This is a genomic window from Mycolicibacterium iranicum, assembly GCF_014190915.1.
Lineage (GTDB): Bacteria > Actinomycetota > Actinomycetes > Mycobacteriales > Mycobacteriaceae > Mycobacterium > Mycobacterium iranicum_B.
Genome location: NZ_JACHVU010000001.1, coordinates 225,029 through 340,371, shown reverse-complemented (window position 1 = coordinate 340,371; position 115,343 = coordinate 225,029). Strand labels below are relative to the sequence as shown.

The following is a 115,343-nucleotide window of genomic DNA, read 5'->3' as shown; positions in this document are numbered from 1 at the left end:
CCCGCCACCCCCGCCGACATCGACCACACCATCCCCTACCCCGTCGGCCCCACCCACGCCTCCAACCTCAAAATGCTCTGCCGGTTCCACCACCTACTCAAAACCTTCTGGACCGGCCCCACCGGCTGGCGCGACCGCCAACACCCCGACGGCACCATCGAATGGACCTCTCCAACCGGCCACACCTACACCACCCACCCCGGCAGCCGACTGCTCTTCCCCACCCTCTGCCTGCCCACCGCCACCCTCTGGACCAGCGACCCACCCGATGTCCCCACCGGACCCAAGCGCGGCGCCAAGATGCCCCGACGCCGACACACCCGCGCCCACAACCGCACCCGCTACATCACCACCCAACGCCAACACACCGCCAACCAACGCGCCGCCGAGCGCGCGCTGGAAAGCCGTGGAATGGCCACGGCACCGGTGGGATTCGTCAGAAGAGGCGCAGACTACGGCAGCGATCCACCACCGTTCTGACGCCCGCCGGGCGTGGGGCGCGGCGCGCTACCCGACAGAACTGACCGTCGCGTCGCAGACCGGCAGGTAGACCTCCAGCACCCGGGACTGCGTGCCGTCGGGCGGGGTGATCGACAGCGTTCCGAGCCGCCCACACGGGTCGCCGGTCGTGCTGTCGACAGAAGAGGCCTGCACGTCGGCGGTCGCGAACTCCCCGGGCTGGAGCGTCAGCCGCGGAGCCGCATTGGCGGGCCGCTTCTCGACGTGGACAAGCACACCGCCACCGCCGCCGAGCAGGTCCGCCACGGGGTAGCCGACCATCGCGCACACGGCCGACGACGTATTGGTGAACGTCACGACCGAACGGCGTTGCGTGTCGATCTGCTCGACCTGCCCACCGGTGACCGACAGCGCGCCGTCAGAGCATGGCGGCGTGACCCCGGGCTCGGCCGCAGCCGGCGGGGCGGCGACCGGGGCGGGCGTGGCAGCAGACGGCCCGCCAGCAGAGGGCGCGGCGGCCGACGGCTCGGGCTGAGCGGCAGGCGGCTGCGCCGCGGTCGGCGCCGTCGATGCGGACGTCGCCGCTGCCGCACTCGTGGGCGTACCGGCCGCAGAGGACGAGGCCGGCGCATCGGCTCCGTTCTGGGCGCATCCGACAGCCAGCAGGACCGCGAGCAGCGGTACCGAGCCCTTGAGCAGGCCGGTGGCAGAGTTGACGAACATGGTTGTTCCTTCCAGATCGAAGATCCCGACGGCCTGAGTACAGAAGTCCTGAACGGCTACCGATCCCAAATTCGGATAGTTGCGCGGGCCCGAACGGGGTACCTAGTCACCGCTGTCACCGCCCCGACCGCCCGACGAAGGAAGTGCCGATTGCTGCACATCGCACTGATCGCACACAACCACTTTCCGATACGCGAGCCGTTCCCGGGTGGAATCGAGGCCCACGTCTGGCATCTCTCCCGCGCTCTTCTCGCGCACGGCCACGCCGTCACCCTCTATGCAGCGGAGGGCTCCGACCTCGGAACCGCCCATCCCGCCCTCACCATCGAGACCCTGCCCCGCAGCGCGGCCGCCGCGGCCCCGTTTCCGCTACCGGGCGCGGTCAAGGAGTCGAACCACAACGCGTTCCATCAGGTCATGGCCGAGCTCGCCGAGTCCGGCGGAGACGTCGACGTCGTCCACAACCACAGCCTGAACTACGTGCCGATACTGCTGGCGCCCCGGCTGGGCACGCCCCTGCTCACCACCCTGCACACCCCGCCGTTCCCGATTCTGGAGGCCGCTGTCGGCTCCGTCGCCCAGAAGAAGGGCTCGGCGTTCGCGGCGGTCAGCACGCAGGCCGCCGCGGCGTGCGACCACGTCGACATCGCACGAATGACAGTGGTGCGCAACGGAATCGACACCGACCGATGGCCCGCCGGTCCCGGCGGCGACTACCTCGTCTGGTCTGGTCGGATCCTCGAAGAGAAGGGGCCACACCTCGCCATCGACGCGGCGCTGCAGGCGGGGTACCGAATCGTGCTGGCCGGTCCCATCGCCGACGACGACTTCTTCGGGCGCAGAATTCAACCCCGCCTCGGTGATCGCGTCGACTACGCGGGCCACCTCGACCAGACGGAACTGGCGAAGGTGGTCGGCGGCGCGGCCGCGGCCCTGGTCACCCCGCTGTGGGAGGAGCCCTACGGCCAGGTCGTGGTCGAGGCGATGTCCTGCGGCACACCGGTCGTCGCTTTCGCCAGCGGCGGTATACCGGAATTGGTCGATCATCGGTGCGGCTGCCTGGTCCCCTCACGCGACGTCGGCGCGATGGCGGCAGCGATTCCCGGCGTGGTCGCACTGCCGCGGGATGTCGTGCGCGAAACAGCCGTCGCACAGCACGGTATCGGCCGGATGGTCGAGGAGTACGTCGCGCTGTATCGCACTCTCATCACCTCATTCGTCGGCGAAACGGAACTCTCCGGCGCCCACCCGCTCGAGCATCTGACTCGTCCATGACGCATTCGACCGGAACAGACCTCGCCACAAATCCAGCAGGTGCTGCGCGTGCGGCGGAGCCGACGGATCCGGCCACTGCGGTTTCATCGCGTCCAGGTCGATATCGATCTGTCGGGTGGTCGTGAGCTGCTCGGTCAGCAACTCCTGCACCCGGGCCCGCGGCAGACACTGCATGAACGCGACCCCTGCGCCGAACTCCTCGATGTCGGGGCTGCGCAACGCGTCCTCCAGCAGACGGAAGAAATCCCGTTCCCCGTCCGCGGTGAGGCGGTAGGACACCCGATTCGGGCCCTGAGGGCTGGCCGTCGGCTCGGTCGCCGCCAGTTTTCCCTCGCGCGCAAGCTGTTTGACGGCGTGATAGATCGACGGAGGCTTGACCGCGGTCCACGTGTCGACCCGCCAGCTCATCAGCTCGCGGTGGACCGCGTATCCGTGCACATCCCCGTGCGAACGCACAACCCCGAGCACGAGGAGTCGGACCGTCACGCGCCCTGCATCCAGTCCTCGATCTGCGCCAGCGCGGTCAGTTCCGTTGTCAGCGAAGCCATTTCAGAATGAGTCAGCCCCATCGCCTCCAGCTCGGCGCGCGACGCGTCGGCCTGCTGCCGGTCGCCCAGTGCCACCGCGAGCTCGGCGCGGTCGGCCAGGGCCCGGGCCAGGTCGAGACGCGGCGCATCGGCCCTGTGCCTCCGCAGTGCGGTGTCGAGCGCACGGGCGGCGAGGGCGTCGTCGTTCTTGAAGTCCCGGAAGATCCGCACGTTGTCGTGCGCCTTCGCCAACCCGGAGAGTTGTTTCGAGCCGCCGTACTCGACGTCGGGTTCGTCGCGGTTGATGACGGTGATGCCGTTCCCGGACGGGTCGTAGACGACGAAGCGGGTCTGGCCGGGCCGCAGTCGCGTCAGCCGCGGCAAACCGGTCGCGGGGACTCCGCCCAGGCGATCGCGCAGCGTCTCCACGAACCGAGCATGGACGGGGGCAACATCGTCGACGAATGCGAGGAAGCCGCCCGAGTTCTCCGCGGTGATGTACAGGCCGGGAGAGGCCGCGACGAAATGCACCTCGATCTCGTCGAGCCGGAACGCCAGGTACAGGTACGGCCGGTGCTGGCGGTGCGTGACGGTGAAGCCCAGGCCCTCGTAGAACACCACGGTGGCGTCGGGGTCGGCGCAGGGCAGGACGGGAACCGTGGTGGTCGGCATGACCACCACGGTACTCAACATTGAGTAGTCAGCCCAGAGCGTCCTCGATGCGCTGCACCTTCGCGGTGAGCTGACCGCTGAAGCCGGGCCGGATATCGGCTTTCAGGACCAGGCTGACCCGCGGCGACACGGCGGCGACGGCGTCGACGGCTCGCTTCACGACGGCCATGACCTCGTCCCATTCACCCTCGATGTTGGTGAACATCGCGTTGGTCTCGTTGGGCAGCCCCGAGGCCCGCACGATGCGGACCGCTTCGGCGACGGCGTCGCCGACCCCGCCCGTCTCGTCGCCTCCGGAGGGACTGATGCTGAACGCCACGATCATGCCTCCAGTGTCGCCGGTCACCGGACCGCAGCGCAGAAAGTAACGTCTGACGGCCGCCCGGCGATCATCCCTGCAGGTCATTGCCCTTGATGTGGAGGGCGCCGGGGTCCGGCGGATACGTTCGCCAGCGAGAACGATCTTGGTGCTGTGCCACACTGGGGTCAGTCGCTGGACTGGAGGTAGACGCATGCGGCAGCGAAACAGGACACTGCTCACCGCCTTTTTCATGGTGGTGGGCGTGGTCGCGGGAATGACGCTCGGTGCGCCGTCGGCGCTCGCGCAGCCCGCACCGGCCCCGGCTCCGCCGCCGGCACCGAACCCCCCGGCGAACCCCTTCGTGTTCCCGAACCCGTTCGCGCCGCCCGCGCCCCCGGCCGCGGCGACGCCCGCAACCGGTCCGACGGAGTCCGATCCGTTCGCGGTCGTCCCGGGTCAGCCGATGACCATTCCCGAGGGCACCCCGGCAGGGCAGAACCCGACCCCGTTCGTGGGGCAGCCGCCGTTCGTGCCGCCGTCGTTCAACCCGACCAACGGCTCCATCGCCGGGGCGGCCAAGCCGATCTACATCAACTTCCAGCGGCCCATCGCCAACCGGCAGATGGCCGAGGACGCGATCCACATCTCGTCGAACCCCCCGGTTCCGGGTCGCTTCTACTGGACCAGCGACACCCAGGTGCGCTGGCGGCCCCAGGACTTCTGGCCGGCGGGCACCACCGTCAACATCGACGCTGCGGGCACCAAGTCGAGTTTCACCGTCCCCGAGCAACTCGTGGCGACCGTCGACAACGACACCAAGCAGATGGAGATCGTCCGCAACGGCGTCGTGGAGAAGACGTTCCCCGTCTCGATGGGCAAGTCGGGCTATGACACCAAGAACGGCACGTACTACGTGCTGGAGAAGTTCGCCGACATCGTGATGGACTCCTCGACCTACGGCGTCCCCGTGGACGACCCGTCCGGCGAGGGCTACAAGCTCAAGGTGCAGGACGCCGTCCGCATCGACAACAGCGGCGTCTTCGTGCACAGCGCCCCGTGGTCGGTCGGCGATCAGGGCGAGAGCAACGTCAGCCACGGTTGCATCAACCTCAGCCCCGCCAACGCGCAGTGGTTCTACGACAACTTCGGCAGCGGCGACGCCGTCGTCATCAAGAACACCGACGGCGGTCTCTACACCCAGCCCGACGGCGCGTCCGACTGGCAGATGTTCTGACGGCTTGACCCTTTGGCGGCGCGCCACGCGCGCGCCGTGCCACGATGACGTCAAGCCGACGGCGGCCAGCTGTCGGTGGTGACGCCAGGGGTGGGCCATGCCCGGACAGACCGAGCCCGCTGACAGCAGGGCGGCGGTGCGTGCGATCGCGGTGATCGTGCTGATGACGCTCGCGCTCGTCGCGCTGCGCGGCTACCTGCCCGGACCGGAGCCGCGTCCCGAACCCGAGGACCCGGTGGCCGGAGCGGGCAGTGTGGCCGCGGTCATCGTGATGCTGACGGTCTCGATCGGCGTCCTGGCGATCTCCATCCTGGCCCAGGCGGTGCAGCGGCCCGCCGCACCGGTGCAAGGCGAACCGCGTCGCAGGCTGCGCGGTGAGCGGCTGCGGCTCCGGTGGCGGCCCCTGGTGATCGCCACCCTGGTTCTTCTGGCCTGGGTCGCCGTCCTGCTGCTGCTCATGGACTGGCTGTCGCCGCTGACCCTCGACCAGACACCCTCGCCCGCCGATCCCGGCGCTCCGACGCCGGCCGAGGGAACCGGGCGGCCGCCGCCACCCGTCCCCGAGGACGACGACGCCGGCGGAGGGATGTTCGGCATCCTGGCGGCCGCGACGATCGTCTTGTTCGTCCTGTCGGCCGTCGCGACCATCGTCAAACGGCGCCGGCCCGTCGCGCCGCAGGTCCGCCTCGACACGGCCGCCCCCGCCTCATCGGTCGTCACGGCGGCACCCGATCTCGCCCGGGCCGCGGAACTCGGCCTGGCCGAGATGGACGATCCGACACGGGATCCGCGCGAGGCCATCATCGCGTGCTATCTGGCCATGGAGCGCGAGCTGGAGAAGTCGCCCGGCTCCTCGCCGCAGGCCTCCGACACCCCCACCGAGGTGCTGGCTCGCGCCATCGAGGTGCACGCCCTGCAGGCCGACAGCGCCACCATGCTCGTCGACCTGTTCGAGGAGGCGCGGTTCAGCCCCCACGTCATGGACGAGGCGCACCGGGCCGACGCCGTGCGCGCGCTGCAGACGGTCCAGCGTGACCTGCAGGTCGCGCCATGACGAAAGTCGTTGCGGCAGGGGTGCTCTTCATCGTCGTGGTGCAGGCGTTCGCGGTCACCCAACTCGAGCGTGAGGTCGTGATCGCGGTGACCGGGGCCGCCGTCGCGTGTGTGCTCATCGCGGTCCGGACCCGCATGGACCGACGCCCGGACCCCGACGACGACGCCGTGAACGACGATGCCGCCGCGGCCATCCGGCGCTGGCTGAACCGCACCGAGACGCTGATCTCGTGGTCGGATTCCTCGCGCGCCGACTGGGACCGCCGGCTGCGCCCGATACTGGCGCGCCAGTTCGAGCTCGCGGCCGGGCGCCGGAAAGCCAAGGACGCCAGGTCGTTCGAGGCCACGGGACGAATGGTGTTCGGCGACGACCTCTGGCCGTGGGTGGACCCGGACAACATCTCGCGCACCGGGGCCCAGGAACCGGGTCCGGGACGCGGCACCCTCGACGACATCCTGCGACGGCTGGAGCGACTGTGACCACACCTGCGGTGACCACCGAGCGCTGCGAGGCCGTGCTCGACGAGATCGGCCGCGCCGTCGTCGGCAAACGCGCCGCGCTGAACCTCATCCTGATCACGATCCTGGCCCGCGGCCACGTGCTGGTCGAGGATCTGCCGGGGTTGGGAAAGACGTTGATCGCGAAGTCTTTTGCCGCAGCACTCGGGCTGGAGTTCACCCGCGTGCAGTTCACCCCGGACCTGCTGCCCGCCGACCTGCTCGGCTCGACCATCTACGACATGCAGTCGGGCCGCTTCGAATTCCGGCGCGGCCCGATCTTCACCAACCTGCTGCTCGGCGACGAGATCAACCGGACCCCACCCAAGACGCAGGCCGCGCTGCTGGAGGCCATGGCCGAACGCCAGGTCAGCATCGACGGTGTCACCCACCGGCTCCCCGAGCCGTTCCTGGTGCTGGCCACCGACAACCCGATCGAATACGAAGGGACCTACCCGCTTCCCGAGGCGCAGCTCGACCGCTTCGCGATCCGATTGGAGCTCAAGTACCTCTCCGAACCCGAGGAGGCCACGATGCTGCGGCGGCGCCTCGACCGCGGATCGGCGCCGGCGACCGTCGGGCAGGTCGTCGACGCCCACGACCTGCTGGCCATGCAGGAGTCCGTCGAACAGGTGACCGTCCACGACGACGTCGTGCACTACGTGGTGTCGCTGGCCGCGGCGAGCCGACAGCACCCGCAGGTGGCCGTCGGGGCGAGCCCGCGGGCCGAACTCGACCTCGTGCAGCTGGCACGGGCCCGGGCGTTGCTGCTCGGCCGCGACTACGTGATCCCCGAGGATGTCAAGGCGCTCGCGGTGCCGACGATGGCGCACCGCATCAGCCTCCGGCCCGAGATGTGGGTGCGCCGTGTGCAGGGCGGCGACGTGATCGACGAGCTGCTGCGGCGCACGCCGGTCCCACGGGCGCGGTGACGCCGTGGTCGAGGCCGAATTCCATTGGCGTGCCTCGTCTCTGACGCGCGCCCTGGCCACCTGCGCGGCCGTGTCGCTGGTGACCGCGCTGGTGACGGGCCGGTGGGAGCTGGTCGCGTTCGCGGCGCCGCTCCTCGGCATTCTGTGCTCGTTGCGCTGGCAGCGGCGCCCACCGGTGGTCACCGTGCACGGAGACCCGGAGTTCCAGCGCTGTTTCGAAGACGAACAGGCCCGCGTGGCAGTGACGGCGCATGCCGACGACGGCAGCGCTGTCGCGGTCGTATGCTCCGTCGTCCCCGGGATGGAGATCGAGGTCTCCGAGCCCGGGGCCGTCACGGTGCGGGCGGGCCGTTGGGGCCGCTACCCGATCCGGGCGTCGCTGCGTGTCGCCGGCCGCGGTGGGCTGATCGAGGGGACCGCCACCGTGGACGCGGCCGAGGTGTGCGTATTTCCCGTCGCCCCACCGCAATCCACCGGCATCCCGCGTACCGATCTGCTCGACCGCCTGGGAACCCACCTGACCCGCCACACGGGTCCCGGCGTCGAGTTCGCCGACATCCGGCCCTACGTCCCCGGCGACCAGCTGCGCACCGTCAACTGGTCGGTGAGCGCGCGCCGCGGCGCGCTGCACGTGACCGAGCGGCTGACCGACCGGGCCGCCGACGTCGTGGTCCTGCTCGACACGTATCCGCAGCCGCCGGGGCCGGCCACCGCCGCCACCGAGCGCACCGCCCGCGGCGCCGCCCAGGTCGTGCAGAGCGCGCTGCGCTACGGCGACCGTGCAGGGATCGTCGCCCTCGGCGGCCGCAGCACCCGTTGGTTCGGGGCCGACATCGGACAGCGGCAGTTCTACCGCATCCTCGACACCATGCTCGGCGCCGGCGGCACCTACGAGACCGCCACCGGCACGCTCGCGCCGCGGCCCGCCGTGCCCACGGGAGCCATCGTGGTCGCGTTCTCCACCATGCTCGACACCGAGTTCGCCCTGGCACTGATCGATCTGCGCAAGCGCGGCCATCCGGTGGTGGCCGTCGACGTCCTGGAAGGCAGCCCGGTCGAGGGCGACCACGATCCGCTGGTGCACCGGATGTGGGCGATGCAGCGGTCGTTCATGTACCGAGACATGGCCACGGTCGGCGTGGACGTCGTGGGCTGGCCCGGCGAGGCCACCCTTGACCAGGCGATGGCCCTGGTGCCCGTGCACAAGGCACGACGATGACGCCCACAGGGACAAGGCTGCTGCCCCTCGCGTTCGGCTTCCTCATGGTCGGCGCCGCCGCGTATCACGCCGACGGCCCCGCCCTGGTGGCCGCCGGGGTCGCCGCCGTCGCCGTGATCGCGTCGGCGTGGCTGCGCCCGGCCGCCACGGTCGCCGTGGTGCTCGCGGTGCTGACGATCGTGCTCGGTGGTTCCGCGCCGATGCACACCGTGCTCGCCGGGCTGGCGGCGGCGATGTATCTGGCCATGCGCCACAGCGATCCGACCGTCCCCACCGTGTCCTTCACCGTCGGGTCCGCCGTCGCGGCCACCCTCGTCATCGCACTGCCGGTGCAGGTTCCCTGGCTGCCCCTGGCCGCTCCGCTGGCGCTGCTGGCCGCGTACCTGCTGGCGCTCAAGCCGTTCCTGGCCTGGCGCTGACGGCTCAGGTGCCGTCCTGTCCGTCCGTCGTGGTGCCGTTTCCGCCCGTGCCGCCTGCACCGGGCTGGCCACTCTTGCCGCCGTTGCCGCCGTTCCCTCCGGTACCGACACCGGTCACGGACGCGCCGTCGCCACCGTCGCCCCCGTCGCCCCCGGCACCGGTGAGGCCATTGCCACCGTTTCCGCCGTGGCCGCCGTCGCCGGGCCCGGAGACGGATTCGCCGTCCCCGCCGTCGCCACCTGCGCCGCCGTCGCCGCCGAGACCGCCGCGCCCGCCCTGTCCGCCGGAACCGCCTGCCGCGCCCGAGCCTGTCCCGTCGGTAGCGGCATTCCCGCCATCGCCGCCGTCGCCGCCGTTACCGCCGAAAATGCCTGCGTTGCCGCCCTTTCCGCCGACGTCGGAGAACGTCGTGCTGGCGCCGACCGCGTTGCCGGCATCGCCCCCGTCTCCGCCGTCACCCGACCCGCCGACGCTGCCGCCGATGCCACTGGCGGAAACCCCGACGACCGTCAGGTTCGAGTCACCCCCGGCGCCGCCGTCGCCGCCGGTGCCGTTGCCCGCCACGAAACCACCGGCACCGCCTGCGCCGCCGCGGATGATGCCGCTGAGTCCCGCGGAATCGCCGCCGTCACCGCCCTTTCCGCCGTTGCCGTTCGTGGCGTTTCCACCACGGCCGCCCGCGCCGCCCGTGACATTCACCCCGGGAGCGGTGACGGCGCTGTTGCCGCCGTTGCCCCCTGCACCGCCGCTGCCGAGCAGGCCGGCATTGCCACCTTTGCCGCCGGCACCACCGTCACCGGAGTCATTGGACCCGCCGTTGCCACCGTTTCCTCCGCCGCCGCCGAAGAGGCCGCCGTTGCCACCCCTGCCGCCGGCCGCGCCCGCACCACCGTCACCCCCGTTGCCACCGCTTCCGGAGAACAGACCCGCGTGACCGCCCCTGCCCCCGGCGACGGCGGCGATGGTGCTGTTCCACCCGTTGCCGCCGCTGCCGAACAGCAGACCGCCATTCTGGCCGTCGGGGTTCTCCTCCGTGCCGTCGGCGCCATCGCAGATCAGCCCGCAATAGAGGGCCACCGTCGCGGTCTGCGCGGCGGCGGTGTCGGCACTCTTTCCTCCATGACCGGTCGAGGACGTTCCGGCGATCCACCACGGCTCCGTGGGCAACGTGCCCCACGCGGATTCGTTCGACGCGAGCTCGATGTCGAAGGCGCGGACTGTCGGTCCTGATGAGCCGGGAGACGAGGCCAGCAACACCCCGATACCCACCATCGCGGCGCCGCCGACACCGACGGTGAGGAGATGGCGAGCGGACACCTGCTGCCGTACCGGGCCGGCGGGACGTGGGCTGCCTTCACGGGTCTTCGACATGGTGATTCCCTTCGCTGACCGGGCGCACTGACGCGTCCTGTGTGGGTGGCCGGGAGAACACCGAGTGTTTATCGCATGTGAGATGCGCGGGTACCGCTTTTCGGCAAATCGAGGGGACCGCCGGTGCCCCCACAATCGCCGTTCCTTTCCTCACAATGGGCGTCGTTGTGCTCGCAGCGGGGAAGCCTCCAGTAGACGACAAGGAGGTGTGTGATGTCGGAGTCGCACCAGCAGCCGGTACTTCTCTATGACGGGATCTGCGGATTCTGCAACAGTGCCGTGCAGACCATCCTGCGGCTGGACCCCCATAACAGTCTCCGGTTCGCCGCGCTGCAGGGCGAATTCGCCGAAGGCGTGATCGAGCGCCACCCATTCCTGGCGAATGTCGATTCCATGGTCTTCGTCGAGAACCCCGGGCGGGCCGACGAACACGTGTCCGTGAAATCGGACGCCGCGCTGCGGGTGGCCGGCTACCTCGGTGGTCCGTGGCGGGTGCTGCGGGTCGCCGGCGTCATCCCCGCCGCGATTCGCGACGCGCTCTACGACGGCTTCGCACGGATCCGGTACCGCGTGTTCGGCACGCACGACACGTGCCCGATACCGGCACCCGAGGTCCGGGCCCGCTTCCTGAGCTGACGCACTTATTACGGATCGGCGGGCACGGTGTGCCCGCCGGGCCGTCGGGTATCTCGCCGGCATGCATGAGTTGACGAAGAAGTTCATCGACGCACTCGGCGAACTGCACCAGAACAACGACTCCGAACAGCTCGTCGAACTGTTCGGTGACGAGGCGACGTTGACCAAAGCCGGCATCCCCCACGAGGAGCACGGCAAGGACGGCGCGCGGACGTTCTGGCAGCAGTACCGCGACGTGTTCGACGACATCGAGGCGTCGTTCCGCCACACCGTCGCCGATGACGACGTGGCGTACCTGGAGTGGACGTCGCGCGGTCATCTGCGCGGCGGCGCCGACTTCACCTACGACGGCGTCAGTGTGCTCGAAGGAAGCGACGACGCCATCACCGCGTTCCGCACGTACTACGACACCGCGAAGTTCCTGCCCGAGTAGCTGCCGCGGCGGTCAGTTCCAGATGTGAACGCGCCGTTCGGGTTCGAGGTACAGCTCGTCGTCCGGACTGACCTCGAACGCCTCGTAGAACGCGTCCATGTTGCGGATGACACCGTTGCAGCGGAACTCCGGCGGCGAGTGCGGATCCACGGCGAGACGCCGAATCGCCTCGGCCTCACGGGATTTCGTCCGCCACACCTGGGCCCAGCCGAAGAAGACGCGCTGTTCGCCCGTCAGCCCGTCGATCACCGGCGCCGGTTGTCCGTTCAGCGACAGCTTGTAGGCGAGCAGCGCGATGGACAGCCCGCCGAGGTCGCCGATGTTCTCGCCGACGGTGAAGGCTCCGTTCACGTGATGTGACGGCTCGAGACCACGCGGGACGAACTGTTCGTATTGTTCGATCAGGGCTTTTGTCCGGAGCCCGAACTCCTCGCGGTCCTCGTCGGTCCACCAGTCCACCAGATTGCCGTCACCGTCGTACTTCGCGCCCTGGTCGTCGAACCCGTGCCCGATCTCGTGGCCGATCACCGCCCCGATACCGCCGTAGTTCGCCGCGTCGTCGGCGGCGGCGTCGAAGAACGGCGGCTGCAGGATCGCCGCCGGGAACACGATCTCGTTCATGCCGGGGTTGTAGTAGGCGTTGACGGTCTGCGGGGTCATGAACCACTCGTCGCGGTCCACCGGTCCGCCCAGCTTGGCCAGGTCGCGCTCGTACTCCAACGCGTAGCCGCGAAGGTAGTTGCCGTACAGGTCGTCGCGGGCGATCACGAGCGCCGAGTAGTCCCGCCACGTGTTCGGATAGCCGATCTTGGGGGTGAACTTGTCGAGCTTGACGAGCGCCTTCTCGCGGGTCTGCGGCGTCATCCACTCCAGCGTGTCGATGCTGACGCGGTACGCCTCCCGCAGGTTGGCCACCAGCTCGTCCATGCGCGCCTTGGCCTGCGGCGGGAAGTGCCGGTCCACGTACAGGCGGCCCAGCGCCTCGCCCATCAGGCTCTCGACGACCGAGACGCCCCGCTTCCAGCGGTCCCGGATCTCCTCGGTGCCCGAGAGCCTGCGCCCGTAGAACGAGAAGTCCTCGGCGATGAGCTCGTCGGTCAGCAGGAACGCCCGGCCGTGGATCAGGCGCCACCGCAGCCAGTTCTTCCAGTCCTCCAGGCTCTCGTCCTGCCACAGCGCCGCGAACGCGGTCAAGTAGTCCGGCTGGCGCACAACGACTTCGGCAGGCCCCCGCCCGCCACCGGAGAAATCGACACCCAGCGCGGTCAGCCACCCCGTCCAGTCGAATCCCGGTGCCTCCTGCGTGAGCGCGGCGAAGGTGCGCAGGTTGTAGGTCAGATCGGCGTCGCGGCGCTTGACCACATCCCAGTGCGCCGCGGCGATCTTGGTCTCCAGCGCGACGACCGCCTCGCCGGCGGCGGCGTGATCGCCCTCGCCCAGGACGACGCCGAACATCGCCGCGATGTGGCCCGGGTAGGCCGCCAGGATCTCGGCGTGCTGCTCGTCGCGGAAGTACGACTCGTCGGGCAGACCGATCCCGGACTGGCTCAGGTGCAGCAGATAGCGGGTCGAGTCCTTGGAGTCGGTGTCGACGTAGAGGCCGGTGCCCCCGCCGATGCCGGTGCGCTGCAGCGATCCCAGCAGCTCGGCCAGCGCGTCGCGGGTGTCCGCGGCGTCGACGGCCGCCAGCTCCTCCAGCAGGGGGGCCAGTCCGCGCTCGCGCACGGTCTGCTCGTCCATGAAGCTCGCGTAGAGATCGCCGATGCGCTGCTGGTCGGTGCCCTCGGGAGCGTGGGCGTCGGCGGCCTCGGTGATGAGATCGCGGATCTGCTCTTCGGCGCGGTCGTAGAGCGTCCGGAACGCGCCGTCGGTGGCCCGGTCACCCGGGATCTGGTACTCGGCGAGCCAGCGGCCGTTGACGTGACCGAACAGGTCGTCCTGCGGGCGAGCCTGGGCGTCGACGTAGCGGAGGTCGATACCGGACTTGAGGTTCGGGGTTGCTTCTACCGTCACCCCGACATCCTTCCAGAAATGTCCCGGTACCCTCACGCGCATGCCCGACGACGAGCACGTCCCCGAGCCGCAACCGCAGCGTGGCGGTGTGTTCAGCACCTACGGCATCGCCTCGGCGATCCTGGGTGTGGTGGCCGTCGTCGCCGTGGTGCTGGCCGCGCTCGTCTGGTCGGGCCACCGCAGCGAGACCGATGAGCTCCGCTACCGCACCCAGGTGCTGCAGGCCGCGGCCGACTGGACGGGGGTGCTGATCAACATGAACGCCGACAGTGTCGAAACCGACATGAGCAGGCTGCACGAAGGCACCGTCGGGCAGCTCAACGCCGACTTCGAGTCCAGCGTGGAGCCGTACCGCCGGCTCGTGCAGACGCTCAAGGCCCGCACGCAGGGGCAGATCGATTCGGTGGCCATCGAGACCATCCACCACGACGCGCCCGACGCCCAGCCGGCCCCGGCCGCCGCCGATCTGTCCGGGTTCGCCTCGCGCACCGACACCGTGCTGGTGGTGGCGACCTCGGTCAGCGAGAACGCGGGCACCGAGAAGCCGCAGACGGTCCGGTGGACGCTGCGCCTCGACGTCACCGACGTCGACGGGAAGCTGCTCATCTCGCGTCTGGAGCCGATCCGATGAGGAACCGGTTGCGCGTTCTCGCCTTCGACCTGCTCGCACCCCTCGTCGCGGTGGCGGCGCTGGTGTACATCGGGCTCGCCCTGGGCTGGCCGCTGTGGTGGGTGTCGGTGTGTTCAGTGCTCTGCGTGCTGGTGGTCGAAGGCGTCGTGGTGAACTTCGCGCTCGCACGCCGGGACTCGGTCACCGTCGGTACCGACGACGAGGGGCCGGGGCTGCGGCTGGCGGTGGTGGCCACGGCGACGGCGGCTCTGATCGCGGCGGTCGTGGTGGGCTACACGCAGTGGACCCTGCCGGACCGCGAACTGCGCGACGACAGCGCCGAGGTGACCGGTATCGCCAGCAGTGTCGCCGAGGCGTCGGCGACGTTCACCCCGCAGAACCCGACCGCGTCGATCGACCGGGCGGTGGGCATGATGTCGGCCGAGAGCGCCGAGCGGTTCAAGAACGAGTTCGCCGCGGTGGCCAAGGATCTCGGCAGCCGTAACGTCTCCGCGCAGGCGAGCACCGTGTCGGCGGGTCTGGAGGCCATCGGCCCCGATGCCGCCAGCGTGGCGGTGATCCTGCGTGGCACGCAGTCCAGCCCGGGCGCACAGCCCGACACCGCCGTGCTGGCGCTGCGGGTGGCCCTGTCCAAGGTGGACGGGCGCTGGGTCGTCCAGGACGTGTCCCCGATCCACGCCCGCTGACGGCCGAGGGTCTCACCGCCCCGAACCAACTGCCAGGACTAACTCCGGCCGTTTCGGGAAACCCCCGTGGCCAGAGGAGGAGGGTCGTCGACGGCCCCGTCGAGGTAGGGGCTGATGGCGATGAGCGTGGGCGAGGAACTCCTCGCGGTCCAGGACTGCCCGAAGCGGATGCACAACGGCCCCTGCGGCGGGGTCCGACCCGACGGGCAATGCGAAATGCGCACCGGGCCGTGCGCCTTCCCGTCCGTTGTGGAGTGGAGCGGCGCCGTCGCCGAGCCCCGCGCAGTGTCGGCGCCCCTGATCCTCACCGACTTCAGCTGCGCCCCGTTCGACCCCGCGGACCTAGCCGCGACCGCGACCGCCCTGTCCGCGTCGTGTGACGCCGTGCTGGTCGGTGAGCATCAGAATCGGCCCGACTTCCCGCCCGCCCTGATGGCGCCGATGCTGCTCGACGGCGGCGTCGTCCCGTGGATCACCCTGTCCTGCCGCGACCGCAACCGCGTAGTGCTCGAACAGGAGCTGCGCGGGCTTCAGCACCTCGGCGTGCAGACGGTGCTGTGCGTGACCGGCGACGGGCGTGCCTACGACGTCCGCCCCGACGTCACGCAGACCTTCGACCTGGACGGCCCGCGGTTGGCGTCGTTCGCCTCCTCGCTGGGGGTCACGGCCGCGGTGCCCGAGACACCCACCGCCCCGCCGGTCACCGAGCGGCCCCGCCGACTGGTCGAGAAGCAGCGGGCCGGGGCCGGAATCGCTGTCCTGAACCATGTTTCGACCCCCGGCCTGGTGGCCGACTTCATGGCCGCCGCGATCGGGGCGGGGCTGTCGATCCCGGTGCTCGCCGCCGTCGCAGTGCTGACCGACGAGGTGTCGGCGGCCGTGCTGCAGGGACTGCCCGGTCTCGCGCTCGACACCGCCGTCGTCGAGTCGATCCTGTCGGCGCCGGATCCACGGGAGGCGGGCATCGCCGCGGCGGTCGCCGAGGCGCGGGCCCTGCTCGCCATCGACGGCGTGGCCGGGGTCAACATCTCCGGGCTCGCCTCGGGTTCCGGCACCCGCGTCGGAGCACAGATCAAAGCCGAAGTGGGACAACGAATCCGCGAAGAGGTAGGGATGAATGACTGACGCCGGCGAGGCCATGTCCGCCGAGTTCGACACCGTCGCCGAATGGACCGCGGAGGTGGCGCGCGACCTGGGCCCGGACTTCTACATTCCGGCCGGGTGCCGGGGCAGTGGCAACCCGGCGGCGCTGGACTGGATGCTCCACGAGCTCGACCTGCAGGCCGGCGAGACCCTCCTCGACTGCGGCGCGGGGGTCGGTGGGCCTGCGGCGTACGCCGCGCGCGCCCGTGACGTCCTGCCGGTGCTCGCCGAACCCGAACTCGGTGCCTGCCGCGCCGCGCGCTCGCTGTTCGGCCGCCCCGTGGTCTCGGCCTCGGCGGCGCAACTGCCGTTCGCCGACGAATCCTTCGACACCGCATGGTGTCTCGGCGTGCTGTGCACCATGCCCGATCAACGCGAACTGCTTACCGAACTGCGAAGGGTGGTGCGGCCCCCCGGCCGCATCGGGATGCTGGTGTTCATCGCCGATCCCACACTCTCGCCCGACGAGCAACCCGACGGCAACCACTTCCCGACCGAGGAGTCGCTGGGGCGGCTGCTCGATCAGGCGGGGCTGCGGATCGACGACCGCCTGTGCACCGCAGACCTTCCCGCCATCCCCGACGCATGGGAGAACGCGGTGAACACGGTCGAGGACGCGCTGCGTGAACGCCATGGACACGAACGGGCATGGCAACTGTCCGAGGAACAGTCCGGTCAGATGGGCCGGTTGCTCGGCGACGGACCGGTGACCGGGCACGTGCTGAGCCTGCGCCGCAGCGGATAGCGCTGCTTGAGCGCTACCCGAAGTCGATGACCAACGGTGTTCTGGTCAGGTCGGCATCGGCGTACAGGTAGTTGGTGACCGTTCCGGTCTGCGGACCCCGCCGGGTCTGGAAGTCGACCGGGATCTCGACGTCGCCGTTGAGGCTGACTTCGAGGCGGTACGGGTCGAGGTTGCCGATCTTCACGGCGTCGAGATCGGCACGGCCCCAGCGCACGCTGCCTTCCAGGGCGTCGCCCGAGCGCAACGTGGCCGGGCACCCCGGCGGCGACATCAGCGAGGACTTCTCACATGCCGCATAGGCATCCTTGAGTGCCGTGTTGATGGCGCTCTTGCCTTCGGCGTTGAGCTCGAATGTCGGCTGCAGATACCCACTTCCGAGGTACAGCTTGTCCAGCAGCACCGGCTCGCTGGTGACGTCGAGGTACTTGTTGGAGCTGCCGATCTCGAGATAGCCGGGGAACACGTAGATGGCGTTCTGCTCGATCGGTTGGTCGAACACCGTCAGCGTCTTGGTCGCGTCGTCGTCACCGCCCACACTGTTGGGCGGGTCGATCTTCACCGTGGCGGTCTCGAGCTTCCACTCCTCCTCGACCTTGCTCAGGCGAAGTTGTGTGTCGGAGACCGCGTCGCCGAAGTTCGCCGCGACCTGCACCGTGGCCATCCCGATGTTCTCCAGCGCCTCGTCGTTGCTGAGGATCCGGATGTTCGTGATCGGCGCTTCTTCGATCTGCTTCTTCAGGATGTCGGAGGTCAGCAGTTCGGTGCTGGCCGGTTGGGTCTTGCCGAACGACAGCGCTTTCTCGGCGTCGCCGGCGGCCAGGGCGTCGAGGTAGGCCTGGACGGTCTCGCTGGGCGAGAGTCCACCGCCGGAACCGCCGCCGAGCCGGGTGACCGCGAACGTGGCGCCTGCGGCCAGGATGATCACCGCCAGCACGGCACCGCCGATGATCAGCGGGGTGCGCCGCTTCTTCTGCTGGGCAGGGGCGGGGTACTGCGGCATCCCCGGATAGGGCTGCTGCGGGTACTGCGGAGGCTGACCGGGCCACGGCGGCTGTTGCGGCGGCGGCGGGGGGGGCTGTTGCGGTGGCGGGGGCGTGCCCCACGACGGCGCCTCCTGGGGGCGCTGCGGAGGGCTCGGTGGGGGCGGCGGGCCGCCCCAGCTTGGTCCTGTGGGTTGCTGCCGGGGGACGACGGTCGTCGGGCCGTCCGGATCCACCTGCGGTGGATTGTTCGGCGTGCCTCGGGGCGGATCGGTTCCGTCCCACTCTCCCGGCCGCTGCGTCACTCGGTGTACCTCCCCTGGCCCCCGCTCTGGGTGTCCGTCCCATCCTAGGGTTCGGCGAGGGGGGCGCTTTCCGGTATTCCGGCCGCTACGGTGCGGCGAGCAGTGCGGCGGCCACGGCGTCGGGACGGCTGAGTGCGGCGAGGTGCCCGCCGGGGATGACCTCGATGTCGAGACCGAGGCGTTCGCGGACCACACGGCGCTGGAACTCCAGCGGGAACAGCCGGTCGTCGCGGCCCGCGAGCACGCGGGTCGGCACATCGGGCCAGTACGGCAGCGGCCACGGTTCGGCGAAGGGCGCCTCGGACTGCTCGGGTTCGGGTCTGCGTAGTGCCTCGTCGCGCACGTCGGCGGGGACGTCGTGGAAGAAGTCCTCGACGAAGTCGAATTCCGTTCTGCCGAGCCCGATCTCACGGAAGTGGGCTACCTGGGCCTGTTCCTGACCGGTGTTCGACCACCAGTTGCCGGGCGACTCGCCAGGAGCCGGGACCATCGGGTTGAGCAGGATCAGCGAGGCCGTCGGCAGGCGCTCGGCGACGATCGGCGCGGTCAGCGCACCCATCGACTGACCGACGATCGTCAACGGGCCGTCGGTGTCCATCGCCGCGACCGACGCGATGTCGGCGTAGGTCAGCAGGTCGGCGTCCTCGTCGTCGGCGGGCAGGTCCACCGCGACGGCCTCCACGCCGGCCTGCTCCAGCAGCGGGACGACACGGTGCCAGTACCAGGCGCTGCCGCCCGCCCCCGGGATCAGCAGGTGAGCCACCGGTCCGCCGTCAGTCGGTGGCGCGTTGGGAACGCATCTTGGCGAACCGGTCGGACAAGCGGCCCATGCGGATCATCAGGGAGGCCGCGGGACTCGTGGTGCCGCGCAAGTACGCGGCGAAATCCTCGGCGGGTACGCCGATGCGCGAGGCGAATTCCTGCTCGCCCAGCCCGGAGCGCTCCAGCAGCAGGTGCACGTGACGGGCCACCTCGGCGCACTCGTTGGCCTCGAGGTGCTCGCGGGTGCGGGTCAGCACCTCCGACATCGCCCGCGACACCCCGTAGGGGCGCGCCGTCTCCAGCACTTCCTCGACCTGGCGGGCCGTCCTGCCGAACGGGTCGCGTTTGATCGCGACGACGATGCGCTGCCAGACGCTGAGGTCGTCGTTCTCCAGCGCGGCCCGGATCGCCGCGGTCGGCCAGAACTCGACGGGGCGGTTGTCCGCAGGGGTCGACGAAGGGCGGTTCCGCGACGACGCCTCGGCGCCCTCGTGATGTGTGCCTCGTACGTTCGAGGTCACCGTCACCTCGTCTCCTCCAGCATGGCCACCGCCACCGAAAGGCAGCGCTGCCTGACCTTCGCCCATTCCGCTTCTCCGTCGGCACCGGCCGCCGCGATGTCCGGTCCGTCGGACGGCGCAGGATCGGCCAGCTTGCGCACCAGCTGCGTGGCCACCCAGTGCTGATTGTGGGCGGTCGCCCGCTGCGCGCGTGCCGGTGGACCAGAGTAGTACCGATCCATGCCCGCCAGCACTTCAGCCGCGGTGTTCGAGTCCATCGAATCCACGAGTTCGGCGAACTCGGTGTAGTCGCGGGCGGTGTTGCGTTCGACGATCAGGTAGCTCTTCAGCCGCAGCGTCTCGGCCCCGGTCGGGATCTGCAGGCGGTCGCCGGTGGGCAGCAGAACGTTGGTGGTCTCCATCGGGCTGGTGCGCTCGATACGGGGGTAGGCGTCGTCGGGTCCGGCGCGCTCGACGGCCAGCGCGTCGAGGGCCACGTCCAGCCTGCCGCGCCACATGGTGACCGGGTGCTTGGGCAGCTTCACCGCGACCGTCTTGCCGTGGGCGCGGTTGCTGACCGCGGCGGTGATCCGCTCGTCGCGCCCGACCCGGGTGCCCGTCATCTTCCCGCACGGCTGGCAACCGCTGAAGGCCAGTGGGTCGGCAACGGTGATCGCCTGCGGGGCAAGCGTTTTCAGCTTCGCGGCGGATTTCACCACGGTGCGCAGGTCAGAGCCGGACGGGGCGAGCGCCGAGATGTCGTCGGGGATGATGACCAGGTCGCCGATGTCGGCCTTGGGTAGTGGCTTCTCGAAGTCGACCGACGGCAGGACGCGGTCCAGCCAGCGTGGCAGCCACCAGTTCCACTCGTCGAACATCGCCATCAGAGCGGGCACCAGCACCAGCCGGACCACCGTCGCGTCGACCGCGATGGCCACCGCGCACGCGACGCCGAGCTGGGCCACCAGCGGCATGCCCGCGAACGCGAACCCGATGAAGACCGCGATCATGATGAGCGCTGCGCTGGTGATGGTCCGTGCGCTGGTGGACACCCCGTAGGCGACGGCGTCGCGGGTGTTGCCCGTCTGCAGGAAGCGTTCCCGGATCCGGGTGAGCAGGAAGATCTCGTAGTCCATCGACAACCCGAAGGTCAGGGCCAGCACCAGCGGCGGGATCGTGCTGTCCAGCGACGAGATCTTCTCGAACCCGAGATCCTCCAGCCAGCCCCACTGGAACACCACCACCAGCGACCCGTAGGCCGCGGCCACCGAGAGCACCGTCATCACGACGCCCTTGAACGCCAGGAACACCGAGCGGATCGAGACCAGCAGCATCACGAACGCGATCAGCGCCACGAACAGGAACACCAGCGGCTGGGTCTCGGCGACCCGGTCGTCGAAGTCCTTGATCAGCGCCGTCGGGCCGCCGACGTCGATGGTGGCGGCGTCGCCGGCCACGGGGGGCAACTCGGCGCGCATCCAGTCGACGGTGTCGCGGGCGCCCATGTCCTCGGGGTCGACCGACAGCACAGCCGACAGCAGCGCGCTGCGGTAGTCGGTGCCGAAGACCGGCGGCGACACCGACACCGTGTTGGGCGCCTCGGACATCTTCTGGCGCAGGGCCGCCAGCAGCGGCTCCTTGGCCGGCGCGGACGCGGCGCTGCCGTCGGGGAACGTCACCAGGACGCGCACCGGGCCGAGCGCGCCGGGGCCCAGTGCCTCGGCCGCGGCGTTCACCCCGCCGCGGATCTCATGGGTGGCGTCGAACTGCCGCTGCATGCTGTTGCCGAGCATCATCGAGAAGGCCGGGGCGGCGAACGCCAGCAGCAGCGCGGCGGCCGCGGTCGCCGACAGCCACGGCCTGCGCATGACCCAGCCGGTCCACCGGGTCCAGAACTTCGACTGGGTGGCCTCCACCCCGCGGCCCCAATGCAGGTACGACGAGCGCTTGGCCGCGCGCCGGCCGAACGTCGCCAGGACGGCGGGCGTCAGCGTGGTCGAGGTCAGCACCGCCACGGCGACCGCGAGGATCGCGCCGGTCGCCATCGACTGCAGCACCGGGGTGTTGATCAGGTAGATGCCGGTGACCGACGCGATGACCGTCAGGCCGGACAGCACGACGGCCAGACCTGACGTCGCCATCGCCGCGTCGGCGGCGTCCTCGGGTTCTCGCCCGGCGCGCAACTCCTCGCGGAACCGCATCAGGATGAACAGGGAGTAGTCGATGGCCACAGCGATGCCGAACATCGACACCGTCGAGGTGACGAACACCGACATCGTCATCGACATCGACAGCACGAAGACGACGCCCATCGTGACCACGACCGTGCACACGCCCAGCAGTAGCGGCATCGCCGCGGCGGCCAGGGATCCGAACACCGCGAGCAGGATGATCAGGACGATCGGGAAGTTCCACTTCTCGGCCTGGGCGATGTCGTGCTTGGTGGCCTCGGTGGCGGCGGCGCCGAGCGCGCCCTGGCCGATGACGTAGAGCCGGACTTTGCCGTCGGCCGTCTCGCCGGGCTCCTCGCCGTCCACGCCGACCTTCTCGCGCAGCTGTTTGGCGATGTCCACGGCGCCGGTGTTCTCGAAGCCGAGCTGCAGCGTGATGACATACGGGCGGTCGGGTTGCGGCGGGGGCTGCTGCGGGGTGGGGACGACGGTGATGCTGGGCACCTCGGCCGCGAGGCTCTCCAGTTGGGCGACAGCATTGTTCATGTCCTCGAAGGACGCGTCCGGACGCGGCGCGGCGACCAGCGCCAGGGGAGAGGCACCCTGGTCGGGGAACTGCGCTTCGAGCTGGCGCTGCACATGAAGCGATTGCGAGCCGGCGACCTCGAAGCCGCCGCCGGTGAGGTTGCCGGCCTGGTTCATGGCCAAGTACACCGACGGCACCAGGAGCAGCAGCCACAGCGCGAAGACCGCCCAGCGGAACCTGCGCAGGTTGCTGCTCACGCGCATCATGAACTGCTGGATCGGAACTCCCCACTTTCTCCCCGGCTGTCCGTAGCCGAAGCGTACAGCAGCGATCTGTGCGGTGACCGCCCTCGTAAGGGCTGCCAGAAATGCCTCATGCAGCTCTAATGCAGGTCTGAGGCGGCTCCGGATTCGTCAGCCGCGGCGAAGCGATGGCAGTATGTGGTCGAGTGGTACAGGCGTCGGGGACCCTGCTGAGCGACACTGCCAATGATCGCAGCGAGTTTGCGAAACGCGTGTGTCGTTAGCGAACTGTTAGGAGTTCGTCATGAATCCATCCTGGGATTTCACCTCGTTCGTGACCCGGCCGGCGATGGCCGTCGCGTTCGCCGCCGTCACGAGCGCGCTGACGTTGGCCGGCACGCCGACGCCCGTGGCGTCCGCCGCGCCCGGGACGTGCGCGGCCAGCGAGGTCGCGCGGACCGTCGCCGAGGTCGCGACCTACACCGGCAACTACCTGGAGGCGAATCCGAAGACCGACCAGGCGATCACCGCCGCCACCCAGCAGCAGAGCGGGCCGGAGTCTGTCGCGGCCCTCAAGGCATACTTCGACGCGAACCCCCAGGTCGCCTCGGATCTGCAGCGACTGCAGCGCCCCCTGGTCACGTTGTCGGCCACCTGCAATCTGCCGATCACGCTGCCGCAGGTGCTGGGGCTGATGCAGGCCGCGCAGCAGGGGCCCGCGCAGCCGGCGGCGCAGAACGTCGGGGCCGCGCGCTAGCTCGCGCCCGGGACTTTCTCACGATTGATTAACTGCTAGGCAAGAAACTGGACAGCGGTTCTGCTTAGCTTTCTAGGATGGTCCTGACCGGCGGCCGAAACGAGCCCGGTCTGTCTATGTGTGGAGAAGGAGCCTTCATGTTGAACTCGGCCCCCATGGTGCGTCGTGCGGTTGCGGGCGCGCTGGGCGCGGGTGCGGTCACCGGCGCTGCGCTCTTCGGCGTCCTCGGAGCCCCCGCCGCGTCGGCTCAGCCTGCCCCTCCGCCCCCGAACTGCAGCGCGGCCGATTTCGCCGGCGTCGCCTCCGGTGTCTCGGCGTCCACCTCCGCCTACCTGTTCACCCACCCCGAGGTGAACGCGTTCTTCAGCAGCCTGCACGGGATGCCGCGCGAGCAGCTGACCGCCGAGGTGGCCGAGTACCTGGCCGCCCACCCGCAGATCGAGGCCGAGCTCAAGGGTGTGCGTCAGCCGCTGGCCGACATCAAGCAGCGCTGCGGATTCACGCCTGCAGATCCGGACGGACCCAACTTCTAAGCAACGACGGTGCGGGACAGAGTAGACACTCCGCCCGCTCGTGGAGGGGAGCCGTCCGGGCAGGACGGCGCGGGTCGGACGGTTCTGATGGTCGACGACGACCCCGATGTCCGGACGTCGGTGGCCCGGGGTCTGCGGCATTCGGGGTTCGACGTCCGGGTTGCGGCGACGGGCCGCGAAGCGCTACGGCTGTTGTCGAGCGAATCGCACGACGCCCTGGTGCTCGACGTGCAGATGCCCGAACTCGACGGGGTCGCGGTGGTCACCGCGCTGCGTGCGCTGGGCAACGACATCCCGATCTGCGTGCTGTCGGCCCGCGATACCGTCAACGACCGCATCGCCGGGCTCGAGGCGGGCGCCGACGACTATCTGACCAAGCCCTTCGATCTGGGCGAGCTCGTCGCTCGGCTGCACGCACTGCTGCGGCGGGCCCATCACTCCGATCCGACCTCGGACACGATGACCGTCGGATCGCTGACGATTGACACCGCCCGGCGGCTGGTCTTCGTCGCCGGTGAACGCGTGGAGCTGACCAAGCGAGAGTTCGATCTGCTGGCCGCGCTCGCGGAGAACGCCGGTGTGGTGCTGAGCCGTCAGCGCCTGCTCGAGTTGGTCTGGGGCTACGACTTCGACGTCGACACCAACGTCGCCGACGTGTTCGTCTCGTATCTGCGGCGCAAACTGGAACGCGACGGGCTGCCGCGGGTGATCCACACCGTCCGCGGGATCGGCTACGTCCTGCGGGAAGAGCCCTGAAGCTCCCACGCTTTCTCCGGTCGGCTTCCCTGCGCACCAGGGTGGCCATCGCGGCGGCCGCCGCGGCCGCTGCCGTCGTCGCCGCCTTCACGATCCTGACCTCGCTGGTGCTCGCGAACAACGATGAGGCACAGCTGGATCGGCGTCTCGACGCGATCGTCGACGCCAGCGTGTTCCCCGACCAGCTGACCGATCCGCGGCGTGGGGTGCTGCAGACGGGCCGCTCCCGCTCGTCAGGGCAGGTCGTGTTCCAGCGAGGGTTCCAGTTGCCTCCGCTGCCGCCGGGCACCGAAACGGTGATGGTCAACGGCGTCGAGTACCGGGTGCGCACCCTGCCGGTCGACGAACGGGGCGGAGTCCTGATGTCGATCGGCATCCGCGCCGACAGCATTCTGCTGAGCCGGGCCCGGATCCCGTTCTACATCGGGGTCGGGGTGGTGACCGTGCTGCTGGCCGGCGTGATGGGTTGGCTGCTGGCGGGCCCGGCCATCCGGCCGCTGCGCAAGCTGACCGAGCACACCAAGCAGCTCGGCGACGGCGCCGAACAGATGCCCGCGGTGCACGGGGTGCGCGAGGCCGAGGACCTGTCGGAGGCGATGAGCGCGATGCTGGACCGGCTGGCCGCCGCACAGCGTGCCACCACCAACTCGTTGCAGGCCGCGCAGGACTTCGCGGCCAACGCCGCACACGAGCTCCGCACCCCGCTGACCGCGATGCGCGCCGACCTCGACACGCTGCGCATCCACAACCTGCCCGAGGACGAACGCGCCGAGGTCGTGGCCGACCTGTCGCGCGCCCAACGTCGGGTGGAGGGCATCATCACCGCGCTCGGCCAGCTGGCGTCGGGGCAACTCGCGCAGGTCGAGGACCGTGAGGTGATCGACGTCGCCGACATGCTCGACCGGGTGGCCCGCGAGAACATGCGCGTCAGCCGCGACGTGCAGATCGACATCGACGCCGCCGACGACCTGGACGCCGTCCTCGGCTGGCCCAGCGGCCTCCGGCTCGCCGTAGACAATCTGGTGCGCAACGCGATCACGCACGGGTCCGCGACGCGCATCGCCCTGGCGGCGCACCGCAACGGGGACGGCCTCACGATCGTCGTCGACGACAACGGGCGCGGTCTGCCGGCCGAGGAACACCAGACGGTGCTGGGCCGGTTCTCGCGCGGCAGCAACGCCGCGCCGGGCGGATCAGGTCTCGGGCTGGCGCTGGTGGCGCAGCAGGCCGCGCTGCACGGCGGCGCGATCGCCCTCAGCGACAGCCCGCTCGGCGGCCTTCGGGCCACCCTGACGGTGTCCACGTCGCCTGAGCGGCAACATGATTCGGAGTCATGAGCGCCGCGACAGCGCCACCGCGATGCCGCGCCAGCCGAGCAGCAGGACCGCGGTGGTCAACGACGCCACGACGATGAAGCTCGTCGCGGTGCCCTGACCGGTGAGCTTGCGCAACAGCATCCCGACGACCACCGTCGCGATCCACACCACCAGGCCGGTGGGCGCCAACGAAGCAGGACGCTGCCAGCCGCGGGCCAGCAGCCAGCCCACGCCGGTTCCGGTCAGGAAGGGCCAGGCCGTCTCGAGCACGCCGCCGACGGTGAGTCCCTCGGCGTGGCTCCGGCGCCCGATCGTGCAGAACACGACCACGCAGACAAGGTCGGCGGCGAGCGCCTTAGCCGCGGCGGACCGCTGCGTGGTCGTCTCGTTCCTCACGTCGAAAGGCTAGCGCTGCGATTCGCCCGGCGGCGCCCCGGACGTGTCGGGGGTGTCCGGAGGAGCCGCGGCGGGGTCGGGGTCCAGAGCGCTCTCGGTGCGGAACATGAAGAAGAAGATCACCCAGCCGATCGCGGAGATGAAGATCCAGCTCACCAGCCGGTAGATCAGCATCGCCGAGATCGCCGAGGCCAGGGACATGCCGCTGGAGACCAGGCCGGGGACCAGCACCGCCTCCACCACCAGCAGGCCGCCGGGCATGAGCGGGATCGACCCGACGGCGCGGGCCGCCGCGTACGCGACCGTCACACCGGCCAGCGAGGGATGCCCGCCGGTGGCATAGCAGGCGAACAGCAGGCACGCGACGTCGGCGACCCAGTTGAAGAACGACCAGCTGAACGCGACGCCCAGATCGCGGCGGCCGAGCTGCACCGACTCCAGCTGGGCGAGGATCTCGCGCCACTTGGCCAGGCCCGTCTCGGTGGGCTTGCCGCGCACCGAGTTCACCCACGTCAGCACCCGGACGCCGATCCCGTCGATCAGCTCCGGTCTGGTGGCCACCGCCTGGGCGAGCAGGATCAGCGCCAGGAAACCACCGAGTGAGAAGATCAGCGACAGCGGGTTCTTGCTGGCGCCGAGCAGGAACGCCCCGCCGAGGCCGAGCAGCGCCAGACCGATCACCTGCAGCACGCCCGACATCACCAGCTGCCAGGAAGCCACCAAAGGTGTTGCGCCCCAGAGCCTTTGCTGCCGGTAGATGAAGGTCGCCGACAGTACGGGGCCACCGGGCAACGTCGTGGACAGCGCGTTGCCGGCGTAGAACGCCGCCTCGGAGCGCCACTGGTGCACCCGCACGCCCGCCGAGCGCAACAGCGTGCGCTGGATCTGGGCGAAGCTGTGCATCGAGGCCATCGCCGCCGCGGCGGCGGCCAACACCCACAGCAGGTTCGCCGACATCAGGCTCTTCCACGCCTTGGCCAGCTGGTCGCGGACAAGGGCGAGCTCGACGGTCAGCACGACCACGGCCAGGACGATGAGCACCCAGCGCAGCCACCAGTACTTACCGCGGGCCCGATCCGGGCCGGCGGTCCCGGCCTGGGTCTCGCTCGCGGAGGCGTCGGGGGACACGCCGTACAGGGTAAGCCGTGTTCACACGGAAACCGCAGATCCGGGGCCACGGCGGAGAAGGCCGTTACGCTACCGGAATGTCAGCCCGCCAGTCCTTCGACACATTCGCCGACGAATCGGTGTCTCCGATGGTGCGCAGGGCCGCCGCGTGGTCCTGGCGGTTGCTGGTCATCTTCGCCGCGGTGCTGACCGTGCTCTGGCTGATGCTGCGTCTGGAGATCCTCGTCGTTCCCGTCGCGCTGGCCACCATCATCGCCGCGTTGCTGATGCCCGTGGTCGACTTCCTGGACCGGCGCGGAGCGCCTCGCGGTGGCGCCGTCGCGCTCGTGCTGCTGACCGGTTTCGCGCTGTTCGGCGGACTGCTCGCGTTCGTGGTCACGCAGTTCGTCGAGGGCGCACCGGACCTGGTCGGACAGGTCTCGACCAGCATCGAGGGCGTCGGCAGGTGGTTGACCGACGGGCCGCTGCAGGTCAGCGATCAGCAGATCAACCAAGCCCGCGACACCGCGATCGAGGCGCTGCAGAGCAATCAGGAGAAGCTGACCAGCGGGGCGCTGTCGACGGCCGGAACGCTGACCGAGATCCTCACCGGGGCGCTGCTGGTCTTCTTCACGCTGATCTTCCTGCTGCACGGCGGCCGCAACATCTTCGGCTTCATCACCAAGATCTTCCCGTCGCACGTGCGGGGGCGGGTGCGTGACGCCGGCCGCGCGGGCTTCCGCTCGCTGATCGGCTACGTGCGGGCGACGTTCCTGGTCGCCGCGGTCGACGCGATCGGCATCGGCGTGGGCCTGGCCATCATGGGCGTGCCCCTGGCGCTGCCGCTGGCATCGCTGGTGTTCATGGGCGCGTTCGTCCCGCTGGTCGGCGCCGTCGTCACCGGTTTCGTCGCGGTGATCGTGGCGCTCATCGCTAAGGGCTGGATCTACGCGCTGATCACGTTCGGCCTGATCATCGCCGTGCAGCAGCTGGAGGGCCACGTGCTGCAGCCGCTGGTGATGGGCCGCGCCGTCGCGATCCACCCACTGGCGATCGTGCTGGTGATCGCCGGCGGCGGCGTGCTGGCCGGAATCGTCGGCGCGCTGCTGGCGGTGCCGGCTCTGGCGTTCCTCAACAGCGCGATCAGGGTGCTGACGGCCGACGATCCACAGGCCGAGGAAGAGGCCATGGAAGCCGAGGACGAGGCCCTGGTCAACGCCGAACCCGACGAGGTCGACTAGGTCCCGACGGTCAGAGCCGGCCCTCGCGCCGCAGCAGGTCTGCTGCGCTCACCCCGTGCCCGCCGCGGCGCGGCGTCTCGTCGTCCGGGCGGGTGTTGAGCTTCTCCGTCGCGGCGTCGGCATCGGTCTTGCGGGGCGTCGGGATCGCGCGCGTCGCCGCATCGTCGGCGTCGTCGTCCTGCGACTGGGCCGGCACCGCGGTGGTCGGCTCGTTGCCGGCCGCCGGATCCTGCATCGCCCGGGTGGGCTGCGCAGAAGGCTGCGGCGGGGTCGCCGGGGCACCGCTCGCCCCGCCGGTGCCACGCAGGTCGCCGAGCCACGACTCGATCTCCCGCTCCTCGCGGGGCGCGGGGGTTTCCGGACGTGAACGCTGGGTGGCGCCGCTGACCGCGTTGCGGACGGCGTTCTTCGCGATCGAGAGCCGCGTCGTCTGCGGCTCGTCGGCGGGTGCCGGCGGCGGGGGAGCCGTCGGGGGCCGAGGCGGCGCCGGGATGCGGGTCGTCGCACCCGCCTGGTCACCGCTGCGCGGCGGTGCCGGCATCCGGGACGTCGTCGCCGGGAAACGGGCCGGGGCGGGCCGTCCCGGAGCCGGGTGGGTCGGATCGTGGGGCAGGGCGCGGGCGCCTGCCATCGCCGGCGGCGGGCCGCCTGCGCCGACCAGCGCTTCGGCCGGTTCGTCGCGCTCCTCGCGGACCGCGGGCCGTTTGCGCTCGTCGGGCAGTTCGGTCTCGCCGAGGCCGAGCCGGTCCTGGATCCGCTTCATCCAGCGGGGCGCCCACCAGCAGTCGTCGCCGAGCAGCTTCATGATCGCCGGCACCAGGAACATACGGATGATCGTGGCGTCCAACAGCAGCGCGATCAGCAGACCGAACGCCAGGTACTTCATCATCACCAGGTCGGAGAACACGAACGCGCCCGCGACGACGGCCAGCACCAGCGCGGCGCCGGTGATGAGCCGGCCCGTGGTCGCGGTGCCGATGCGGATGGCCTCGGCGGTCGAGAGGCCACGCTCCCGGGCCTCCACCATGCGCGAGACCAGGAACACCTCGTAGTCGGTCGACAGACCCCAGATCACGGCGATGATCAGACCGATCATCGGGGCCATCAGCGGCTGCGGCGTGTAGTTCATCAGGCCGGCGCCGTGCCCGTCGACAAACATCCACGTCAGGATGCCCATCGTCGAACCCAGCGTCAGCGCGCTCATCAACGCCGCCTTGATGGGCAGCACGATCGAGCCGAACGCCAGGAACATCAGGATGGTCGTCGTCACGATCAGCACCAGGACCATCACGGGCAGCTTGTCGAACAGACTGTGGATGGAGTCCTGCTCGAGCGCCGGTGTGCCGCCGACGGAGATGTCGAGTCCGCGCGGAGGCTGGATGGACCGCAGCTCGTCGATCTTCTGCGACGCGTCATTGCGGTTGATCAAACCGTTCTGCAGCACGCGGATCGACGGGTCCTTCGTGCCGCCCTCCTGGACGGAACGCTCCTGCCACATCTTCGACGGGTCGTTGTCCGGATCGATGAAACCGCTGACCGTCATCGCCTTGGCGCGGACCTCGGCGAGCTGCTGTTCGGTGACCGGCTCGCCGTCCTGGCGCTCGATCACCAGCGTCAGCGGCTCGGTACGGAAACCGGGGAAGCTGCGGTCGAAGTCCTCCTGGGCCTGGCGCACGCCGTTGTCCGGGGGGAGGTACTTCTCGCTGATGCCGCCGAGGGCCAGCTGGCCCAGCGGGATGACCAGCAGGATCATCACGATCAGAATCGGGGCGGCGAACGCGATCGGCCGCTTCATCACAACGTTGACCAGGCGGCCCCAGAAGCCCTTCTCGACCTCGGCGCGCGTCTTGGTCTTCTGCGTCTTCTCGGCCAGCCATTCGACCCACCACACGATGGGTCCGCGGGCCAGGGGCACGTAGCGCGCCAGCGCCAGACCACCGGCGATCACGGCGACGAAGATCACGATGCCGAGTAGCACCCAGTACAGCCCGCCGTCCAGCGACTCTTTGTTGTCGATGATCAGGTAGGCCAGCCCGCCGAGGGTGCCGACGTAGCCGAGCGCCAGCCCGATGACGGTCAGCGGCAGACCCTGCTCACCGGAGTACCGGATCTTCTTGCGGGCGAGGTGACCGAGCGCTATGCCGACGGGCGGGACCAGCAGGCCGGTCGGGATGGAGGCGATGGCTAGCGTGTTGGTGCGGGCGCCGCTGTCGGCGGCCGGGTAGTCGGCCTGGATGAACTTGAGCAGCCAGCGCACGCCGAGTGCGTCGACGCGGGGGCCCAGGATGGCGAGCGCGGCGGGCAGCACGGTGATCGACAGGATCGCCGCGAGCATGACCGACGCGATGATCGCGTAGGTGATGGACTTCAGGAAGCCCTGCGGGAACAGCAGCAGCGGCACCGACGAGGCGACCAGGATCACGGCGGAGAACATGACCGTGCGGCCCGACGTCATCACGGTGCGGCGTACCGCCGCCTCCGTGTCGTAGCCTTCCGCGATCTCCTCGCGGAAACGGGACACCATGAACAGGCCGTAGTCGATCGCGATGCCGAGGCCCATCAGGGTCACCACCGGCTGGGCGAAGAAGTGCACCGGCATGAATTCGGCGAACAGCCGCATGATGCCCAGCGCACCGGCGATCGTCAGACCGCCGATGATGCCGGGCAGGGCCGCGGCGATGACCCCGCCGAAGACGAAGAAGAGCACCACGCAGACCAGGGGGATGGCGGCGACCTCGGCACGCTTCTGGTCCTCGCCGATGGTGCCGGTGAGCTCGCTGGCGAGCGGGTTGAGGCCGGCGAGCTGGATGTTGCCGTCGTTGACCTCGGACAGCTCGGGTTCGATGACCTGGTAGTTCTTCAGGATCTCGTCGTCGCTTTCGCCCTTGAGCGGAATGCTGATGAAGGTCTTGGAGCCGTCCTCGGTCTTCATCTGCTGCACGGTCTCGGCCGTGCTGTCGGGTGCGCGCAGCCACCCGACCCAGCTGACGATCTGGTCCTCGTGGTCGGCGACGAGGGTGTTCAGCTCGTCGGTGACTTCCTTCTGCCACTGCGGGTCGGTGACCTTCTCGCCGTCGGGCGGCGTCAGGATCGCGACTACATGGCTGGTCCGATCGCGGCCGTAGGCCTCGTCGGACGTGACGGACGCGTGGACAGACTGGCTGCCCTCGTCGTAGAACCCGCTCTGGGTGACGTGCTGTCCCAGGCTGATGCCGTAGACGCCGCCGCCCAGGCACAGTGCGACCATGACACCGATCACTATGTATCGGTACTGGTACACCGTTCGACCCCACCAGGCGAACACGTTCAGCTCCTTACGGTCATGTCGATCGGCCCGCGCACGTCGAAACCGACACTCTATTTTTTCCTAGACGCGCGAGGTCAGCAGCGACGACAGCGGCCGGAATGGCTGCAGCCAGGCGCCCTGCTCCGGTAGCGAATCAAGTCCGATCCGCGGCAACGGCTCCCGGAAGACTCCTGCGATGTCCTCCAGGTCGACGAACTCCAAGGTATCCGACGCTAACGCCCAACTGGCATGTTCGCGAAATCCGAGCACCTGGACGGCGACACCGCTTCTGGCGATGTCCTCCAGCGGTTGTTTGAACGCCTGACCGTCCGCGGAGGCGACGATCAGACCTGCCAGGCCTTCGCTGTTGCGCAGCGCGATGTGGTCCAGCATGTCGCTGTCGACGTCGCTGTCCTCGTCCACCTTGGGCTTGGCGAACACGGCGAACCCGACGTTGCGCAGGGCCTCGACCCAGGGCCGCACCACGTCGGCGCTGCCGGGGGCGATGTTGGTGAAGACGGTCGCCTCGGGTTCCAGCGCGACCGACCGTCCGGTGCCCGCGTACTCGGCGGACAGGTCGGCGGTCCGGGAGAGCAGCCAGCGGCCCAGCGCGTCGAACCGGGGCCTGTGCGCGGCGGTCGGGCGGCCACCGAGGATGGACCCGAGGCCCATGTCGAGGTTCGGGGCGTCCCACACCAGCAGTACCCGTCCGGGCTGCGGCGCGGTGTCGGTGCCGAGCTCGTCGGGGGTGACGACCTCGGGGGTGTCGGTCACGCTCATGACGTCCTCTCCCACACCAGTTCGGTCACGACGGGGCCGGCCAGGGCCTTGCGCTCGTACTTCGTGACCGGCCGCACCGTGGATATCGGGAGGCGGGGGTCGTCGGGGCTGACGCGACGCAGCCGCGGCTCGGCATCGCCGACCTCGCCGATGTGCTCGGCATAACCCAGGTGGTCGGTGGCGGCGTGCAGGACGCCGCCGGGGCGCAGACGGTCGGCGATCAGCGCGACGGTGTCGGGCTGCAGCAGGCGGCGCTTGTGGTGGCGCGCTTTGGGCCACGGGTCCGGGAAGAACACGCGCACCCCGGTCAGCGACGCCGGCGCCAGCATGTAGGTGAGGACGTCGACGCCGTCGCCGCGGATCAGCCGGATGTTGGTGACGGGTTGTCCGGCGTCGGGGGTCGGGGCGTGGGTGCGGTCGATCGCGCTGAGCAGTTGCGCGAGGCCCCGCCGGTAGACCTCGACGGCCACGACGTCGATGTCGGGCTCGGACTGCGCCATGGCCAGCGTCGAGGTGCCTGTCCCGCAGCCGATCTCCAGCACCAGCGGTGCGCGGCGGCCGAACCATGCCTCGGCGTCCAGTGGGCCCGCGGGCTCGTCACCGTCACGGGCCTGCACGCCCAGCTCGGGCCACAGCCTGTCCCAGGTGGCCTGCTGGCTGTCGGAGATCGTCGAGCGCCGGGCCCGGAAGCTGGTGACCCGCCGCTGGAAGTGGGGGTGAACGGGCGGCGGCCCGCTGTCGGTTGAGGCATCCGGGTCGGCTGAGGGATCCGGGTCTGCTGAGGGATCCGGCGCCAGGTCGCCGGCGACATCGGATCCCGAAATGCGCATCCGTCCATCGTCGCCCATCAAGACCGTGCTCCCTGCATCGTGTTACAGATTGATACCCAACAGTTGCCTACGCCTGGTACAGCCGGGTACCCACCTGGGGGCCGGTGAAAAGAGGTGTCACAGACCCTCGGCGACCGGTGCCACGATTTTCCTGGGGCGGGTCGTGAGCGGACCCGGAAAGTGGGGGTCGGTGTCGGGGTCTGTTTCTGGGTTCGACTCGCGGGAGTCCTTGTTCGGCGGTGTCGTCGCGCGGTTCGCCGAGCGCACCGCCAACCCGTACGCCAGGGCTGCCGAGCTGCGGCTGCGGGCCCCGATGGCGGTCACGGTCGAGGGGCGTTCCGGGGTCGGCCGGGACGCCGTCGCACGTGCGCTCGCGGCGTCGGACCTGCGGGTGGTCCGGACCGGCGGCGACGTCCGGGTCGTGGTGATCGCGGAGTCGATGAAGCCCGAGGACCGGCAGGTGCCGGCCGGTGGCAGCCCCGCGGTGGTCGTCCTGAACAAGGCGGACCTGTCGGGGCGGGTTCCCGGTGGACCGCTCGCGGCCGCCGCACGCACCGCCGCTGACATCTCCGTCTCGACGGGTCTGCCTGTCGTGCCGATGGTCGCCCATCTGGCCACCGTCGAACTCGACGACGAACTGGTCACGGCACTACACACCCTCGCCGAAAACCCCGCGGACATGACGTCGGGGGATGCCTTCGTCTCGTCCGGGCACCCACTGTCCACCGACGTGCGGCAACGCCTGCTGCGCCGCCTGGACCGGTTCGGGCTGGCGCATGCCGTGCTCCGCACCGCCGAAGGCGCCGACGCCGCTGCCCTGACCGGGTCCCTGCGGGAGCTGAGCCAGCTGGGCCAGCTCGTCGCGCGCCTGGCCGACGTGGCGGCCGAGGTCACCTACCGGCGGGTGCGCGAGGTCCTGCGTGATCTGCACCGGGCTGCCGCCGAATCCGATGACGACGAGCTCTGGGAATTCCTCGCCGACGACGAGGTGGTGATCGCGGTGATGGCCTGCGCCGTCGGGGTCATGGAGGCGGCTGGTCTGGAGGTCGATCCCCGCGACGACGCGGACACCCATCTGAGCCGCGCCGTGCACTGGCGGCGCTACGCCGAGGGCCCGCTGGGCCCCCTGCACCGCCGGTGCGCGGCCGATATCTCCCGAGGCTCGCTGCGTCTGCTGAGCAGGGCTGCGTCGAGTGGGGCTCGGTGAGCCCACGGTGAGCGACGTGGTGGTGGTCACCGGACCGTCGCGCGCCGGGGTGAGTTCGATGGTCGCGGAACTGCGTCGGCGCATGCCGGGCGATCGGTTCGCCGAACCGGTCGACCTCACGGCCGGCGACACCCCGGTCGCGGTCGTGTTCGTCGCGTCGGCGGTCGCGCCGATCGTGGGCTCGGACTGTGAGCTGCTGTCGGAGGCCGCGGACGTGGACGTGGTGATCGCGGTGGTGTCGAAGATCGACGACCACCACGACTGGCGGAGGGTGCTGGCCGCCGACCGTCGGCAGCTCGCCCACTACGCAGCCGGCCTCGGGGACGTGCCATGGGTCGGCGCCGCGGCGGCCCCACGCCTGGGGGACCCGGCGATGGACGAGCTCGTCGCGCTACTGGACGCCCACCTTCGCGACCCGGTCGTCCGGTCGCGGAATGCACTGCGGATGAACCCTTTTCGACGGGATCTGCTGCGTGTCGAACGCGAGCGGCTGCTGCGCTGCCGCCGGGAGTCGGCGCTTCGGCGCGCGGTCGCACTGCGCGAGTCGGTGCAGCAGACCCGGCTGGCCGTGACCCACGACGCCCGCCGGCGGTCCGCTTCGCTGCGCGCCGACCTGACCCGCGAGGCGTCGGCGCTGACCAGAAGGCAGGTGGCCGGCTTCGCCGAGCGGGTCCGGCGGCACTGCGACGGCGTGCTGGCCGCCGTCGACGAGGACGTTGCCGTGCACACCGGCCGCGCAGCCCCGCAGCAGCCCGCGTCCGTCGACCTGCCCGGCCCGGCGCTGAGATCGCGTCGGCTGGAGAACCGGTTGATGACCGTGCTGGGCGCGGGGTTCGGACTCGGGGTCGCGCTGGTGGTCACCCGGGTGGTGGCGGGACTCGCACCGGGGCTCGCCGCGGCGGGGCTGATCGCCGGTGCGGTCGCCGGATTGGCCACGACGGTGTGGGTGACCCGGGCCCGCACGCTGCTGCACGACCGCGCCGTCCTGCAGGGCTGGGTGCAGGAGGCCGCCGCCGCCGTCCGCGCCGTGGCCGACGAACGGGTCGCGACGCAGTTGCTGGTGTACGAGTCCGCGAGGGGGTTGCAGAGTGCCGCCGCAGCGGCCGCCGAGGACGCCGACATCGGCGAGCAACTGGCGGCCGTCGAGGCGCGAGTGCGTCGCCTGGCCCGCGCTCCCACCACGGAGAACTTGTTACCGGCCGGTAGAACACCCGGTGACGGCCATCTGAATCGTTCCTGTGAGTGAATGGACATACTCCGGATTCACCGCGGGTATGTCACCCGCGTTAACCTCAGTACACAGTGACGGCCGCGGCTGCCGTGGGGTGTGGGCTCTTGGGGGCTCCGATCCTGGCGCCTGCGTCCTGGCAGACCTTTCGCGCAGATGCAGGGGAGACGACACAGCATGACCGCAGCGACCATTCCGGGACTGGATTCCGCACCGACCAAGCACGAGGGCCTGCTCGCCTGGGTTCGCGAAGTCGCCGAGCTGACACAGCCCGACCGCGTCGCGTGGGCAGACGGTTCCGAAGAAGAGTACGAACGGCTCTGCGCACAGCTCGTCGACGCAGGCACCTTCCAGAAGCTGAACCCCGACAAGCAGCCCAACTCCTACCTCGCGCTCTCGGACCCGTCCGACGTCGCGCGGGTGGAGTCGCGGACCTACATCTGCTCCGAGCGCGAGATCGACGCCGGTCCCACCAACAACTGGATGGACCCGGCCGAGATGCGCGGCATCATGACCGACCTGTACCGCGGCAGCATGCGCGGCCGCACACTCTGGGTCGTCCCGTTCTGCATGGGCCCGCTGGATGCCGAGGACCCGAAACTCGGCGTCGAGATCACCGACTCGGAGTACGTCGTCGTCTCGATGCGCACGATGACCCGCATGGGCGCCAAGGCGCTGGAGAAGATCGGCGAGGACGGCTTCTTCGTCAAGGCGCTGCACTCGCTGGGGGCGCCGCTGGAAGAGGGCGAGAAGGACGTGCCCTGGCCCTGCAACGACACGAAGTACATCACCCACTTCCCGGAGACCCGCGAGATCTGGAGCTATGGCTCCGGCTACGGCGGCAACGCGCTGCTGGGCAAGAAGTGCTACTCGCTGCGCATCGCGTCGGCGATGGCCCACGACGAGGGCTGGCTCGCCGAGCACATGCTGATCCTCAAGCTGATCTCCCCGGAGAACAAGGCCTACTACATCGCCGCGGCGTTCCCGTCGGCGTGCGGCAAGACCAACCTCGCGATGCTGCAGCCCACCATCCCGGGCTGGCGCGCCGAGACCGTCGGCGACGACATCGCCTGGATGCGGTTCGGCAAGGACGGCCGGCTCTACGCGACCAACCCCGAGTTCGGCTTCTTCGGCGTCGCGCCGGGCACCAACTGGGACTCCAACCCCAATGCGATGAAGACGATCGCCGGGGGCAACACCGTCTTCACCAACGTCGCCAAGACCGACGACGGCGACGTCTGGTGGGAGGGTCTGGAGGGCGAGCCCGACCACCTGATCGACTGGAAGGGCAACGACTACATCCTGCGGGAGACGGAAACCAAAGCAGCGCACCCGAACTCGCGCTACTGCACCCCGATCTCCCAGTGCCCGACGCTCGCCCCCGAGTGGGACGATCCGCAGGGCGTGCCGATCTCGGCGATCCTGTTCGGCGGCCGCCGCAAGACCACGGTCCCGCTGATCACCGAGGCGCGCGATTGGCAGCACGGCGTCTTCATCGGTGCCACGCTGGGCTCCGAGCAGACCGCGGCCGCCGAGGGCAAGGTCGGCACCGTGCGCCGCGACCCGATGGCCATGCTGCCGTTCCTGGGCTACAACGTCGGCGACTACTTCCAGCACTGGATCAACATCGGCAAGCAGGCCGACGAGTCGCAGCTTCCGAAGGTCTTCTTCGTCAACTGGTTCCGTCGCGGCGACGACGGCCGCTTCCTGTGGCCCGGGTTCGGCGAGAACAGCCGCGTGCTGAAGTGGGCCATCGAGCGCATCGAGCACAAGGCCGACGGCAAGAGCACCCCGATCGGCATCGTGCCGACCGCAGCCGACCTCGACCTCGACGGTCTGGACGTGGACGCGTCGGACGTCGACGAGGCCCTGAAGGTCAACCCCGACGAATGGCGTGCCGAGCTGCCGCTGATCGAGGAGTGGTTCGAGTTCGTCGGCGAGAAGCTGCCGACGGGCATCAAGGACGAGTTCGACGCCCTGAAGACCCGCCTCGCCGAGGAAAGCTAGCCCCGCGCCGCACCGGCCCCGCGCCGCACCGGCACTTCGCACCGCGCCGCACCGGCACTTTGCACCGCGAGCGCGCGTGTCTGCACGCAGACGCGCCGCTCGCGGTGTGCTTTTGCGCGCGTTCGCGGGGCCGGCGAGCCGCCGATGAGCCGCGCGTCAGCAGCCACTTGACACCTGTCAAGTACGGCGAAGTAAAGTCAGCCCATGCAGATACGTGACACCGCCGTCGCCACGCCTGACAAGCCCGCCATCGTGATGTATCCGTCGGGGACCATCGTGACGTTCGGCGAACTCGAAGCCAGGGCCAACAGGCTCGCGCATCTGTTCCGCGGCGCCGGCCTCGTCGAGGGCGATGCGGTCGCGATCCTCATGGAGAACAACGAGCACATGCACGCGGTCATGTGGGCCGCGCGCCGCGCCGGGCTGTACTACGTGCCCATCAATACGCACCTGACGGCCGCCGAGGCCGCCTACATCGTGGACAACAGCAGCGCGAAGGCCATCGTCGGTTCGGGCAAGCTCGCCGACACCCTGGCCGGCCTCGCCGCCGAGCTGCCGCAGGGCCTGCCGCCGGTACTGCTGGTCGCCGACGGGCAGCTCGACGGGTGGCGCAGCTATCCCGAATGCGTCGCCGACCAGCCTGACACCCCGATCGCCGACGAGATCGAGGGCGACCTGCTGCAGTACTCGTCGGGCACCACCGGTCGGCCCAAGGGCATCAAACGCGCACTGCCGCATGTGCCGCCGTCCGAGTCGCCGGGCCTGATGGCCGCGCTGGTGTCGTTCTGGATGCACCCCGACGCGGTCTACCTCAGCCCGGCGCCGCTGTATCACACCGCCCCGTCGGTGTGGTCCATGCAGACGCAGGCCGGCGGCATCACGACGGTGGTCATGGAGAAGTTCGACGCCGAGGGTGCGCTGGACGCGATTGCGAAACACCGTGTGACACATGGTCAGTTCGTTCCCGTGATGTTCACGCGCATGCTCAAGCTGCCCGAGGACGTCCGGACGTCGTACGACGTGTCGAGCCTGGAACGCGTCATGCATGCCGCCGCGCCGTGTCCGGTGGAGATCAAGAAGCAGATGATCGACTGGTGGGGCCCGATCGTCGACGAGTACTACGCATCTTCGGAAGCTCACGGTTCGACGCTGATCACCGCCGAGGAGTGGCTGACCCACCCCGGTTCGGTCGGTCGGCCGTTGGCCGGTGTGCTGCACATCCTCGACGAGGAGGGCAACGAGCTGCCGCCCGGGCAGGCCGGCGAGATCTACTTCGAGGGCGGCTTCGACTTCGAATACCTCAACGACCCTGACAAGACCGCGAAGTCGCGCGACACCCGGGGCTGGAAGACGGTGGGCGACATCGGGTATGTCGACGAGGAGGGGTTCCTCTACCTGACCGACCGCAGGCACCACATGATCATCTCGGGTGGGGTGAACATCTATCCGCAGGAAGCCGAGAACATGCTCGTCACCCACCCGAAGGTGATGGACGCCGCCGTGTTCGGCGTTCCCGACGACGAGATGGGTCAGCGGGTCAAGGGCGTCGTGCAGACCGTCGACCCCGCCGACGCCACCGAGGAATTCGCCGACGAGCTGATCGCGTGGTTGCGAGACAGGCTGGCGCACTACAAGTGTCCGCGCTCGATCTCGTTCGAGGCGCAGCTGCCCCGCACCGACACCGGGAAGCTGTACAAGCAGGAGCTCATCAAGAAGTACTCGTGAGCGAACTGGTCGAGCTGGCGGGCGGTATCCGCGTCTGCGTCGGAAAACCCTCCGACACAGCGACGTTCGCAGTGACCGAGGACGCGACCGATGATCACCGGGCGGTCACGGTGGCGTCGGTGCCCGAAACGCTGGCCGAGCTCGAGGACCGCTGCGCGCGCCGTCCCCACGCGGCCGCCGTCTGCGACGACGTGCTGCGCGCACTCGACCCCGCGGGTTCGACCTTCACGGGCGTCGTCACCGAGTCACTCGCGTACTCCACGCTGCAGGCCGGGCCGGAGTTCGCGAGCTGGCTGGCCGATCGCGGCCCTGTGCAGATGCCGGATATCCCGAATCCCGTTGTCACGGAACGTGATGAGAACCTTCTGACGATCCGGTTCAACCGGCCCCGACGGCACAATGCGTTCTCCACCGACGCCAGGGCGGCGTTGCTCGAAGCGCTGGAGGTCGCTCGGTTGGACCCGTCGGTGACCGAGGTGGTGCTGGCGGGCAACGGCCCGTCGTTCTGCAGCGGCGGCGACCTCGCTGAATTCGGCACGTTCGCCGACCCGGCCAGCGCGCACCTCGCCCGCACCCGGCACAGTCCGGCACTGGCACTCGCCGAGATCACCGAGCGGCTGGGGCGGGCGTGCCGCGCCGAGATTCACGGTCAGGTGCAGGGCAGCGGCCTGGAGATGGCCGCATTCTGCGGATGGGTTCGGTGCCACCCGGACGCGGTGCTGGGGCTGCCCGAACTCACGCTGGGCCTGATCCCGGGAGCGGGTGGCACCGTCAGCATCACCAAGCGCATCGGGCGTTGGCGCACCGCCTATCTCGTACTGTCGGGCCGCTCGATCGACGCGCAGACCGCGCTGAGGTGGGGTCTGGTCGACGAGGTGAGCTGAAACGTCGCTGTCGGTGCGCGGCGAGCGCGCGCGACGGCACACGACACGCCGCTCGGCGGCGTGCAGACACGCGCGCTCGCGGTGCAGGGGCCAGGGGTGCAGGGCCCTCGGTGCAGGGGGCAGGGGTGCAGGGGCAGGGGGCAGGGCTCAACCGGATCGGCGCAGCGTGACCCGGTAGGTGTACTGCTCGGGGAGGAACTGACTGACCGCCAGCTCGACCGGGCTGCCGGCGGCGTCGGCATAGAGCCGGTCCACCCTCAGCATCGGGTGCCCCGACGAGCAGCCCACCGCCGCCGCCGCGGTGTCGTCGGCCGCGGCCACCGTGATCGACTGTGCCGCTTCGGCGATCGGGTGCTCCAGGTGCGGTTCGAGCAGCCCGATCACGGTGTGCGTGCTCACGGCCCCGGTGGCCATGTCGCGGGACGACAGCACCACCGCCGCGACCGCGGGTGGAAGGTGCACGACGGTGTGGCCGAACGCGACGCCGTCGTGCAGACGCCGGAACGCCACCGTATAGACCACATCCCCGTCGAGGCGCAGCCGGCTGGCGGCCTCGATGTCCACCCTGCGGTGCAGCCCGTCGAGCACCTCCATCGTGGTGTCGTCGGACAGGCTCATGAGGTCTTCGATCGAGCCCAGCTGCCGCAGGTAGCGGCGGCCCTGTTCGCTGGCGTAGCTGCCGCGCCCGGGTACGCGGTACACGGTGCCGTCGGCGACGAGATCCTGGAACGCGCGGCGCACCGTCTGACGTGAGAGGCCGTGCCGGGCAACGAGTTCGGATTCGGTGGGCAGGCGGATACCGTCGGGGTAGCGGCCGGTCGCGATCTCGTCGCGCAGGCGTTCGCGCAGCACCTGGTAGGCGGGCGGCATCAGATGCCGCCCCGGGCCACCAACTGGCCGGCGATCACGTTGCGCTGGATCTCGTTGGTGCCCTCCCCGACGATCATCAGCGGCGCGTCCCGGAAGTAGCGTTCGACGTCGTACTCGGTGGAATAGCCGTATCCGCCGTGGATCCGGACGGCGTTGAGCGCGATGTCCATCGCCGTCTCGGAGGCGAACAGCTTGGCCATCCCGGCCTCCATGTCGGCCCGGGCGCCGCTGTCGTACCGGTCCGCCGCGTACAGGGTCAGCTGGCGGGCAGCGGTCAGCTTCGTCGCCATGTCGGCCAGATAGTGGCCGACGGCCTGGTGCTTCCAGATGGGCTGCCCGAAACTCTCCCGGTCCTGCGCGTAGGCCAGTGCGTCCTCCAGCGCGGCCGAGGCCACCCCCAGGGCCCGGGAGGCCACCTGGATCCGGCCCGTCTCAAGGCCTTTCATCATCTGCGCGAACCCCTTACCCGGCGTGCCGCCGAGGATCGCCGAGGCGGGGACGCGACACCGGTCGAACGCCAGCTCGCAGGACTCCACGCCCTTGTATCCCAGCTTGGGCAGGTCCCGCGACACCGCCAGGCCGGGGGTCGGGTTCTCGACGAGGACGACCGAGATCCCGGCGTGCTTCGGGGTGGCGTCCGGATCGGTCTTGCACAGCAGCGCGATCAGCCCCGACCGCCGCGCGTTGGAGATCCACGTCTTCGATCCGTTGATCACCAGGTCGTCACCGTCGGTGCGGGCGACGGTGCTCATCGCCTGCAGGTCCGACCCGCCCCCCGGCTCCGTCAGCGCCATCGTCGCGCGCACCTCGCCGGTGGCCATCCCCGGCAGATAGCGCTGCTTCTGCTCCTCGGTGCCGAACAGCGTGAGCAGTTTGGCCACCACGGTGTGCCCGCCCATGGCTCCGGCCAGGCTCATCCAGCCGCGCGCCAGCTCCTGGGTGACCAGCACGTAGCAGCGGGTGGACACCGGCGCCCCGCCGTAGGCCTCCGGCACGGCCAGCCCGTAGATGCCGATCTGCTTCATCTGTTCGATCCACGCCTGCGGATAGGTGTTGGCGTGCTCGACCTCGCGGACGGTGGGCTTGACGTCGCGGTTGACGAACGTGCGGACCGTCTCGACCAGCATGGTCTCTTCGCTGCTCAGGCCTTCGGCCACCGCGCACCTCCGTCGCTCGATAAATGTACGGCCATTTGTAGCATTGTTGACACCCGGTCTGACCCGGTGCCAGCATGCGGTCTGTGACTTTGTACGGCCAAATCGGCGCGGGACCCTATTTCGACGACCTGCGGGTGGGCCAGGTCTTCGACTGGGCCCCGTCGATGACGCTGACCTCCGGTGTCGCCGCCACGCACCAGGCGATCCTCGGCGATCGCCTCCGCCTGCCGCTCGACGCCGCCCTGTGCACGGCGGTGACGGGCGCGACCGCGCCGATGGCCCACCCGGCGCTGGTGTGCGACGTGGCGATCGGTCAGTCCACGCTGGTGACTCAGCGGGTCAAGGCGAACCTGTTCTACCGGGGCCTGACCTTCCACCGCTACCCCGCGATCGGCGACACCCTGCACACCCGCACTGAGGTCGTTGCGCTGAAACAGAACTCGGTCAGACCGGGGCGCCCGACGACCGGGCTCGCGGCGCTGCGGGTGACGACCACCGACCAGGCCGCACGGCTGGTGCTCGATTTCTACCGCTGCGCGATGCTGCCGATGAGCAGCGACGAGGTCCGTACCGGCCACGACGACGACCTGTCGCTGATCGGCGTGGACGCCGGACCGGCGCCCGATCCGACCCAGGGCTGGGACGCCGAGATGTTCCGGTCCCGGGTACCCGCGCCATTCGTCGACGCGGCACTGGTGGGGACCACCGTGCGCAGTACCGCCGACGTCGTGACCAGTGCACCCGAGCTGGCCAGGCTGACACTCAACATCGCTGCCACCCATCATGATTCGCGGGTCGCCGGAAAACGGTTGGTCTACGGGGGTCACACGATCGGACTCGCGCTGGCCCAGGCGACCCGGCTGCTGCCCGACCTCGTCGCGGTCTTGGCGTGGGAGTCCTGCGACCACACCGGACCCGTGCACGAGAACGACACGCTCTACAGCGAGCTGACCGTCGAGGGCGCCGATCCGAGGCCGGGCGGCGGCACGGTGCTTCGACTGCACTCGACCGTCTTCGCCGTGGACGACGACGACCGTCAGGTCTTGGACTGGCGGTTCACCGCGCTCCTGTTCTGAGCGGGCATCACCCACAATGGTCCTGTGCCTGCCGTGCGTGTGCCAGCCGCCGTGCTGGCGCGTGCGCAGGAGAGCACGCAGACCATCGCCGCTCTCACGAGTGTGTACCTCGACGCGGCCGAGCTGATCGGCGGCCGATCGGCCCTGCTCGGTCTCCCCGCCCCCGGCCGGATGTCCGCGGGCGGAGCCACCCGGCTCATGGAGGGATCCGGCGGCTGGTGTGCGTTGACGCTGTCACGCCCCGACGATCTCGACGCGGTGCCCGCCCTGATCGGGGTCGACGCGCTGCCGGACCCGCTGTGGCCGGCGATCGAGGGCTTCGTGCGTGCGGTCGGGGTTACGGAGTTCGCGGCGCGGGCCCGGTTGCTCGGACTGCCCGTGGGTGTGCTCGGGGAGGGCCGGGGGGCCACCCCCGTGCTGATCCACGAGCTCGGACACCGCGCACCGGCCCCCCGACCTCGGGAGCTGCTGGTGGTCGACCTGTCGTCGATGTGGGCCGGACCTCTGTGCGGCCGCGTGCTCGCCGACGCCGGCGCGACCGTCGTCAAGGTGGAGAGTGCGGCCCGGCCCGACGGCACCCGCGGCGGACCACCTGCCTTCTTCGACTGGGTGAACGCCGGAAAGCTTTCGTACGACGCCGATTTCGAGAAACCCGGGAAGCTGCGCCGCCTCCTGACCGCCGCGGATGTCGTGATCGAGGGATCCCGGCCCGCAGCGCTGCAGCGCCGCGGTCTGGGACCGGCGCAGGTATCGGGCCGTCCCGGGCGGGTGTGGGCCCGGATCACCGGGCACGGCATCGACGGCGACCGGGGCCAGTGGGTGGCGTTCGGCGATGACGCCGCGGTGGCCGGGGGGCTGGTCGACGCCGGCGCCGACGGCCCGCAGTTCTGCGCTGACGCGCTCGCCGACCCACTGACGGGTATCGAGGCGGCGCGTGCGGTGCTGGAATCACTCGGCCGCGGCGGTGGCGAACTTCTCGACGTGTCGATGGCGGGCGTGGCCGCCGATTACGCCGGGGATGCCGCGCTGCCAGGAGACGAGAAGGACTGCGGCACAGTGCCTTCGGTACCCACAGCGGCAGCGGAGCTCGGCGCGCACAACGACGTCGTCGAACGTCTGGTGGCCGCGCGGCTGGGCGTGCCGTGCTGATCCGCCGCGGGGTGCTCCTCGACGGCACCCCTGCCGACATCCGGGTCGGCGCGGAGGTCGTCGAGGTCGGTGCAGGACTGGCCGTCCGCAGCGGGGAGACCGAGTACGACGCGGCGGGGGGCACCGTGCTGCCCGGCCTTCACGACCATCACGTGCACCTGCGGGCTGCCGCCGCTGTCCTGCAGTCGGTACGGGTCGGCCCCGGCGAGGTCGCCGACACTGCCGGGCTGGCAACGCTTCTCGCCACGGCGACCCGAGACGGCCAGGGCTGGGTGCGTGCCGTCGGCTACCACGAATCGGTGGCAGGACCCCTCGACCGCGACGTGCTCGACGCCCTCGCGCCGGGCGTGCCGGTGCGCGTGCAGCACCGCAGCGGTGTCCAGTGGACGCTGAACACGCCCGCGCTGACCCGGGTGGGGCTGCCCGACCATCCGGACGGCAACCTGCGCAGCGCCGACCACAGCTGGGCGCTGCCCCCGGCCGAACCGGACCTCGCGTCGCTGAGCGCCACACTGTGCCGCTACGGCGTCACCGGTGTCACCGACGCCACCCCGGATCTCGGGGCGGGCGACATCACCGACCTCCAGCACCGGATGCGTCAGACGGTGCGATGCCTGGCGCCGGGCAAGCGCATCCTGCACGACGACGACCTGGACCTCGACGCCCTGACCCGGTGGATCAGGCACACCCATGCGGTCGGGGTGCCCGTGGCCCTGCACTGCGTCACGGCCGCCCAGCTCGTGGTGACGCTGGAGGCACTGCGCGTCGCCGGCCGCCACCCCCTCGACCGCATCGAGCACGCCGCGGTGGTCCCGGACGGGACCCTGACCGACCTTGCCGCTGCCGGGATCTCGGTGGTGACACAGCCCAACTTCGTCGCCGAGCGCGGCGACCAGTACCTCGCCGACGTTCCGCAGGCCGAACACCACGAGCTGTGGCGGGTCGCGTCGCTGCTGCGCGCCGGTGTCCCCGTCGCGCTGTCGACCGACGCGCCGTTCGGCGACCCGGACCCGTGGGCGGCCATGCGGGCCGCGGTGCAGCGACGCACACCCTCGGGCACCGTGCTGGGGCCGGACGAAAAGATCCCGGCGGCAACGGCATTGCGGCTCTTCACAGGACATCGGCCGGGCTGTGCGGCCCGCGTCGAGGCAGGCGCTCCCGGCGACCTGTGCATTGTGTCCGCCTCGCCGGCCGATGTCCTCGCGGAGCTCGATGCCACGGCGGTGGCCGCGACGGTCATCGCCGGCGAGGTGGCCTACGAGCGGGGGTGATTCTCAGGCCGCCGCGGACGCGAACACCGTGCGCAGCAGCGCGCATTGACTGTTGAAGAACGACCGCGAGACCTCGGCTTTCGGGGCGACGCCGTCGAACCCGTGGAACGCGCCGTCGACGACCTCGACCTCGACCTGAACCCCCGCCGCGCGCAGCCGCTCGGCGTAGGCCAGGTCCTCGTCGTGGAACAGGTCCAGCGTCCCGACGCCGATCCACGCCGGCGGCAGCCCCTCCAGGTCGGCCCGGCGCGCAGGCACGGCGACCTCGGGATCGGCGTCCCCGAGGTAGGCCCGCCAGCCGAACTGGTTGCTCGACTGGTTCCACAGCCGGTGGCCCGGATTGTCCAGACCGGCGCGGTCGACCGTGCGGTCGTCGATCATCGGGTACACGAGAATCTGTGCGGCAAGCGGGATCTCACCGCGGTCCCGGGCGAGCAACGCCAGCGCCGCCGCGAGCCCGCCGCCGGCACTGGCCCCGCCGATCGCGACGCGGGTGGCGTCCACCGCAGGCAGCGTGGCGAGCCAGCTCAGTGCCGTGTAGCAGTCCTCGAGAGGCGCCGGGTAGGGATGCTGGGGCGCGAGGCGGTAGTTCACCGAGACCACGGTGACGCCGAGCTCGTTCGCGAATCGCCGGCACAGCACGTCGTCCTGCGCGGCGTCGCCGATGACGTAACCCCCGCCGTGGATCCACAGCAGTGCCGGCCCCGGCGTCGCCACGCCCTCGGGGCGGAACAGGCGGACGCCGACCCCCGAGGACAGGGTGAGGACATCCACGTCGTCGGCGGGCGCCTTGCGCCACATCAGCCGCGACGCCGCGCGCATGAACGGCAGCGTGACCGGGGTGATGATCTGCTTGGGCACCAGCCGGGCGGCGCGACGGAGCTCGGGATGGATCTCGATGCTGTGCACCCGACCAGTATGCGTGCGCGGCAACGCGGTCCGTCAGCGAAGCAGCGGATCCCGGGGCAGACCCAGAATGCGTTCGGCGATCGTGTTGCGGGTGATCTCGGAGGTTCCCCCCGCGATGGTCATCGCGCGGTTGCCCAGATAGGACAGTGTCAGCTGCGGTGCCTGCCCCACGACCGCGGCCGTCCCCGCCAGTTCGAAGGCCAGCTCGGTCAGATGCTGGCCCGACTCGGCGACCAGCAGCTTGGTGACGTTGCCTTCCGGGCCGGGTTCCGCGCCAGAGATCGCGCGGGTGGCGCGACGCAGGTTCAGCAGGCGCAGCGTGTGGATCTCGGCGATGACCTCACCCGCCTGACGCACGAATCGCGCTCCCACCTCGGGGTCGGCGTCGAGGAGCTTGACCAGGTGATCCGGAGTGGTGCCCATCGGTGCGCCCGAACCCCCGCCGATCGAGATCCGCTCGTTGCCCAGCGTGGCCCGCGCCACCAGCCAGCCCTTGTTCACGTCGCCGACCACGTCCTCGTCGGGAACGAACACGTCGTCGAAGAACACCTCGTTGAAGTGCGAATCGCCGGTGATGCCCCTGAGCGGGTTCACGGTCACGCCCTCGGCGTTCATATCGATGGCCATCATCGTCACGCCGGCGTGTTTGGCCGCCTCCGGATCGGTGCGCACGGTGGCCAGCCCCCACTGACACAGGTGGGCCAGGCTCGTCCACACCTTCTGGCCGGTGACCCGCCACCCGCCGTCGACCCGCTTGGCCGCCGTACGCACCGCGGCGGCATCCGACCCGGCGCCCGGCTCGGAGAACAGCTGGCACCACATGACCTGTCCACGCAATACCGGCTCGACCCAACGTTCCCGCTGGTCCGGGGTTCCGGCCTGGGCGATGGTCAGGGCTACCCAGCCGGTGATGCCCATGTCGGGGCGCTCGACCCCGGAGAACTCCTCTTCGATCACGAGTTGTTCCAGCACGTTCGCGCCTCGGCCCCAGGGTGTGGGCCAGTGCGGGACCAGATAGCCGGACTCGACGAGGAAGTCACGCTGCTGCTCCGGCGGCAGCCCCCGGACCGTGGCCGCCGCTTCGCGGGCCTGGCTGCGGTACTCCTCCGATTCGGCGGGCAGCGTGAACGATGCGCCACGCGCCTGACCGCTGCGCTGCGCCTCCACCGCGTCGACCAGCGGATCCGCGCCGTCGGTCGACAGGGCGGCCAGCGTGCGGGCCCGGCGCAGGTAGAGATGGGCGTCGTGCTCCCAGGTGTAGCCGATCCCGCCGTGCAGCTGAATGTTGTTCTGCGTGGTGAGCACCTGGGCGCGGTTGGCCAGCGCCGCGGCCACCGCAGCGGGGAACCACGCGCCGTCGAGGTCCTCGGCGCGGGCGGCGTCCCACGTGGCCGCGGTCGCGGTCTCGGCGCTGACCAGCATGTTCGCGGCGTGGTGTTTGACCGCCTGGAACGTGCCGATGGTGCGCCCGAACTGTTCGCGCACCTTCGCGTACTCGACGGACATGTCCAGCGCGGCCCAGCTGACGCCGACGGCCTCCGCCGAAGCCAGGATCCGGAAGACCGTCGTGGCATTGCGGGCTGCACCGCGCAGGATCCGCTCCGGGGCGACGGAGACGCCCGCCAGCGACACCGCGCCGATGCTGCGGGTGGTGTCGAGACCGTCCAGCGCGGTCACGGCGACGCCGTCGGCGCCGGCGTCGACGATCACCACGTCGTCGCCGGCGACGAGCACCAGCACCGCGGCGTCCGGCGCACCCAGGACGGAGGGGCTCTCGCCGGTCACGGTGGAATCCGAGCCGACAGCGAGGGTTCCCGAGAGGCCGAGGGTCGCGACCGTCTCCCCGGCGACCAGGCGGGGAAGCAGGTCGGCGCGGACGGAATCCCCGGCGCAGCGGTCGACGATCACCGCGGCGGCGGCCGCGGTGAGGAACGGTCCGGGGGTCAGTTGACGTCCCAGGCATTCGGCGACGACGGCCAGTTCGGCCAGCCCGAAGCCCGATCCGCCGAACTCTTCGGAGACCGCCAATCCCAGCCAGCCGAGTTCGGTTGCGGCCGTCCAGATATCGGCCGGGTGGTTGGGGCCACCGTCGAGCGTCGCCCTGGCCTTCGCCAGCGTCTGCAGGCGGCTGAGCTGGCCTGATGTCGCCGCGGCGAGATCCTGGTGGTCGTCGGTGATGGCCAGACTGGACGTGCGATCGGTCTTGCTCACGGTGGAAGCCCTCTTCGCTGAAATTGACAGTTGTCAACTGACGTTATCCGGCGCCTCCGGCAAATGATTCTGTGATAGCGGTCACAAATTGACTACGTCTGAAAGTTGGGTAGACAACTTCGATCAGATTGTCGTTTGAGACCTATGTCACCGGGGTACGCTCGCGCCCATGACGGAACGACCGGATACCCGGTACCCCGGACCTACCCTGACTACCCGCTTGAAATGGTTGCTGAACGCGGGTCCCTCGGACTACATGCTGGCCATGAGCGTCGCGTCGGCTTCGCTGCCCGTGGTCGGGAAACATCTTGAGCCGCTTGGCGCGTTGACGGCCGCGGGGGTCTGGGGCGCACGGCATGCGCCGGATTTCGTCGGGGCACTCGCCAAGTCGCTGGTGGCCCCCAACGACGCCGAGAAGAAGCAGCAGGAACGGGACTGCACGAACGCCGTCACCGAGGCCGCGCTCCGCGGCGTCGTCTCGGCCAAGGACCTCGAGATCGAGTGGCCCGCCGCCGACCCCAAACCTCCGGTCTGGAGGATGCGGGAGCACCGGCGCCACGTGCATCGCACCTCGGTGCGCTACGGACCCCGCCCGACCCAGTTGCTGGACGTCTGGCGTCGTGACGACGTCTCCTCCGACGCGCCGGTGATGATCTTCGTGCCCGGCGGCGCCTGGGTGCACGGCGGCCGCATGCTGCAGGGCTACGCGCTGATGTCCCATCTGGCCGAAATGGGCTGGGTGTGTCTGTCCGTCGAATACCGGGTCGCACCGCACAACCCGTGGCCCGCCCACATCACCGACGTCAAGACCGCGATCGCGTGGGCCCGTGCCAACGTCGACCGGTTCGGCGGCGACCGCAACTTCGTCGCCATCGCAGGCACCTCCGCCGGTGGTCACCTCGCCGCGCTCGCCGGCCTGACGGCCAACGATCCCGAGATGCAGGGCGACCTGCCCGAGGGGTCCGACACGTCGGTCGACGCGGTCGTGGGTATCTACGGACGCTACGACTGGGAGGACAAGTCCACCGTCGAGCGTGTCCGGTTCATGGACTTCCTCGAGCGTGTCGTGGTGAAGCGTAAATTCGCCAAGCATCCTGACGTGTTCCGTAAGGCCTCCCCGATGGCCCGGGTCCATTCCGAGGCACCGCCGTTCCTGGTGATCCACGGAACCGGCGACAGCGTCATCCCCGTCGCCCAGGCGCAGAGCTTCGTCGAACGTCTTCGCGCCGTGTCGCGGTCCGTCGTCGGCTACGTCGAACTCCCCGGCGCCGGACACGGGTTCGACATGACCGACGGTGCCCGCACGGGGGCGGCCGCGACGGCAATCGGCTTGTTCCTCAACCACATTCACCGAAACAGAAGCCTCATCGGAGCCAAAGAGGTTATATAGTCACCTCCGGTGCGGAAGGTGACGCGGTGAAGAGGCTGTCGCGGTGAAAAGGCTTCGTGGCTGGGACGCTGTGCTCCTGTACAGCGAAACCCCCAGCGTCCACATGCATACGCTCAAGCTGGCGGTGATCGAACTCGACTCGACGTTCGCGCAGGAGGGCGGCGCCACATTCGGCGTCGAGGAACTCCGCAAGGTCATCCACGGACGCCTCTACAAGCTCGACCCATTCCGGTACGAGCTGATCGACATCCCGTTCAAGTTCCACCATCCGATGTGGCGCGAGAACGCCGAGGTAGATCTGGAGTATCACGTCCGCTCCTGCCGGGTCGAAGCGCCGGGTGGACGCCGGGAGCTCGACGAAGCGGTCGGACGGATCGCGAGCACACCGCTCGACCGCAGCCGCCCGCTGTGGGAGATGTACCTGATCGAGGGCCTGGCCGGCGGCCGCATCGCGGTGCTCGGCAAGATCCACCACGCGCTGGCCGACGGTGTCGCCTCGGCGAACCTGCTGGCCCGCGGGATGGATCTGCAGGACGGACCGCAGGCCGACCGCGACTCGTACGCCACGGATCCCGCCCCGTCCCGGGGTGAGCTGGTCCGGACGGCGTTCACCGACCACCTCCGCCAGATCGCGAAGTTCCCGAGCGTCGTGCGCTACACCGCGGCCGGCGTACGCAGGGTCCAGCAGAGTGGCCAGAAGTTCTCGCCGGAGCTGACGAGGCCGTTCACCCCACCTGCGACCTTCATGAACCACCAGATCGACGCGACCCGCAAGTTCGCCACCGCCACGCTGTCGCTCGACGACGTGAAGCAGACCGGTAAGCACCTCGGGGTCACGATCAACGACATGGTGCTGGCCATCTCCGCCGGTGCGTTGCGAAAGTTGTTGTTGCGCTACGACAACCGTGCCGATCATCCACTGCTGGCCTCGGTCCCGGTGAGCTTCGACTTCTCCCGGGACCGGATCTCGGGCAACTACTTCACGGGCGTGCTGGTGAGCATCCCGGTGGAACTGGAGGATCCGCTGGAGCGGGTGCGCGCCGCCCACGACGCCGCCGTCGCCGGCAAGGAGAGCAACAACCTGCTCGGCCCGGAACTGGTCAGCAGATGGTCGGCCTACCTACCACCGGCCCCCGCCGAGGCGATGTTCCGCTGGTTGGGCACCAAAGACGGCCAGAACAAGGTGATGAACCTGCCGATCTCCAACGTGCCGGGGCCCCGCGAGCGTGCCCGCGTCGGCGGCGCACTCGTCACCGAGATCTATTCGGTCGGGCCCCTGACCGTCGGCAGCGGTATCAACATCACCGTCTGGAGCTACGTCGACCAGATCAACATCTCGGTGCTGACCGACGGCAAGACCCTCCAGGATCCCCATGAGCTGACCGATGCGATGGTCGAGGAGTTCGTCGAGATCCGACGCGCCGCAGGGCTTTCCGCCGAGCTGACGGTCGTCGAGACCGCGATGGCCAATTAGTCGGCTCGCCGACGTGGCCAATTAGTCGGCTCGCCGACGTGGCCAATTACTCGGCTCGTCGGACCCTAAGCCGCCGCCTTCTTCCGCGTCGCCATCACCCACGACAGGAACTCCTCCACGGCCTGGGCGGTGTAGTGCGCCCGCGGCGATCCGTAGTAGAAGTCGAAAGCGTGTTGGGCATGCGGGATCTCGGCATACACCACCGGTGAGGTCGACACCTCCTTCAGGGCGGCGGCGAACTCCCGTCCTTCGGCCACGGGGATGATCGAGTCGTCCTGTCCGTGCAGGATGAAAAACGGCGGTGCGTCGGCCCGCAGCCGGTAACTCGGCGAGGCGTCGACATAGGTCTGCCGGTTCTGCGAGATCGGCTTCTTCACAACGAACTTCTGCAGGAAGCCGATGAACTCCTTGCGACCGTTGCCTTTCGCCGAGACCCAGTCGTAGCGGCCGTAGATCGGGACCGCGGCGACCACCGACGTGTCGGCGTCCTCGAACCCGGGCTGGAACTGTGGGTCGTCGGGGGTCAGCGCGACCAGCGAGGAGAGGTGTCCGCCGGCCGACCCGCCGGAGATGGCCACGAAATCGGGATCGCCGCCGTACTCGGCGATGTTCTCCTTGATCCACGCCAGCGCCCGCTTGACGTCCACGATGTGGTCGGGCCACGTGTGGCGCGGGCTGACCCGGTAGTCGATCGACACGCAGATCCAGCCGTGGTCGGCGAGGTGGCTGAGCAGCGGATAGGCCTGCGGGCGACGCATGCCGATGGCCCACGCTCCACCCGGAACCTGCAGCAGCACAGGGGCTTTACCGTCCTTGGGCAGGTCGGCGCGGCGCCAGATGTCGGCGCGGTTGACCCGGCCGTTCGGCCCGTACTGGATGGTGCTGGCCTTCTCGACATACCGGCGGCGGATCACGTCGTTGGGGAAGACGCCGATGAGGCGCCGCCGCGTCGACTTCGCCTTCTCGGCGATCTGCTGGTAGTTCTCGCCGAGGGCCTCACGCAGCGGTTCCTCGAAATTCGGTTGCGATGCCACGTTGCGGCGGTGGATCACATACAACACACCCCAGGCGATCGCGGTGAGCACCAGCGCGATTCGACCACGCGTCCCCCGGAAGTCACCGCGGATGCCGCGCCGGATCGCGTCGAGCATCGACCCGGCCATGTACAGCGGCGACATCTCCGAGGTGGGCCACCCGAACGCGAACACGGGGATGGTCGGGTAACCCTCCCGGGCGAGCGGACGCAGGCCGTTGGCGGCATTGAGGAGCTCCGCGACAGCGCGCAGCACCGGACGGGGCTTACGCATTCCCGAGCCGGTTCTTCAGATCCCTCCGCGAAATCTTGCCGGTGATACTGCGCGGCAGCTCGTCGAGCACCGTGATCTCCCTGGGCACTTTGTAGTTCGCGAGGTTGTCGCGGACATGTTGTTTGAGTGTGTCGGGGGTAGCCGCGGCGCCGGGGTTCAAAACCACGAAAGCCTCGAGCCGTTGCCCGTACTTCTCGTCGTCGACGCCGAGCACGGTGGCCTCGGCGACGTCGTCATGGGCGGTCAACGTCTTCTCCACCTCGATCGGGTAGATGTTCTCGCCCCCGGACACGATCATCTCGTCGTCGCGGCCCACCACGAAGAGTCGCCCCTCCTCGTCGAGGTAGCCGACATCGCCGGAGGACATGAAGCCCTCGTGGAAATCCTTCGTCTTTCCCGAGGTGTAGCCGTCGAACTGCGTCGAATTGCGCACGTAGATGCCACCGGTCACCCCGGTCGGCACCTCCTCGAAATCAGCATCCAGGATCCGGATCTCGGTGCCCTCGGCGGGCCTGCCGGCGGTGTCGGGGGCGGCCCGCAGGTCCCGGGGGGTTGCGGTCGCGATCATCCCGGCCTCGGTGGCGTTGTAGTTGTTGTAGATCACGTCGCCGAACCGGTCCATGAACGTGATGACCACATCGGGACGCATCCGCGACCCCGACGCCGCGGCGAAGCGCAGCGACCGGCAGCTGTATCTGTCCAGCACCTCGTCGGGCAGGTCCATGATCCGGTCGAACATCACCGGCACCACGCACAGTCCGGTCGCACGGAACTTGTCGATCAGCTCCAGCGTCGCCTCGGGATCGAACTTGCGCCGCGTGATGATGGTGCACGACATCGACGCCGCGAACGCCAATTGGGAGAACCCCCAGGCGTGGAACATCGGGGCGACGACGACCACGGGTTGCTCGGCCCGCCACGGGGTGCGGTCCAGGATCGCCTTGAGGACGCTGGGGTCCCCGCCGGAGTGCTTGGCGCCCTTGGGAGTCCCGGTCGTGCCGGAGGTCAACAGGATCACCCGGCTCTTCTCGACCGAACGCAACGGCTCCTGCCCGCCGTATTCGCGGATGAGCCCCTCGACCGTCAGCTGGTCCGTGCCGGTGTCGGTCTCGGTCCACGCGACGATGCGGGTGGTGTCCGGCCGTCCGGCCACCGCGCGATCCACCGTCTCGGTGAACTCCTCGTCGTAGACCACCGCGAGCGACTTGCCCTCACCCTCGCGCTCGAGCACCTCGGCCAGAGCGGGTCCGGCGAACGACGTGTTGAGCAACAGGACGTCGGCGCCGATGCGGTTGGCCGCGATCAGTGCGTCGACGAAGCCGCGGTGGTTGCGGGCCATCAGGCCGATGACCTCGGGCCGGCCGTCGGGCAGCGACTGCAGCGCGGCCGCGAAGGCGTCCGCCCGCCGGTCGATCTGGCGCCAGGTCAGGATCCCGATCTCGTCGACGAGGCCGGCGCGGTCCGGGCAGCGCTGGGCCGCGGCGGCGAAACCCGAGGTGATCGCCATGTTCTCGCGCTGCATGGCGCCGGCGATCCGTAGGTACTTGTCCGGGCGCATCGGGGCGATGACCCCCGCGCGCACCATCGTCGAGAGCAGCCCCAGGGTGCCCGTGACGGGGTCGAGCAGTCCCATCGCTCAGCCCAGCACCGGCAGCTTGCGCTCGCGGGCCAGTTCGTCGAGGGCACGCTGCATCACCAGGCGGACGTGCGCGTCCACCTCGTCGATGTCGGGGTTCTCTCCGAACTCCTTCACGATGTCGATCGGCGGCAGCGCCTTCATCGTGATCTTGGCGGGCAGCGGCACGTTCAGCGGCAGGACGACGGACAGTCCGAACGGGAACCCGAACGAGACGGGCACGATCTTGGCGCGGAACATCCGCGCGATCGGGCCGAGGGCCTTCGCGACGTCGGTGCCGCGGGTCAGGAACAGCTGGCTCTCCTGGCCGCCGATGCCCACGGTCGGCACGATCGGGACACCGGCGTTCAGTGCGGCCTTCACGTAGCCCGTGCGGCCGCCGAAGTCGATCTTGTTCGCCGAGAAGCTGGGACGGTAGACGTCGTAGTCGCCGCCGGGGAACACGACGACGACGCCGCCGGACCGCAGCGCCTCGTCGGCGTTCTTGTGGTTGGCGGGGATGAAGCCGGTCTTCTTGAAGAACGCGCCCGACGGCCCGACCATCAGCATGTCGTGGCTGAGCGTGTAGACCGGACGGTCGAACCCGAACTTGTCGTAGAAGCCGCTGGCGAAGACGGGGACGTCCATCGGGAACAGGCCGCCGGAGTGGTTGGAGACGACGAGCGCCCCTCCGTGGGGGAAGTCCTCCAGGCCGCGGACCTCGGCGCGGTGCCAGCCCTTGAGGAAGGGTTTCAGGAACCCCATCACCCGCTCGGTCAGCACCGGATCCCACTTGGTGACTTCGGACGGTTCGATGTCGGTCTCACTCACGGCGGCCCCCTCGACGGCTACGTGTCAGACTGGACGTGCGTCCGACTGGAACGTGTTCTAGTTTTGCCACTCTACCCGCTGCTCACGGGCATCGACAACGCTGAGCCCAGCAGGTCGCTGACCAGCGTCGCCTAGGGCGAAGGATCCAGTACCGACTTCGTCGTCGTCAAGGGCGGCGGCTCAGGACGTGCTTCCCGCCAGGCCCGCCTTCACGGTGCGGGTGAGCTCGTCGCCGAGGATCTCGGGCTTGCCGGCGAACAGCCCGTCGAGGGCGAGCCTGGCCACCACGGCGGGGTCGGTCTTTTGGTCGGCGGGGATGTAGCTGACCATGTCGGTGTCCATGTAGCCGACGTGCAGTGCGGCGACGTGGATGCCCTTGGGGGCGAGCTCCTGGCGTACGGCGTCGGTCATCGCCCAACCCGCCGCCTTGGCTGCCGCATAGGCCCCGCTGCTCGCCGGATGTGCCCACGACAGCACCGAGAGCACGTTGAGGATGGCGCCGCCACCGCCGGTGTCGGCGATGGTGCGCTCGATGACCGGCGCGAAGGCGCGGGTGACCGACAGGGTGCCGAAGTAGTGCGTCTCCATCTCGAGCCGGATGTCGTCCATCGCGCCGTCGAGCAACCCGGCGCGCGTCGAGACCCCCGCGTTGTTGATGACGACGTTGACGTCGCCGGCCACTTCGGCGGCATGGCGTACCGATTCCGGATCGGTGATGTCGAGCTGGACAGGGATGACGCCGGGCAGGTCGATGGTTTCGGGCCGGCGGGCCGCGGCATAGACCGTGGCGCCGCGGGCGAGCAACTCTTCGGCGAAACGCCGGCCGAGACCGCGGTTCGCGCCGGTGACCAGAGCGGTGATGTGTTCGATGTGTGTCATGCCCCCGTCAACGTCGTCGCGGTGCCCGCGCAGTCCCGCATCGGCGACGAATTCCGGCCAGCAGGTAGACAAGCTACGGAAAATGCGACCAAGGGTGCCCTGTCCGCTGTAGGTTCTGAGGCACTATGGCGGAACCCGGTCGGGGGATTCCGCCATAGTGCTGTTTCGGGCGGGTCCTGTTCGGGGCGGGTTGACCTGAACCGCCGTTGAGGTCGCACCATGACGGCATGGCCAGCCTGCCCGACGCGTACTTTCACCGGATCGGTCTCTCCCACCGCGCCGAGGCCACCCTCGCCGCGCTGCAGGAGATCGTCGCCGCGCACAACCGCAGCATCCCGTTCGAGAACCTGGACCCCCTCACCGGGGTGCCCGTCGTCGACCTGTCGGCAGAAGCCCTGGCGGACAAGCTCGTCGGCCGCCGCCGCGGCGGCTACTGCTACGAGCACAACGGCCTGCTCGGCTACGTGCTCGACGAGCTGGGTTTCGAGGTGCAGCGGCTCGCTGGGCGGGTCGTGTGGATGCAGGACGGCGGTGCGGCCGGGCCGGGGGCGCTGCCCGCGCAGACCCATCAGGTGCTGTCGGTGACGCTGCCCGGTGGGGACGGCCCCTTTCTGGTGGACGTCGGGTTCGGGGGTCAGACGCTCACGTCGCCGATCCGGTTGCACGCCGGACCCGTTCAGCAGACCCGCCACGAGCCGTACCGGTTGCTCGATCACCCCGAGGGGTTCGAGCTGCAGGCCCAGATCCGCGGCGCCTGGCAGCCCCTGTATCTGCTGGATCCCACCCCGCGCCCGCGGATCGACCTCGAGGTCGGCAGCTGGTACGTGTCCACCTATCCGAAATCCGGATTCGTGACCGGGCTGACCGCGGCGCTGGTCACCGACGACGCCCGCTGGAACCTGCGGGGACGCCATCTCGCCGTGCACCGCGCCGACGGTTCGGAGAAATTCCGATTCGACACCGCCGGAGAAGTGCTCGACGTCCTCGAACGACGCTTCGGCATCGACGTCGCCGGTCTCGGCGATCGCAGCGGGCTCGAGGCACACGTCGAGCGGGTCCTCGACAGCTGAACCGCAGCAGGAAAAGTCATGTTCCCGGCTGCGGGGGCCGACCATACTCGGACACCGTGACCGAACGATCCTCCGACGACACCGTCTCGGCGCAGGCACTCAGCGGCCGGGACCGGCTGCGTGAACTGCTGGACGCGGTCACCGACGCCGACAACAGCGGCGTGGGGGAGATGGCGCGCAGCAGTTACACCTCCGAGTTCCATTTCTCCCGGGAGGTCCGCCGTCTCACCGGCGAACCGCCCGCGGCGTTGCGGCGCCGGGTCATGCTGGAGCGCGCCGCATGGCGGCTGCAGCGCGGAGAGGCCGTGTCGACGGTGGCCGAGGACGAAGGCTGGTCGTCGGCCGAGGTGTTCTCGCGCGCCTTCCGCCGCACCTACGGGGTGCCGCCGTCGCAGGCCGCCGACGTCGCGTTCCGGCTGCCCGCCCCCAACGGCCTGCACTTCCACCCGCCGCAGTCGCTGTGGCTGGACAGCGACCGCGCGGTGCCGACCGACGGCGGACCCGACATCACGGCGCTGATGGTCGCCCACGACGTCGACGACACCGCGCATCTGCTCGGCCGCGCCGCACAGCTGACCCGTGAGCAGTGGGTGGCCGAGATCGCGCCCGGGCAGACCGTGCTGGAGTGGGACGGACCCGAGCCCAGCGTCGGCGCGGTGCTCGGCGCGATCGTCTGGAACAAGGAGGTCTGGCTGGCCACCATCGCCGGCGACGACTTCCCCCCGCGCACGTCCACCCAGGCCGAGTTCGTCGACGCCCACGCGCTGGCCGCCCACCACGACGACATCGCCAAGCGTTGGGGCGCAATGGTTTCGGAGTACACCGCGGCCGGGCGTCTCGGCGACACCGTGATCGACGCACTGTGCGACCCGCCGGAGTCCTTTCAGCTCTTCGGCATCGTCGCCCACGTCCTGACGTACTCCGCCCACCGCCGCGAACTCGTCCGGGCCATGCTCGCCCGTCACGGGGTGACGAGCCGTCGCGGTGATCCGCTGGAATGGATGAGAGGAATCTAGATGGCCACCGTGTACTACACCGCCTCCAGCCTGGACGGCTACATCGTCGACGAGCACGGCAGCCTGGACTGGCTGACGTCGCGCGCCATCGACGGCGACGGGCCGTTCGGGATCGAGCCGTTCATGGAGACCGTCGGTGCGCTCGTCATGGGCGCCGACACCTACGAATGGATCCTGAAGAACCATCCCGGGGACTGGATGTACTCGCAGCCGTCCTGGGTGATGACGCACCGACCGGACATCATCGCCGCAGCTCACGATGTCACCACGTTCAGCGGCGACGCCGCCGAACTGCACCCCGCGCTGGTGGAGGCCGCCGGGGACAAGGACGTCTGGGTCGTCGGCGGGGGCGACGTCGCGGCGCAGTTCGTCGCGGCCGGCCTCATCGACGAGATGATCGTGGCGTATGCGCCGTGCACGCTCGGAGCGGGCTCGCGGGTGCTGCCGATGCGATCAGAGTGGGCACTGGTCTCCTCGGCGGTCAACGGCGACTTCGTCTGCGCGCACTGGCGTTGCGCCCGATAGCCGCCCCCGCCGTCGTACCCTGGCAGCATGGGTCACTACCGCAGCAACACCCGCGATCTGGAGTTCAACCTGTTCGAGGTGCTCGCGCTGGAAAAGGTGCTTGCCACAGGCGAATTCGGTGAACTCGACACGGCGTCGGTGCGCGAGATGCTGCACGAGGCCGCGAAGGTCGCCGAGGGGCCGCTCGCGGAGGCGTTCGCCGAGACCGATCGCAGGCCGCCGACATTCGACCCGGCAACCCATGTGGTGAGCATCCCCGCCCTGTTCAAGAAGTCGTTCCGGGCGTGGCATGACGGCGAATGGTTCCGTGTCGGCATGGCCGAGGACATCGGCGGGGTGCCCGCACCGTCGATGCTGGAGTGGGCGATCAACGAACTGGTGCTCGGCGCACAGCCGGCGGTGTTCATGTACTCGGCCGGGCCCAAGATGGCCGACATCGTCAACGCTATCGGCAATGAGCAGCAACGACATTGGGCCTCGCTGATGATCGAGCGCAACTGGGGCGCGACGATGGTGCTGACCGAACCCGACGCCGGCTCGGACGTGGGCGCGGGCCGCACCAAGGCCGTGCAGCAGCCCGACGGCACCTGGCATCTGGACGGGGTCAAACGGTTCATCACCAACGGCGACACCGACGACCTGTTCGAGAACATCGTCCACATGGTGTTGGCCCGCCCCGAGGGTGCGGCGGCGGGGACCAAGGGGCTGTCGCTGTTCATCGTGCCGAAGTTCCATTTCGACCCGCAGACCGGTGAACCCGGGGAGCGCAACGGCGTGTTCGTCACGGGCCTCGAGCACAAGATGGGTCTGAAGGCCTCGGCGACGTGCGAGCTGACGTTCGGTGAGCACGGGGTACCCGCGGTGGGCTGGTTGGTCGACGACGCCCACAACGGCATCGCCCAGATGTTCAAGGTGATCGAGTATGCGCGGATGATGGTGGGCACCAAGGCGATCGCGACGCTGTCGACGGGCTACCTCAATGCGCTGGACTACGCCAAGACCCGGGTGCAGGGTGCGGATATGACGCAGATGGCCGACAAGGCGGCCCCGCGCGTCACGATCATCCATCACCCGGACGTGCGCCGTGCGCTGCTGACGCAGAAGGCCTACGCCGAGGGGCTGCGGGCGCTGTACCTGTACACCGCAGCCCACCAGGATGTCGCGGCCGCCGAGATCGTGTCGGGCGCCGACGCCGCGATGGCCGGACGGGTCAACGATCTGCTGCTGCCGATCGTCAAGGGCGTCGGGTCCGAGCGGGCGTATCAGTGTCTGACGGAATCGCTGCAGACGCTGGGTGGTTCGGGCTTCCTGCAGGACTATCCGATCGAGCAGTACATCCGGGATGCCAAGATCGACTCGCTCTACGAGGGCACCACGGCCATCCAGGCGCAGGACTTCTTCTTCCGCAAGATCGCCAGGGACCAGGGCGGTGCGCTGCTACACGTCGTGACGCACATGCGGCGATTCCTCGACGACCCGGCCGCGCGCCCGGAGCTCGCCGCCGAGCGGGCGCTGCTGGCCACCGCCGTCGGGGACGTCCAGGAGATGGTGGCGGCGATGACGAAGTACCTCGTGGATTCACAGCAGAACCCGCGGGAGCTCTATCGGCTCGGTCTGGAGTCGGTGCCGTTCCTGCTGGCTGTCGGCGATCTGGTGCTCGGCTGGATGCTGCTGGCGCAGTCCGAGATCGCCCTCAACGCGCTGGACTCCGATGTCAGCCCCCGCGACCGTGACTTCTACACGGGCAAGGTCGCGACGGGAAAGTTCTTCGCCAGGAACGTGCTGCCGCGGTTGAGTGCCCAGCGGGCGGTGCTGCAGGCCGTCGACCTCACGGCGATGGACCTGTCGGAAGCGGGCTTCTGAGGCACTGTTTCTGGGGCACTGCCCCGCGCCGCGAGGTGGCAGGGCGATGAGTATTCGAACGGGCGGGGGTCTGTACGGGCATGACTGACGACGAAACCCAGATCCGGACCACGGTGGCGCGGTGGGTCGAGGCCATTCAGTCCTGCGACCAGGACGGCGTCGTCGCCGCCCACACCGACGACATCGTGATGTTCGATGTCCCGCCGCCCTACAACGGGATACGCGGCCTCGCCGACTATCGCGACTGCTGGCCGGCGTTCTTCGAATTCATCTCCGGCGGAGCGCTTTTCGAGGTGGTCGAGCTCGACGTCACCGCCGGGGCCGACGTCGCCTTCGTGCGCGCGCTGCTGCGCTGCGGCAGGCCCGAGGAGTTCGAGAAGAATCCGGACAACCGGCTCCGTGTGACGATGGGGCTGCGCAAGGTGGACGGCACGTGGCTGATCGCCCACGAACACCACTCGTTCCCGCTCACCGACTGACCGCTCACCGACAGAAGGCGAGCAGACGCACACCCGCACGCGTCACGGCGTGTCGGTGCGAGTGTGCGTCTGCTCGGTGGATGGGGTGGTGCTCAGGCGGGGGTGTAGCCGAACGGCAGCAGGATGCTCTTCTGCTCGCAGTAGGCCTCGATGCCCTCCCAGCCGTTCTCCCGGCCGATGCCCGAGTTCTTGTAACCGCCGAACGGAGCACACGGATCGAACGCGTACATGTTCACCGCGTAGGTTCCGGTGCGGATGCGCCGCGCGATCTTGAGCGCCCGGTCGTTGTCGGTGGTGTACACCGAACCCGCCAGCCCGTAGACCGAGTCGTTGGCGATGCGCACCGCGTCGTCCTCGTCCTCGTAGGGGATCACCGACAGGACGGGTCCGAAGATCTCCTCCTGCGCGATGGTCATCGAGTTGTCGACGTCGGCGAAGACGGTCGGCTCGACGAACCACCCGCTGTCGAGCCCTTCGGGGCGGCCGCCGCCGGTGACGACGCGCGCGCCCTCCTCGACACCCTTCTTGATGTAGCCCTCCACGCGGTCGCGCTGTTTCTCGCTGATCAGCGGGCCGATCATCGCGGCGGGATTGTCCGGCAATCCGGGCGCCATCCCGGCCGCGGCCGCCGACAACTTCTCGACGACCTCGTCGTAGCGCGAGCGCGGCGCCAGGATGCGGGTCTGGCCGACGCACGCCTGACCCGAGTTCATCAGGCCGGAGAACACCAGCATCGGCAGCGTCGAGTCCAGGTCGGCGTCGTCGAGGATGATCGCGGCGGACTTGCCGCCGAGCTCCAGCGTGCACGGCTTCAGCTTGTCGGCGGCGATCTTGGCGATCTCCTTGCCGACACCCGACGATCCGGTGAACGTGTACTTGTCCAGGTTGGGGTTGGCCGTGAGCGCGCGGCCGGTCTCGGGTCCGCCCGGCACGATCGAGAGCACGCCCTCGGGCAACCCGGCCTCGGCGAACATCTCGGCCATCGCGAACACCGACAGGGGGGTCTCGGCGGCCGGCTTGAGCACGACCGTGCAGCCGGCCAGCAGTGCCGGGCCGAGCTTGTTTGCGGCCAGGAAGAACGGCACGTTCCATGCGGTGACGGCGCCGACCACGCCGACCGGCTCACGGACGACGAGGGTCTGGCCGTACACGCCGTCGCGGATGTCCTGCCAGGTGAACTTGTCGGCGGCACCCGCGTAGAACTGGAACGACGACATCGCGGCGCCGTACTGCATCATGTCGACGATCGTCGGCGGCTGCCCCGTCTCGGCGGCCAGTAGGAACTTCAGCTCGTCGGCGCGCTCCTCCATGATCTTCACGGCGCGGCCCAGCACCTCGGCGCGTTCGGCGGGCGACAGCTGCGGCCACGGGCCGTTGTCGAAGGCCTCGCGGGCGGCCGCGCACGCGGCGTCGACGTCAGCGGCCGATGCCTGCGGCACCTTGCCCACCAGCTCGCCGGTGGCGGGGGAGTGCACCTCGATCACGTCCGAGGTGGCCGGCTCGACCCACTTACCGCCGATGAACAGCTTGTCCCACTCAGTCCTGAACGCGGTGCTCTGTGTCATAGACGTCACAGTACCGATCGAGGCGCAAAACGAGAACCTGTTGCAGTCTGCCGATCAGCGCGGTCGCAACACGAGCACCAGATTGCTCACCGCGAACTCCCGCAGCCCGGGCACCTTCGTCACTGCCCACGCCCATCGGGGGTGGTAGCGGGGAAATGCGGCGACCAACGCGCCGGTGCTCGCCGCCCAGCGCAGCCCGTCGCGGGCCGACACCGCGAACAACGACGAGCCGTAGTCGTTCTTGGGCCGGTGGCCGTGTTTGCGGGTATAGCGCTGCGCCGCGCGGTGACCGCCGAGGTAGTGCGTCATGCCCATCTCGTGGCCCCCGAACGGGCCCAGCCACACCGTGTACGACAGCACGACCAGCCCGCCGGGCCGGGTCACCCGCAGCATCTCCGCGCCGAGCCGCCACGGCTCGGGGACATGCTCGGCGACGTTCGACGACAGGCACACGTCCACGCTCGCGTCGGCGAACGGCAGCGCCGTCCCCGAGGCCCGGACGAACGTGCCGACCCTGGAATGGGTCCGCGGCGCGGCGGCGTGCATCTCGCGGGGATCGGGTTCGACGCCGATGTAGCGCACGCCGGCGTCGACGAACGCCGAGGCGAAGTAGCCGGGGCCGCCGCCGACGTCCAGCAGCCGCACCCCGCGCAGAGCCCCGCCGGTGCCGGCACGCCACAGATCGTCGACCATCGCGACGGTGTCGGCGGCCAGCGGGCCGTAGAAGCGGTCCGGATCGCTCTGCTCGAACCGGAACGACGACAGCAGCCGCAGCGATCGCGACAGCGTCGCCCGCCGGGCCAGCAGATCGGTAGCGAGCACGCGGCCACCCTACGCAGGCCGGTTAGGCTGGCACGCGATGTCCGATCGCCGCTCACCCGTCCGCTCCGTGCTGCTGCTGTGCTGGCGCGACACGGGCCATCCCCAGGGTGGCGGCAGCGAGACCTACCTGCAGCGCATCGGGGCCGAGCTCGCCGGGTCCGGCACCAGGGTCACCTTGCGCACCGCGCACTACCCGGGGGCGCCGCGCCGCGAGGTCGTCGACGGCGTGGAGATCCAGCGCCGCGGCGGCCGCTACTCGGTGTACGTCCGGGCCGGGCTGGCGATGGTCGCGGCGCGGGCCGGTCTCGGCCCCCTGCGCCGCGTGCGGCCCGACGTGGTGGTGGACACGCAGAACGGGCTGCCGTTCCTGTCCCGCCTCGCCTACGGCCGGCGGGTCGTGGTGCTCGTGCACCACTGCCACCGGGAGCAGTGGCCGGTCGCGGGACCCGTGATGAGCCGGATCGGCTGGTTCGTGGAATCCACGCTGTCGCCGCGTCTGCACCGGCGCAACCAGTACGTCACGGTGTCGTTGCCGTCGGCGCGCGACCTGACCGTGCTGGGGGTACGCCCCGAGCACGTCGCGGTGGTCCGCAACGGAGTCGATGCGGCCCCGCAGCAGACCCTCGACATCCCTCGCTCGGCGACGCCGAGGGTGGTCGTGCTGTCGAGGCTGGTGCCGCACAAGCAGATCGAGGACGCGCTCGACGTGATCGCCGAGCTGCGTACCCGGATCCCGGGTCTGCACCTCGACGTCCTGGGTGACGGCTGGTGGTCGCAACCGCTGGTCGACCATGCGGCACGGCGCGGGATCTCCGACGCGGTCACGTTCCACGGCCACGTCGACGACGTCACCAAACACGAGGTGCTGCAGCGTAGTTGGGTGCACATCCTGCCCTCGCGCAAGGAGGGGTGGGGGCTCGCGGTCGTCGAGGCGGCCCAGCACGGAGTGCCGACCATCGGCTACCGGGCCTCGGGGGGCCTCGCCGACTCGATCGTCGACGGAGTCACCGGTGTGCTGGTCGACGGCTACCCCGAATTGGTGCGCGAACTGGAGCGGCTGCTGACCGACGACGTGGCCCGGGAACAGCTGGGGGCCAAGGCCGCGGTGCGCAGCGGGGAGTTCTCGTGGAAGCAGAGCGCCGACGCGATGCGTGCGGTGCTGGAGTCGGTGCGCGCAGGAGACCGGACCAGCGGCGTTCTCTGACGCTCAGGCGGCGACCGCGGCGGGTACGAGCCGCACCGGCATGGAGTGAATCCCGTTCATCAGCACCGACCGGACCCGCTCGACCGGCCCGGCGAGCTCGATGGCGCTTGTGCGCGTGATGATCTCACGGAAGATCGCGGTCGCCTCGGCCCGAGCCAGGCTGGCGCCCAGACAGAAGTGCGTGCCGCCGCCACCGAACGCCAGGTGGTGGTTCGGGGTGCGGCCCACGTCGAAGCGGTCGGCCTCGGCGAAATGGTCCTCGTCGCGGTTGGCCGACGGATAGAACATCGCCACCCGTTCCCCGCGTCGCACGGGGATGTCGCGGATCCGGGTGTCGCGGGTCGCCGTGCGCGTGAAGACCGTCACGGGGCTGGTCCAGCGCAGCATCTCCTCGATGGCGGTGGGCATCAGCGACGGGTCCGCCGCCAGCCTGGCCCACTGCTCGGGATGCTCGATGAGCGCGAGAGTGCCTGCGGCGACGAGATTTCGGGTGGTGTCCCCGCCCGCGTTGAGCAACAGCATGAAGAACAGGTCGAACTCCAGGTCGGTGAGCCGCTGACCGTCCACCTCGGCGTGCAGCAGCGCGGTGGCGATGTCGTCACCGGGGTTCGCACGTTTCCTGGCCGCCAGCTCGTTCGCGTATCCGAAGAGATCGGTCTGCGCCCGGACGAGCTCCGGATCGTGCAGCGGGCGGGTGTTCATGATCTCGGTGAGCGCGTACAGCGCGCGGCCGTCGGCCAGCGGTATGCCGAGCAGCTCGGCGATGACGTAGGACGGGAGCGCGCCGGCGACGTCGCCGACGAACTCGCATTCACCTCGCTCCAGTGCCTCGTCGAGGATGTCGCGCGCCATGTCCTCGGTGCGATGGTTGAGGCGGGCGACGTGCCGCGGGGTGAACCCGCGGCTCACCAGCGATCGCAGTTGTGTGTGGCGGGGAGGGTCCATCGTCAGCATCATCAACTCGAGCTGGTAGGCGTCCTCGGGCTCCGGGACGTCGACGAAGACGCCCTGGGCCTGCGACGACCACGTGTCGCTGTCGCGGGACACGGCGTAGATGTCCTCGTGGCGCGTCAGCGCCCAGAAGCCCGCGGTGTCGCCGTGCGGATGCCAGGCCACCGGCGCCCGGTGCCGCAGCTCGCGGAACGCGTCGTAGGGCATGGCCGCGAGATAGGTGTCGGCGTCGGTCAGATCGACACCGCCGATCTCGATCGCGTTCCCGGGCATGCGACACCTCCGCTGTGGCCACCGTTGCGTCGGACACTAGTCCGGGCGCGCGGCCCGGACTCCGGAAACGGCGAACCTGGACATCCGGATCTTTCCTGCAGACACACGGCTGAACCACCATTAACATAATTGGTGTGCTCAGCGACCTGCGCCGCCTTCTGGATTACGAGATGACCCTCGCCGAATGGATCGGCACCGCGCTGTTGCTCGGTGCGCCCTACGGCGCGCTCGGCGTCGTCTACGCCGTGTTCAGACCGGACTACGCGGAGCAGTTCGACGGTGCCAGGAGGCTGCTCGCCCTGCTCGGTTCGGTGCTGTTCTGGCCGGTGCTGCTTCTCGCCGAGATGTGTCCGCCATGAGCCATACGAGGATTCACGTCCGCCGCCGTACGGCGCGGTGGAGCGACGAGCCGGTCACCGTCGCCGAGGCGATGGACTTCTGGTCGTTCGCCGCGGGAGCGGCCAATGCGATCATGCAGTTGTCGCGGCCGGGGGTCGGATACGGCGTCGTGGAGAGCAAGGTCGATTCGGGCAATCTGCTCAAGCACCCGTGGAAGCGCGCCCGCACGACGTTCCAATACCTGGCCGTCGCGATCCTGGGCGCCGACGAGGACCGGGCGGCGTTCCGCGAGGCGGTCAACGGGGCGCACCGGCACGTGAAGTCCGGTCCGTCGAGTCCGGTGCAGTACAACGCCTTCGACCGCGATCTGCAGATGTGGGTGGCGGCGTGCCTGTTCGTCGGGCTCGAGGACACCTATCAGCTGCTCCGCGGACAGATGACCCCCGGGCAGGCCGAGCAGTTCTACCGGTCGGCGTTCACGCTGGGGACGACGTTGCAGGTCACCGAGGACCAGTGGCCACCGACCCGGGGGGAGTTCGACCGCTACTGGGACAGCGCGTGCGGCCAGGTGCAGATGGACGACGTGGTGCGCGCCTACCTGACCGACCTGGTCGATCTCCGGATGATCAATCCCGTTCTCGCGCTGCCCTTTCGGCCCCTGCTGAAGTTCCTGACCGCGGGCTTCCTCGCCCCGGTGTTCCGCGATGCGCTGGGCCTGGGCTGGGGTGACGGTCGCCAGCGCCTGTTCGAGCAACTCTTCCTGTTCGTGGCGTTCGTCAACAGGTTCCTGCCTGGTGTCATTCGGCAGGGCGGCAGCCATGTGCTGCTCGCCGACGTCCGACGCCGTGTCCGCCGGCATCGCCGGCTCGTCTGAGGAGCTTCGAATGTCTTTCGTGCGCACCCGAACACGCAGCGCGCTGAGCAGGCGACTCTCGGTGGCCGACGTCATCGAACTCCACCTGTGGCTGGCCATCCCGTATGTGACCATCGGCCTGGCGTGGGCGTTCTTCCACGTCGACAAGGTGCGCCACCTCGAGGACATGCTGCAGACCGCCCTGCCCGCGGGCGGCGGCATGGCCGCCTACCTACTGGTCGCCGGATTCTGGCCGGTCTACGTGCTCGTCCCGTCGGTGTGCACGGCGTGAACGACGCCGCCCCCAGAGCATCCCGATGAGGCCGAGCACGAGCTGACCCAGCCAGACCCCGTGCGCGGCGAGCATCACGGCGCGCTGCGGTGCACCGGGCGCATTGCCGCCCACCGCGTAGACGGTCAGGTCGTCGTCGCGGTAGGCCACCGGCAGCTCGGCGGCGGCAGCGAGTTCGACCACCGGCGGGCCTTCGATCACCACCCAGCCCACGCCGGCAGCCGCCAGTTCCTCTCTGCCGGCGCCCGAGACGAGCAGCCGCTGAACGTCCCTCGCCCGGCTCCCCTCACCGGGGACGGTGGTGCCTGCGATGGTCAGGTCGCCGGTACTGAGGACGTCGGCCCGTACCCAGCGCGGCAGCGGATCGAGTACCGGAGCCGTGCGGGCCCAAGGGAACCGACGCATGCTGTCGACCGGCAGCACGACCACGGGGGCGGGGTCGGCGTTGATGACGGCCGCGGCGGCCGCCCACCCCGGCGGATACCGGACGGCCTCGACGCGCCCACCGACACCCCAGGCCAGGTCGGGAAGGGTCGCGATCAGCGCGGCGCAGCACACCGCCGTGGTCGCGACTGCCGGGATGCGGGGGCGCAATGCCAGGACGGTGGCGGCGCCGGCCACCGCGTAGGCGGGCATCGCCAGGGCGACCCATTTCTGGCCGTCCCGCAGAACACCCAGCCCGGGCACCGCTTCGATGACCGTCTCCACCGCCGCCAGACCGGGCCCCGTGGCCATCAGCGCGGGCATCACCACCGCGAGCGCGCCGACCACGAGCAGTGGCGGGACGGTGCGGCGACGGATCAGCAGCGGGACGCCCACGGCGACGACGGTCAGCAGCACCACCGTCGACACCACCGCGAAAGTCGTTGTCCGGGTGGGAGGTACCGCTTCGGCGTTCCAGATCCCGCCGAGGCCGGCCAGGCTACCGAGGGTGCCGAGCCCCGGCTCGGCACGCGCAGCGAACGCGGCCACCCCGGCCTTCTGGTCGACCCCCTCCGCGGCCCACCCGCCGGCCACCGCGGACGCGGCGAGCCACGGCAGCGCCGCCGTCACCGAGGCGGCCAGGCTGACCGCCGCGCACCACACCCGGGACCTTCCCGTGCCCTGCGTCAGCGCACACGCCAGCGCGATCGTCGCGGCCAGCATCAGCCCTGTCGGGGTGAGGCCCGCCAGTGCGAGCCAGAACAGCAGGCCCCCGATGCGGCCGGCAGACCGATGCTCCCCATCGCGCAGCGACAGCACGGTCGCCGCCACCCACGGCAGGCATCCGTAGCCCACCAGCAGGCTCCAGTGCCCCTGCAGAAGCCGCTCGGCGACATAGGGATTCCAGATCGCGACGGTGACCGCCACACACTGCCCGCCGACCCCGGCATCGGGTAGCACCGTGGTGACCAACCGGGCCGCGCCCCACCCGGCCAGCCACAGGCCCGACACCAGCAGCGCTGTGACGACCGCGCCGCCGTCGAGGACCGACGACGCCAGCGCGACGAAGAAATCCTGCGGCAGCGCCCGCGGCGCCGCCTGGGACAGACCCAGCGCGGCGTCGGTCAGGTAGGAGCGCGGCGTGGACACCGCGTCCCGCAGCAGCAGATAGCCCGGCTGCAGCAGGGGTGCGGTGACTGCCAGGGTGAGCGCCAGCGCATAGGCCGGCGCGACGAACGAGCTACGGAAAGCGATCAGACCGGTCTGTCCGGCGGCAGGTCGGACGGCCGCTGGGCGGGAAGCTTCTCGGTTTTGGCCTCGGCGCCGGGCACGGGTTCACCCTCGTCGCCGCGACCGCCGTAGAAGCGGTTGCTGGTGTCGTCGAGCCCCGGGTCGATCAGCATGGACTCGGCCCGCAGGCTGAACGACCCGAGAAGCGCGCCACCGACGAGGGCCACCAGGCCGAGCGCGGTGAACGTGATCGGCAGGATGCGGCCCCACAGCGACACCCGGTCACGCTCGTCCTGCGCGGCGGCGACCTGGGACTCGACCGACTCCTCGTCGGTCGTCACGGTGTAGTCGACGAACGTCATCTCCGGCTTGAGCGCTTCGCGGGCGTAGTAGTGGTAGCCGCGGTCGGTCTGCTTGACGATGGTGCCCGACACGGGATCCACCCAGAAGGTGCGCTGCGCGGCGTAGTAGCGGGTCATCGTGATCGGCTCTTCGGGGTCGCCCTCAAGGCCCCAGAGCGCCGCGCGTGCGGTGACCTGGCTGTCGGCGTCGTCGTCGTAGAGGGACGCGAACTTCACCGGCTCCACGAGCTTTCCGTCCGCGTCGAACCCGACGTTCTGCGTGAACTTGTACGCCGTCAGACCGTTGACGTCCTCTTCGCCGGAGTAGTTGGCGTCGTAGGGCTTCTGCGCGATCGGGTCGAAGAACGGATACGTCTTCTTCTCGGTGTCGAACGGGAAGCGGTAGGCCAGCCCCTCGTGCGGCAGCGCGATGCTCGTCGGCGGGTTCTCGTCCTCGATGGCCCGCGGCTTCTGCACCGAACCACCCGGATTCGTCTCGCTCGAGACCGCCAGGGCCGTCTGGCGGTTCACCGTGACGGTGTCGACCATGGCCAGCAGCAGGCCGTTGTCCTGCTGCTGATCGGAACGCCGCAGCGACGTGCCGACCTGCAGTGTCACCACATCGGCGTTCGAGGGTGACTCCACACTCTGCTGCTGCTGCATCACCAGCGGGATGTCCTCGTTGACCACGAACCGCTCGCCGAGCAGCGAGGCCGGGTCGAACGCGGTTCCCGTGCCGTCACTGACGAGGGTGGCGTCGATGGTCAGCGGAATCTTGGCGATCTTGCCCTGGGTGTAGGTGGACAAGAGCAGCGCAGCGATGAGCAGGGCAGCTCCGAGGCCCATGATTCCGCACGCGGCGATCCTCAGCGCAACTGCGCGGTTCAATACCGTGTCTCCCTTCGCGCGCCGCCACGGGGCGTGGCGGTGGCGGCGCCACCAAGACGCCCAAAAGTCCGTCTGACCCTAACAGCACAGAATAAGGTCGTCGCTTACTACGAGGCCTTCACCGGCGGGGACGGGTCACCCCGGCCGCAGCCGTCGCCCCGCCGGGCCGGCGTCGGGCACACTGACTGCGTGACCGGATCCGGGTCGGCGACGCGCGACGACGCCGTGGGCGGCACGCGAGGCTTCCTTCCCGCCGTGGAAGGGCTGCGTGCGTGCGCGGCGATCGGTGTCGTCATCACCCACGTCGCGTTCCAGACCGGGCAGTCCGGCGGTATCGCCGGACGGATCCTGGGGCGTTTCGATCTGGCGGTCGCAGTCTTCTTCGCGCTGTCGGGCTTCCTGCTGTGGCGCGGTCACGCCGCCGCCGCGCGGGGCCTGCGGTCGCGTCCGGCGACCGCGCACTATCTGCGCTCCCGGATCGTGCGGATCATGCCCGGCTACCTTGTCGCCGTCGTCGTGATCATGCTGCTGATGCCCGAGACGCCGGCCGACGTGACGGTCTGGCTGGCCAACCTGACCCTGACGCAGATCTACGTGCCGCTGACGCTGACCGCCGGACTGACGCAGATGTGGAGCCTGTCGGTCGAGATGAGCTTTTATCTCGCGCTACCGCTGCTGGCCCTGCTCGCGCGGCGGTTGCCGGTTCGCGCCAGAATTCCCGCGATCGTGACCGTGGCGGCCGCCAGCCTGTTCTGGGTGTACATCCCGTTCGACGCGGGATCGGGGCACAACCTGTGGAACTGGCCGCCGGCCTTCTTCTCGTGGTTCGCCGCCGGGATGGTGCTCGCCGAGCTGACCGTGACGCCGGTGGGGTGGGCGCACCGGTTGGCGCGCCGACGCGTGCTGATGGCAGTCGTCGCCCTGGCGGCCTTTCTGGTGGCCGCGTCCCCGCTGGCGGGCCGCGAAGGCCTGCATCCCGGTTCGGTCGGTCAGGTCATCCTGAAGACGGCCCTGGGCGCGATCGTCGCCGGTGCGCTGCTGGCCCCGTTGGTGCTGGACCGCCTCGACACCTCGCACCGGATCCTCGGCAGCCCGGTCATGGTGACGCTGGGGCGGTGGTCCTACGGATTGTTCGTGTGGCATCTGGCGGCGCTGGCGATGGTCTTCCCGATCATCGGCGCGTTCCCGTTCAACGGTCACTTCACCGTGGTGCTCGTGCTGACCGTGCTGTTCGGTTTCGCGATCGCCGCCGTCAGCTACGCCCTCGTCGAATCGCCGTGCCGGAATGCGTTGCGGCGCTGGGAGCGCCGCAACGATCCGACTCCGCTGGACTCGTCGGTCACCGAGGAGACGGAGCCGGCCGTCGCGCGCTGACCTCCCACGGCATGCTCAGACGGCATCTGGCACGAGGATGGTTTTTCCGGGAAGCCGGCCTTCGTCCGAGGCGGCGTGCACCGCGGCGGCGTCGGCCAGTGGGCGGCGGTCGGCCACATCGACGTGCAGTGTCCCGGCGTCGACGCGGCGCACCAGGTCCGCCAGTTGAGCCGCGTCACTGCGGACGAACACCCGCTGGGTGCGCACGCCCCGGCCGGGGTTCTCGGGACCGGCGGTCATCGTGCCGACGTGGATGCCGCCGTCGGTGACGGCCGCGATCAGCGCATCGGTCTGCTCCTCGGTGGTGCCGACGAGGTTGAGCACCACGTCGAAGGGCCCCCCGGGGATCGCCGCCGAGACGTCGCCGAGGTAGTCGATCAGATGGTCGGCGCCGCGCTCGCGCAGCCGCCGCGCGTGCCGCGGAGTCGACGTCGCCGTCACGACGGCTCCGGCCTCGTGCGCGAGCTGGATCGCATAGCCGCCGACGGCGCCGGTCGCCCCGTTGATCAGGATCGTCTGTCCCGCAGTCAGTTCGGCGATCTCGAACAACGCCTGCCATGCGGTGAGGCCGACCGTCGGCAATGCGGCCGCATCGTCGAGCGGCACAGTCTGTGGCGCGGCGGCCAATGCCTCTGCCGGCGCCAGCGCGTAGTCGGCGGCGGCGCCGTCGGCGTCCATCGGCAGCAGCGCGACGACTGTGTCGCCGACGTGCCAATCGGTCACGCCCGCACCCAGTTCGGCGATCGTGCCGGCGACGTCGATGCCCGGCACATGGGGCAGCCGGACGGCGAAGACCTCGGTCAGGTACCCGCCGCGGATGCCCGCGTCCACGGGATTGAACGACGACCCGGCCACCTTCACCAGAACCTCGCCCGCACCGGGTGACGGCCGTTCGACGTCGGTGTAGGAGAGGACTTCGCTGCCGCCGTATCGGTGGTACTGCACTGCTTTCATCGCGCACTCCCTGTGTCGATTTTGCTTCGAAGTCGAAGCGTTTACCTGCGTGACAACATGCTTCGATGTCGAAGTAATTCCCAGTGCGGCGTGATCGTCGCCACAGTGCTTCGATGTCGAAGCAGTAAGCTCGCGGGATGGCCGAAGCTCTCGCACCCCAGCAGATGCGCACCTACTTCGCGCTGACCGAAGCCGTCAGCCTGCTGCAGTACGCGGTGCGCCGGCAGCTGCAGGACGAGGGCGGGCTCAGCTACGTGCAATTCGAGATCCTGGCGACGCTCGCCGACGCCGACGGCCCGCTCACCATGACCGACCTCGCCGACGGCGTCGTCTACAGCCGTAGCGGACTGACCCACCAGGCCGGACTGCTGGACAAGGCCGGCCTCATCACCCGCCGGACCAGCACCACCGACCAGCGCTCGACCCTCGTCGGCATCACCGAGGCCGGCCGCGCCCGGGTTGCCGAGGTGCTACCCGGTCACGTGGAGATCGTCCGCACTCTGCTGTTCGCGCCGCTGTCCGACGGCGACGTGCGCACCCTCGGCGACATCATGACCCGCACCCGCGACCACATGCGTGGACTCCCGCCGCGCTCCAAGCGGGCGCGGTCTCAACCTGACTCGGCGGCGTCAGCCTGACTGCGCGGCCCGCCGCGAGATCACCTCGTCGCGGACCGCCGACCGCCTCGCCTTCCCCGCATCGTCGCGCAACGGCCGGTCGCTGAACTCCACCGACCGCGGCACCTTGTAGGACGCGATGCGCTCGGCGAGGAACGCGACGACATCGCCGTCCGACAGCTCGGCAGACGGATCGGCCTGGACGAGCGCGTGCGGCACCTGGCCCAGATCGTCGTCGGGCAGCCCGACCACCAGGCTGGACAGCACGCCGGGGTGCTCGGCCAGCGCCGACTCGATCTCCGCCGGATACACGTTGCGGCCCCCCACGGTGAACATGTCGACCCTGCGGTCGTTGAGGTACAGGAACCCGTCGTCGTCGAAATAGCCGAGATCCCCCAACGAATCCCACCCGTCGCGGGACTTCGCCGTGCTGCCGATGTACCGGTAGGTGGGGCGGGCGCCGGGAGCACGGCGCATGTAGATCTCACCGGCCACACCGGGCGGGCATTCGTTACCGTCGTCGTCGAGCACCTTCATCTCCCCGGCGACCACGACGCCGACCGAGCCCGGATGTGTCAGCCACTGATCGCCCGAGATGAACGTGAGTGCCTGTAATTCGGTGCCGCCGTACAGTTCCCACACCGCCTCCGGGCCGACGATGTCGATCCAGGCCTGCTTGACCGCGGGTGGGCACGGCGCCGCCACATGCCAGAAGCGCCGGATCGAGGACAGGTCGTAGGCGCCGGGATCGGCCCGGTACACCGGCAGGAGCCGCTGCATGATCGTCGGCACCGTCGTCAGGAACGTGACCCGGTGCTCGGTGATCAGCCGAAGGAACTCGTGGGGATCGAACCGAGGCATCACGACCAAGTGATGGCCCTGGAGCAGGCCGATCGCGAACGTGGTGAAGCCGGTGTTGTGGCTCAACGGCACCGACAGCAGGTTGACGTCACCTGCCTGCGCGCCCAGCGGGGTGCCGATGGCCGGCGGGACGCGGCTGTCGTTGCCGGCCTCGATCAGTTTGGGCCGCCCGGTGCTGCCGCCCGAGGCCATCGACTTCCAGACCGGCGACACCGCCTCCGGTAGCGGCGCATCGGAGTAGCCCGTGAACTCGGCGCCGAGATCGGTTGTGGTGCAGGGAGTGACACCGGTCGGGTCGGCGCGGCCCACCAGAAGTGCGGGCCGCCGCAGCTCGAGCAGGGCACCGAGCTCGGCATCGGGCAGGCGCGCCGACAGGGGCTGCGGCACCGCACCGAGCTTCCAGCACGCGAGGACCGCGAAGACCCAGTCCAGCGAGTTGGGCAGCACGATCGTGACGTAGTCGCCGACCCCGACGCCGCGGTCGGCGAAGCCGTGCGCGACCCGGTTGGCGGTGGCGTCCAACTCCGCCCGGGACAGAGTGGTCCCCGAACAGGTGACGGCGGGGGCGTCGGGCGCCTGCGCGGCCAGCGCCGACACCTGGGTGCTGATCGGAGGGACCGGCGCGGCGGGAGTATCCGTCGTATCAGCCATTTTCGTCATCGCGGGGTGCGGTGCGGCGTGAATCGGCGAAGGACACCGTCGACGTGGCGACGGCGACGACGGACAGCAGCGCCAACAGTTGCACGCCCGCCGAATGGCCCACATAGCCGTCGACCGAACGCCACGGGTTCTGGCTCAGCGCAGCACCTGCCAGGATCAGCCCGAACGCCGCGGTGCCGACCGTCAGCGCATCCAGTATCCGGTCACGACGCCGCAGCAGATAGCGGATACCGAGCACACCCGCCGCCACCACGACACCGCCGGCACCCGAGATCACCGCCGCCGCAACGCCTGCGGCACCGGCGACCGCGAGGGCCGGCGGCCGCCACGGCTGCGCCGCCGGGGAGGGTGTCACTCGCCGGCGCGACGGCACGAGTGTCAGCACCAGGAGAAGAGGAAGCAGCGCGAGTCCGCCGAGGAGGCCCGCACGATAGGTTCCGTTGGAGGCGAAGTCGAGGGTGACCGCGCCCGCGGCGCCGGCGGGCAACACCCAGCCCTGCTGCCAGCCGTTCACAGTCACCGGCGTCAGCGCCTCACCGGCGGTGTCGCGCGCCACCCACCCGGGGTTGACGCTCTCGGGCACCACGAGGATGCGGGACGCCGGGGATTCGGGGACATCCACCTCGCGGTGGCCGCTGTCCCAACGGCCGATGTCGACGGGACCCGTTGTCGCCGGGGTGATCTCGCCCGACAGTGGCGTCGCGAGCTGGACACCGTCGACGACCAGGGTGGGTCCCGGGCTGATCAGCAGCTCCTGCTGTCCGGCGGGCAGGGTGATCGGTCCGCCGCGGCACGGGCGCGCAGGAATGGGTCTGCCGTCCAGGAGTTCTCCGACGGTGGCCGTCACTTCTGTCTGCACGAACTCGCCTGCCACGCCGATGACCGGTCCGCGCCCGCACGGCAGGCTCACGGTGCGTGCGCGGTTGGCGGTCGCGTCGGCGGCGCCGATGGGGGCGCCCCGGGCGTCGAGGGCGACGACCTCGGCCAGGCCCGGCGGCTTGAGCTGGTCGAAGCCCAGTGAGGTGCGGTCGATCAGGTCTTCCCAGTCCAGCAGCCACACCTTGACCGAGTCGGTGACCGTCGGATGCAGCGCGAAAGTCTCTGTGCTGTCGGTCATCCGGCGCACCTGAGGGCCGTCGCCGAGATCGACGGCGATCAGCGTGGGATGGGCGGGCAGCGGCGACGAGCTGGGTGTCACCCGGATGGCGGAGACGGTGCGCGGGCTCGGCAGCGTGAGGACCAGCGACGGCGGTGTGTGCGGTTGCACCGTGCGCTGCGGCGCCGTCCACGACGTCCCCGGGTCGCCGTCGGTGGCGGCGTACGCCGACCCGAGCACGTCGATCGGATCGGAGTCGCCTGCGGCGCGGGTGGTTCCCGGTTGGGCGATGAGATCCGCGAGATTGGGGCCCTGGCGCGCACGCACCCAGACCGTCGGGGTCACCGGCGTCGGCTGCGGCACCGTCAGCGTACGGCTCAGGTTCACCGGCTCCTCGGCGGCCAGCGCCATCGCCGCCGCGCAGCGGGTACCGGTCGGACTCTCGGCGCAGCCGGCCCGGCCCAGCAGCTCGGAACCCAGGTCCCATTGCGCGACAGCAGAATCCGTGGGCGGGCCGGGCACCTCGACCGTGTGTCGCAGGTTCACCGGGTGAGCGAACCCGTTGGCGTCGTACTGGGTGACGTTGATGTCGGTGATGCCGAACTGCACCCCCGGCGATCCGTCGTCGGTGCCGGTCGCGGTGATCCTGACCCAGGGTGACTCCCCGTAGGGCAGCGCCACGGTCTGCGGCTTGCCGGCCTCGTCGAAACGGACGGTACTGGTCCCGTTCACCGTCGAGACCTCGACCCGGCGGACCTGTGCGCCGACCGCCGTCGCGCTCGGGGTGATCGTCAGGGTCGCGTTCGTGACGGGATGGTCGAAATCGACCTGCAGCCACTGGCCCAGCGCGGTCTGCAGCGCATTGGACACCCAGCTCGTCGAGGAGTCCCCGTCGATCGCCGACGCGGGACCCGACGACGGGGAGACGTTCGGCAGCGCCGTCGAATCCGAGGCCGCACTCGACACCGTGAGGCGCCCGCCGCCCCACTGCCCGTAGACCGGCTCGGCGTCGCGGGCCGGGTAATCGGGCACCCGATTGAACGTGTTGCGGGCGTCGTCGGGCCCGCGGATCGCCGACGAATGGTCGTCGACACGGCCGTAGTCGGTCTCGCGTGCCGTCGGGCTGTCGGTGACGGTCACAACGGGGGAGGGCAGGCCCGCCCGGGAGGCGTCCTGGGTCAACAACATCGGGCCCAGCGGGGGCCGGCCGGTCAGCCTGCGGCGTTCGTCGAGGCGGCGCAGCGCTTCCGGGCCGCCGTCGACCCGGGGCATCGTGTCGGTCTCGACGACGTACGGACCCGGGGAGCCGGCGGCGTCCACCCGGTAGATCTCCACGGCGGGGTAGCGCGGCCGCAGCCCGCTGTCGGTGACGAACCCGTCGAGCGTCCCGGGCCCCACCGGGTCGCCGAACTCGGCGACCTTGGTCAGTCCGGGGGATCCGTCGACGGCGCGGTGCACCAGGATGGGTCGCGCAGAACGCGACGATTCCGGGTCGAGGTCGTTGCGCACCACGACATACGAGATGCCCTGCCGCGCCAAGGTGTCGGCGAGGCCGTCGGAGGGCCGACCCGCGGCGAACAGCCGCTGCACCGAGTCGAGGGCGCGGATCGTCTCGGGCGGGGTCAGGGGAATGGAATCACGCACCCCCCACGCACTCTCGCCGAGCACCTGCAGGGGTTCGTCGTGGCTGTTGCCCCACACCTGGGTGGCGAACGGCGACCCGGGGGCGACGAGCACCCGCCCCCCGACGTCGTTGTCGTCCAGCCACCGCGCGGTGTCGTGCCAGTACTGCGGGATCGCGTCGAACGCCCCCGGCGGGGTGAGGCGGCCGGTCCACGCCAGCGCCGTCGCAGCGGTCAGCGCCGAGAGCAGCACGATGCCCACCGCGACGCGCCGGTCGTTCTCCGGATGGGCGAACGCGGCCCGCCACACGGGCCGGGGCACACTGCCGGGCAACGGGACCCGGCCCAGCAGATGAACCAGGCCCAGGGCCAGCGGCAGCCGCAGCAGCGGCTCGAGCTTGTGCAGGTTGCGCAGCGGCGTGCCGTCGGCGTCGAGGAACACCTGAACGTAGTGCGCGATCGGCGACCCCAGGCCGCCCGAGTAGCTCGCGGCCAGCAGCACGACGCCGACCATCAGCATCGTGATCAACCGGCCACGGTCGGGCATGCGCCTCGACGCCAGACCGGCCAGCCCGCCCGCGGCCACCAGCGCGGTCGCCAGCACCGCCACCGAACCCGTCACCAGCGACGCCCCCGCGGTGGCCGACGGCGCCACATAGGGCGTCCACGCCCCGGTGCCCCGCAGCATCTCGGTCAGCGACATCCACTGCGTCGTGACGCCCGAGGACTCGATGAAGTCCAGGAACGGCGGGCTGATCCGTCCCAGGTGCAGCAGCGCCACGACCCACCACGTCACCGCCAGCGCCACGCACGGCAGCCACCACGCCACGAAGCGCCACCACGTGCGGTTCGGCCGGTGGCACAGCAGCCAGACGACCGCGCACAGGCAGGCGGTCAGCGTCGCGACGGCATTGACCGCACCCATCAGTGCGATCGCCAGCGCAGACCGGGCGGCCGGCAGCCGCACCCCGCCGGGGTGCCCGCGCAGCGCCACGATGATCGGCAGCAGCACCCACGGCGCCAGCATCATCGGCAGCGTCTCCGACGAGATCGCCCCGAGCGTCGTCAGCACCCGGGGAGACAGCGCGAAGGCTATCGCGCCGAGGATTCGTGACGTCGTGGTGCCGAGGCCGCGTCCGTCGTTCAGCGCCTCGGCGACGCGGATCACGCCCCAGAAGCCGACGACGAGCAACAGCGCCCACCAGAGCCGTTGGGTCACCCAGCCCGGGACGCCGAGCAGGTCGCCGGCCAGGAAGAAGGTGCCGTGGGGGAACAGGTAGCCGTAGGCCTGGTTCTGCGCCTGCCCGAACGGCAGCTCGCTGTTCCACAGGTTGAAGGCGCGCGCCAGGAAGCGCAACGGGTTGGCGGTGAGATCGAGCTTGGTGTCCGGCGAGATCTGGCCGGGCGACTGGGCGAATGTCAGGACCAGGGCCGCGACGGCGGCCACCCACAGCCAGCGCCGCGAGAGCGGCTGGGCGATCAGCTCAGGTTCGGCGGGCAGGAGCGGAGCGACCGGGGGATCAGGCTCGGCGGGCGGGGGTGTGGCGGCCGGGGAATTACGTGCGGTCGCCGTACTCGACCCTGTTGAGCACCGAGGACGCCGGATCGCCCGCCTGCAGCGGAGGCTTGGAATCCTCCTGCACCATCAGCGTCACACCGAACACGGCCGCCGCGCCCAGCAGCAGGCCGACGACGATGCTGGCTGCGGCGGGCACGAGGAACCGATCCATGCGGCCAACCTAGCACGCGGCGCGACACGGCCCGGAGCGCCGCGATCAGGGCTCGGGCGGCACGATCAGCACCGGTCGGTGCCCCCGCCGCAGCACGTGGTCGGCCACGCTGGACTGCAGAAGCGACCGGAATCCCGTCGTGGCCCTGGTGCCGGTGATGATCAGGTCGGCGTCGAGTTCGTCGGCGGTGTCGATGATCGTCTGCCACACGGTGAAGGTCACCGGACGCCGCAGGGGTTCGGCCGGCAACCCCACCGCGACCGCCAGGTCCAGGCCCTCGTCGCTAATGCGCTGCGCCTCGGCCAGGGCGATGTCGGCCTCGTCGTCGTCGCGGGGGTCCGGGGGGCCGTCGAGGTCGAAGTCGTACGAACCGGGGTCGGAGCCTCGGTCCAGCGGCGCCCACACGGTCAGCACCACAGCCCGGTCGGCCGTCAGGAACCGGCCCGCGTACTCCACGGCGCGGCGTGCGGTCTGCGAACCGTCGAACGCGATGAGCAGGACGGTCTTCTTGTCCCGGGGCACGGGGCCGGTCATCGCCACTCCTGCTCGCTGCACGTCATCGGGTATCAGAATATTTGGTCATGGCCACCGGGCAGCACCCTTTCTGGCGCTCGGGCACGTGCAGCGTGTGGGTCGGCTACGGCGAGGACGGCGCGCTGACCTTCCACGGCGAGGACTCCGCCTACCTGGGCGACCCGGACCACCACTACGAATACTGGGTCACGGTGGCCCCCGACCAGTTTCCCCAGCTGCGAAAAGCCCTGGGAGTCGGCCCTGCGGCCGACCCGGTCGACGCCGTCTGTGACCACGTCGAGCAGATCATGGCCAGGGGGGAACGATCCTGGCTCGACGACCACGGCATAGATCGGGGCTTCCACTGCCATTAGTGTCGGGACGTATGTCCGCCCTCCGGATCGTCCCGAAAGCCATGATCGGCACCCTGGCGGCCTCCGCGCTCCTGGCCGGCTGCACGTCGGCCGCCGAGCCCGAGCCGGCAGGCCCGCCGACCGTCAACGCCACACCGTCGATGGCTGCAGGCCCCCTGCCTGCGCCGTTCCCGGCCGCCCCGGCGCCCGCGGCCCCCGCATGCGGGGATCCGGCCGCGGTCGTGGCGGGAATGTCGACCCGTGACAAGCTGGCGCAGCTGCTGATGGTCGGGGTGACCGGCGCGGCCGATGCCCGCGCGGTGGCCGCCGAGCACCACGTCGGCGGCGTCATGATCGGCAGCTGGACCGACATGTCGATGCTGACCGACGGCTCGCTACCCGACATCGCCAACGCCGGCCCGCTGCCGCTGTCGGTGAGCGTGGACGAGGAGGGCGGCCGGGTGTCGCGGCTGTCCGGGCTCATCGGGGCCCAGCCGTCCGCGCGGGCGCTCGCCCAGAGCAACACCCCCGAGCAGGTGTACGCGATCGCGCTGGACCGCGGCCGCAAGATGCGCAACCTCGGCATCACCGTCGACTTCGCGCCGGTGGTCGACGTGACCGGTGCCGCGGACGACACCGTCATCGGCGACCGGTCGTTCGGCGCCGACCCGGCGACCGTCACCGACTACGCCGGGGCCTACGCGCGCGGCCTGCGCGAGGCGGGCGTCCTGCCCGTCCTGAAACACTTCCCGGGGCACGGCTCGGGGTCGGGCGACTCGCACGCGGGCAGCGTCGTCACCCCGCCCCTTGACGCGCTGATGGACAGCGACCTGGTGCCCTACCGCACGCTGGCAGCCCAGGCGCCCGTCGGCGTCATGGTCGGGCACATGGAGGTGCCGGGGCTGACCGGTAGCGAACCCGCGAGCCTGAGCCCCGCGGCGTACGCACTGCTGCGGTCCGGCAACTACGGCGGCCCGCCGTTCGGCGGCCCCGTGTTCACCGACGACCTGTCCGGGATGCAGGCGATCTCCGACCGGTTCGGCATCGCCGACGCGGTGCTGCGATCGCTGCAGGCGGGCGCCGACATGGCGCTCTGGCTGTCCACCGACCAGGTTCCGGCGGTGCTCGACCGCCTGGAGCAGGCGGTCGGCGCAGGTGAGCTCACGATGTCGGGAGTGGACGGCTCCGTGATGAGGATCGTTGCGACGAAGGGCCCGTCACCGCGCTGCGGCGGCTGATCGGCCGGCCATTGCTTACCCTGTGGTAGGCAATACGTCGCTGATCGGTGGAAAGAGGTTCGCGGAATGGCAGGTGGAACCAAGCGGTTGCCGCGTGCCGTCCGTGAGCAGCAGATGCTCGACGCGGCCGTGGAGATCTTCTCGGTCAACGGCTATCACGAGACGTCCATGGACGCGATCGCCGCCGAGGCGCAGATCAGCAAACCGATGCTGTACCTGTACTACGGCTCCAAGGAAGAGCTGTTCGGCGCGTGCCTGAACCGTGAGCTGGGCCGCTTCGTCGACGAGGTGAACAGCAACATCGACTTCAGCGCCGCACCCAAGGAGCTGCTGCGGACCGCGGTGCTGGCGTTCCTGAAGTACATCGACGCCAACCGCGCCTCCTGGATGGTGCTCTACACCCAGGCCACCAGCTCGCAGGCGTTCGCGCACACCGTGCGGGAAGGCCGCGAACGCATCATCGAGCTGGTCGGGCGGCTGTTGCGGTCCGGGACCAAGTTCCCCGAACCCGACACCGACTTCGACATGATGGCCGTCGCGCTCGTGGGGGCCGGCGAGGCCGTGGCCTCGCGCGTCAGCACCGGGGACGCCGACGTCGACGAGGCGTCCGAGCTGATGATCAACCTGTTCTGGCTGGGCCTCAAGGGCGCCCCGTCGGCGTCGTCGGATGCCGGAGACGTCGACGCCACCGCCGCTATCTCAAGCTAGAGATCGTCGCCGTCAGGTGCGGGTGGCCCTTCGTCAGGTGCCGCAGCGTCAGGTCCCAGCCATCGGCGGTCCGGTCCACGTAGAGCCCGGCCCTGGCGGGCAGCACCACCGGTTTGGCGAACCGCACCGAGTACTTCACCGCATCCGGTAGCTGACCCTCGACATTCGCCAGTACCGCCGCGGCGCTGAACATCCCGTGGGCGATGACCGTCGGGAACCCGAACAGTTTGGCGGCGACGCCGTTGGTGTGGATCGGGTTGTGGTCCCCGCCCACCGACGCGTAGTGCCGGATCTGGGACGGGGTGATGTGCAGGACCGCGTTCGGCGGCGGCAGTTTCGGCTGTTTCTTCGGGGGCGCCTTCGGCTCGTCCGACAGGCTGGTCCGCTGCTGGTGCAGGAACGTCGTGACCTGATGCCAGGCCGGCTCGTTGCCGACCTTGACGTCGGTCACCACGTCGACGAGCAGCCCGCGGCGGTGTTCGCGCATGTTCTCCGCGTGCACCTCCGCCGAGACGGTGTCGGTCACCGCGATCGGCCGGTACTGGGTGATGTGGTTCTCCATGTGCACCGAACCCATTGCGGCGAAGGGGAAGTCGAACCCGGTGATCAGCGACATCACGGTCGGGAACGTCAGCGCGAACGGATAGGTCACCGGCACCGCGTTGTCGAAGCGCAACCCGGTCACCGCGGCGTACTCGGCGACGGTGGCCGGGTCGATGCGCAGGTCCTCCACGGTCAACGTCCGCGTCGGCAGCGTGTCGCCGCGCGGGATGAACGGCAGCGCCCCCGCGGCCGCCAGCGCCAGGTTCTTCAGCCCCGAGGGCTGCTGGTTGTCACCCATGTGTCCGGTCCTCTGTTCGCTTCGCCGCTGCGCTCACGCGCCCAGCATCGCCTGGCCGCAGACCCGGATCGTGTTGCCGGTGACGGCATTCGAGCCCGGGCTGGCGAAGTAGGCGATCGCCTCGGCGACGTCGACGGGCTGACCGCCCTGGAACAGCGAGTTGAGCCGGCGGCCCACCTCGCGGGTGGCCAGCGGGATCGCCTCGGTCATCTTCGTCTCGATGAACCCCGGTGCGACCGCGTTGATGGTGATGTTCTTCTCGGCGAACTGCGGGGCCAGCGCGTCGGTCAGGCCGATCATGCCGGCCTTCGTCGCGGCGTAGTTCGTCTGCCCGCGGTTGCCGGCGATGCCGGCCATCGACGACAGCCCGACGATTCGGCCGCCCTCGCCGATGACCCCGTTGCCGACCAGGCCTTCGGAAAGCCGTAGCGGCGCAAGCAGATTGACCGCGACGACGGAGTCCCACCGCGATTCGTCCATGTTCGCGAGCAGTTTGTCGCGGGTGATGCCCGCGTTGTTGACCAGGATGTCGAGCGTGCCGCCGAGATCCGCGTAGTGCTCCTTGACGTGCTCGGTGATGCGGTCCACCGCATCCTCGGCCGTCACGTCGAGGGCCAGCGCGGTGCCGCCGACCTTCTCGGCGGTTTCGGCGAGCGCCTCGGCGGCGCTCTCGACGTCCACCGCGATCACCTTCGCGCCGTCGCGGGCGAACACCTCGGCGATCGTCGCACCGATGCCGCGGGCCGCGCCCGTCACCAGGGCCACCTTGCCGGCCAACGGCTTGTCCCAGTCGGCGGGCGGCGTCGCGTCGGCCGCCCCGACGTAGAAGACCTGGCCGTCCACGTAGGCGGACTTGCCCGACAGCAGGAACCGCAGGGTGGACTCCAGGCCCGTCGCGGCGGGCTTGGCGTCGGCGGACAGGTACACCAGCGCGGCGGTGGAACCGTTGCGCAACTCCTTGCCCAGCGAGCGCGTGAAGCCTTCGAGGGCGCGCTGCACGGTGCGCGTGTGCACGCTGTCGGTCTCCTCGGGCGTGGTGCCGATGACGACGACGCGCCCCGAATGGCCGAGGTTGCGCAGCAGCGGCGTGAAGAACTCGAACAGGCTCTTGAGGCCCTCGGGCTCGGTGATGCCGGTGGCGTCGTAGACCAGGCCGCCGAACGAGTCGGCCCAGCGACCGCCGAGGTTGTTGGCGACGACGTCGTAGTCGTCGGCCAGCGCGGCGCGCAGCGGCTCGACCACGCGGCCCTCGCCGCCGATCAGCAGCGAGCCTGCCAGGGGCGGTTCGCCCTGCTTGTAGCGGCGCAACGGCTCGGGCTGCGGGACGCCGAGCTGCTTGGCCAGGAAGGAGCCCGGCCCGGAGTTGACGACTTGGGAGAGGAGATCGGAAGCCACAGCGCTGCCTTTCAGGTGACCTGGCGGAAATCTGGGTAATTCAACGTCGCGACTCGGGTTACCCAACCCTGTCGCATCCATCACGAACTTACTCCAGAGTAAGAACCGTGGGTAGTATGACCCTCGACACCTCATGAGCGAGCCGGGAGGCAGACGTGGCTGACAGCAAGACAACCCGCCGGGTAGCAATTCTCGGAGGCAACCGGATTCCGTTCGCGCGCTCCGACGGCGCCTACGCCCAGGCGTCGAACCAGGACATGTTCACCGCGGCGCTCGACGGTCTGGTCGACCGTTTCGGCCTGAAGGGCGAGAAGCTCGGTGCGGTCATCGGCGGTGCGGTGCTCAAGCACAGCCGTGACTTCAACCTGATGCGCGAATGCGTGCTGGGCAGCTCGCTGTCGTCCTACACGCCGGCGTTCGACCTGCAGCAGGCCTGCGGAACGGGCCTGCAGTCGACCATCGCGGCGGCCGACGGCATCGCCCTGGGCCGCTACGAGGTCGCTGCCGCCGGTGGCGTGGACACCGCCTCGGACGCGCCGATCGCGTTCGGAGACGACCTGCGCAAGGCGCTGCTCGGGCTGCGCCGCGCCAAGTCCAACGTCGACCGGCTGAAGCTGGTCGGCAAGCTGCCCGCGGCCCTGGGCATCGAGATCCCGGTCAACAGCGAGCCCCGCACCGGCATGTCGATGGGCGAGCACGCCGCGATCACCGCCAAGGAGATGGGCGTCAAGCGCGTCGACCAGGACGAGCTGGCCGCGGCCAGCCACCGCAACATGGCCGCCGCGTACGACCGCGGGTTCTTCGACGACCTCGTCACCCCGTTCCTCGGTCTCTACCGCGACAACAACCTGCGGGCGGATTCCTCGCCCGAGAAGCTCGCCAAGCTCAAGCCGGTCTTCGGCGTGCGCAACGGCGACGCGACGATGACCGCCGGCAACTCCACCCCGCTGACCGACGGCGCCTCGGTGGCCCTGCTGTCGTCCGAGGAGTGGGCCGCCGAGCGCTCGATCCCGGTGCTGGCCTACTTCGTCGACGGCGAGACCGCGGCGGTCGACTACGTCAACGGCCGCGACGGTCTGCTGATGGCGCCCACCTACGCGGTGCCGCGGCTGCTGGCCCGCAACGGGCTGACCCTCCAGGACTTCGACTTCTACGAGATCCACGAGGCGTTCGCCTCGGTGGTGCTCGCGACGCTGGCCGCCTGGGAGAGCGACGAGTACTGCAAGGAGCGGCTGGGCCTCGACGGGGCGCTGGGCTCGATCGACCGGACCAAGCTCAACGTCAACGGCTCCTCGCTGGCCGCGGGCCATCCGTTCGCGGCGACCGGCGGCCGCATCGTCGCCCAGCTGGCCAAACAGCTCGCCGAGAAGAAGGCGGCGTCCTCGGGGTCGGGCCCCGTGCGTGGTCTGATCTCCGTGTGCGCCGCGGGCGGGCAGGGTGTGACGGCGATCCTCGAGGCCTAGCCGCGACCCCGCGGGGAGGCGTCCGAAAAAACTTCCCGAGAAAAACTTTCGGAACGCTGTAACGCCCGTTCGTGAGTCGTCGATACATGAGATAGCTCCGTGTTGCCGTCTGACCCCCCGACCCGACGGCAACACGGGGCTCTTATTTTGAGGGCATGCAGATCAGCATGTTCGGACAGATCAGTGGCCTGGGCGGCTCGCCCGTCGACGCCACCATCGCCTACCTCTCCCAGCTACGCGACGAAGGCTTCGGCCGCGTCTGGATCAGCCAGCTGCCCTACGAACCCGACCTCCTGACGATCCTGGCCGTGGCGCTGCACGAGGTCGACACGATCGAGGTCGCCAGCGGCGTCGTCCCGATCCAGAACCAGCACCCGATGCAGATGGCCCAGCGTGCGCTGACCGTCAGCCTGGCCTCGGGAGGGCGCTTCACCCTCGGGCTCGGTATGACCCACGCCGCGGTGACCGAAGGCATGTGGGGCATCCCGTGGGACAAACCGGTCCGCCGGCTCAACGAGTTCCTCGACGGGCTGCTGCCGCTGCTGGCCGGGCAGCCGGCGAATGCGTCCGGCGAGACGGTCACCACCCGCGGGGCGCTCGTCATCCCCGGTGCGCCTGAGCCCGACGTCTACATCGCCGCGCTCGGCCCGCAGCTGCTGCGGCTGGCGGGTCGCCGTACGAAGGGCACCTGCACCTGGATGACCGGGCCCACCACGCTGCGCGACCACGTCAGCCCCACACTGCGTCAGGCCGCGGCCGACGCGGGGCGGCCCGACGGCGCCGTGAGGGTCGTCGCGTCGCTGCCGATCGCGGTCACCGACGACGTCGACGCCGCCCGCGCGCAGGCCGCCGAACAGTTCGCGGTCTACGGCACGCTGCCGTCCTACCGCGCGATGCTCGACCGGGAGGGCTACGCCGGACCCGAGGACGCCGCCATCATCGGCGACGAGGCGACGGTCCGCGACCGGCTGGCAGAACTGGCGGACGCCGGGGTCGACGAGTACGTCGGCGCGGTGTTCGACAGCTCCTCCGAGGGGCGGGACCGCACCCGCGCACTGCTGCGGCAGATCTCGTGAGATTGCCCCTTTTCCGCAGGTGCACCCAGGCGTAGCATCGATCGCACGACGGGTTCGGGAGTGACTGGATCAAAGAGTCGGCAAGGGATGCGAGCCGGCCGCGAAACCCACACGGGTCGCACCCACAGGTCCTCCCGAACCCGCCCTTGTGTCCGGGGTGGGGCTGGCCCCAGGGTCAAGACGCCGGGCAGCACCCTCGAATCCGACCGGCCGGGCGGGCGAGCATGGTGAACGTGACGACCGTGACGGAACCCCTGACTGCCCCCGCCCGAACCGACTGGGCCGCAACACTTCTCACCCCGCTACGGCCATCCGCGTGGCGCATGTACCTGTATTTCCTGCTGGTCGCCGTGCTGGCGATCGTCGCCGTGGTCTTCCTGTTCTGCGTCGGCCTCGCCTCGGCGCTGCTGATCGTGACTCTCGTCGGCATCCCGTTACTGGCCCTGGTCGTCATGAGCGGGCGCGCCTGGAACTCGCTCTTCCGGACGCTGGCGCGGCTGACCGGGGCCACGATCGAGGCGCCCCCGCCCTTCGTCCGCCCGGCCGGGCGGCTGCAGACCGTGGCTGCAGCGCTGACCGACACGGTCGGGTGGCGCAGCCTGGGCTTCCTCGCGCTGCACGCGGTGCTGATGACCCCGCTCGGCTACGCCGTCGTCGTCGGCGTGGTGATGTCGGCGGCGCTGATCGTCTCACCCGTGGCCTGGGCGGTGTCGGGGGAGCCCTTCATCTCGCTGGGCGAACCGGTCGACTCCCTCGGCGCGTACCTGCTGTTCGCGCTCGCCGGTGTCGTGGCGCTCTACCTGCTGGCCTGGATCATGCTGGGCCTCGGCCGGGCGCACGTCTGGGTCGCGGGCGCTCTGCTCGGCCCGACCGCGCGCGAACGCCGCGTGCTCGAGCTGGAACAGGCCCGCGCCGGCGTGGTCGACGACGCGGCCGCCACCCTGCAGCGTGTCGAACGGGATCTGCACGACGGCACGCAGGCCCGGCTGATCACGGTCGCGATGGCCCTGGCGCGCGCCGAGGAACACCTCACGGCCGCAGGCGAATCCGGCCCGGCGCGGGAGCTGGTGTCGGGCGCGCTGGCCAACACCAAGGAGACGTTGACCGAGCTGCGTGACCTCATTCGCGGAATCCGTCCGCCGGCATTGGATCTCGGCCTCGGCCCGGCCATCCACACGCTGGCGGCGCGCACCCCGGTTCCGGTGGACGTCTCGGTGGAGCTCACGGTGCGGCCGTCGATCGGGGTCGAGACGATGGCCTACTTCTGCGTGGCCGAGCTGCTGGCCAACGTGTCCCGCCATTCCGGGGCCACCGCGGCTGCGGTCCGTGTCACGTGCGAACCGGCGGAGCTGCGAATCATCGTCGAGGACAACGGTTGTGGCGGTGCGCAGGTCGGCGGCGGGTCGGGCCTGGCCGGGTTGTCCGACCGGCTCGCGATGCTCGACGGCAGCCTGGCCGTCGACAGCCCGGCCGGTGGCCCCACCGTCGTCACCGTCGTGGTTCCGCCGGGGGCAGGGCAGTGACCCGCATCGTGATCGCCGAGGACAGCGCCATTCTCAGGGAGGGGCTCGCGCAGCTGATCCGTGAGCGGGGGCACGACGTCGTCGCGGCGGTCGGCGACGCGGACGCGCTGCTGGCCGCAGTCGACGAGTTCGCACCCGACGTCGCGGTGGTGGACATCCGCATGCCCCCGACCTACACCGACGAGGGTCTGGTGGCGGCGGTCGCGCTGCGCCGGTCGCGGCCCGACACCGGCGTCCTGGTGTTCTCGCAGTGGGTGGAGACGCGGTACGCGACCGAATTGCTGGCCGGAAACCCCGAGGGCGTCGGCTATCTGCTCAAGGACCGGGTCGCCGACATCGCCGAATTCGACGCCGCGGTGCAGCGGGTCGCGGCGGGTGGCACCGCGCTCGACCCCGAGGTGGTGCGGCAGCTGATGGGCAGCCGGCGTGCCTCGACGCTGGACCGCTTGACCGCACGCGAGCGCGAGGTGCTGGCGCTGATGGCCGAGGGCCATTCGAACAGCGCCCTCGGAGAACACCTTTCGATCACCGAGAGCGCTGTGGAGAAGCATGTCTCGGCGATCTTCACCAAACTGGACCTGCCGCCGTCGCAGGCCCATCACCGCCGCGTGCTCGCGGTCCTCACCTACCTCGATTCGTGAGGCGCGGGCGCCGGCGGCTAGAAAGTACGCATGACGGTGCTCAATGTGGTGCAGCTGCTGACCTTCGTGGCCAGCGTCGGCCTCTTCGCGTTCGCGGCCATCGCCCCTCGCGAGGCCAACCCGACGAAGCGGGCCCGCAGAACGCGGCTGTACCTCGGCGCGTCGATGATCGCCCTCGCCGCGTTCATGGCGACGCTGGCCCTCGACAGCACCGGATGGTCGAGCTACGTCAAGGGCGTCGCGGCCGCCTGCTTCCTCGTGGTGGGGCTGATGCGAATCACGCAGAGTCGCAAGCCCTGAACCGCAAGCCCCGACGCCGCCGGGAAACCCGGCCCCGGAATGCAAGACGCCCCCGGGAAGAGTCCGGGGGCGTCTCGGGACCGGGGAGGTCCAGCTGCGGTCAGAACGCAGCTTCGTCCAGTTCCATGATGTCGTTGTCGAGGTTCTCGACGATGGCACGGGTGCTGGTCAGCAGCGGCAGGAAGTTCTTCGCGAAGAACGACGCCACGGCGATCTTGCCCTCGTAGAAGGCGCGCTCGTCACCGGTCGCGCCGGCGTCGAGCTTCTCGATCGCCACAGCGGCCTGCTTCTGCAGCAGCCAGCCGATCATCAGGTCGCCGACGCTCATCAGGAAGCGCACCGAACCCAGGCCCACCTTGTAGATGCTGGCCGAATCCTCCTGCGAAGCCATCAGATAACCGGTCAGCGAGGCTGCCATGCCCTGGACGTCCTCCAGTGCGGTGGCCAGCAGTGCCCGCTCGGCCTTGAGGCGGCCGTTGCCGGTCTCGGCCTTGACGAACTGCTCGATCTGGCCGGCGACGTGAGCCAGCGCCACACCCTTGTCACGGACGATCTTGCGGAAGAAGAAGTCCTGCGCCTGGATGGCCGTGGTGCCCTCGTAGAGCGAGTCGATTTTGGCGTCACGGATGTACTGCTCGATCGGGTAGTCCTGCAGGAAGCCGGAACCACCGAAGGTCTGCAGAGACTCGGTCAGCTTCGCGTAGGCCTGTTCCGAACCCACACCCTTGACGATCGGCAGCATCAGGTCGTTGACCTTGACCGCCAGCTCGGCGTCGATGCCGTGCACGGCCTGGGCCATGTCGGCGTTCTGGTGCGTGGCGGTGAACAGGTACAGCGCCCGCAGACCTTCGGCGTAGGCCTTCTGCGTCATCAGCGAGCGGCGTACGTCGGGGTGGTGCGTGATCGTCACGCGCGGAGCGGTCTTGTCGGTCATCTGCGTCAGATCGGCACCCTGGACGCGGTCCTTGGCGTAGGCCAATGCGTTCAGGTAACCGGTCGACAGCGTCGCAATGGCCTTGGTGCCCACCATCATTCGAGCCTGCTCGATGACGTCGAACATCTGCGCAATGCCGTCGTGGACCTCGCCGACCAGCCAGCCCTTGGCGGGCACGCCGTGCTGACCCAGCGACAGCTCACAGGTGGTCGAGATTTTCAGGCCCATCTTGTGCTCGACGTTGGTGACGAACACGCCGTTGCGCTCACCGGGCTCGCCGGTCTCGTGGTCGAAGTGGAACTTCGGCACGAAGAACAGCGACAGACCCTTGGTGCCGGGGCGACCGCCCTCGGGGCGGGCCAGCACCAGATGCATGATGTTCTCGAACAGGTCGTCGGAGTCGGCCGACGTGATGAAGCGCTTGACGCCGTCGATGTGCCACGAGCCGTCGGGCTGCTGTACGGCCTTGGTGCGGCCGGCACCGACGTCGGAGCCCGCGTCGGGCTCGGTGAGCACCATGGTGGAGCCCCAGCCGCGCTCGGCGGCGAACTTGGCCCACTGCTTCTGCTCTTCGGTGCCGAGATGGAACAGGATGTCGGCGAAGCCGGCGCCCATCGCGTACATGTACACGGCGGGGTTGGCGCCGAGGATGTGCTCCTGCAGGGCCCACGACAGCACGCTGGGCATGGCCGCGCCGCCGAGTTCCTCGCTGATGGACAGCTTGTCCCAGCCGCCGTCGGTGACCGCGCGCACGGACTTCTTGAACGCCTCGGGCAGCGTCACCGAGTGCGTCTTGGGGTCGAACACCGGGGGATTGCGGTCACCCTCGGAGAAGGATTCCGCGACCGGGCCCTCGGCCAGCCGGGCCATCTCGCCCAGCATCTCGACGACCGTCTCGGCGTCGAGGTCGGCGTAGGCGCCCTGTCCGAGCGCCTTGTCGACTCCGAGCACCTCGAACAGGTTGAATACCTGGTCACGGACATTGCTCTTGTAGTGGCCCACGATTCCTCCTCGATGAGAACGCCACATGCGGTTGGGTACTCGTCTGATAAGTTACCCACCAGTAACTGCGTGTGACTATACCGCTCGGTAACTTCAACGCAAGACGAGTGTGAGCAATTTCCGACGGCGTACCAACCGGGCGGTTGGCCGAGCGTCGATTTCTTCCTGGACAGCGCCGCTGAGCTGGCTTTTCAGGGTGCTGTGATGATAGTCACGTTTAGCCCGATAGGGTAACGCCATGCGGACAGCAATCGGGGTTGCGGTGTGGGGAACGGGCAATATGGGGGCGACCTCGATACGGTCGCTGACCGCCTTTCCGGGGCTGCGGCTGACGGGCGTGATCACGTCCTCCGACGAGAAGGCCGGCCGCGACGCGGGGTCGTTCGCCGGACTCGATACCGATACCGGGGTCACCGCGACGACGGACGTGGACGCGGCGTTGGGCGCCTGCGACGCGGTCGCCTACATGGCCTCTGGTGACATCCGGCCCGAGGAGGCGATCGCCGACATCGAGAGATGCCTGCGCGCCGGGAAACACGTGGTGACGCCGTCGCTGTACTCGCTCTACGACCCGACCTCCGCGCCGGTCGAGTGGGTGGAGCGACTGACCGCGGCGGCCGAGGAGGGCGGGGCGACCCTGCTGGTCAGCGGCGTGGACCCGGGCTGGGGCAACGATGCGCTGGCCGTGACGGCGGCGAGCCTGTGCACCCGCATCCGCACGATCACCTGCCAGGAGATCTTCGACTACTCGACCTACAACCAGCCGTTCGCCGTGAAGGTGTCCTGCGGGTTCGGAGGGCCGATGGGGCCGGAAGACCCCCCGCCGATGATGCTGCTGCCCTCGATCCCGACGATGGTGTGGGGTGGCAACATCCGCCTCATCGGCCGTGGCCTCGGGATCGAGATCGACGAGATCACCGAGGAGGTCGAACGCCTCCCGCTGGAGGAGACCGTCGAGACCGTGATGGGCCAGTTCGAGAAGGGCACCCAGGGCGCGTTCTTCCTGAAGGTGATCGGCTGGTCGGGCGGCACGCAGCGGGTCGTCATCGAGCACATCACCCGCATCCATCCGTCCTGTGCTCCCGACTGGCCCCAGCCCGATCAGGGGGTCGGCGACCATCGCGTGATTGTTGACGGTGACCCCCAGCTGACGATCACCACCCGGGCCGACGTCCCCGGCGGCACCCGCGCCGACGGCGGCAACACCACCGCGGCCAACCGCCTGCTCGGAGCGCTGAACTGGCTGGTGGAGCAGAAGCCGGGCATCTACGACGGACTGGCGGTACCCCTGCGGTCGGCGCTGCCGGCCGACGCTGAGGCGTCACGCTGGAGCTAGTGGCCCGCCAGCTTCTTGTTGACGAGGCGCGTGAGCCACGCCGGGGAGAACCGGGCGCCGGCGGCCAACGCCTTGGCCTGCAGCCCGACCGGAAAATGCACCTGCGCAAGGGCTTTGCGGGTAGGGCTCACGTCCACCGCCGCGACGATGTCGGCCGCGATGTCCTGAGCGGTGAGGCGGATGCCGAGTGACTGCGTGGTGCCGGTCTTGACGTCCTTGGTCATCGAGGTGTTCACGTACAGCGGCCACATGTCGACGACCCGGATGCCGTACCGGCCCCACTCGAGGTTGAGCGCCTCGGTGATGGCCCGGACGAAGAACTTCGTGGCGCTGTAGTTGGCGAGCTCGGCCTGACCGTAGATCGCCGACGCGGACGCGAGGTTGACGACGACCGCACCCGGCGTGTTCTTCAGGTACGGGAACGCCGCGTGCAGGCCGTTGACGACCCCCTTGACGTTGACCTCGATCTCGCGGTGGTGCACCTTCAGCGGGATCTCCTCGAACCGGCCGGCATTCAGCAGACCCGCGTTGTTGATGAGGATGTCGATCGTGCCGCCCGAGCCCTCGGCGAACTCGGAGAGGCGCTGCGCGACCTCCTCGGGGTCGGTGACGTCGAGATGCCCGACGACCGGCGTGCCGCCGACAGCCGTGATGTCGGCCGCGAGCACACGCAGCCCGTCCTCGTCGACGTCGTACCCGCCGATCCGGTAGCCGCGCCCGGCGAACAGCAGCGCCGTGGCGCGCCCGATGCCGGTCGCGGCTCCGGTGATGAACACCGATCTGGTCATGCGCGCTCCTCGGTCGAAATCGATGGTCCGGCTGCGGTCAGGTGTTGAGCTGCCATACCGCGAAATTCAGGCACAGTGCGAAGGCCGACCACGCCACGTACGGCAGCAGGAGGGCGCCGGCGACCGCGCTGCGTCGCCAGAACGCGACGACGGTCGCGAGGAGCACGACGAGAAGCACGCTCAGTTCGGCGAACGCGATCCCGCGCCACCCCAGGCCGAAGAACAGCGGTGTCCACGCGGCGTTGAGGACGAGCTGCACGGCGTACAGCGTCAGGGCGCGCCGTGTGTCCTGCGACGGTCCGGTCCGCCACACCAGCCACGCCGCGATCGCCATCATCGCGTAGAGCACCGTCCAGGTCGGGCCGAAGACCCACGACGGCGGCGCGAAACCGGGCTGCTCGAGCTGCCGGTAGTCCTCGGCGGCGCTGCTGGTCGCCAGGCCCCCGAGCGCGGAGGCGGCGACCACCGCGAGCACCGAGAGCCCCAGCACCGCCATCGAACGGGGGCGTGCGTGACGGGAGTGGGCGACCATGGTCGGCAGGCTACCCCAGCGAATCGGCCGCTCCGACAGCTTGATTGTGGTCATTCGATGACGGCTCCTGGGTTTCCGCGTCGGGCAGCTGACCCACCAGGTACTCGGCGAGACCACCGATAGTCGGGTAGTCGAAGACCGCCGTCGCGTTGATGGTGAACGCGCCGCCGAACTGGCTGTGCAACCGGTTGCGCAGTTCGATGGCCATCAGCGAATCGGTGCCGAGATCCAGGAACCGGCTGCCGGCCGCCGGAGGTTGGGCCAGCCGCAGGAAGTTCTGCACCTCGCGCTGCAGGAACTCGGTGACGAAGCCCGCGCGCTGCGGCACGGGGATCTCCTGCAGCTGCCGCAGCAGCTCGCTGTCGCCCGTGACCTCGCCGACGGCGCTGGGCAGCACCAGGTCGAGGATCGGGGGACGCGCACTGCCCAGCACCTTCGCCGCCCGCTGCCAGTTGGCCTTGATGACCGTGGCCTGGCCGGTGCCGTTGGCGACCACCTCCGCCAGCGCCCCGAGCGCCGCCGACGGTTCGAGCGGAATCAGGCCCTGCGCACCGATGTTGGCGGTCGCCGCGTCCGAGGACGCCATGCCACCCTGGGCCCACGGCCCGAAGTTGATGCCGGTGGCCGGCAGTCCCTGCGCCCTCCTCTGCGCGACCAGACCGTCGAGCAGCGCGTTGGCCGTTGCGTAGTTGGCCTGGCCCGGTGAACCGAACAGGCTCGACACCGACGACGACACGACGAAGAAGTCCAGCGCGTCGTCCCGGGTGAGGCGATCCAGGTACTCGGCACCGAAAGCCTTCGGCGCCAGGGTTTTCCGGAACCGCTCGACGCTCTGCTGCGACAGCAGGGCATCGTCGAGCACACCCGCCAGGTGGGCCACGCCCGCCAGCGGCGGCAACTCCGCACGGATGCGCGCGAGCAGCGTCTCGACCTCGGCCTCGTCGCCGACGTCGGCGGTGAACACGTGGATGCGGCATCTGTGCCGCTCGGTGATGTCGTCGATGGCTTGCTGCGCTTCGGCGTTCGGGGCCCGCCGACTGGTGAGCACGATGTCGCCGGCCCCCAGGTTGGCGAGGTAGGACGCGGTGTGCAGACCGATCGCCCCGAGTCCGCCGGTGATCAGGTAGGTGCGGTCGGGCCGCGGTTGCAGCGGCGTCGGTATCTGCACCACGATCTTGCCGATGTGACGGGCCTGCTGCATGCGGCGGAACGCCGCCCTGGCCTCGGTGAGCGGGTAGATCTCGGCGGGCAGCGGTGTCCACTGCGTGTCGGCGAGCCCGTCGGACACCTCGGTGAGCAGGTCGCGGATGCGGTCGGGTTCGGTGAGCATCACGGTGTCCAGCGCGACGATCTCGTAGGCGATGTCCGGACGGGCCTCGGCCATTCGTTCGGCCGTCCAGATGTCGCGCTTGGCGATCTCGGCGAAGCGGCCGTTCTCGGCGGTGGCCTTGAGAGTCGCCTCGATGAACCCTTCGCTGGTGAGACTGTTGAGCACCACGTCCACTCCGGCGCCGTCGGTGTCGGCGAGGATCTGGTCGGCGAAGTCCGTGGTGCGCGAGTCGTAGACGTACTTGACGCCCAGCTTGCGCAGGGTCGCGCGCTTGAACGTGCTTGCGGTGGCGAAGACCTCGGCGCCGCAGCGCTGCGCCATCTGGACCGCGGCCAGCCCCACGCCACCGCTGGCGGCGTGGATGAGCACTTTGTCGCCGGGCTTGAGTTGCGCCCAGTCGAACGACAGCCGCACCGTCAACGCGGCGGCGGGGATGGTCGCCGCCTCCACGGCGCTGATCCCGTCGGGGATCGGCGCGAGGAACTGGCTGGGCACGTTGAACCGGCTGGCGAACGCACCCTGCATGGAGCCGTAGACGCGCTGCCCGACCTCGACACCGCGGACGCCCTCGCCCAATTGGGTGACGGTGCCGGCGAAGTCGCCGCCGATCGGTCCCGGATCACCCGGGTACAGGCCCAGGACGTTGAGCACGTCGCGGAAGTTCAGGCCTGCGGCCTCCACCCGGACCTGTACGTAACCCTCGGCCGGCGGGGCGACCTCCGTCTCGGTGAGACGCAGGTTGTCGATCGCGCCGCGCTCGGTGGGAGCCAGCACATAGTCGCCGCCGCGCGGCACCGTGAGGTGACCGCTGCGCGCCCATGGAAGCAGGCGGGATGCCAGCAGCTTCCCTTGTCGCACAGCCAATTCCGGCTCATCGACCGGGGAGGTGAGCAGGGTCGCCACGGCCTGCACGGCCTCGGGCGATCCGTCGACGTCCACGAGCCTGGCGCGCAGCGCCGGTTCCTCGTTGATCGTCGTGCGACCGAAGCCCCAGAGGGCGGCCTGCACCGGGTCCACCGGTTCGCCGGACTCGGTGGCGACGGCCCGCTCGGTCAGGATCCACAGCCCGCCGGGCAGTGTGACGGTGGTGCGGTCCGTGCCGCCCTGCACGGTGTGCACGGCGCCGAGCAGATGGGCGATCTCGGTCTCCAGCCGTTCGGCGGTGCCGGCACCGGAATCGCCTGCCGCGCGCCAGACAACGCCGGCGAAGGGCACACCTCGCTCGGCGGCGTCGGCGAGCACCTGCCCGAGCGGCTGGGGATCGGCGGCCGGGTCGAACGGGATGCAGCCCGGCACGAGAGCGGCGAGCTCGTCGAATCCGGCGATCAGCCACGTACCCGTCGGCTCTGCGGTGGCCTCCACCGCCGGCGGGACCTCATGCCATCCGAGGGTGTACAGCAGGCGGGTGGCGTCGCCACCGAGTCCGCGCAGCAGGGCTTCGCGGGGCGCCCGTTTCACCGTGAACTCACGAATCCCGCCGAGGTGGCGGCCATCTCGGTCCAGGTAGTCGAGGTCGAAGACCTGGGTCTCGTTGTCCAGCGGGCTCTCATGCCACCTCGCGCGGCAGTAGAACCGCCGCGGCATCTTCTCCCGCAGCGTGACCTGCCCGTACCGCAGCGGCAGGAACAGGTCGTTGACGCCCTGCTCGGCGGCCAGCAGCGCCGGGAACGCCGGGAAGGCGACGCCCGTGCACAGGTCCATCAGCACCGGGTGCATCGGTTCGGTGCCGAGTTGCTCGGCCAGTTCCTCGCCGACGAGGATGTCGCCGATCGCCTCGCCGTCGCCGAGCCACAACGACTTCAGCGAACCGGACCAGGTGGGTCCCCACGCGAGCTCCAGGTCGGCGAACGTCTCGAACAGCTCCTGCGGCCGCATGCGGTTCAGCCGTTCGATCGCCTCGTCGACCGGTCCCGACTGCTCGGGCGCCGGATCGTCGGCGTTCTCGGTGTTCTCTGGGGCGCCGCTGACCACGGTGCCCTCGGCGTTGAGTGACCAGTCCGCTCCACGCTCCCCGTAGGGCCGGCTGTGCACCTGGAACGTCCATTCCCCGCCGGTCTCGCGCGGGTGCAGGGTGAGCTGGACTTCACGGGACGTCTTCTCGGGCAGGATGATCGGCTCGTAGAAGAACACATCCTTGGCCCGCGCCGGGGTGCCGACGGCGGCGAGCGCCATCGCGGCGTAGGTCGCGCCGGGGACGACGACGGTGCCGTAGATGACGTGGTCGGCCAGCCACGGCTGCGACTTCACCGACAGCCTGCTGGTGTACACGGTGTCGCCGGAGGCCAGATCCTTGGCGCTGCCCAGGATTCCCGAGGCGGCGGGCCCGACCCCGCCGTCCATCGCGATGCCGGAGGTCTTGGGCCAGAAGCGCCGCCGCTGGAACGGGTAGGTCGGCAGCTCGAGCCGCCGTCCCGGGGTGGCATGCAGTGCGGCGAAATCGGGGCGGTGCCCGCCGACGTAGGCCGCGGCCAGCGCGTCGGAGATCTGTCGCCGGTCGCCCACGCTCTTGCGCAGCGACACGATGGCCCGCGGAGCCGGGAGGTGCTCCGGCCACACCTGCACCGCCGCACCGGTGAGGACCGGTTGCGGACCGATCTCCATCAGCACCGAACATCCCAGAGCCGCCACGGTCCGCACGCTCTCGGCGAACTGCACCGGCTGGCGCGAATGCCGGCGCCAGTACTGCGCGTCGAGCGGGGTCTGGGCGGTGAGCACCGCACCGGTGCGGTTGCACACGAGCGGCAGAGTCGGCGCCGCGAACTCCATCCGCGCGGCGTAGGACTCGAATTCGTCGAGCACGGGGTCCAGCAGTTCGGAGTGGAACGCGTGGCTGGTCTCCAGCCAGGTGCAGCGGATCCCGTCCTCGCCGAACGTGCCGACGATCTGCTCGAGGTCCTCACCCGGGCCGGAGAGCACGGTGTTGGGTCCGTTGTAGGCGCCCACCGACACCCGCGGGAACCCGGCGGCGACCTCTTCGACGCGTTTGGCGTCGGTGAACACCGCCACCATCCGGCCACCGTCGGGCAGGCTGCCGAACAGCCGGCCGCGCTCGGCCATCAGTCGGGCGCCGTCCTCGATGCTGAACACGCCGGCCACGCAGGCTGCCGCGTACTGGCCCACGCTGTGCCCGAGCACCACGTCGGGCTCCAACCCCCAGGACTGCCAGAGCCGGGCCAGGCCCATCTCGACGGCGAACAGAGCGGGTTGGGCGAACGACGTGTGCCGCAACGACTCTCCCGAGGGACCGCGGCCGTTGGCGAACATCACGTCGAGCAGCGGGCGCGACAGCATGCCCTCGACCGCATCCGCGCACCGGGTGACGGTCTCGGCGAACACGGGCTCGGTGTCGAACAGTTCGCGGGCCATGCCCGGGTACTGGCTGCCCTGTCCGGTGAACAGCCACGCCGTCGTCGGACGGTGCACGTGCTCACCACGCACGACACCGGGCCGCTGGCGGTTCTGCGCCAGATCGGCGAGCCCGTCGCGCGCGGCGGCCAGGGAATCGACGACGAGCGCCGCCCGGTGCTCGAAATGGGACCGGCCCGTGCCCGCGGTGAGGCACACCTCGCCGAGGTCGGCGTCGGGGTGCGCGGTCAGCCAGTTCTCGTACCGCTGCGCGAGGCTGACCAGAGCTTCCGGTGAGCGGGCGGACAGCGGGAGGACGTGGATGGGCGGGTCCTGCGCCTCGGGTTCGGTCGTCTCCTCGTCGTCGCCGGGGATGTCGGAGGTCTCCAGGTCGAGCGGGGGTTCCGGTGACTCCTGGGCAGGGGCCTCCTCGATCAGGACGTGGGCGTTGGTGCCGGTGAACCCGAACGAACTCACGCCGGCGCGCCGCGGGCGCCCGTTGGCCTGCCACGGAATCGCGGTGTCCACCACCCGCACCGGCAGCGAATCCCACGGGATGTGCGGTGACGGGTTGTCGAAATGCAGGCTCTGCGGCAGGAGCTCGTGCTGCAGGGACAGCACGACCTTGATCAGACCTGCTGCGCCCGAGGCGGATTCCAGGTGGCCGATGTTGCTCTTCACCGACCCCATCAGCAGCGGCCGGTCGGTGTCGCGGGACCCGGCGTAGGCCGCGGCCGCGGCCTGGACCTCGATCGGATCGCCCAGCGGGGTGCCGGTGCCGTGCGCCTCCAGGTAGTCGACGTCGCCGCCGTCCAGGCCGGCGCGGGAGAGTGCCGTGCCGATGAGCCGTTGCTGCGCACCGCCGTTGGGTACGGTCAGACCGCTGGACGCACCGTCCTGGTTGACCGCGCTGGCCGGGATGACGGCGCAGATCCGGTCGCCGTCGCGCGTCGCGTCGCTGAGCCGCTTGAGCACCAGGATCCCGCAGCCCTCACTGCGCACGTAGCCGTCGGCCGATGCGTCGAAGGTCTTGCAGCGGCCCACAGGTGACAGCATCCTGGCCCGTGACGCGGCCACGACGGTCACCGGGCTCAGCAGCACGTTGACCCCACCGGCGACCGCCATGTCGCAGTCGCCGGAATGCAGCGCCTGGCACGCCTGGTGGACGGCCACCAGCGACGAGCTGCAGGCGGTGTCCACGGCCACCGCAGGCCCCTCGAGACCGAGCGCGAACGCGACGCGGCCCGAGATGGCGTTGAGCGCGTTGCCGGTGATGAAGTGCGGTTCGATCTTGTCGATCGACTCCGCCGACAGCAGATGGGCGTACTCGTTGGCGGCGACACCCACGAAGACACCGGTGCGGCTGCCGCGCAGTGCGGACGGCGCGTAGCCGGCCCGCTCCAAGCCTTCCCACACGGTTTCCAGCATCAGCCGCTGCTGCGGCTCGATCCAGACGGCTTCGCGCGGCGAGATGCCGAAGAACTCGGGGTCGAATTCGTCGATGGCGTCCAAGAATCCGCCGAAACGGGTGTAGGTCTTGCCCGGGGCGTCGGGATCGGGGTCGTAGAACTCATCGATGTCGAAACGGTCTTCGGGGACCTCACGGATCGCGTCGACGCCACCGGAGAGCACCTCCCAGAACGCCTCCGGGTCTGGTGCGCCAGGGAAGCGGCAGGACACGGCGACGATCGCAATCGGGTCGTCGGTGCGGGTGGTGACCACTGGAGTCCGTCCGGCTGCAGTCCTCGACGATGCCGAGGACTGCTCGGCGAGTCCGAGCACGTCGCCGAGCAGGTAGTCGGCGACGTCGGACAACCGGGGGTGATCCATCGCCAGCGTGGCCGGGATCTCCTTGCCCACACCCTGTTCGATGCGGCGGCGCAGTTCCACCGCCATCAGCGAGTCCATGCCGATGTCGAAGAACCCTGCGTCCTCCCGGATCTCGACGGCGTCGACGCGGGTGACCTCCGCCACGGCCTCGCGCAGGTGGTCGATCAGCAGCTTGCGACGTTGCTGCACAGGCGCATTCGTCAGCCGTTCGACCAACTCGGTCTTACCCGAGGTCGTCACGGCGGGGGCGGCGGCGGCGGCCGATGCGGGCGTCTGCCTATCCATGTCCGCGAGGAATCCGCGCTTGCCGGCCTGCTGATAGAGCGGCAGGAACCGGGACCAGTCGATGCGGGCGACGACTCCCTGGGCGGCGCCGGAGGTCCCGCTCACCGCCACGACGTCGGCCAGCCCGGCGAGGGCGTCGGTCGGCGACAGGGTCCGCACGCCGCGCTGTTCGAGCTTCGCGCGTGCCGACGCGTCGGCCATTCCGGCCGACCAGGGCCCGAAATTCACGCTGACCCCGGCGACGCCCTGCTCGCGCAGTCGGTGGGCCAGGCCGTCGAGGAACGCGTTCGCCGCACCGTAGGCGGTCTGGCCGAAGCCGCCCCACACCGACGCGATCGACGACGTGCTGAGGAAGAAGTCGAGCTGCAGCCCGGCGTGCGGTTCGGTGAGAGCCTCGCTGAGATGCCAAGCGCCCCAGACTTTTCCGGCGAACACGCGGTCCACCTCGGCATCGTCGAGGTGGCTCAGCGGCGTGGTGCCGATCTCGCCGGCGGCGTGGACGATGCCCGCCAGCGGTGGCAGTTCGGCGGCGACAGTGGCCAGCAGGCGGGCGACGTCGTGGGCGTCGGCGACGTCGGCGGTGACGACGCGGATGTCGCAGCCGTGCTGTGCCCCGAGCGCGTCGATGCGCGCGCGGACGGCGTCATCGGGCGCCCGTCGGCTGGTCAGCACGAGGTGCTTGGCGCCGTGCGCGGCGAGGTGCCCGGCGATCTCCAGGCCGATTGCACCCAGGCCGCCGGTCACCAGATAGGAGGCATTGTCTCGCAGTTCCAGCGGTTTGCCGCTCGGCGGCGTCTCCCGGCGCGCCAGCCGCGGCACATAGGCGACCCCGTCCCTCAGGGCCACCTGGTCTTCCCGGTGCCCCGCATCCGGCGCCGCCGCGATCCGTGCCAGCAGCCGCGACCATTCGTCGGCACTGCCGGACAGGTCGGCCACACCACCCCACAGGTGCGGGAGTTCCAGGGCCGCGGCGCGCCCGAATCCCCACAGGCAGCTCTGATCCGGCGCCACGGTGTCGGTGTCGAGGACGTGCTGCGCGCCGCGGGTCACCAGCCAGACCGGGGCCCGCAGCTGCGCGGCGGTGGCGGCACGGAACAGCCGCCGGGTTCCGCTGAAGATCCGGTGCTGCATCCGCAGCAGCGACCGCATCGACGTGCCACCGAACGCCCCGTCCAGCGCGGCGACGTGCACGATGCGCAGCGCGGCGTCTCCAGCGAGGGAGGTCAGCGTCTCCGCGAGCGCGGTCTCCTCGGCGTCGGAGGCCGGCAGGCCCACGATGCGGTAGCGGTGTCCGCGCGCGGCGAGCAGATCGACCAGCGGCCGGGTCGCGTCGTTGTCGTCGCCGACGACGACCCAGGAGAACGCGTCGCCCGCGTCCGCGCCGAGCAGCGGGGCAGCGGAGCGCTCCCAGCGGATCTCGTAGCGGTCCTCGGCGATCGACTGGGTCGACCTCTGCTGATTGTGTTGTACGGCAAGCTTGTTCAGCACCGCCAGGGTCTGCTGATCGTCCCCCGTGCCGTCCAGGAGTGCGGCGAGCTCCTCGATACGGCCGTCCTCGAGCAGGCGCACCGCCTGGGTGCGCGGCGCGTTGCTCTGCTGGGTCGCCGGGGCGTCCTGGTTGTCGGTGAACCAGTACTGGCGGTGCTCGAACGGGTAGGTGGGCAGGTCGAGCTTGCGCGCGTGCTCGCGGCGCAACGTCGCGAAGTGGGGCAGATGTCCCAGGACGTAGGCATCGGCCACGGCCTCGGTGATCTGACGCTGGTCGGTCGTGGTCCGCCGCAGCGACGCGATGACCCGGGGGGAGGTGGCCGGATCGGGCCAGGCGCCCAGGGCTGCGGCGGTCAGGATCGGGCGCGGGCCGATCTCCACCAGCAGCTTGCAGTTCATCTCGGACAGGGTGCGGACGCTCTTGGCGAACTCCACCGGCTGCCGGGCGTGACGGCGCCAGTACGGGCCGTCGAGCTTCACGCTGCGGCCCAGTGCCGTTCCGGTGCGGTTGTCGATCAGGATGCGTTGCGGCGCGGAGTAGGTGAGGCCCTGCGCGTACGCCTCGAAGTCGTCGAGGATCGGATCGAGCAGTGCGGAGTGGAACGCGTGGCTGGTCTCCAGCCAGTCGCAGCGGACCCCGTCAGTGGTCAACCTCGCCACCGCCTGCTCCAGATCGGCTGCAGGACCGGACAACACGGTGTTGGCACCGTTGTAGGCGGCGACCGACAGCGCGGGGAACTCGTCGGTCATGCTCTCGACGCGGTCGGCGGCGGTGAACACCGCGACCATGCGACCGCCGGCGGGCAGGCTGCCGAAGAGCCGCCCCCGTTCGGCCATCAGCCGAACGCCGTCTTCGAGGCTGAACACCCCGGCGACGCACGCCGCCGAGTACTGGCCGACGCTGTGGCCGAGCACCACGTCGGGTTCGAGGCCCCACGACTGCCAGAGCCGGGCCAGGCCCATCTCGACGGCGAACAGAGCGGGCTGGGCGTACGACGTCTGGCGCAGCGTCTCTTCGTGGTCCGGGCTGTCCACGTCGAAAATGACGTCCAGCAGCGGCTTTTCGAGAACGTCGGCCACCGCCGCCGCGCACCGGTTCACCGTCTCGGCGAAGACGGGTTCGGTGTCGAACAGCTCGCGGGCCATGCCGGGGTACTGGCTGCCCTGGCCGGTGAACACCCACGCCGTCTTGGGCGCCTCGTACGCCTCGCCCCGCACCAGGCCGGGCGCCGGGCGGTCGTCGGCGAGCGCGCCGAGCAGCTCGACGGCCTGTTCGCGTGAGTTGACCACCAGCGCGGCACGGTGTTCCAGGTGGGCCCGGGCCGCCCCGGCGGTGAAACACACGTCGGCCAGCGAGGCCTCCGGGTGCTCGGTCATCCAGGTGCGGTAGCTCTCGGCGAGCCGGCGCAGGGCGGCGGGTGTGCGCGCCGAGAGCGGCAGGAGGGCGAACCGCTTGTCCTCGTCGGCGGCTGAGGACGCCGGGGCCTGCGCGTCCTGCGGCGCCTCCTCGAGGATCACGTGGGCGTTGGTGCCGGCGAACCCGAACGAGCTCACCCCCGCGATGCGCGGTGTGCCGTTGCGCTCCCACGGCATCGCGTCCTTGACGACCTCCACCGCGAGCCGGTCCCACGGGATGTGGGGCGACGGGTTCTCGAAGTTGAGGTGCTTGGGCAGCGTCTCGTTCTCCAGCGACAGGATCACCTTGATGACGCCGGCGATGCCCGCGGCCGCTTCCAGGTGCCCGATGTTCGTCTTGGCCGAACCGATGAGCAGAGGCCGGTCCGGGGCGCGCCCGGGGCCGAGCGCCGCACCTGCGGCCTGCGCCTCGATGGGATCGCCGAGGGACGTACCGGTCCCGTGCGCCTCCAGGTAGGCGACATCGCTGGGCTGCAGGTCGGCACGGCTGAGGGCGTCGGAGATGACCCGTTGCTGCGCAACACCATTGGGCACCGTCAGCCCGCCGGAGGCGCCGTCCTGGTTGATGGCGCTGCCGCGGATCACCGCGCGGATGCGGTCGCCGTCGCGGACGGCGTCCTCGAAGCGTTTGATGACGATCACGCCGCAGCCCTCGCCGCGCACATAACCGTCGGCGGCGGCGTCGAAGGTCTTGCAGCGCCCGTCCGGGGCGAGCATGTGCGCGCTGGAGAACGTGATCATCGTGGCGGGCGTGAGCAGGACGTTCGCCCCGCCGGCCAGCGCCATGTCGCATTCGCCGAGGCGCAGCGCCTGGCAGGCCTGGTGGATGGCGACGAGCGACGAGCTGCACGCGGTGTCGACGGCCACAGCCGGACCCTGCAGGCCCAGCCGGTAGCTGATCCGCCCGGCGGCGGCGGCGTTCGACGTCCCGATGGCCATGTAGGCCTCGATCTCGGGATAGGTCAGCTCATCGGAGGCCATCCCGAGGTAGTCGTGGGTGGCGAGCCCGACGAACACGCCGGTGTTGGTGCCGGCGAGCGCCGAGGGCGCGGTGCCGGAATGCTCCACCGCGCGCCATGCCGTCTCCAGCAACAGGCGGTGCTGGGGGTCCAGCTGCCGGACCTCGCGGGTGGACATGCCGAAGAACGGCGCATCGAAGCCCGTCACGTCCTCGACGAAACCCGCCCGGCGGGTGACGACCTTGCCGGGGGTGCCGGGCTCGGGATCGAAGAAGTCGTCGACGTCCCAGCGGTCCCCGGGGACGTCCGAGATCGCGTCCCGGCCGTCGCGCAGCAGGTCCCAGAAACCGTCGGCGTCCTGGGCTCCCGGGAACCGCGCCGCATAACCGACGATGGCGAAACGAGGAGCCGGCTCGTTCGGATTGGCAGCGGAAACCATACCGCTTTCCCCCTATATCAGCGGTCAACTTACTCGGCAGTCAGATTAACGTGACCGACGGCCGGAATGACATTCAGCGCGACATCTGTAGTCCTGTCGGACCACGTTCGCCGCCCACTATCGCACGTGCCCTGCACCCATGTGCGATGTTGCTGGCGCGGTGCCCGGTACGGGGCGGAGACGGCCCGCCGTTGGGTATGTTGATCCGGCGACGAGGGGTGCTGCCAGATCCGGGCGGGCATGACAGGGACTGCTGGGAGGACCAAGCTTTTGCGCATCGGCAAGATCACGGTGGGCGCACTCGAGGAGTGGTCGCTGAGCCCGGGTTCGGTGACCTCGTGGCATCCGACCGCGGCCGCCCGCGACAAGGCGCGGCAGGCACCGCTCAGTGCCGTTCCGGTCAGCTACATGCAGGGCCAGCACCTTCGCAACTACTGCGAGCGCAGCGCTGCGGGCCTGACCTTCTCCCGGCAGATCATCGCCAGCTGCGACGTCGCCGGCCAGTGCGACATCGAGGCCATGGACCACGCCGTCAACGCCTACCTGCGCCGGCACGACACCTTCCGCAGCTGGTTCGAGCACACCGGCGACGGCCAGTTCGTCCGGCACGCCCTCGACGACCCCGCCGATATCGAGTTCGTGCCCGTCGAGCACGGGCACATGACGCTGGAGGAGATCCACGCCCACGTCATCGACATCCCGAGTCCGCTGGAGTGGGGGTGTTTCACCTTCGGGGTGGTGCAGAACGAGAACCATTTCAGCTTCTTCGCCTCGATGGACCACGTGCACGGCGACGCCACGCTGATCGGCACGACGATGATGGAAGCCAACGGCATGTACTCGGCACTGAGCGGGGGCGGCGACGCGCTCACCCTGCCCGACGCCGGCAGCTTCGACGCGTTCTGCGTCCGCGAACGGGAGTTCACGTCCGAGCTCACCGAGGACTCGCCCGGAGTGCAGGCGTGGATCGACTTCGCGGAGAACAACAGTGACGGGTTCCCCGAGTTCCCGCTGCCGCTGGGAAACCCCAAGGATTCGGTCAAGAGCACCATGACCTCGCACGTACTCCTCGACACGGCGCAGACGGAGCGCTTCGAGGCCGCGTGCACGGACGCCGGGGCGCGCTTCGTCGGCGGCCTGTTCGCGTGTCTGGCCCAGGTCGAACACGAGCTGACAGGCGCACTGACCTACTACGGGCTGACGCCGAGGGATTCGCGCTCCGCCTCGGACAACTTCATGACCCAGGGCTGGTTCACCGGGCTGATCCCGATCGTCGTCCCGATCGGCGCCGCGTCGTTCACCGAGGCCGCGTGGGCGGCCCAGGCGTCGTTCGACTCCGGGCTGAACATGGCCAAGGTGCCGTACTACCGGGTGCTGGAACTGGCGCCGTGGCTGAAATGGCCGCGGGCCAACTTTCCGGTGTCGAACTTCCTGCACGGCGGCGCTGCCCCGCTGAACGCCATCCTGGCGGCCGGCGAGCTGGGTCTGGCCGACAACATCGGGATCTATCCGGACGGCCGGTACTCCTACCAGCTGACCATCTACATCTTCCGGTACGGCGAGGGCACGGTGATGGCGATCATGCATCCGGACAATCCCGTGGCGAAGAAATCGTCGGAACGCTACATGGAGGCGATGAAATCGGTCGCCGCGCGGGTCGCCGACAGCGGACACTGGGGACGCGTCGCATAGCGTGGGGCAAATCGTCGGCGGTGACCGTTCCGGGGCTGTGCCGCGTTTGCAAGACTGCCGGTCGGGGGTGAGGACGGGATGCGTCGGTTAGCCGATGTCGTGGTGCGATGGCCGTGGGCGGTCATCGGTGTGTGGATCGCGCTCGCGGTGGCGCTGCCGATGTCGTTCCCGTCGCTGACCGAGATGGCCGAGAAGCACCCGCTGGTCATCCTGCCCAGCGATGCCCCGTCGAGCGTGACCGCCACGAAGATGGCCGAGGCGTTCCAGGAGCCGGGCTCGGACAACCTGCTCGTCGTCGCGTTCATCAACGAAACCCGTCTCACGCCCGACGACGAACTCGCCTACCGCAAGCTCGTCGGCGCGCTGCGCGACGACGTCACCGACGTCGTGTCGGTGCAGGACTTCCTCAGCACACCCCAGCTGCGCCAGTTCCTCACCAGTGAGGACAAGACGACCTGGGTGCTCCCCGTCAGCCTGGTCGGCGAGCTCGGCACGCCGCGGGCCTACGAGTCGTTCAACCGAGTAGCCGACCTGGTCAGGCACAACGTCCCCGGCGGCGGCGCCCTGAACGTCTACGTCACCGGACCCGCCGCGACGGTCGCCGACCTCACCGTCGCCGGCGAACAGGACCGGCTGCCCATCGAGATCGCGATCGCGGTCCTGGTGCTCGGCGTGCTGCTGCTGGTGTACCGCAATCCCCTCACGATGCTGCTGCCGCTGGTGACGATCGGATCGTCGGTGGTGATCGCCCAGGGGGTGGTGGCGGGGTACTCGGAGCTGACCGGCTCGGGGGTCTCCAACCAGTCCATCGTGTTCCTCAGCGCGATCCTCGCCGGCGCGGGCACCGACTACGCCGTCTTCCTGATCAGCCGCTACCACGACTACCTGCGCTCCGGCGCGGACTACGAGCACGCGGTCAGGTCCGCGATGATCTCGATCGGGAAGGTCATCACCGCGTCGGCCACCACGGTCGGCATCACGTTCCTGGCGATGAGCTTCGCCACGATGGGCGTCTTCCGGACCATCGGGATCTCCGCAGCAATCGGCATCGCGGTCGCGTTCCTGGCCGGGGTGACGCTGCTGCCGGCGATCATGGTGCTCGCCGGGCCACGCGGATGGATCAAACCGCGCCGCGAACTGACCTCGCGCTTCTGGCGGCGTTCCGGCATCCGCATCGTGCGCCGCCCGGTGCCGCACCTGGTGGCCAGCCTGCTGGTGCTGGTGCTGCTCGCCAGCTGTGCGGCGTTCGCGCGCTACAACTACGACGACCGCAAGGCCGTCGCCGCATCGGCGCCGAGCTCGGTCGGCTACGCCGCGCTCGAACGGCATTTCCCGATCAGCCAGTCCATCCCGCAGTACCTGCTGGTGCAGTCGCCGCGCGATCTGCGCACCCCCGAGGCGCTGGCCGACCTCGAGCAGATGGCCTCGCGGATCGCCCAGCTGCCCGATGTGTCGCTGGTCAGCGGCATCACCCGGCCGCTGGGGGAGGTTCCGGCGGAGTTCCGCGCGACGTTCCAGGCCGGCATCGTCGGCGACCGGCTGGCCGCCGGCTCGGCCCAGATCGGCGAGCGCACCGGAGATCTCAACAGGCTCGCGTCGGGGGCGGACACCCTGGCCGACAGCCTGGGCGACGTCCGCGCCCAGGTCGACGAGATCGCCCCCAGCCTGGCGGGCCTGATCGACACGTTCTCCTCGGTGCGCACCGAGTACGGCGGCGACAAGCTTGTACGTGACGTCGCGACGGCCGCCAAGCTCGTCGACAGCGTCAACAAACTCGGCCTGTCCATGGGCATCAACTTCCGCGCGGTGCGCGACATGTTCGCCTGGATCGGCCCGGTCCTGATGGCGCTGCAGGGCAACCGGGTCTGCGACGCCAACCCGTCCTGCGTCGACACCCGCCGGCAGTTCGAGAAGCTGGTCGCCGCCCGCGACGACGGCCGCGTCGACGAGATCAACCAGCTCGCCGGGCAGTTGCAGGGCGTCGACGACCGGCAGAGCCTCACCTCGACGGTCAATCAGCTCAACGCCGCGTTCGCCAAGCTGACCAAGGCGATCTCGGCGATGGGTCTCGACACCCCCGCGGGGGCGCGCGCGGGGCTGACCGACCTGCAGGACGGCGCCGACCGGCTGGCCGACGGCAGCCAGCAGGTCGCCGGGGGAGTGGACGAGCTCGTCGAGCAGATCAAGGTGATGGCGTCGGGCCTCGACCAGGCGTCGGCGTTCCTGTTGACGATGCGCAACGACGCGTCCGGACCGTCCATGGCCGGGTTCAGCATCCCCGCCGAGGTGCTCAACGCCGTGGAGTTCAAGAAGGCCGCCGAGGCGTTCATCTCCCCGGACGGCCACTCGGTGCGCTACCTGGTGCAGACCAAGCTCAACCCGTTCAGCTCCGAGGCGATGGACCAGGTCAACGTGATCAGCGACATCGCCCGCGGCGCGCAACCCAACACCGCGCTCTCCGATGCGACGATCTCGATGGGCGGGTTCCCCGCCTCGCTGCGCGACACCCGCGACTACTACGAGAGCGACATCCGGTTCATCATCGTGGTGACGCTCATCATCGTGCTGCTGACCCTGATGGTGCTGCTGCGGTCGCTCGTCGCGCCGCTGTACCTCGTCGGGTCGGTGGTCGTGTCCTACTTCGCCGCCATCGGCATCGGGGTGCTCACGTTCCAGTGGTTGCTCGACCAGCAGTTGCACTGGAGCGTGCCGCCGTTGGCGTTCGTGGTGCTGGTGGCCGTCGGGGCGGATTACAACATGCTGTTCGTGTCCCGCCTGCGCGACGAATCCCCGCGCAGTGTTCGGTTCGGCATCATCCGCACGCTGGGCTCGACCGGCGGCGTGATCACCGCGGCGGGCCTGATCTTCGCCGCGTCGATGGCCGGGCTGATGTTCTCCAGCATCGGCATCGTGGTGCAGGGCGGTTTCGTGATCGGCGTCGGAATCCTGCTCGACACGTTCGTGGTCCGCACCATCACGGTGCCCGCCCTCGCGGCGCTGGTGGGTCGGGCGAACTGGTGGCCGTCGCGCCTGGACGCGCCCCGCCGCGAACGGGTTAGCGCGGACACGTGATGTATGCCAAACTTCGACACGAAGCGGAGCGGTCAGGGGTTGGGATGAGCAAACGCCTCGCGGGATTCAGTACGGACGTGATGTGACGCCTACTCCCCAGTCGACAATTCTCTCGATGCTGCACGCCCGTGCCAGCATGCGGCCCGACGAGGTCGCGTTCACCTTCACCGACTACGCCCGGGATCCGGACGGCGTGGTCGAGAGCCTGACGTGGTCACAGCTCGCGCAGAGGACCCTCAAGGTCGCCCATGCGATCGGCCGGCACGCGTCGGCGGGGGACAGGGCCGTGATCCTCGCCCCGCAGGGCCTGGAATACATCCTGGCGTTCCTCGGCTCCATGCAGGCCGCGGCGATCGCGGTCCCGCTGCCGCTCCCGCACCGCGGCTCCAGCCACGACCGGGTCGGCGCGGTGTTCACCGACACCGGTCCGTCGGTCGTCCTGACCACCTCCGAGGCCGCCGAGGACGTCGGCGACTACGTCGACCAGGCCCGCATGGACATGGCGCCGAAGATCCTGGAGATCGACTCGCTCGACCTGGACGGCCCCGTGCCCGAGGCGACGGTCGACCTGGCGGCCGACGTGCCCGACATCGCCTACCTGCAGTACAGCTCGGGGTCGACGCGGCTGCCCACCGGCGTGATGATCTCGCACCGCAACCTGCAGGTGAACTACGAGCAGCTGATGCGCAGCCTGTTCGCCGTCCCGCACATCAAATCCACCGCGGGTCTGACCATCGTGTCCTGGCTGCCCTTCTACCACGACATGGGTCTCGTGCTCGGGGTGTGCGCACCGATCCTCGGTGGGCATCCCACGAAGCTGACGAGCCCGGTCGCGTTCCTGGAGAAGCCGTCCCGATGGGTGCGGGCGCTCGCCGAGAACGACCAGGCCTTCTCGGCGGCACCCAACTTCGCGTTCGAACTGGCCGCGCGCAAGACCAGCGACAGCGACCTCGCCGGGCTCGACCTCGGCGGTGTCCTGGGCATCATCAACGGCGCCGAGCGGGTCGCCCCGGCCACCCTGGAGCGCTTCGCAGATCGGTTCGCGCACTTCAAGTTCCGCGACCACATGCTGCGGCCGTCCTACGGTCTGGCCGAAGCCACGGTCTTCGTGGCGTCGGGGATCTGGGACGAGGCGGCCGAGCAGGCGCGGTTCGACACCGACGAGCTGTCCGCGGGTCGGGTCCGGCGATGCCAGGACGGAAGCGGATCGGCGCTGGTCAGCTACGACCTGCCGCAGTCGCCGATGGTGCGGATCGTCGATGTCGACACGACCCGGGAGTGCGGCGCGGACGCCGTCGGCGAGATCTGGGTGCACGGCGACAACGTCGCCGGGGGTTACTGGAGCAGGTCGGCCGAGGAGCAGCAGTGCTTCGGCGCCACGATCGCCGAGCCGTCGCCGGGCACGCCGCCGGGTCCGTGGCTGCGCACCGGCGACCTCGGCTTCGTCCACGAAGGCCGGATGTACATCGTTGGCCGGATCAAGGACCTGCTCATCATCCGCGGGCGCAACCACTACCCCGAGGACATCGAGGCCACGGTCCAGGGCATCACCCGCGGCCGCGTCGCGGCCATCTCGGTCCCGGTGAACAGCACAGAGAAGCTGGTCACCGTCATCGAGCTCAAGAAGCGCAGCGACCCCGACGGGGACGCGCCGGGCTGGCTCAGCGAGGTGAAAAGCGATGTCACATCGGCGATCTCGAATGCCCACGGTCTGAACGTCGAGGATCTCGTTCTCGTGCCACCGGGGTCGATCCCGACGACGACCAGCGGCAAGGTCCGGCGCTCGGCCTGCGTCGAGCACTACCGGCAGGACCAGTTCATCCGGTTGGACGCCTGAGTGCCCGCCGCAGACGGAGAGGTGACACGCTCATGAAGCGACTGCTCGCACTCGGCACGGCCCTGACGGTCCTCGGACCCGCGGGCAGCCTCGGCTTCGGGATCGCCGCCGCCGACGAGCCGCCGATCGTGCCGCCCAACCCCGCCGTGCCGGCCGAGGCGCCGCCTCCGCTGGGAACGCCGGGCCGGGCGTATGCCCTCGGCGGCGCGCACGTTCTGGGCATCCCGTACGACGAATACATCATGCGCACGGGCGCGGACTGGTTCCCCGGCCTCGACCGCCAGATCGTCGACTACCCGGCCGGGCAGGTGCAGGGCCACACCCTGGAACGGCTGTTCCCGGGCATCGGGCGCCTCGACGACAACTTCCCGGGTCTCGGCCTCGACGGGCCGAGCGTCGGCGAGTCGGTCGACGTCGGAACGCCGAACGTGATCAACGCCGTCCGCGAGGGCGGGCGGGGCACCGCGATCGGGCTGTCGGAGGGCGCGATGGTGCTCAACGACGTGCAGGCCAAGCTCGCCTACGACCCGGCCGCGCCGCCACCGGATCAGCTGAGCTTCGCGATGTACGGCGACCCGGTGGCCCGGCATGCCTTCGGCGAGAGCTTCCTGACGCAGAACTTCCCCGTCGGCAGCGTCGTGCCCTCGCTGGACTACCGCATCCCCGCCCCGGTCGAAAGCCAGTACGACACCTACCAATTCATCTCCGCCTACGACAGCATCGCCGACTGGCCGGACCGGCCGGACAACTGGCTGTCGGTGGCGAACGCGATCGTCGGCCTCGCCACCGGCCACACCGCCGTCGCGTTCACCAAACCGAGCATGGTGCCGCCGCAGAACATCCGCACGACCGTCAACTCCCGCGGCGCGAAGACGACGACGTTCATGATCCCCGAAGAGCACCTGCCGCTGGTCCTGCCCTTCAAGTACCTCGGGGTGCCCAAAGACACGCTGATGGAGCTCGACAAGGTCCTGCAGCCCTACGTCGACGCCGGGTACTCGCGCAACGACAACCCGCTGACCGCGCCGGTCACCGTGGATCCGGTCAACGGCTACGACCCCGCCGCCGTCACCGCGCCCGCCACGCAGGCCGCGTTCGGCGGCGCCGCAGACCCTGTCTCGCAGCTGCTTTCGGGCCTGCAGTACGTGCTGAACAATCCGCCGCAGCCCTGACCCCCGGTCACAGCGCGGCGAAACCCGCACCCAGGAGCACGCAGCCGACGACGGCGAGCAGAACGGCCACCCCGGCGCGTCCCCGCGCTCTGAGCCATGCGTACAGCGCCGCCAGCGTGGCGCGCGTGCGCTCCGGCGCCACGAGGTAGCACAGCAGCGGCACCTCGACGAGCGTGAACGCCACGACGTTGAACGCCAGCAGCGCGCCGAGCTGTACGCCGGCGGCCGTGCCGGAGGCGGCGATCAGAGCCAGCGCGGCCAGGTAGTCGACCGAGGGCAGCGCGATGCCCAGACCCACGACACCGGCCGTCCACAACGATCGTCCGTCGGCGATCCTGCGGGCGCGGACCAGCGCCGAAGTCAGCAGCCGGTGGGCAGGAGCGGGGGACTCCGCCTCCCGCGTGCGCCCGAACACCCCCGCGGCCACCAGCGCGGCGTTGAGCAGCACGATCGCCCCCACCACGATCTGCACCCGGGGCAGCGTGAAGTGTGCCGATCCGAGCGCCGGCCGCAGAACGAACAGCACGACCACCCCGACCGCGAGACCCATGGTGAACCCGCCCGCGAGAAACGTGAGCAGCTGCAGAACGGGGCGGGGGCGGTTGATCATCAGGACCGTCATGCCGATGCGGAACGGTTCCAGGCTGACCGCGATGGCCATCACCAGGAGCGGTATCCACATGATGGCGTCACGTTACCGTCCGGGTGTTCCGTTCACGCCGATCCGTACGGTGGCCACGACGGCGAGCCGCGGCCACGATGTCACGGTGACCTCTGTGCGCGAGAGACCCGTGCCCGGTCCAGGCCCGTCCGTCGGGCACGTGGAAGTATTGGCCCGGTGAGCGGTTCTCCGACCAACCTGGACCCGGCCTCGCTGCGGGAGGCTTTCGGACACTTCCCGTCCGGCGTGATCGCGATCGCGGCCGAGGTGGACGGCACCCGCGTGGGCCTGGCCGCGAGCACCTTCGTCCCGGTGTCGCTGGACCCGCCGCTGGTGTCGTTCTGCGTGCAGAACACGTCGTCGACGTGGCCCCGGCTCAAGGACCTGCCCTATCTCGGGATCAGCCTGCTGGGCGAGGCCCACGACGACGCCGCCAGGACGTTGGCCGCCAAGACCGGCGACCGCTTCGCCGGGCTGGAGACGACGTCCACGGAGCGCGGCGCGGTCTTCATCCACGGCACCAGCGTCTGGCTCGAGAGCAGCATCGAACAGCTGGTCCCGGCCGGCGATCACACGATCGTGGTGCTCCGGGTCAGCGCGATCACGCTGCACCCCGATGTGCCACCGATCGTCTTTCACCGGAGCACCTTTCGCAGACTCGGCGTCTGAGGTGCGCGCGGTCGGCGAGGTCAGGGCCGGGCGGAGAGTTCCTCGCGGTAATCCCTGACCCGCAGGTCCAGTTCGGCGGCGTCGGCGCTGCGTCCCTCTTTGCGGGCGAGGTCGGCCCGGGTGCTCAGTTCGCGGATGGCCGTACGGATTTCGTTGATGCTCGGGGGCTGTCGGAACGACATGGAAGCTGCCCTTCATTCGGATCGGCTGCTGTCCAAAGCGTACGCCTGATAGCCGGTGTCAGAGCCGTACTGCGGTCAGATCGTCGACCGGTCGCCGGGTCCTGATCAGGCGGCGTGCACGTCGCGCAGTCCCACGGCGTTGCGCAGCCCGGTGCAGTTCACGCAGCCCACGCATCCGATGCAGTCCTCGCAGCGGACGCAGCCCACGCATGCCTTGCATCGCACGCAGGCGAGGCAACCGAGGCAGGCCAGGCAGCCCTTGCACGCGATCGACAGCACCACGAGGATGCACCCGGCGATCGCGGCACTGCCCGCCGTGGCGATGGACCCCGCCACCGCCGCGCTGCCCGACGTCGCGATGGAGCGGGCGACGGCCGCACTGCCGGCGGTGGCGACGGAGCCGACGACGACGGCACTGCCCGCCGTGGCGATGGACCCGGCCACGACGGCACTGCTGTCGGTGACGATCGACCCCGCGACGACGGCGCTGCCGGTCGTGGAGACCGACCCGGCGACGGCGTAACTGTTCTCGGTACGGGCGGACCGCACGACCGCCCCCGACTCGGTGGTCACGCCGTCCGCCATGGTGCTACTTCCGCCGGAACAGCTTGTTGCCCAGCCACACC

At 69.9% G+C, this 115,343-nt stretch carries 97 protein-coding genes (2 of these 97 running past the window's edge); 54 read left to right on the top strand and 43 right to left on the bottom strand.

Annotated elements, in window-relative coordinates:
• Positions 1-480: the final stretch of an HNH endonuclease signature motif containing protein gene (locus FHR72_RS01535; protein WP_183466135.1), read on the top strand. 1,224 nt of this gene lie to the left of the window's left edge; only the last 480 of its 1,704 coding nucleotides appear in the window; its start codon lies beyond the left edge, outside the window; it ends in the stop codon at positions 478-480.
• Between the two features lie 27 nt (positions 481-507).
• Here the strand turns inward: FHR72_RS01535 and FHR72_RS01530 are convergent, their stop codons facing one another.
• On the bottom strand, positions 508-1,182 hold the full coding sequence (locus tag FHR72_RS01530; protein ID WP_183466134.1) for a DUF4232 domain-containing protein: 675 nt from the start codon (positions 1,180-1,182) through the stop codon (positions 508-510).
• 153 nt (positions 1,183-1,335) lie between these two features.
• Here FHR72_RS01530 and FHR72_RS01525 point away from each other — a divergent pair, with 153 nt between their 5' ends.
• Positions 1,336-2,457, top strand: a complete 1,122-nt coding sequence (locus FHR72_RS01525) for a glycosyltransferase (RefSeq protein ID WP_183466568.1) — start codon at positions 1,336-1,338, stop codon at positions 2,455-2,457.
• On the opposite strand, the gene FHR72_RS01520 is transcribed toward FHR72_RS01525, so the two are convergent.
• The 3 genes from FHR72_RS01520 to FHR72_RS01510 are packed head-to-tail and all read right to left on the bottom strand — an operon-like array spanning position 2,395 to position 3,981.
• The gene (locus FHR72_RS01520) at positions 2,395-2,943 is read right to left on the bottom strand and encodes a PadR family transcriptional regulator (protein ID WP_183466133.1); all 549 of its coding nucleotides are present in this window, start codon (positions 2,941-2,943) and stop codon (positions 2,395-2,397) included. The two genes, FHR72_RS01525 and FHR72_RS01520, sit on opposite strands and share 63 nt — an antisense overlap.
• On the bottom strand, positions 2,940-3,656 hold the full coding sequence (locus FHR72_RS01515; protein ID WP_183466132.1) for a DUF8817 family protein: 717 nt from the start codon (positions 3,654-3,656) through the stop codon (positions 2,940-2,942). The genes FHR72_RS01520 and FHR72_RS01515 overlap by 4 nt, the downstream gene beginning before the upstream one ends.
• 28 nt (positions 3,657-3,684) lie before the next feature.
• Complete coding sequence (locus FHR72_RS01510; RefSeq protein WP_183466131.1) at positions 3,685-3,981, bottom strand: thiamine-binding protein; 297 nt, start codon at positions 3,979-3,981, stop codon at positions 3,685-3,687.
• Between the two features lie 187 nt (positions 3,982-4,168).
• Between FHR72_RS01510 and FHR72_RS01505 the strand changes: the two genes are divergently transcribed.
• From FHR72_RS01505 to FHR72_RS01480, 6 genes are all read left to right on the top strand, one after another.
• Positions 4,169-5,191, top strand: a complete 1,023-nt coding sequence (locus tag FHR72_RS01505; RefSeq protein ID WP_183466130.1) for a L,D-transpeptidase — start codon at positions 4,169-4,171, stop codon at positions 5,189-5,191.
• A gap of 97 nt (positions 5,192-5,288) precedes the next feature.
• A complete protein-coding gene (locus FHR72_RS01500; RefSeq protein WP_183466129.1) occupies positions 5,289-6,245 on the top strand; it encodes a DUF4129 domain-containing protein in 957 nt (318 codons plus the stop codon).
• Complete coding sequence (locus FHR72_RS01495; protein WP_183466128.1) at positions 6,242-6,724, top strand: hypothetical protein; 483 nt, start codon at positions 6,242-6,244, stop codon at positions 6,722-6,724. Before FHR72_RS01500 ends, FHR72_RS01495 begins: the two co-directional genes overlap by 4 nt.
• A complete protein-coding gene (locus FHR72_RS01490) occupies positions 6,721-7,674 on the top strand; it encodes an AAA family ATPase (RefSeq protein WP_183466127.1) in 954 nt (317 codons plus the stop codon). The genes FHR72_RS01495 and FHR72_RS01490 overlap by 4 nt, the downstream gene beginning before the upstream one ends.
• Before the next feature lie 4 nt (positions 7,675-7,678).
• Positions 7,679-8,893, top strand: coding sequence for a DUF58 domain-containing protein (locus FHR72_RS01485; RefSeq protein WP_183466126.1), 1,215 nt, complete (start codon positions 7,679-7,681; stop codon positions 8,891-8,893).
• The gene (locus FHR72_RS01480; protein WP_183466125.1) at positions 8,890-9,312 is read left to right on the top strand and encodes a hypothetical protein; all 423 of its coding nucleotides are present in this window, start codon (positions 8,890-8,892) and stop codon (positions 9,310-9,312) included. Before FHR72_RS01485 ends, FHR72_RS01480 begins: the two co-directional genes overlap by 4 nt.
• A 4-nt stretch (positions 9,313-9,316) precedes the next feature.
• Here the strand turns inward: FHR72_RS01480 and FHR72_RS01475 are convergent, their stop codons facing one another.
• The gene (locus FHR72_RS01475; RefSeq protein WP_183466124.1) at positions 9,317-10,684 is read right to left on the bottom strand and encodes a PGRS repeat-containing protein; all 1,368 of its coding nucleotides are present in this window, start codon (positions 10,682-10,684) and stop codon (positions 9,317-9,319) included.
• Positions 10,685-10,897: 213 nt separating this feature from the next.
• Between FHR72_RS01475 and FHR72_RS01470 the strand changes: the two genes are divergently transcribed.
• The gene (locus FHR72_RS01470) at positions 10,898-11,320 is read left to right on the top strand and encodes a thiol-disulfide oxidoreductase DCC family protein (protein ID WP_183466123.1); all 423 of its coding nucleotides are present in this window, start codon (positions 10,898-10,900) and stop codon (positions 11,318-11,320) included.
• 61 nt (positions 11,321-11,381) lie between these two features.
• The gene (locus FHR72_RS01465) at positions 11,382-11,753 is read left to right on the top strand and encodes a nuclear transport factor 2 family protein (RefSeq protein WP_183466122.1); all 372 of its coding nucleotides are present in this window, start codon (positions 11,382-11,384) and stop codon (positions 11,751-11,753) included.
• Positions 11,754-11,765: 12 nt separating this feature from the next.
• Here FHR72_RS01465 and FHR72_RS01460 read toward each other — a convergent pair whose 3' ends face one another.
• Positions 11,766-13,766 carry a M13 family metallopeptidase gene (locus tag FHR72_RS01460; RefSeq protein ID WP_311736017.1) on the bottom strand — a complete coding sequence of 667 codons (2,001 nt, stop codon included), beginning with the start codon at positions 13,764-13,766 and terminating at the stop codon, positions 11,766-11,768.
• A gap of 40 nt (positions 13,767-13,806) precedes the next feature.
• Here FHR72_RS01460 and FHR72_RS01455 point away from each other — a divergent pair, with 40 nt between their 5' ends.
• The 4 genes from FHR72_RS01455 to FHR72_RS01440 all read left to right on the top strand — a co-directional run bounded on the left by FHR72_RS01455 (position 13,807) and on the right by FHR72_RS01440 (position 16,971).
• Entirely contained in the window at positions 13,807-14,397 is a 591-nt protein-coding gene (locus tag FHR72_RS01455; protein ID WP_183466120.1) for an Rv1363c family protein, read from the top strand.
• On the top strand, positions 14,394-15,083 hold the full coding sequence (locus FHR72_RS01450; protein ID WP_183466119.1) for a hypothetical protein: 690 nt from the start codon (positions 14,394-14,396) through the stop codon (positions 15,081-15,083). Before FHR72_RS01455 ends, FHR72_RS01450 begins: the two co-directional genes overlap by 4 nt.
• Positions 15,084-15,203: 120 nt before the next feature.
• Complete coding sequence (locus FHR72_RS01445) at positions 15,204-16,208, top strand: methylenetetrahydrofolate reductase C-terminal domain-containing protein (RefSeq protein WP_183466567.1); 1,005 nt, start codon at positions 15,204-15,206, stop codon at positions 16,206-16,208.
• A complete protein-coding gene (locus FHR72_RS01440) occupies positions 16,201-16,971 on the top strand; it encodes a class I SAM-dependent methyltransferase (RefSeq protein WP_260155715.1) in 771 nt (256 codons plus the stop codon). The genes FHR72_RS01445 and FHR72_RS01440 overlap by 8 nt, the downstream gene beginning before the upstream one ends.
• 13 nt (positions 16,972-16,984) lie before the next feature.
• Here the strand turns inward: FHR72_RS01440 and FHR72_RS01435 are convergent, their stop codons facing one another.
• The 4 genes from FHR72_RS01435 to FHR72_RS01420 form a co-directional block, all read right to left on the bottom strand.
• A complete protein-coding gene (locus FHR72_RS01435) occupies positions 16,985-17,971 on the bottom strand; it encodes a DUF4878 domain-containing protein (RefSeq protein WP_183466118.1) in 987 nt (328 codons plus the stop codon).
• A 370-nt stretch (positions 17,972-18,341) separates the two neighbouring features.
• Positions 18,342-19,019: an alpha/beta fold hydrolase gene (locus FHR72_RS01430; RefSeq protein WP_183466117.1), complete on the bottom strand. Its 678-nt coding sequence runs from the start codon at positions 19,017-19,019 to the stop codon at positions 18,342-18,344.
• A gap of 10 nt (positions 19,020-19,029) precedes the next feature.
• Entirely contained in the window at positions 19,030-19,545 is a 516-nt protein-coding gene (locus tag FHR72_RS01425) for an XRE family transcriptional regulator (protein ID WP_183466116.1), read from the bottom strand.
• Positions 19,542-22,481 carry an MMPL family transporter gene (locus tag FHR72_RS01420; RefSeq protein ID WP_183466115.1) on the bottom strand — a complete coding sequence of 980 codons (2,940 nt, stop codon included), beginning with the start codon at positions 22,479-22,481 and terminating at the stop codon, positions 19,542-19,544. Before FHR72_RS01420 ends, FHR72_RS01425 begins: the two co-directional genes overlap by 4 nt.
• Before the next feature lie 280 nt (positions 22,482-22,761).
• On the opposite strand from FHR72_RS01420, the gene FHR72_RS01415 reads away from it, so the two are divergent.
• The 4 genes from FHR72_RS01415 to FHR72_RS01400 all read left to right on the top strand — a co-directional run bounded on the left by FHR72_RS01415 (position 22,762) and on the right by FHR72_RS01400 (position 25,840).
• Positions 22,762-23,214 (top strand): hemophore, encoded by a 453-nt coding sequence (locus FHR72_RS01415; protein WP_183466114.1) that lies wholly within the window; start codon positions 22,762-22,764, stop codon positions 23,212-23,214.
• Positions 23,215-23,351: 137 nt separating this feature from the next.
• Positions 23,352-23,747, top strand: a complete 396-nt coding sequence (locus tag FHR72_RS01410; RefSeq protein WP_183466113.1) for a heme-binding protein — start codon at positions 23,352-23,354, stop codon at positions 23,745-23,747.
• Between the two features lie 87 nt (positions 23,748-23,834).
• Positions 23,835-24,503 carry a response regulator transcription factor gene (locus tag FHR72_RS01405; protein WP_183466112.1) on the top strand — a complete coding sequence of 223 codons (669 nt, stop codon included), beginning with the start codon at positions 23,835-23,837 and terminating at the stop codon, positions 24,501-24,503.
• Positions 24,500-25,840: a HAMP domain-containing sensor histidine kinase gene (locus FHR72_RS01400; protein WP_183466565.1), complete on the top strand. Its 1,341-nt coding sequence runs from the start codon at positions 24,500-24,502 to the stop codon at positions 25,838-25,840. The genes FHR72_RS01405 and FHR72_RS01400 overlap by 4 nt, the downstream gene beginning before the upstream one ends.
• Here FHR72_RS01400 and FHR72_RS01395 read toward each other — a convergent pair.
• Together FHR72_RS01395 and FHR72_RS01390 are read right to left on the bottom strand one after the other, a co-directional pair.
• Entirely contained in the window at positions 25,835-26,215 is a 381-nt protein-coding gene (locus tag FHR72_RS01395; protein ID WP_183466111.1) for a DUF3054 domain-containing protein, read from the bottom strand. The genes FHR72_RS01400 and FHR72_RS01395 overlap by 6 nt on opposite strands.
• A gap of 9 nt (positions 26,216-26,224) precedes the next feature.
• On the bottom strand, positions 26,225-27,343 hold the full coding sequence (locus tag FHR72_RS01390; protein WP_183466110.1) for a lysylphosphatidylglycerol synthase transmembrane domain-containing protein: 1,119 nt from the start codon (positions 27,341-27,343) through the stop codon (positions 26,225-26,227).
• A 77-nt stretch (positions 27,344-27,420) separates the two neighbouring features.
• Between FHR72_RS01390 and FHR72_RS01385 the strand changes: the two genes are divergently transcribed.
• Positions 27,421-28,563, top strand: coding sequence for an AI-2E family transporter (locus FHR72_RS01385; RefSeq protein ID WP_183466109.1), 1,143 nt, complete (start codon positions 27,421-27,423; stop codon positions 28,561-28,563).
• A 10-nt stretch (positions 28,564-28,573) separates the two neighbouring features.
• On the opposite strand, the gene FHR72_RS01380 is transcribed toward FHR72_RS01385, so the two are convergent.
• The 3 genes from FHR72_RS01380 to trmB form a co-directional block, all read right to left on the bottom strand.
• On the bottom strand, positions 28,574-31,867 hold the full coding sequence (locus FHR72_RS01380) for an MMPL family transporter (RefSeq protein ID WP_183466108.1): 3,294 nt from the start codon (positions 31,865-31,867) through the stop codon (positions 28,574-28,576).
• 63 nt (positions 31,868-31,930) lie between these two features.
• The gene (locus FHR72_RS01375; protein WP_183466107.1) at positions 31,931-32,629 is read right to left on the bottom strand and encodes an NYN domain-containing protein; all 699 of its coding nucleotides are present in this window, start codon (positions 32,627-32,629) and stop codon (positions 31,931-31,933) included.
• Positions 32,626-33,477, bottom strand: a complete 852-nt coding sequence (gene trmB / locus FHR72_RS01370) for a tRNA (guanosine(46)-N7)-methyltransferase TrmB (protein ID WP_183466106.1) — start codon at positions 33,475-33,477, stop codon at positions 32,626-32,628. The genes FHR72_RS01375 and trmB overlap by 4 nt, the downstream gene beginning before the upstream one ends.
• Positions 33,478-33,622: 145 nt before the next feature.
• Here trmB and FHR72_RS01365 point away from each other — a divergent pair, with 145 nt between their 5' ends.
• The 5 genes from FHR72_RS01365 (at position 33,623) to FHR72_RS01345 (ending at position 40,510) form a co-directional block, all read left to right on the top strand.
• Positions 33,623-34,666: a hypothetical protein gene (locus tag FHR72_RS01365; RefSeq protein WP_311736016.1), complete on the top strand. Its 1,044-nt coding sequence runs from the start codon at positions 33,623-33,625 to the stop codon at positions 34,664-34,666.
• Positions 34,667-34,673: 7 nt separating this feature from the next.
• Positions 34,674-35,912, top strand: coding sequence for a hypothetical protein (locus tag FHR72_RS01360; RefSeq protein WP_311736015.1), 1,239 nt, complete (start codon positions 34,674-34,676; stop codon positions 35,910-35,912).
• A gap of 159 nt (positions 35,913-36,071) precedes the next feature.
• Positions 36,072-37,901: a phosphoenolpyruvate carboxykinase (GTP) gene (locus FHR72_RS01355; RefSeq protein WP_183466105.1), complete on the top strand. Its 1,830-nt coding sequence runs from the start codon at positions 36,072-36,074 to the stop codon at positions 37,899-37,901.
• Positions 37,902-38,105: 204 nt separating this feature from the next.
• On the top strand, positions 38,106-39,626 hold the full coding sequence (gene fadD4 / locus FHR72_RS01350) for a fatty-acid--CoA ligase FadD4 (protein WP_183466104.1): 1,521 nt from the start codon (positions 38,106-38,108) through the stop codon (positions 39,624-39,626).
• Positions 39,623-40,510 (top strand): enoyl-CoA hydratase/isomerase family protein, encoded by an 888-nt coding sequence (locus FHR72_RS01345; RefSeq protein ID WP_183466103.1) that lies wholly within the window; start codon positions 39,623-39,625, stop codon positions 40,508-40,510. The genes fadD4 and FHR72_RS01345 overlap by 4 nt, the downstream gene beginning before the upstream one ends.
• A 147-nt stretch (positions 40,511-40,657) precedes the next feature.
• On the opposite strand, the gene FHR72_RS01340 is transcribed toward FHR72_RS01345, so the two are convergent.
• Entirely contained in the window at positions 40,658-41,380 is a 723-nt protein-coding gene (locus FHR72_RS01340) for a GntR family transcriptional regulator (RefSeq protein ID WP_183466102.1), read from the bottom strand.
• Positions 41,380-42,507, bottom strand: a complete 1,128-nt coding sequence (locus FHR72_RS01335; protein WP_221192965.1) for an acyl-CoA dehydrogenase family protein — start codon at positions 42,505-42,507, stop codon at positions 41,380-41,382. The genes FHR72_RS01340 and FHR72_RS01335 overlap by 1 nt, the downstream gene beginning before the upstream one ends.
• Before the next feature lie 104 nt (positions 42,508-42,611).
• Between FHR72_RS01335 and FHR72_RS01330 the strand changes: the two genes are divergently transcribed.
• The 3 genes from FHR72_RS01330 to FHR72_RS01320 are packed head-to-tail and all read left to right on the top strand — an operon-like array spanning position 42,612 to position 46,033.
• Entirely contained in the window at positions 42,612-43,613 is a 1,002-nt protein-coding gene (locus tag FHR72_RS01330; protein ID WP_183466100.1) for a MaoC family dehydratase, read from the top strand.
• Positions 43,614-43,637: 24 nt separating this feature from the next.
• On the top strand, positions 43,638-44,762 hold the full coding sequence (locus tag FHR72_RS01325) for a CoA transferase (protein ID WP_183466099.1): 1,125 nt from the start codon (positions 43,638-43,640) through the stop codon (positions 44,760-44,762).
• On the top strand, positions 44,756-46,033 hold the full coding sequence (locus tag FHR72_RS01320) for an amidohydrolase family protein (RefSeq protein ID WP_183466098.1): 1,278 nt from the start codon (positions 44,756-44,758) through the stop codon (positions 46,031-46,033). Before FHR72_RS01325 ends, FHR72_RS01320 begins: the two co-directional genes overlap by 7 nt.
• A gap of 3 nt (positions 46,034-46,036) precedes the next feature.
• Here the strand turns inward: FHR72_RS01320 and FHR72_RS01315 are convergent, their stop codons facing one another.
• Positions 46,037-46,942 (bottom strand): alpha/beta hydrolase, encoded by a 906-nt coding sequence (locus tag FHR72_RS01315; protein ID WP_183466097.1) that lies wholly within the window; start codon positions 46,940-46,942, stop codon positions 46,037-46,039.
• 33 nt (positions 46,943-46,975) lie between these two features.
• The gene (locus FHR72_RS01310; RefSeq protein WP_183466096.1) at positions 46,976-49,153 is read right to left on the bottom strand and encodes an acyl-CoA dehydrogenase family protein; all 2,178 of its coding nucleotides are present in this window, start codon (positions 49,151-49,153) and stop codon (positions 46,976-46,978) included.
• 169 nt (positions 49,154-49,322) lie between these two features.
• On the opposite strand from FHR72_RS01310, the gene FHR72_RS01305 reads away from it, so the two are divergent.
• Both FHR72_RS01305 and FHR72_RS01300 read left to right on the top strand, forming a co-directional pair.
• The gene (locus FHR72_RS01305) at positions 49,323-50,543 is read left to right on the top strand and encodes an alpha/beta hydrolase (RefSeq protein ID WP_183466095.1); all 1,221 of its coding nucleotides are present in this window, start codon (positions 49,323-49,325) and stop codon (positions 50,541-50,543) included.
• Positions 50,544-50,586: 43 nt separating this feature from the next.
• The gene (locus FHR72_RS01300) at positions 50,587-52,017 is read left to right on the top strand and encodes a WS/DGAT/MGAT family O-acyltransferase (protein ID WP_183466094.1); all 1,431 of its coding nucleotides are present in this window, start codon (positions 50,587-50,589) and stop codon (positions 52,015-52,017) included.
• 65 nt (positions 52,018-52,082) lie between these two features.
• Here FHR72_RS01300 and FHR72_RS01295 read toward each other — a convergent pair whose 3' ends face one another.
• The 4 genes from FHR72_RS01295 to FHR72_RS01280 form a co-directional block, all read right to left on the bottom strand.
• Positions 52,083-53,324 carry an alpha/beta hydrolase gene (locus FHR72_RS01295; RefSeq protein WP_183466093.1) on the bottom strand — a complete coding sequence of 414 codons (1,242 nt, stop codon included), beginning with the start codon at positions 53,322-53,324 and terminating at the stop codon, positions 52,083-52,085.
• A complete protein-coding gene (gene fadD12 / locus FHR72_RS01290; protein WP_183466092.1) occupies positions 53,317-54,957 on the bottom strand; it encodes an acyl-CoA ligase FadD12 in 1,641 nt (546 codons plus the stop codon). The genes FHR72_RS01295 and fadD12 overlap by 8 nt, the downstream gene beginning before the upstream one ends.
• Positions 54,958-54,960: 3 nt before the next feature.
• Positions 54,961-55,704 carry a 1-acyl-sn-glycerol-3-phosphate acyltransferase gene (locus tag FHR72_RS01285; protein ID WP_260155760.1) on the bottom strand — a complete coding sequence of 248 codons (744 nt, stop codon included), beginning with the start codon at positions 55,702-55,704 and terminating at the stop codon, positions 54,961-54,963.
• A 246-nt stretch (positions 55,705-55,950) separates the two neighbouring features.
• On the bottom strand, positions 55,951-56,649 hold the full coding sequence (locus FHR72_RS01280) for an SDR family oxidoreductase (protein ID WP_183466562.1): 699 nt from the start codon (positions 56,647-56,649) through the stop codon (positions 55,951-55,953).
• A gap of 227 nt (positions 56,650-56,876) precedes the next feature.
• Between FHR72_RS01280 and FHR72_RS01275 the strand changes: the two genes are divergently transcribed.
• The 5 genes from FHR72_RS01275 (at position 56,877) to FHR72_RS01255 (ending at position 61,602) form a co-directional block, all read left to right on the top strand.
• Complete coding sequence (locus FHR72_RS01275) at positions 56,877-57,719, top strand: arylamine N-acetyltransferase family protein (RefSeq protein WP_183466090.1); 843 nt, start codon at positions 56,877-56,879, stop codon at positions 57,717-57,719.
• 56 nt (positions 57,720-57,775) lie between these two features.
• Entirely contained in the window at positions 57,776-58,735 is a 960-nt protein-coding gene (locus FHR72_RS01270) for a helix-turn-helix domain-containing protein (RefSeq protein WP_183466089.1), read from the top strand.
• On the top strand, positions 58,736-59,260 hold the full coding sequence (locus FHR72_RS01265) for a dihydrofolate reductase family protein (RefSeq protein WP_183466088.1): 525 nt from the start codon (positions 58,736-58,738) through the stop codon (positions 59,258-59,260).
• A 27-nt stretch (positions 59,261-59,287) separates the two neighbouring features.
• Positions 59,288-61,123: an acyl-CoA dehydrogenase gene (locus FHR72_RS01260; RefSeq protein ID WP_183466087.1), complete on the top strand. Its 1,836-nt coding sequence runs from the start codon at positions 59,288-59,290 to the stop codon at positions 61,121-61,123.
• An 80-nt stretch (positions 61,124-61,203) separates the two neighbouring features.
• Entirely contained in the window at positions 61,204-61,602 is a 399-nt protein-coding gene (locus tag FHR72_RS01255; protein WP_183466086.1) for a YybH family protein, read from the top strand.
• A gap of 92 nt (positions 61,603-61,694) precedes the next feature.
• Here the strand turns inward: FHR72_RS01255 and FHR72_RS01250 are convergent, their stop codons facing one another.
• Together FHR72_RS01250 and FHR72_RS01245 are read right to left on the bottom strand one after the other, a co-directional pair.
• On the bottom strand, positions 61,695-63,167 hold the full coding sequence (locus FHR72_RS01250; RefSeq protein WP_183466085.1) for an aldehyde dehydrogenase: 1,473 nt from the start codon (positions 63,165-63,167) through the stop codon (positions 61,695-61,697).
• A gap of 54 nt (positions 63,168-63,221) precedes the next feature.
• On the bottom strand, positions 63,222-63,989 hold the full coding sequence (locus FHR72_RS01245; RefSeq protein WP_183466084.1) for a class I SAM-dependent methyltransferase: 768 nt from the start codon (positions 63,987-63,989) through the stop codon (positions 63,222-63,224).
• Positions 63,990-64,026: 37 nt separating this feature from the next.
• Between FHR72_RS01245 and FHR72_RS01240 the strand changes: the two genes are divergently transcribed.
• Positions 64,027-65,193 carry a glycosyltransferase family 4 protein gene (locus FHR72_RS01240; RefSeq protein ID WP_183466083.1) on the top strand — a complete coding sequence of 389 codons (1,167 nt, stop codon included), beginning with the start codon at positions 64,027-64,029 and terminating at the stop codon, positions 65,191-65,193.
• A 3-nt stretch (positions 65,194-65,196) separates the two neighbouring features.
• On the opposite strand, the gene FHR72_RS01235 is transcribed toward FHR72_RS01240, so the two are convergent.
• Positions 65,197-66,417, bottom strand: coding sequence for a cytochrome P450 (locus tag FHR72_RS01235; protein ID WP_183466082.1), 1,221 nt, complete (start codon positions 66,415-66,417; stop codon positions 65,197-65,199).
• Positions 66,418-66,551: 134 nt separating this feature from the next.
• Between FHR72_RS01235 and FHR72_RS01230 the strand changes: the two genes are divergently transcribed.
• From FHR72_RS01230 to FHR72_RS01220, 3 genes are read left to right on the top strand one after another with little or no spacing between them, the layout of a single operon-like run.
• Positions 66,552-66,776 (top strand): hypothetical protein, encoded by a 225-nt coding sequence (locus FHR72_RS01230; RefSeq protein ID WP_311736014.1) that lies wholly within the window; start codon positions 66,552-66,554, stop codon positions 66,774-66,776.
• Positions 66,773-67,630 carry an oxygenase MpaB family protein gene (locus FHR72_RS01225; protein WP_183466081.1) on the top strand — a complete coding sequence of 286 codons (858 nt, stop codon included), beginning with the start codon at positions 66,773-66,775 and terminating at the stop codon, positions 67,628-67,630. Before FHR72_RS01230 ends, FHR72_RS01225 begins: the two co-directional genes overlap by 4 nt.
• A gap of 10 nt (positions 67,631-67,640) precedes the next feature.
• The gene (locus FHR72_RS01220) at positions 67,641-67,901 is read left to right on the top strand and encodes a hypothetical protein (protein WP_183466080.1); all 261 of its coding nucleotides are present in this window, start codon (positions 67,641-67,643) and stop codon (positions 67,899-67,901) included.
• Here the strand turns inward: FHR72_RS01220 and FHR72_RS01215 are convergent.
• Positions 67,842-69,578, bottom strand: a complete 1,737-nt coding sequence (locus FHR72_RS01215) for an MmpA family trehalose lipid delivery protein (protein WP_183466560.1) — start codon at positions 69,576-69,578, stop codon at positions 67,842-67,844. The genes FHR72_RS01220 and FHR72_RS01215 overlap by 60 nt on opposite strands.
• A complete protein-coding gene (pgfA, locus tag FHR72_RS01210) occupies positions 69,578-70,783 on the bottom strand; it encodes a cell envelope lipid trafficking protein PgfA (protein WP_183466079.1) in 1,206 nt (401 codons plus the stop codon). The genes FHR72_RS01215 and pgfA overlap by 1 nt, the downstream gene beginning before the upstream one ends.
• A gap of 189 nt (positions 70,784-70,972) precedes the next feature.
• Here pgfA and FHR72_RS01205 point away from each other — a divergent pair, with 189 nt between their 5' ends.
• Positions 70,973-72,157 (top strand): acyltransferase family protein, encoded by a 1,185-nt coding sequence (locus FHR72_RS01205; protein WP_183466078.1) that lies wholly within the window; start codon positions 70,973-70,975, stop codon positions 72,155-72,157.
• Between the two features lie 15 nt (positions 72,158-72,172).
• Here FHR72_RS01205 and FHR72_RS01200 read toward each other — a convergent pair whose 3' ends face one another.
• Entirely contained in the window at positions 72,173-73,111 is a 939-nt protein-coding gene (locus FHR72_RS01200; protein WP_183466077.1) for an NADP-dependent oxidoreductase, read from the bottom strand.
• Between the two features lie 137 nt (positions 73,112-73,248).
• Here FHR72_RS01200 and FHR72_RS01195 point away from each other — a divergent pair, with 137 nt between their 5' ends.
• Positions 73,249-73,749, top strand: coding sequence for a MarR family winged helix-turn-helix transcriptional regulator (locus tag FHR72_RS01195; RefSeq protein WP_183466076.1), 501 nt, complete (start codon positions 73,249-73,251; stop codon positions 73,747-73,749).
• Here FHR72_RS01195 and FHR72_RS01190 read toward each other — a convergent pair.
• The 4 genes from FHR72_RS01190 to FHR72_RS01175 all read right to left on the bottom strand — a co-directional run bounded on the left by FHR72_RS01190 (position 73,741) and on the right by FHR72_RS01175 (position 80,231).
• Positions 73,741-75,240: an AMP-binding protein gene (locus tag FHR72_RS01190; protein WP_183466075.1), complete on the bottom strand. Its 1,500-nt coding sequence runs from the start codon at positions 75,238-75,240 to the stop codon at positions 73,741-73,743. The genes FHR72_RS01195 and FHR72_RS01190 overlap by 9 nt on opposite strands.
• On the bottom strand, positions 75,233-79,450 hold the full coding sequence (locus FHR72_RS01185; RefSeq protein ID WP_183466559.1) for an alpha-(1->3)-arabinofuranosyltransferase: 4,218 nt from the start codon (positions 79,448-79,450) through the stop codon (positions 75,233-75,235). The genes FHR72_RS01190 and FHR72_RS01185 overlap by 8 nt, the downstream gene beginning before the upstream one ends.
• Before the next feature lie 73 nt (positions 79,451-79,523).
• Entirely contained in the window at positions 79,524-79,697 is a 174-nt protein-coding gene (locus FHR72_RS01180) for a DUF2613 domain-containing protein (RefSeq protein WP_183466074.1), read from the bottom strand.
• A 45-nt stretch (positions 79,698-79,742) separates the two neighbouring features.
• Positions 79,743-80,231: a universal stress protein gene (locus tag FHR72_RS01175; RefSeq protein WP_183466073.1), complete on the bottom strand. Its 489-nt coding sequence runs from the start codon at positions 80,229-80,231 to the stop codon at positions 79,743-79,745.
• Between the two features lie 47 nt (positions 80,232-80,278).
• Here FHR72_RS01175 and FHR72_RS01170 point away from each other — a divergent pair, with 47 nt between their 5' ends.
• From FHR72_RS01170 to FHR72_RS01160, 3 genes are all read left to right on the top strand, one after another.
• A complete protein-coding gene (locus tag FHR72_RS01170) occupies positions 80,279-80,584 on the top strand; it encodes a hypothetical protein (protein ID WP_183466072.1) in 306 nt (101 codons plus the stop codon).
• Between the two features lie 11 nt (positions 80,585-80,595).
• The gene (locus FHR72_RS01165) at positions 80,596-81,801 is read left to right on the top strand and encodes a glycoside hydrolase family 3 N-terminal domain-containing protein (RefSeq protein WP_183466071.1); all 1,206 of its coding nucleotides are present in this window, start codon (positions 80,596-80,598) and stop codon (positions 81,799-81,801) included.
• A gap of 66 nt (positions 81,802-81,867) precedes the next feature.
• Entirely contained in the window at positions 81,868-82,509 is a 642-nt protein-coding gene (locus FHR72_RS01160; RefSeq protein ID WP_183466070.1) for a TetR/AcrR family transcriptional regulator, read from the top strand.
• Here FHR72_RS01160 and FHR72_RS01155 read toward each other — a convergent pair.
• Together FHR72_RS01155 and FHR72_RS01150 are read right to left on the bottom strand one after the other, a co-directional pair.
• Positions 82,496-83,350 carry a MaoC/PaaZ C-terminal domain-containing protein gene (locus FHR72_RS01155; RefSeq protein ID WP_183466069.1) on the bottom strand — a complete coding sequence of 285 codons (855 nt, stop codon included), beginning with the start codon at positions 83,348-83,350 and terminating at the stop codon, positions 82,496-82,498. The two genes, FHR72_RS01160 and FHR72_RS01155, sit on opposite strands and share 14 nt — an antisense overlap.
• Positions 83,351-83,383: 33 nt before the next feature.
• Positions 83,384-84,745 (bottom strand): 3-oxoacyl-ACP reductase, encoded by a 1,362-nt coding sequence (locus tag FHR72_RS01150; protein ID WP_311736013.1) that lies wholly within the window; start codon positions 84,743-84,745, stop codon positions 83,384-83,386.
• 155 nt (positions 84,746-84,900) lie between these two features.
• Here FHR72_RS01150 and FHR72_RS01145 point away from each other — a divergent pair, with 155 nt between their 5' ends.
• The 5 genes from FHR72_RS01145 to FHR72_RS01125 all read left to right on the top strand — a co-directional run bounded on the left by FHR72_RS01145 (position 84,901) and on the right by FHR72_RS01125 (position 89,748).
• Positions 84,901-86,208, top strand: coding sequence for an acetyl-CoA C-acetyltransferase (locus FHR72_RS01145; RefSeq protein WP_183466068.1), 1,308 nt, complete (start codon positions 84,901-84,903; stop codon positions 86,206-86,208).
• Positions 86,209-86,363: 155 nt separating this feature from the next.
• Positions 86,364-87,284 carry a TIGR03564 family F420-dependent LLM class oxidoreductase gene (locus FHR72_RS01140; protein ID WP_183466067.1) on the top strand — a complete coding sequence of 307 codons (921 nt, stop codon included), beginning with the start codon at positions 86,364-86,366 and terminating at the stop codon, positions 87,282-87,284.
• A gap of 224 nt (positions 87,285-87,508) precedes the next feature.
• Positions 87,509-88,807: a sensor histidine kinase gene (locus FHR72_RS01135; protein WP_183466066.1), complete on the top strand. Its 1,299-nt coding sequence runs from the start codon at positions 87,509-87,511 to the stop codon at positions 88,805-88,807.
• Positions 88,804-89,448 (top strand): response regulator transcription factor, encoded by a 645-nt coding sequence (locus FHR72_RS01130; protein ID WP_183466065.1) that lies wholly within the window; start codon positions 88,804-88,806, stop codon positions 89,446-89,448. Before FHR72_RS01135 ends, FHR72_RS01130 begins: the two co-directional genes overlap by 4 nt.
• 30 nt (positions 89,449-89,478) lie before the next feature.
• A complete protein-coding gene (locus FHR72_RS01125; RefSeq protein ID WP_183466064.1) occupies positions 89,479-89,748 on the top strand; it encodes a hypothetical protein in 270 nt (89 codons plus the stop codon).
• A gap of 100 nt (positions 89,749-89,848) precedes the next feature.
• On the opposite strand, the gene FHR72_RS01120 is transcribed toward FHR72_RS01125, so the two are convergent.
• Positions 89,849-91,684 carry an acyl-CoA dehydrogenase gene (locus FHR72_RS01120; protein ID WP_183466063.1) on the bottom strand — a complete coding sequence of 612 codons (1,836 nt, stop codon included), beginning with the start codon at positions 91,682-91,684 and terminating at the stop codon, positions 89,849-89,851.
• A gap of 238 nt (positions 91,685-91,922) precedes the next feature.
• On the opposite strand from FHR72_RS01120, the gene FHR72_RS01115 reads away from it, so the two are divergent.
• Complete coding sequence (locus tag FHR72_RS01115; RefSeq protein ID WP_183466062.1) at positions 91,923-93,020, top strand: NAD(P)H-dependent amine dehydrogenase family protein; 1,098 nt, start codon at positions 91,923-91,925, stop codon at positions 93,018-93,020.
• Here FHR72_RS01115 and FHR72_RS01110 read toward each other — a convergent pair.
• The 3 genes from FHR72_RS01110 to FHR72_RS01100 are packed head-to-tail and all read right to left on the bottom strand — an operon-like array spanning position 93,017 to position 105,432.
• Positions 93,017-93,808, bottom strand: a complete 792-nt coding sequence (locus FHR72_RS01110; protein WP_183466061.1) for an SDR family oxidoreductase — start codon at positions 93,806-93,808, stop codon at positions 93,017-93,019. The genes FHR72_RS01115 and FHR72_RS01110 overlap by 4 nt on opposite strands.
• A 37-nt stretch (positions 93,809-93,845) precedes the next feature.
• Positions 93,846-94,340: a TspO/MBR family protein gene (locus tag FHR72_RS01105; RefSeq protein WP_183466557.1), complete on the bottom strand. Its 495-nt coding sequence runs from the start codon at positions 94,338-94,340 to the stop codon at positions 93,846-93,848.
• A 10-nt stretch (positions 94,341-94,350) separates the two neighbouring features.
• Entirely contained in the window at positions 94,351-105,432 is an 11,082-nt protein-coding gene (locus tag FHR72_RS01100) for a type I polyketide synthase (protein ID WP_183466060.1), read from the bottom strand.
• A 270-nt stretch (positions 105,433-105,702) separates the two neighbouring features.
• Here FHR72_RS01100 and FHR72_RS01095 point away from each other — a divergent pair, with 270 nt between their 5' ends.
• The 4 genes from FHR72_RS01095 (at position 105,703) to pe (ending at position 113,205) form a co-directional block, all read left to right on the top strand.
• Positions 105,703-107,124 (top strand): condensation domain-containing protein, encoded by a 1,422-nt coding sequence (locus tag FHR72_RS01095; protein ID WP_183466556.1) that lies wholly within the window; start codon positions 105,703-105,705, stop codon positions 107,122-107,124.
• 78 nt (positions 107,125-107,202) lie between these two features.
• Positions 107,203-110,196 (top strand): MMPL/RND family transporter, encoded by a 2,994-nt coding sequence (locus FHR72_RS01090; RefSeq protein WP_183466059.1) that lies wholly within the window; start codon positions 107,203-107,205, stop codon positions 110,194-110,196.
• A gap of 82 nt (positions 110,197-110,278) precedes the next feature.
• A complete protein-coding gene (locus tag FHR72_RS01085; protein ID WP_183466058.1) occupies positions 110,279-112,033 on the top strand; it encodes an AMP-binding protein in 1,755 nt (584 codons plus the stop codon).
• Positions 112,034-112,065: 32 nt separating this feature from the next.
• Entirely contained in the window at positions 112,066-113,205 is a 1,140-nt protein-coding gene (pe, locus tag FHR72_RS01080) for an acyltransferase PE (RefSeq protein ID WP_183466057.1), read from the top strand.
• A 7-nt stretch (positions 113,206-113,212) separates the two neighbouring features.
• Here the strand turns inward: pe and FHR72_RS01075 are convergent, their stop codons facing one another.
• Positions 113,213-113,887, bottom strand: a complete 675-nt coding sequence (locus tag FHR72_RS01075; protein ID WP_183466056.1) for a GAP family protein — start codon at positions 113,885-113,887, stop codon at positions 113,213-113,215.
• A 147-nt stretch (positions 113,888-114,034) separates the two neighbouring features.
• Between FHR72_RS01075 and FHR72_RS01070 the strand changes: the two genes are divergently transcribed.
• Positions 114,035-114,535 (top strand): flavin reductase family protein, encoded by a 501-nt coding sequence (locus tag FHR72_RS01070; protein WP_396888387.1) that lies wholly within the window; start codon positions 114,035-114,037, stop codon positions 114,533-114,535.
• 20 nt (positions 114,536-114,555) lie between these two features.
• Here the strand turns inward: FHR72_RS01070 and FHR72_RS01065 are convergent, their stop codons facing one another.
• The 3 genes from FHR72_RS01065 to FHR72_RS01055 all read right to left on the bottom strand — a co-directional run.
• Entirely contained in the window at positions 114,556-114,717 is a 162-nt protein-coding gene (locus FHR72_RS01065) for a hypothetical protein (protein WP_183466054.1), read from the bottom strand.
• Positions 114,718-114,822: 105 nt separating this feature from the next.
• A complete protein-coding gene (locus FHR72_RS01060; protein ID WP_183466053.1) occupies positions 114,823-115,302 on the bottom strand; it encodes a hypothetical protein in 480 nt (159 codons plus the stop codon).
• 4 nt (positions 115,303-115,306) lie between these two features.
• Positions 115,307-115,343, bottom strand: the 3' portion of a protein-coding gene (locus FHR72_RS01055) for a succinate dehydrogenase/fumarate reductase iron-sulfur subunit (protein ID WP_311736012.1). It continues 719 nt past the right edge of the window; 37 of the gene's 756 nt are visible here — the last part of the coding sequence; the start codon falls outside the window, past its right edge; it ends in the stop codon at positions 115,307-115,309.

Bases quoted from the DNA above. Each gene is read 5' to 3' on its own strand.
- pe (WP_183466057.1), top strand. From the start codon at position 112,066: ATGAAGCGACTGCTCGCACTCGGCACGGCCCTGACGGTCCTCGGACCC.
- FHR72_RS01060 (WP_183466053.1), bottom strand. From the start codon at position 115,302: ATGGCGGACGGCGTGACCACCGAGTCGGGGGCGGTCGTGCGGTCCGCC.
- FHR72_RS01435 (WP_183466118.1), bottom strand. From the start codon at position 17,971: ATGCCGCAGTACCCCGCCCCTGCCCAGCAGAAGAAGCGGCGCACCCCG.
- FHR72_RS01515 (WP_183466132.1), bottom strand. From the start codon at position 3,656: ATGCCGACCACCACGGTTCCCGTCCTGCCCTGCGCCGACCCCGACGCC.
- FHR72_RS01305 (WP_183466095.1), top strand. From the start codon at position 49,323: ATGACGGAACGACCGGATACCCGGTACCCCGGACCTACCCTGACTACC.
- FHR72_RS01275 (WP_183466090.1), top strand. From the start codon at position 56,877: ATGGCCAGCCTGCCCGACGCGTACTTTCACCGGATCGGTCTCTCCCAC.
- FHR72_RS01170 (WP_183466072.1), top strand. From the start codon at position 80,279: ATGGCCACCGGGCAGCACCCTTTCTGGCGCTCGGGCACGTGCAGCGTG.
- FHR72_RS01335 (WP_221192965.1), bottom strand. From the start codon at position 42,507: ATGCTGGTCGAGACGGTCCGCACGTTCGTCAACCGCGACGTCAAGCCC.
- FHR72_RS01280 (WP_183466562.1), bottom strand. From the start codon at position 56,649: ATGACACACATCGAACACATCACCGCTCTGGTCACCGGCGCGAACCGC.
- FHR72_RS01260 (WP_183466087.1), top strand. From the start codon at position 59,288: ATGGGTCACTACCGCAGCAACACCCGCGATCTGGAGTTCAACCTGTTC.
- FHR72_RS01330 (WP_183466100.1), top strand. From the start codon at position 42,612: ATGCGGTCTGTGACTTTGTACGGCCAAATCGGCGCGGGACCCTATTTC.
- FHR72_RS01175 (WP_183466073.1), bottom strand. From the start codon at position 80,231: ATGACCGGCCCCGTGCCCCGGGACAAGAAGACCGTCCTGCTCATCGCG.
- FHR72_RS01155 (WP_183466069.1), bottom strand. From the start codon at position 83,350: ATGGGTGACAACCAGCAGCCCTCGGGGCTGAAGAACCTGGCGCTGGCG.
- FHR72_RS01510 (WP_183466131.1), bottom strand. From the start codon at position 3,981: ATGATCGTGGCGTTCAGCATCAGTCCCTCCGGAGGCGACGAGACGGGC.
- FHR72_RS01465 (WP_183466122.1), top strand. From the start codon at position 11,382: ATGCATGAGTTGACGAAGAAGTTCATCGACGCACTCGGCGAACTGCAC.
- FHR72_RS01420 (WP_183466115.1), bottom strand. From the start codon at position 22,481: ATGATGCGCGTGAGCAGCAACCTGCGCAGGTTCCGCTGGGCGGTCTTC.
- fadD12 (WP_183466092.1), bottom strand. From the start codon at position 54,957: ATGGGACTGCTCGACCCCGTCACGGGCACCCTGGGGCTGCTCTCGACG.
- FHR72_RS01180 (WP_183466074.1), bottom strand. From the start codon at position 79,697: ATGGATCGGTTCCTCGTGCCCGCCGCAGCCAGCATCGTCGTCGGCCTG.
- FHR72_RS01410 (WP_183466113.1), top strand. From the start codon at position 23,352: ATGTTGAACTCGGCCCCCATGGTGCGTCGTGCGGTTGCGGGCGCGCTG.
- FHR72_RS01065 (WP_183466054.1), bottom strand. From the start codon at position 114,717: ATGTCGTTCCGACAGCCCCCGAGCATCAACGAAATCCGTACGGCCATC.
- FHR72_RS01375 (WP_183466107.1), bottom strand. From the start codon at position 32,629: ATGAGCGTGACCGACACCCCCGAGGTCGTCACCCCCGACGAGCTCGGC.
- FHR72_RS01295 (WP_183466093.1), bottom strand. From the start codon at position 53,324: ATGCGTAAGCCCCGTCCGGTGCTGCGCGCTGTCGCGGAGCTCCTCAAT.
- FHR72_RS01480 (WP_183466125.1), top strand. From the start codon at position 8,890: ATGACGCCCACAGGGACAAGGCTGCTGCCCCTCGCGTTCGGCTTCCTC.
- FHR72_RS01340 (WP_183466102.1), bottom strand. From the start codon at position 41,380: ATGCCGCCCGCCTACCAGGTGCTGCGCGAACGCCTGCGCGACGAGATC.
- FHR72_RS01090 (WP_183466059.1), top strand. From the start codon at position 107,203: ATGCGTCGGTTAGCCGATGTCGTGGTGCGATGGCCGTGGGCGGTCATC.
- FHR72_RS01105 (WP_183466557.1), bottom strand. From the start codon at position 94,340: ATGGTCGCCCACTCCCGTCACGCACGCCCCCGTTCGATGGCGGTGCTG.
- FHR72_RS01285 (WP_260155760.1), bottom strand. From the start codon at position 55,704: ATGGGGTTCCTGAAACCCTTCCTCAAGGGCTGGCACCGCGCCGAGGTC.
- FHR72_RS01125 (WP_183466064.1), top strand. From the start codon at position 89,479: ATGACGGTGCTCAATGTGGTGCAGCTGCTGACCTTCGTGGCCAGCGTC.
- trmB (WP_183466106.1), bottom strand. From the start codon at position 33,477: ATGGGCGACGATGGACGGATGCGCATTTCGGGATCCGATGTCGCCGGC.
- FHR72_RS01500 (WP_183466129.1), top strand. From the start codon at position 5,289: ATGCCCGGACAGACCGAGCCCGCTGACAGCAGGGCGGCGGTGCGTGCG.
- FHR72_RS01265 (WP_183466088.1), top strand. From the start codon at position 58,736: ATGGCCACCGTGTACTACACCGCCTCCAGCCTGGACGGCTACATCGTC.
- FHR72_RS01110 (WP_183466061.1), bottom strand. From the start codon at position 93,808: ATGACCAGATCGGTGTTCATCACCGGAGCCGCGACCGGCATCGGGCGC.
- FHR72_RS01135 (WP_183466066.1), top strand. From the start codon at position 87,509: ATGGTGAACGTGACGACCGTGACGGAACCCCTGACTGCCCCCGCCCGA.
- FHR72_RS01225 (WP_183466081.1), top strand. From the start codon at position 66,773: ATGAGCCATACGAGGATTCACGTCCGCCGCCGTACGGCGCGGTGGAGC.
- FHR72_RS01505 (WP_183466130.1), top strand. From the start codon at position 4,169: ATGCGGCAGCGAAACAGGACACTGCTCACCGCCTTTTTCATGGTGGTG.
- FHR72_RS01160 (WP_183466070.1), top strand. From the start codon at position 81,868: ATGGCAGGTGGAACCAAGCGGTTGCCGCGTGCCGTCCGTGAGCAGCAG.
- FHR72_RS01165 (WP_183466071.1), top strand. From the start codon at position 80,596: ATGTCCGCCCTCCGGATCGTCCCGAAAGCCATGATCGGCACCCTGGCG.
- FHR72_RS01115 (WP_183466062.1), top strand. From the start codon at position 91,923: ATGCGGACAGCAATCGGGGTTGCGGTGTGGGGAACGGGCAATATGGGG.
- FHR72_RS01450 (WP_183466119.1), top strand. From the start codon at position 14,394: ATGAGGAACCGGTTGCGCGTTCTCGCCTTCGACCTGCTCGCACCCCTC.
- FHR72_RS01100 (WP_183466060.1), bottom strand. From the start codon at position 105,432: ATGGTTTCCGCTGCCAATCCGAACGAGCCGGCTCCTCGTTTCGCCATC.
- FHR72_RS01075 (WP_183466056.1), bottom strand. From the start codon at position 113,887: ATGTGGATACCGCTCCTGGTGATGGCCATCGCGGTCAGCCTGGAACCG.
- FHR72_RS01475 (WP_183466124.1), bottom strand. From the start codon at position 10,684: ATGTCGAAGACCCGTGAAGGCAGCCCACGTCCCGCCGGCCCGGTACGG.
- FHR72_RS01455 (WP_183466120.1), top strand. From the start codon at position 13,807: ATGCCCGACGACGAGCACGTCCCCGAGCCGCAACCGCAGCGTGGCGGT.
- FHR72_RS01255 (WP_183466086.1), top strand. From the start codon at position 61,204: ATGACTGACGACGAAACCCAGATCCGGACCACGGTGGCGCGGTGGGTC.
- FHR72_RS01415 (WP_183466114.1), top strand. From the start codon at position 22,762: ATGAATCCATCCTGGGATTTCACCTCGTTCGTGACCCGGCCGGCGATG.
- FHR72_RS01440 (WP_260155715.1), top strand. From the start codon at position 16,201: ATGACTGACGCCGGCGAGGCCATGTCCGCCGAGTTCGACACCGTCGCC.
- FHR72_RS01495 (WP_183466128.1), top strand. From the start codon at position 6,242: ATGACGAAAGTCGTTGCGGCAGGGGTGCTCTTCATCGTCGTGGTGCAG.
- FHR72_RS01235 (WP_183466082.1), bottom strand. From the start codon at position 66,417: ATGCCCGGGAACGCGATCGAGATCGGCGGTGTCGATCTGACCGACGCC.
- FHR72_RS01200 (WP_183466077.1), bottom strand. From the start codon at position 73,111: ATGAAAGCAGTGCAGTACCACCGATACGGCGGCAGCGAAGTCCTCTCC.
- FHR72_RS01250 (WP_183466085.1), bottom strand. From the start codon at position 63,167: ATGACACAGAGCACCGCGTTCAGGACTGAGTGGGACAAGCTGTTCATC.
- FHR72_RS01470 (WP_183466123.1), top strand. From the start codon at position 10,898: ATGTCGGAGTCGCACCAGCAGCCGGTACTTCTCTATGACGGGATCTGC.
- FHR72_RS01220 (WP_183466080.1), top strand. From the start codon at position 67,641: ATGTCTTTCGTGCGCACCCGAACACGCAGCGCGCTGAGCAGGCGACTC.
- fadD4 (WP_183466104.1), top strand. From the start codon at position 38,106: ATGCAGATACGTGACACCGCCGTCGCCACGCCTGACAAGCCCGCCATC.
- FHR72_RS01195 (WP_183466076.1), top strand. From the start codon at position 73,249: ATGGCCGAAGCTCTCGCACCCCAGCAGATGCGCACCTACTTCGCGCTG.
- FHR72_RS01405 (WP_183466112.1), top strand. From the start codon at position 23,835: ATGGTCGACGACGACCCCGATGTCCGGACGTCGGTGGCCCGGGGTCTG.
- FHR72_RS01140 (WP_183466067.1), top strand. From the start codon at position 86,364: ATGCAGATCAGCATGTTCGGACAGATCAGTGGCCTGGGCGGCTCGCCC.
- FHR72_RS01190 (WP_183466075.1), bottom strand. From the start codon at position 75,240: ATGGCTGATACGACGGATACTCCCGCCGCGCCGGTCCCTCCGATCAGC.
- FHR72_RS01530 (WP_183466134.1), bottom strand. From the start codon at position 1,182: ATGTTCGTCAACTCTGCCACCGGCCTGCTCAAGGGCTCGGTACCGCTG.
- FHR72_RS01355 (WP_183466105.1), top strand. From the start codon at position 36,072: ATGACCGCAGCGACCATTCCGGGACTGGATTCCGCACCGACCAAGCAC.
- FHR72_RS01385 (WP_183466109.1), top strand. From the start codon at position 27,421: ATGTCAGCCCGCCAGTCCTTCGACACATTCGCCGACGAATCGGTGTCT.
- FHR72_RS01445 (WP_183466567.1), top strand. From the start codon at position 15,204: ATGAGCGTGGGCGAGGAACTCCTCGCGGTCCAGGACTGCCCGAAGCGG.
- FHR72_RS01240 (WP_183466083.1), top strand. From the start codon at position 64,027: ATGTCCGATCGCCGCTCACCCGTCCGCTCCGTGCTGCTGCTGTGCTGG.